This window comes from Vibrio tapetis subsp. quintayensis (genome assembly GCF_030409945.1).
Lineage (GTDB): Bacteria > Pseudomonadota > Gammaproteobacteria > Enterobacterales > Vibrionaceae > Vibrio > Vibrio quintayensis.
On the sequence record NZ_JAUFQV010000035.1, the window covers coordinates 57,672 to 173,014 of the forward strand.

Sequence of the window (115,343 nt, forward strand, 5' to 3'; positions counted from 1 at the left end):
AAGCAGTACTTAAGAGACTAGGTGCGAAAGGTGTTGTTAAGCTTGGCGAAAACAACCTACAAGTTATCCTTGGTCCACTTGCTGAAATCGTTGCTGGCGAAATGAAAGCAATCGGTCCTGGTGAAGACCTATCTGATGTAAAACTACCTTAATCACTCATTAAGCGTTAGTTATTAATCAAATGCCTCCCTTATGGGAGGCATTTTTCGTTCAATCGATGCTTATTTTGCTATTTTCATGTCCATTTCAGTTGTGTAATAGGTAAGAATTGTGGATCATGAGCGTCTATAAATTATGACAATACTAAAACTTAGAGGTGTCTAGATGAGTGAAGCTGAGTCTCGTCCATCAAACTTTATTCGCCAAATCATTGATGGTGATTTAGCTGAAGGCAAACATAACAGTGTGCATACCCGATTCCCGCCTGAACCAAATGGTTACTTGCATATCGGCCACGCTAAATCTATCTGCCTGAACTTTGGTATTGCTCAAGACTATCAAGGGCAGTGTAACCTTCGCTTTGACGATACCAACCCTGAAAAAGAAGACATTGAATACGTAGAGTCGATTAAAAACGATGTGAACTGGTTAGGCTTTGAGTGGAGTGGTGATATTTGTTATTCATCAAACTACTTCGATAAGCTGTTCGAGTACGCAGTGGAATTAATTAATAAAGGCTTAGCGTACGTTGACGAGCTAAGTCCTGAGCAAATTCGTGAATACCGCGGCACATTAAAAGCACCAGGCCAGCACAGCCCGTACCGCGATCGCAGCGTTGAAGAAAATTTAGCTTTGTTTGAAAAAATGCGCGATGGCGGATTCAAAGAAGGTCAAGCGTGTTTGCGTGCAAAAATCGATATGACGTCACCGTTTATGGTGATGCGAGATCCTGTGCTCTATCGTGTCCGTTTTGCTACTCACCACCAAACAGGTGATAAGTGGTGTATTTACCCAATGTATGACTTCACGCACTGTATTTCTGATGCGTTAGAGGGCATTACTCACTCTATTTGTACGCTTGAGTTCCAAGATAACCGCCGTTTATACGACTGGGTTCTGGACAACATTACGATCCAAGTTCAACCGCGCCAATATGAGTTTAGTCGCCTGAATCTTGAATATACAGTGATGTCTAAGCGTAAGCTAAACCAGCTGGTATCAGAAAACTTGGTTAATGGCTGGGATGATCCTCGTATGCCGACTATCTCTGGTTTACGTCGTCGTGGCTTCACTTCTGCTTCTATTCGCGAGTTCTGTACGCGTATTGGTGTGACCAAACAAGAAAATATGATTGAGTTTGGCTCATTAGAATCTTGTATTCGTGATGACCTAAACGAAAATGCTCCACGAGCAATGGCTGTGTTGGATCCAATTCGCATTGTGATTGAAAATTTCCCTGAAGGTCAGGTTGAAACGCTAAACGTAGCGAATCACCCGAACAAGCCTGAAATGGGTAGCCGTGAAGTGCCGTTCACTCGCGAAGTTTTTATTGAACAAGATGACTTCCGTGAAGAAGCGAACAAGAAATACAAGCGTCTGGTTCTAGGTAAAGAAGTGCGCCTACGTGGTGCTTACGTTATCAAAGCAGAACGCATTGAAAAAGACGATCAAGGCAACATCACAACTATTTTCTGTAGCTATGATGATGAAACCTTAGGTAAAAACCCAGCAGATGGCCGCAAGGTGAAAGGTGTGATCCATTGGGTTTCTGCTGATAAAGGCGTTCCTGCTGAAATTCGCTTATATGACCGCTTGTTTACCGTGCCGAATCCAGCTGCGGAAGAAGACTTTAAAGCGGTGATTAACCCTGATTCTTTAGCAATATGTCAAGGTGTAGTGGAGCCTAGCTTAGTGACTGCTGAAGCTGAACATGGACTACAGTTTGAGCGAACTGGCTACTTCTGTGTTGATTCTAAGGACTCGGCGGCAGACAAGTTAGTTTTCAATCGTACGGTTGGATTACGCGACACGTGGGCTAAAGTAGAGTCTAACTAATTTATTGGTTGGCTTATCTCTAGACAATAAAAAACGCTGGTATTGACCAGCGTTTTTTTATATCTATTTTTAACTAACAGTCACGTTTCGTCGTCAGTTTTCGCTAGGAGCGATTATTTTTTTGGTTTGTGCGCATCTGGATTATCTTTACAAGAACCATCACCACACTTACCGTATAAGTATAAGCTGTGATTCGTTAACGTAACGTTAAATCTTTCAGCAATTTCTTTTTGACGTTCTTCGATAAGATCGTCTGAAAACTCAATAACTTGACCACAGTCCAAGCACACCAAGTGATCATGGTGATGTTGGCTTGCTAATTCGAATACGGATTTACCGCCTTCAAAATGGTGTCGGGTTACAATACCTGCATCATCAAATTGGTTTAGCACTCGGTAAACGGTAGCGAGGCCGATTTCTTCACCTAAATCGATCAGTTTCTTATATAGCTCTTCTGCGCTGATGTGTTGGCAGTCAGGCTGCTGAAGCACTTCCAAGATCTTAAGTCGAGGTAGAGTTACTTTGAGTCCAGCTTCTTTTAGTGCTTGGTTATTATCTGGCATAGTGTTTCCTGTCTAGATCTGCAGCAAATACAGAAGTCGTAATTGCCAAACATTATAGGCTACTAGAATGTAACAATAAACCACGAACTTCAAAGGGTTAATAAACAATGCTTGTAAATTAGCGTCAAATCACGGATATTGTGGTCATACCAGTAACAAATTATTAACATGGGACTTATGGATAAGAAGCTAGCCAAGATATACAAACCCGGAATTGTTCGCTTTGCACTAAATATATGGCCGCCATTTTGGGGGGCTGGGATTCGCATTAAAAACATCAGCGAAGACTTTCGAGAAGTGAACATGCATTTGAAGCTACGTTGGTGGAACAAGAATGCCAATCGCACTCAGTATGGTGGCAGTATCTTTTCAGTGACGGACCCTGTTTATTCGTTGATGTTAATGGGCATTTTAGGCGAAGAATATTTTGTATGGGATAAAGAAGCGAGCATTAACTTTATCGCACCAGGTAAAAGCGATCTACATGCTGATTTCCAAATTACCCAAGGCCAGTTAGATGAGATATTTGAAGTGACGGCAAGGGGAGAGAAATGCTTTCCTGAATTCGTTATTCACGTTAAAGATACTGACGGTAATGTCGTATCCGAAGTGCACCGCAAGCTCTACGTTCGTAAAAAGCCGCAGTATCGCGAAGAATAGTATCGAGAATGTTTAACTGATGTTTACAACACTTAACTCATAGAGGTTGAGCAATGAATATCGATACCGCTTGTCATGTAAAATCCAGGCACAAAAAAACCTCCGAGTTGGAGGTTTTTTGATTCACGGCGTTACCTTGATTAATCTTCTAACTCTGCAAGACACATGTCTTCGTACAGAGAGTTAACCCAAGTCTTAACGCGTTCATCGGTCAATTCAGGTTGACGGTCTTCATCGATGCATAGACCAACGAATTGGCTTTCGTCGCCTTCGACAAGGCCTTTAGATGCTTCGAATTCATAACCATCAGTTGATGTAGCACCAATGATAGTACCGCCTTTAGCTTCAACGATATCGCGAATTGTACCCATCGCATCACAGAAGTATTCAGCGTAATCTTCTTGATCACCACAACCGAAAATTGCGACTAGTTTGGTAGAAAAGTCGATTGCTTCTAATTCAGGAAAGAAATCATCCCAATCACACTGAGCTTCGCCATAGTACCAAGTAGGGATACCAAGTAGCAGCAAATCGAAGTTATCAATATCTTCTTTGCTACTTTTTGCAATATCTTGCACGTGAACAAGTTTTTTGCCGAGTTGTTTTTGAATCATCTTAGCGACAGCTTCGGTGTTACCGGTATCGCTGCCAAAGAAGAGTCCTACACTTGCCATAGAATGAGTACCTATTTTTTCGTGACAGTTTACGATTAATACTGACTCTCGGTTTATACAGATTTTCTGTTTAATGTTGACGATCAGGTGTGGTTAACCTAATCCAGTGCCTTCCCAACTGATTTGGATAAGCCCTTTAACAATGAAACCAGCACAACCTAAGAAAAGAACGAGCCAAACTACACGACGTCCGAATGGGGGAACATTACCCTGCTTAAGTACGTCTTTGATTGCCATACCAATGAGAAAAAAGATAGCGGCAAATAAGAGGTCGAGACCAATGGACTCAAGCAAATTCATGTAGTCGTAAAGCATGACGTTCCTTTTAGTCAATTTTTAGCTGGCCGAACTATATCATTATTAGTTTGAATCCGAAAATGTTCTCTGCCTATGATGGAAGATAAGGCAAAGAAAACCATAGAGCATTGCGTCAACTTTCGTTATTTATTCATAAAACGGCGGATAATACGTAATACATCGTTAGGTTTTTCCGCATGGAGCCAATGGCCAGTGTTAGCGATTACGTGGGCTTTGACATTCTTGAATTGTCGAGCGACCGCTTGTTGATGTGCTTCGGTTAAGTAATCGGAATTGGCGCCTTTAATAAACAGGGTAGGGGCACTGATGGGCGTAACCTCATTCCACCCTAAAATGTTGAGGTAGTTGGCTTTCAGGGAAGCCACGTTGAAACGCCATGAAATGAAATCGCCGACCTTTGCCATCGATTTACCTAAAAATTGACGCACACCTTCCATTTCAATATGTTGCCCTAATATCGTCATTGCTTCTGAGCGTGACTTAGGTTGTTGAGCAATGACGGCTTCTAAACCAGCTAATACATTGTCATGTCGGCGCTCGTGGTAATGCACAGGTGCCATATCAAGGACAATCAGTTTATCTATTAGGTTTGGGATCATTGCCGCTAATGTCATGGCGACTTTACCGCCCATTGAATGTCCAATAAGTGTAACGTTATCGAGTTGGAGATCGGCAAGTAGATGTTTTACATCTTGAGCCATTAATTCATAGTTATGTTCGTCACTTTGAAAAGAAAGTCCGTGATTGCGTAGGTCTAGACTTAACACTTGATGATCCGTGCTCAGATCGCGAGCTAATAACCCAAGGTTATCTAGGCTGCCAAATAGACCATGGATCAGAACGATCGTATCGCCTTTACCTTGCAGTTTGTGATTCAGTAGTGCTGACATGAATTCGGTTCTCGACAAGTACTTTAATGTGATTGGTCAATGTTGACGTTATGTTAAGGCATAGAGTAGCACGAACAAATTGCCCGTCTAAAGCCGTTTTAATCTCAATTAATAAATCCTCTATGAGCTAGCATCTTTAAGTGGTTTGAGTATAATCTCCAAGAGTTTAAATATTGAGATTGTGGAAGCGAATGAAAACAATTGAGGTTGATGAGGATCTATACCTTTATATTGCGGGTCAAACACAACATATTGGTGAGAGTGCATCAGATATACTGCGCCGCCTTTTGAATGTTGATCAACAAGCAGCACTTGCCATTACTGGATCGGCATCCCCTAAAAAAGCAGGGATCGTCGTCAGTAAAGAAGCCGTAAAAGATCAAGTCGTCGACAGCGTAAAAGAAATGAGAACGCTGCTCATTTCAGATGAGCTTGCAAGCAAAGAGAAAGCGATTGACCGTTTCTTGCTTGTTTTGTCTACACTGTACAGATTGAATACCTCAAGTTTTGCTGAAGCGACTCAAGTCAAAGGCAGAACACGCGTTTACTTTGCAGACAATGAAGAAACATTGTTAGCGGGTGGTAAAACGACGAAACCTCGACAAATTCCACGTACACCTTTCTGGGTTATCACCAATAATAACACCAACCGAAAACGGCAGATGGTCGACCAACTGATGGAGCGGATGGGATTCCAGAGTGATTTAATCGAAAAGGTGTGCAGTTCGATTTAATCTTCGCAGACACAAAACCTCATAATGACAAGTTAGTCAGTATGAGGTTTTTTTGTATTCAGACCGGTAAGAATATTATAACGACTTATTAGTTTGGCTTCAGTTTGCAAAAAAACTATAAAATAAGGAAATACTTATGGCTATTCATCCTCGTGCGGGGCAAAAAGCTCAGCAAGAAGATTTACACAACATTCCGGCGCTTGTTGCTAACTACTTTATTTTAAAACCAGATGCAAAAAATGCAGACCATAAAGTTCAATTTGGTACCTCTGGTCACCGTGGTACGGCCGACAAGCATTCATTTAATGAAGATCATATCCTAGCGATTGCTCAAGCCGTTGCGGAAGTTCGTGCTGAGAAGGGTACCAAAGGCCCGTTATTTTTAGGCAAAGACACTCATGCTTTGTCTGAGCCGGCGTTCACCAGCACAATCGAAGTACTGATTGCTAATGGCGTTCAAGTCATTATTCAGCAAGATAATGGCTTTACACCGACCCCTGGGATTTCACACGCGATTTTGACTCATAACTTGAACAATGAGCTAAAAGCGGACGGGATTGTTATTACTCCGTCTCATAATCCGCCTCAAGATGGTGGTATCAAATACAACCCAACTCACGGTGGTCCTGCTGAAGCTGAACTGACTCAGGCGATTGAAGACCGTGCGAATGTATTGATTGCCGAGGGTTTACAAGGTGTGAAACGCACACCGATTACACTGGCGAAACAATCTGAGCTACTGATAGATGTTGATTTAGTTAAACCTTACATTGATGACTTATCAAATGTTGTTGATATCGAGGCGATCCAGAAAGCGGGCCTTAAATTAGGCGTCGATCCATTAGGTGGCAGTGGCATTGATTACTGGCGTCAGATTGGTCAAACATACAATCTTGATCTAACACTGGTTAGTGAAGCCATTGATCCGTCTTTCCAGTTTATGTCATTGGATAAAGATGGCGCGATCCGAATGGATTGTTCATCACCGTATGCAATGGCGGGTTTGTTGGCATTAAAAGATGATTACGACTTAGCGTTTGGTAACGACCCAGATTACGATCGTCATGGCATCGTGACACCAAAAGGTCTGATGAACCCAAATCACTTCTTAGCAGTGTGCATCGATTACTTGTACCGTAACCGCGAAGGTTGGGGTAAAGACGTGGCGGTTGGTAAAACGTTGGTGTCTAGTGCTCTTATTGACCGCGTTGTTGCTGATCTGGGGCGTGAGTTGTGCGAAGTGCCTGTTGGTTTTAAATGGTTTGTTGATGGCTTGTATGAAGGCTCGTTTGGTTTCGGTGGTGAAGAAAGTGCTGGTGCATCATTCCTTCGTAAAGACGGAACGCCTTGGTCTACGGACAAAGATGGCATCCTCTTATGCCTATTAGCTGCTGAAATTACCGCAGTAACGGGCAAGAACCCTCAACAGTACTACGAAGAGCTTGCAGCAAAACACGGTGAATCGGAATACAACCGCATTCAAGCGGTTGCGAACACTGAGCAGAAAAACATCTTGAAGAAACTGTCTCCGGACATGGTGTCAGCAGAAATGCTTGCAGGTGAAGTAATCACCGCTCGTCTGACTCATGCTCCTGGTAATGGTGCGGCGATTGGTGGCCTTAAAGTCACGACGGAAAACGGCTGGTTTGCAGCGCGCCCATCAGGTACTGAAGATGTGTATAAAATCTACTGTGAGAGCTTTAAAGGCAAAGAACACCTGAAAGCGATTGAAAAAGAAGCACAAGAAATTGTAAATCAAGTGTTTAAGCAGGCTGGATTATAATTTAGCCTCTGCTGGATTCATTGATATAAAGGTGACCAATGAGGTCACCTTTTTTATTTGTGCGACTTTCATCATCGACTAATCTCGAACGTTATTTGGCCAATCATCAGGCACAATAAACCAGAACTCGTGGTTGGCGGTTTGTGCGTAGGTCACTCGCTTTTCGGAAAGTGAGGGGATTGGATCTGTGTAATCCTGAGTTCCTGTGGTCCATTGTATTTTCGTGAGCGGATAGAGTGCCGACTCAATAAGATGTCGTTGGGAATAAAAGCACCAAAACCCGTCAATGGACACTGGATTTATCTCATAACCTAGGCAGTGCGAGGGGGCGGACTCCGGCGTAAATGGGTTGATATGTAATCGGCCTTGCATGAGCAGTTTAGGCTCAATATTTTTCCAGTTTGGATACCGTTCAATAAATGGCTGACTCGTCGACATTTTCAGTTGATGATTCAACATTCTATCTAACTTTATATCGAGGCGATCTGCTGCGTTAGGTCCAAACCACTTGGATTCGTGCAGCAGGTAAAATTTCACCGCTACCTCCCAATGTTCCAATTGTGAACGCTGTAAGTTGTTAATGATAAAATCGATCGCACCGATCGTGCGTTTTTGATCAAATAACTGGATCTCTTCCGCTTTAATTTGATAAACGGTGGATAGGTTAAATAATTGGGTACAGACATCTTGGTAGACAAAGCCGAGGCGAGAATGTGGTAGGTAAGAGGGGAGTTCATCAATTGTTAGATCTGAAAAGGGTGAATCGCCTACCACGGGTGCCTTTTCCTTCAGTATTGAAGGGCGGGTTTGTACCCACCGCACCAGATTGTCTCTCTCCATCGTAATCTTCCCTTTAATTTTCGACAATTTAGCATGGAATTGTTATAAATAATCCATTAGCACACGTTACTGGATTGAACCATGAATAACCTACAACTAGAAGCTTTGTTGAACCAAAAACTCACGCCTCATGCAATTAAAGACTATTGCCCTAATGGCTTGCAAGTTGAGGGTGGCACCGAAGTTAAACGAATTGTTACCGGTGTTACGGCCTCTCAAGCTCTGATTGAAAAAGCGATTGAATTAAATGCGGACGCACTGCTGGTTCACCATGGTTTTTTTTGGAAAGGTGAAACCGAAGCTATTCGTGGCATGAAAGGGCGTCGGATTCGAAGCCTAATTAAAAATGATATCAACCTATATGGTTACCATTTGCCGCTCGATATTCATCCAGAGTTAGGTAATAACGCCCAGCTAGCGAAGCAATTGAACATTGAAATCGAAGGTGGTTTGGAAAGTCATGAGCAATCCGTTGCCCTATTTGGCTCATTTGATGCGCCTGTAAGTGCTTTAGAGCTGTCTAAACGAATTTCTGATGCCTATGACAGAGAACCTTTACATATCGCTCCTGATGTATCAGAGAAGCTAATCAAGACGGTTGGATGGTGTACTGGTGGCGGTCAAGATTACATTGATCTCGCCGCAAAGCATGGATTAGATGCGTTTATTTCAGGCGAAATCTCAGAGCGCACTACGTATTCGGCCCGCGAGCAAGGCATTCACTACTTCTCGGCCGGTCATCATGCAACCGAGCGAGATGGGGTGAAAGCATTAGGGGAGTGGTTGGCAAACGAGCACGGTTTAGAAGTGACGTTTGTGGATATTAATAACCCGGTCTAGGCCTAGGGCTTAAACGTTCTAAAAGAAAAACCGATGCACTGAGCATCGGTTTATTATTTAGTTTTTATATTCTAAAACGGTCACATTCAAAACACTATTCACGCTCGTGAAGTGCCTTAAAGTCACGCATTTTAGCACCTTTGTACAACTGACGTGGACGACCGATACGGTTGTCTGGATCAGAGTGCATTTCGTTCCAGTGTGCAATCCAACCGATAGTACGAGACATCGCGAAGATTACGGTGAACATTGAAACTGGGATACCAATCGCTTTCAAGATGATGCCAGAGTAGAAATCGACGTTCGGGTAAAGTTTCTTCTCAACAAAATACTCATCAGAAAGTGCGATGCGTTCAAGCTCCATTGCAACATCAAGCAGTGGATCTTGTATGTTCAATTCTTTAAGAACTTCATGACATGCTTCACGCATTACGGTTGCACGTGGATCGTAGTTCTTATAAACGCGGTGACCAAAGCCCATTAAGCGGAATGGGTCATCTTTGTCTTTTGCTTTCGCAACGTATTCTTCGATGTTATCAACAGAGCCGATTTCTTCAAGCATACGTAAACACGCTTCGTTAGCACCGCCGTGAGCAGGGCCCCAAAGAGAAGCGATACCAGCAGCAATACAAGCAAATGGGTTAGCACCAGACGAGCCCGCCAAACGAACCGTAGAGGTTGATGCGTTTTGTTCGTGATCTGCGTGAAGGGTGAAAATCTTGTCCATTGCACGAGCAACAACTGGGTTTACTGTGTATTCCTCACATGGGTTCGCAAACATCATGTGAAGGAAGTTTTCAGCGTAGCTCAATTCGTTACGCGGGTAGATAAACGGTTGACCGATGGAGTACTTGTAACACATCGCAGCCAATGTAGGCATTTTTGACAATAAGCGATATGCAGCAATCTCTCGGTGAGAATCGTTGTTGATGTCTAGAGAATCGTGGTAGAACGCTGCTAACGCGCCTACAACCCCACACATGATAGCCATCGGGTGCGCATCACGACGGAAGCCATGGAAGAAGCTGGCAATCTGTTCGTGAACCATTGTGTGGCGAGTTACGATCTCTTTAAATTCTTGATATTGCTGACGATCTGGTGCTTCGCCATTCAATAGGATATAACAAACTTCTAAGTAATCGGCATTGTTGGCAAGCTGATCAATTGGGTAACCACGGTGAAGCAGTACGCCTTTTGCACCATCAATATAAGTGATTTGAGACTCACAAGATGCAGTGGCAAGAAAACCAGGGTCAAATGTAAAGTAACCGTTGGAACCCAATTTACGAACATCAATTACTTCAGGGCCCAGTGTACCGTCCATTATTGGCAATTCGATTGGGGCTAAACCTTCTATATGAAGGGTCGCTTTCTTATCCGCCATAACACTCTCCTTTGTTTATTATTAATCCGTCCAGGATATTTTGTGTGTCAAATTTGTACTCAGAAACACAACTAAAGTCAATTATTCTGCTCTTTTGTGTGCACTTGTTTGAATTTTTCATAGGAAAAAAGTTAAAAATCTGTTCTATGTGGCATAATTTGTTACATCGTTTGTATTAATATGTTACCACCCGTATAGTTACATTGAAAATTTTGCTTAAATCCTTATAAATTCTAGGCTAAAAAGAAATGTAAGGAAAAACCCAAACATCAAATTTAACATTTTATTTACATTAAACTCGGCGTATATCGCGGTTAAACGTTAATTAAATGTTAATAATTGTCGGTTTGGGAGCAAATTTGGCCTATAACAATAAATGCTTCAAAGGAGCTGAGTGAGCAAGCCCGTGAAAGATAGAAAGTCAAGACCTGTTAATTTAGATTTACAGACCGTTCACTTTCCTATTACTGCTATTGCATCAATCCTGCATCGAGTTGCTGGAGTGATCACGTTTGTAGCGATAGGAATTTTGCTATGGTTGTTATCCATATCGCTGTCGTCCCCCCTTGGTTTTAAACAAGCTTATGATTTAGTCGATGGTTTTTTTGTCACCTTTATTTTATGGGGCATTCTAACTGCATTGGCATATCACATTGTTGGTGGCCTGCGCCATCTCGCAATGGACCTTGGTTATTTTGAAGAACTTGAATCAGGAGCGATGAGCGCGAAAGTATCGTTTATCATTACTGGCGTATTGTCTCTTCTTGCGGGGATACTAGTATGGTAAAAAACATTTCATCCTTCGGACGTAATGGCGTACACGACTTCCTACTTATTCGTGCGAGTGCCATCGTTCTTACGCTCTATACCTTTTATATTGTGGGCTTCTGTGCCTTTAACGATATTACCTACCATTCTTGGACAGCCTTTTTCTCAGGCACGTTTACCAAGGTGTTTACTATGGTTTCTCTCGTGTGTGTGTTAATTCATGCATGGATTGGACTGTGGCAGGTACTGACTGACTACATTAAACCTGCGGCTCTCCGCGGTGGATTGCAGTTGGCCATCGTCGTTGTATTGTTTGGCTACTTTTTCTCTGGCCTATTTGTATTGTGGGGTGCGTAAGTGACTATTCCTGTTCGTGAATTCGATGCCGTGGTAATCGGCGCTGGTGGTGCTGGAATGCGCGCCGCCCTTCAAATTTCTGAGCAAGGCCTTAGCTGTGCCTTGTTATCTAAAGTGTTTCCAACTCGTTCTCATACTGTGTCTGCACAAGGGGGCATCACTGTTGCTCTAGGCAATGCGCATGAAGATCACTGGGAACAACACATGTACGATACCGTAAAAGGTTCCGATTATATTGGTGACCAAGATGCAATCGAATACATGTGTAAAAATGGACCTGAGTCGGTTATCGAACTTGAAAAAATGGGCTTACCATTTTCTCGATTTGATGATGGTTCTATCTACCAACGTCCATTCGGTGGCCAATCTAAGAACTTTGGTGGTGAACAAGCAGCACGTACTGCAGCAGCAGCCGACCGTACCGGCCACGCTTTGTTACACACTTTGTACCAACAGAACATCAAACATAAAACGACCATTTTCTCAGAGTGGTACGCCCTTGATTTAGTCAAAAATGAAGACGGCGCAATTCTGGGTACGACGGCGCTATGTATGGAAACTGGTGAGGTTTGTTACTTCAAATCTAAAGCAACCATTCTAGCAACAGGCGGTGCCGGTCGAATTTACGCTTCTACCACGAATGCGCACATCAATACTGGTGATGGTGTTGGTATGGCAATCCGTGCTGGCGTACCAATGCAAGATATCGAAATGTGGCAATTCCACCCGACAGGCATTGCTGGTGCGGGCGTATTGGTCACCGAAGGTTGTCGTGGTGAAGGTGGTTACCTACTGAACAAAGACGGCGAACGCTTTATGGAGCGTTATGCTCCAAACGCAAAAGATCTTGCAGGCCGTGATGTTGTAGCGCGTTCTATGATGATTGAAATTCGTGAAGGACGCGGCTGTGATGGACCTTGGGGCCCGCACATTAAACTTAAGCTCGATCATCTAGGCAAAGAGGTACTTGAATCTCGCTTACCTGGCGTATGTGAACTATCTCGTACGTTTGCGCACGTTGATCCAGTGAAAGAGCCGATTCCTGTTATCCCTACTTGTCACTACATGATGGGCGGCGTTCCAACGCAAGTTTCTGGTCAAGCGATCAAGCAAGACAGCCAAGGCAACGATGTAGAGGTTCATGGCTTATACGCGTGTGGCGAAATCGCTTCGGTTTCTGTGCATGGTGCTAACCGACTTGGTGGTAACTCACTGTTGGATCTCGTGGTATTTGGCCGTGCAACCGGTTTGCATCTTGGCGAAACGCTTAAGGCTCAGTCGGAAGCGAAACCTGCAACTGAAGAAGATATTCAAGCTTCTTTGGCTCGTTACAATCGCTGGGAAGACAGCACCGGTGGTGAAGACCCTGTGCAAATTCGTAAAGACTTGCAGCAATGCATGCAAAACAACTTCTCGGTATTCCGCGAAGGTGAAGCAATGGCAAAAGGTTTGGAAGAACTTAAAGTCATTCGAGATCGCTTGAAGAATGCTCATCTAGCTGACAAGTCGACTGAGTTTAATACTCAGCGTATTGAGTGTTTAGAGCTAGAGAATTTGATGGAAACGGCTTATGCAACGGCAGTAGCGGCTAACTTTAGAACCGAAAGCCGTGGTGCTCACGCACGTTTCGATTTCCCAGACCGTGATGATAGCACTTGGTTGTGTCATTCAGTTTACGATCCAGAGACAGAAACCATGTCTAAGCGTGACGTAAATATGGAACCAATCCATCGTGATGCATTTCCGCCTAAAGCACGTGTCTACTAAGGGAGCAATATTATGAAACTGACTTTCTCTCTTTACCGCTACAACCCAGATGCGGATAAAAAGCCTTACATGAAAGATTACACTCTTGAAGTAGAAGAGGGATCGGACATGATGCTATTGGATGCGCTTATCTTGCTAAAAGAGCAAGATCCTACGATCGCATTCCGTCGTTCTTGTCGTGAAGGTGTGTGTGGTTCAGATGGTTTGAACATGAATGGTAAAAACGGCTTGGCCTGTATCACTTCTCTGTCTGATCTAATCGGAAAAGACAAAATTGTGATTCGTCCATTGCCTGGTTTACCGGTTGTTCGAGATTTAATCGTTGACATGACACAGTTCTACGATAACTACGAAAAGGTGAAACCGTATTTGGTTTCTGATGGCAACGTACCGCCATCGCGTGAAAACCTACAACTTCCAGAAGACAGAGCACATCTTGATGGTTTGTATGAGTGCATTATGTGTGCATGCTGTACTACGTCGTGTCCGTCATTCTGGTGGAATCCGGATAAATTCATCGGACCAGCGGGTTTGCTTGCAGCGTACCGCTGGCTAATTGATAGCCGTGATAGTGCAACAGATGAACGTTTATCTGATCTTGATGATGCATTTAGCGTTTTTCGTTGCCATGGCATCATGAATTGTGTAAGTGTTTGTCCTAAGGGATTAAATCCGACGAAAGCGATAGGCCACATTAAAACAATGTTGATCAATCGTTCTGTGTGATATTAGTCGAAAATGGAATAGAAGTTTGCTGGCTTTCGAGCCAGCAGGATAGATGCTCGGCATAATGTCCGAGCACAAATGAAACTACTGGTTAAGGGAAAATATGCACAACGGCGTGATGAAGGCATGGCTCGAGTCTTCACACTTGGCTGGCGCCAATGCAACGTACGTAGAAGATCTCTACGAACTGTATCTTAGTGACCCCGACCTGGTAAGTGAGGAATGGAAACGAGTATTTGAGGGTTTACCTACGCATCCTGAAGATGTAGTAGAACAACCTCATTCTCGCGTTCGTGACTACTTCCGTCGATTAGCGAAAGAAACGAAGCATTACAATGTCCAAGTTAGTGATCCTGATGTCGATGCGAAACAAGTAAAAGTTCTACAGCTTATCAATGCCTACCGCTTCCGCGGGCATCAAGCTGCCAATCTAGATCCTCTAGGAATTTGGAAACGCGACCCTGTCGCAGACCTAGACCCTGCCTTTCATAATCTCAATGAAGAAGACTTTGAAGAAACCTTTAATGTGGGTTCTTTTGCTATTGGTCAAGAGACCATGGTGCTAAAAGATCTGCATAAAGCGCTTCAACAGACTTACTGTGGCTCAATTGGTGCAGAATACATGCACATGACCAATACGGAACAAAAGCGTTGGATTCAACAACGTTTGGAGTCGGTATCAGGTCAGCCATCGTTCAATCGTGATGAAAAGCAGACATTCTTAGATGAGCTTACGGCTGCTGAAGGTCTTGAACGTTATCTTGGTGCGAAATTCCCTGGTGCGAAGCGTTTCTCGTTGGAAGGTGGTGATGCACTGATCCCAATGACGAAAGAAATGATTCGACATGCGGGTAGCCAAGGTATGCGTGAAGTGGTTGTGGGCATGGCTCACCGTGGTCGCTTAAACATGTTGGTTAACGTGTTGGGCAAAAAACCACAAGACCTCTTTGATGAGTTTGCAGGCAAGCACGATGATACATGGGGCACCGGTGATGTTAAATATCACCAAGGTTTCTCAGCAGATTTTGCGACACCGGGTAACGACGTTCACCTTGTACTCGCATTCAACCCGTCACACCTAGAAATCGTAAATCCAGTAGTTATCGGTTCAGTTCGTGCCCGTCAAGACCGCTTAGGCGACAAAGACGGCAGCAGCGTACTGCCTATTACTATTCATGGTGACTCTGCTATCGCTGGCCAAGGCGTGGTGCAGGAGACATTCAATATGTCTCAAACTCGCGGTTTCCAAGTTGGCGGTACGGTTCGAATCGTGATTAATAACCAGGTTGGTTTCACAACTTCCAACCCGCGTGATACACGTTCAACTATGTATTGTACTGATATCGCGAAAATGGTTCAGGCTCCAATTTTCCACGTTAACGCTGATGATCCAGAAGCCGTTGCATTCGTTGCTCGAATTGCTTTGGATTATCGTAATACGTTTAAACGTGATGTGGTGGTCGAGTTGGTTTGTTACCGACGTCATGGACACAATGAAGCTGACGAGCCAAGTGCAACACAGCCTCTGATGTATCAGAAAATTAAAAAGCACCCAACGCCACGTAAATTGTATGCAGACGTATTGATTGACCGAGGTGAGTTTGATATTGAAACCGCCACCCAACTGGTCAATGAATACCGAGACGCACTCGATCATGGTGAAGTAGTGGTAAAAGAATGGCGTCCTATGCGTCTCCATTCTGTCGATTGGTCGCCGTACCTTGGTCACGATTGGGATGACGCTTGGGAAAATGAATACGATATTGATCGCTTGAAAGAGCTAGGCCAACGTATTTGTCAGTACCCCGAAAGTCATAAGCTGCAAAGCCGAGTACAAAAGCTGTACAACGATCGTGTGTCAATGATGAACGGTGAGAAGGCCGTTGATTGGGGTATGGCCGAAACATTGGCTTACGCAACCTTAGTTGATGACGGTAAGCGCATTCGTATTTCAGGCCAAGATTCAGGCCGTGGTACATTCTTCCATCGTCACGCTGTACTTCATAATCAATCTGATGCAAGTACCTATGTTCCACTGACAAACGTCCATGATAAACAAGGTCCATTCCAAGTTTATGATTCAGTCTTGTCAGAAGCCGCGGTATTGGCGTTTGAATATGGTTACGCAACGACGGAGCCAGGTGGTTTAACACTTTGGGAAGCCCAGTTTGGTGATTTTGCCAATGGCGCTCAAGTGGTTATCGATCAGTTTATCTCGTCTGGTGAGCAGAAATGGGCCCGTTTATGTGGTCTTACTATGCTTCTTCCTCACGGATATGAAGGTCAAGGCCCTGAGCACTCATCGGCTCGTTTGGAGCGTTACTTACAGTTATGTGCTGAGCAAAATATGCAGGTTGTTGTTCCATCAACGCCGGCACAGGTTTATCACATGATCCGTCGTCAAGTTGTACGCCCGATGCGTCGACCACTGATTGTAATGTCGCCGAAGTCATTGCTGCGTCATCCATTGTGTACTTCCACACTAGAAGACTTGTCTCAAGGAACTTTCTTACCGGCTATTCCTGAAGTGGACGACTTGGATGCTGAGAAAGTGAAACGCGTTGTATTCTGTGCAGGTAAAGTTTATTACGACCTGCTAGAACAACGTAGGAACAATGAGCAAGATGACGTTGCTATAGTACGTATCGAGCAGCTATATCCTTTCCCGAAAGACGATGTAGAAGCGGCGATTTCACAATACAGCAATGTTCAAGACTTCGTGTGGTGTCAAGAAGAGCCTCAAAACCAAGGTGCTTGGTATTCAAGTCAGCATAACTTCCGTGCAGCTATCCCTGCTGGAACTGATTTGAAATACGCCGGTCGTCCGGCTTCAGCGTCACCTGCGGTTGGCTATATGTCAGTACACTTGAAACAACAGAAAGCGCTGGTTAACGATGCGCTGACTCTAGATTAAGAACTAGAAGAATAAGGACGAAACAGACATGACAATTGAAATTCTGGTTCCAGATTTACCTGAATCTGTCGCAGACGCAACGGTTGCTACTTGGCATAAACAGCCTGGTGATGCGGTTACTCGCGATGAAGTGATCGTTGATATCGAAACCGATAAAGTCGTTTTAGAAGTTCCGGCTTCTGAAGATGGTGTGTTGGAAGCAATCGTTGAAGGCGAAGGCGCAACAGTCTTGGGTCGCCAAGTTATTGGTCGCCTAAAACCGGGTGCAGTCGCTGGCGAACCAACAGTTGATACAACTGAAGAAAACGAAGCGTCTCCTGATAAGCGCCATAAAGCGGCACTGACAGAAGAAACGAATGACGCATTAAGCCCTGCGGTTCGTCGCCTACTTGGTGAGCATGGTCTTGAAGCAAGCCAGGTGAAAGGTTCAGGTGTTGGCGGTCGTATTACTCGTGAAGACATCGAAGCTCACCTAGCTAATGCATCTAAAGCAGCTCCAGCGGCTAAAGTTGAAGCTGAAATTGACGTGCCATCGGCTGCCCGTACGCAAAAACGAGTTCCAATGACTCGCCTGCGTAAACGTGTTGCAGAGCGCTTGCTTGAAGCTAAAAACAGCACCGCAATGCTAACGACGTTTAACGAAGTAAACATGAAACCAATCATGGAACTTCGCAAGCAGTACAAAGACCAATTTGAAGAGCGTCACGGTGCTCGTCTTGGCTTTATGTCTTTTTACGTAAAAGCAGTAACTGAAGCCCTGAAACGCTACCCAGAAGTGAATGCGTCGATTGATGGTGAAGAAATTGTTTACCATAACTACTTCGACATCAGCATGGCGGTATCAACACCTCGTGGTTTGGTTACGCCTGTCCTAAAAGACTGCGATACACTTGGATTTGCTGACATTGAAAAAGGCATTAAAGAGCTGGCAGTTAAAGGTCGTGATGGAAAGCTAACGGTTGACGAACTAACCGGTGGTAATTTCACCATTACTAATGGCGGCGTATTTGGCTCATTGATGTCAACGCCTATCATTAACCCACCACAAGCCGCAATCTTGGGGATGCATAAAATTCAAGATCGCCCGATGGCCGTTGATGGGAAAGTAGAAATTTTACCAATGATGTACCTAGCGCTGTCTTACGATCACCGTCTTGTCGATGGCCGTGAGTCAGTGGGTTTCTTAGTAACAATTAAAGAGTTGCTAGAAGATCCAGCACGCCTATTACTAGACGTGTAATTTAGCCCCTAGGAGCTGGTGAAAGTCAGCTCCCAATTTTGAGGTTTACCTCAACTAAGCTCAACAGCCCTACAAGCACAGACATTACGAGTAAGCGTTCAACCAAAACTTTGGTGCACGCTTAGGTAATGGCTTAATGGAAATAATAAATCCCTTAAGGGATAAACAAATGGAATAGCTCAATGAATTTGCATGAATATCAAGCCAAACAGCTGTTTGCAGAATTCGGTTTACCTGTACCTGAAGGCTACGCGTGTGATACAGCGCAAGAGGCTTTTGAAGCTGCTGGCCGCATCAGCACGGAAAAAAAAGTTGTTAAATGTCAGGTTCACGCTGGTGGCCGCGGTAAAGCGGGCGGCGTAGAGCTTCACGACACAAAAGATGGCGTTAAAGAATTTGCGCAAAAGTGGCTAGGTAAAAACCTAGTGACTTACCAAACAGATGCGAACGGTCAACCAGTAACAAAAATCTTGGTTGAAGAAGCATCGAACATTGCTAACGAACTGTACCTTGGTGCGGTAGTTGATCGTGCAACACGTCGTATCGTGTTCATGGCGTCAACAGAAGGCGGTGTGGATATTGAAAAAATTGCTGAAGAAACGCCTGAGTTGATTCATCAAGCTGCGATTGATCCACTTGTTGGTCCTCAGACTTATCAAGGTCGTGAGCTAGCATTCAAATTAGGCCTAGCAGGTGATCAAATTAAGCAGTTTGTTAAGATCTTTATGGGTCTTGGCGACATGTTTGCACAGTACGACCTTGCACTGCTTGAGATTAACCCTCTGGTTATTACTAAAGAAGGTAACCTTCTGTGTTTAGACGGAAAAATCAACATCGACTCAAACGCGATGTACCGTCAGCCTAAGCTTCGTGAGATGCACGATCCATCTCAAGAAGATGAGCGTGAAGCACATGCAGCACAATGGGAACTAAACTACGTCGCACTCGACGGCAGCATTGGTTGCATGGTTAATGGTGCTGGCCTTGCGATGGGCACGATGGATATCGTGAATCTACATGGCGGTCAACCTGCAAACTTCTTAGATGTTGGCGGAGGCGCGACGAAAGAGCGTGTAACAGAAGCGTTCAAAATCATTCTTTCTGATGACAATGTTAAAGCCGTTCTAGTGAACATCTTCGGCGGCATTGTACGTTGTGACTTGATTGCAGACGGCATCATTGGTGCAGTTGAAGAAGTTGGCGTAAAAGTACCGGTTGTCGTTCGTCTAGAAGGCAACAATGCTCCACTTGGTTCGCAAAAACTTGCAGAAAGTGGACTTAACATTATTGCTGCAAACTCTCTAACGGAAGCAGCGGAAAAAGTAGTTGCTGCTGCGGAGGGCAAATAATGTCTGTATTAATTAATAAAGATACCAAAGTAATCTGCCAAGGTTTCACTGGCGGACAAGGTACATTCCACTCAGAGCAAGCGATTGATTACGGAACGCAAATGGTCGGTGGTGTATCACCGGGTAAAGGCGGACAGGTTCATTTGGGCTTACCCGTATTTAACACCGTTCGTGACGCAGTGGAAACAACAGGCGCAACAGCTTCGGTTATTTACGTACCAGCACCATTTTGTAAAGATGCAATCCTTGAAGCCATCGATGCAGGTATCAAGCTGATCGTTACCATTACTGAAGGCATTCCAACGCTTGATCTACTTGACGTTAAAGTACGTCTAGATGAAGCTGGCGTAGTTATGATTGGTCCTAACTGTCCGGGTGTCATTACTCCTGACGAATGTAAGATTGGTATTATGCCTGGTCACATTCATAAGAAGGGTAAAGTTGGTATCGTATCTCGCTCTGGTACACTAACGTACGAAGCCGTTAAGCAAACAACAGACGAAGGCTTCGGCCAGTCGACTTGTGTTGGTATCGGCGGAGACCCAATTCCTGGCTCTAACTTCATCGATATTTTGAAGCTATTCCAAGAAGATCCGGAAACCGAAGCCATCGTGATGATTGGTGAAATCGGTGGTACTGCTGAAGAAGAAGCCGCGGCTTATATTAAGGCAAACGTTACTAAGCCTGTTGTCTCTTACATTGCGGGTGTTACAGCGCCTCCTGGTAAGCGTATGGGCCATGCTGGTGCGATTATCTCAGGTGGTAAAGGTACTGCTGAAGATAAATTCGCAGCACTTGAAGAAGCCGGCGTGAAAACAGTAAAAAGCTTAGCAGACATTGGTAAAGCATTACGTGAAATTACTGGCTGGTAATTACTGAGTACTTTTTGTATTTAGCTTTTCAAGCAGAAACAAAAATACCGACACTATGAGTGTCGGTATTTTTTTATCTAAAAAATATTAGCTGGATACTTTTCTAAACTGCGATAGCAAGAATATGGACGCTGCACTTAGCACAACCGATGGGCCAGCAGGAGTATCAAAATGCCATGAGGCGTAAAGGCCTGAAATGACCGATGCAACACCGAACATCGAGGCCATTATTGCCATTTGTTCAGGTGTTTTTGCGAATCTACGTGCGGCAGCCGCGGGGATTATCATCAAAGAAGTAATGAGCAGTGCTCCTACGAACTTCATACCCACAGCGATAACCACGCCAACTAATAGCATTAGGATCAAACGCATTAGTTCAGTATTAATTCCTTCGATGCTCGCCAACTCTTCATTTACGCTGCTCGATAATAGTGGATGCCAGAAAATAAATAACATCACTAAAACAAACGCACCACCTAGAATAATAAATACAAGGTCATCTGGAGATACGGCCAACAAATCACCAAACAGGTAACCCATTAGGTCGACTCGAACGTTGTCAAAAAAGCTGATGGCGACCAAACCTAAAGATAGGGAGCTGTGCGCTAGAATACCCAATAACGTATCGGTGGCAACGAGCTGTTGCCTTTGAAGGGTTACCAATATAATGGCCAAGCCAATACAGCAGATGACGAGTGCAAAATACAAGTTGATATCGAGCAAGAAACCTAACGATAACCCCAGCAAAGAAGCGTGCGCTAACGTATCGCCGAAATATGCCATCTTACGCCAGACAACAAATGAGCCCAAAGGGCCGGTGATCAACGCAATTGCAATCCCTGCAAGTATAGATGGAAGCAGAAAATCAATCATGTTTGCAGTGCCCATGTTTGTGATTGTGGCAATCAAGAGCATCGCCTAAGACAGGTTGACCAGCTAAATCATGATGATGCTCATGACTGTGTTCATAAAACGCCAGAGATTCGTGTGAGCGCTGGCCAAACATCGCAATATAGGATGGGTGCTTGCTGACCATTTCTGGCGCACCGGAACAACAAATATGATGCTGGAGGCAGACGACGTGGTCGGTTTTTGCCATAACTAGATGCAAATCATGAGAAATCATTAATATCGCACAGTTAAATCGATGGCGAAGGTGATCTATGAGTTCGTAAAGATCAATTTGTCCTTGAACATCGACACCTTGAGCGGGTTCGTCTAAAACAAGTAGGTCAGGGCGGTGCAGTAATGCTCGGGCAAGTAACACTCGCTGAGTCTCGCCACCGGAAAGCATATGCATATTATTCTCATTCAAGTGCCCTGCACCGACGAGACGCAGTGCATCTAAACGTTCCTGTTGACTGTATTTGCCAGCCAATTTCAGAAATCTTTCGACACTTAAAGGAAGCGTATCATTGAGGCGAAGTTTTTGAGGGACGTACCCAATTTTAGGTTTACCATCTAAAGTAAGCGTGCCACTAAATTGCTTATTCAAACCAAGAATAACCTTTACTAACGTGGACTTACCCGCGCCATTTGGGCCTATCAAAGTTGTGATTTGGCCTTTGTAAAGCTCAAGGTCAATGTTGGAAAGAGCGGTGTTACCACCAAATTTAACATTAATAGATTTTAAAGAGACAAGCGGTTTCATCGTAAACCTGTGTTGCATTGTTGATATGTTATAAAGTAACATTCACGCCCAGGTTAGCCAAGTAACTTTGATTATCGAGGGAAAAATGTCACGTTTAGGATTTATTTTTTTAGCATTATGCGCCATTCCAGCGGTTTCTCACGCCACGAATGTTTTGAGTTCCGTTAAGCCGATCCAATTGATCGCTAATGAGATAACTCTAGGTGTTACAGAATCTGACGTTTTAATGTCGACCAACACCTCGCCGCATGATTATGCCCTAAAACCGTCGGATGTGAAAAAACTTCGTCGTGCCGATTTAGTTATTTGGGTTGGCCCAGATTTAGAAATCTTTATGGATGGTGTGCTAGACGGTCATAAAGGGTCTCTTAATTTGAGCGAGAATGACAGTATTGCGTTTAGAACCTACGGTAAGGACTATGATGCTCATGAGAGTCACGACCATGATGCTCATGAAGGTCACGACCATGATGCTCATGAAGGTCACGACCATGATGCCCATGAAGGTCACGACCACGATGCTCATGAAGGTCACGACCATGATGCCCATGAAGGTCACGACCATGATGCCCATGAAAGTCACGGCCATGATGCCCATGAAGGTCATGACCATGATGCCCATGAAGGTCATCAACATGGTGATCACAGCCACGCAAAAGGCTCTAAAGATCCACATGTTTGGTTAGGTCCAGAGCAAGGCGTTCAAATTGCAAGAGTTATTGCAACTAGGTTACAAGAGATTGATCCGGCTAATGCTTCAATGTATAAGGCCAATCTAGCTGCGTTTGAAACTAACATGGCGGAAACAACTCACGAGCTTGAAGTCCTATTTAAACCGGTACAAGATCATGGCTATTTTGTGTTTCATGACGCATACGGTTATTTTGAAAAACACTTTAATTTAAATAACTTAGGGCACTTTACTGTTAGCCCAGAGCGTAAGCCCGGAGCAAAAACACTAAACAATATTCGTAAAATGCTTGAATCTAAGGACGCACATTGCGTATTCTCAGAGCCACAATTTACCCCTGCAGTGGTTAAGTCGGTGACACGTGGTACCGATGTAAATCGTGGTGAGTTAGATCCTCTAGCGATAGATATCACTGTTCAGTCGGGTGCATATTTTGACTTCTTGAAGTCAATTGGTTCCCAATTTGAGACCTGTTTATCTGAATGAAAAATATCCAGATCGCTGCCAGGAATTGGCAGCGCTTCCCTAAAAAACATCGCCTATCTATTTTAAGCTTGGCGTCGTTGACTCTTGTCGCCCTAATGTGGCGACCTTCTAGTATTGAGGTTTCGTCTGACTTACGAAAGCCAGTTGATATCTCAGAGAATCAACGTTCGACTCTATCCGAACAAAATAGCGAGCCATTAGGGGAGCAGATTGACTCTGACTCACCTGAGTTTTCTGCACCTAAAGATGAATTGGAACAAGAACTGAGTTCCGAACCACAATTGCATCGTCATGTGATTGCCAAAAATGAATTGCTTGGCAGTATTTTTGAACAATATGGCCTAACCCAAAATGATATGTATTCGCTTATTGCTGCCAATCGCTCTATTGAGAGAATCAATCCAGGCATGACGCTTGAGTGGTCTCTTGGTGAGCAAGGCAAAATCGTTGAGTTATCGTTGGAACGTAATGTTAAAGTTGCCGATAAATATACGTGGCAAGATGGGCGTTACCATTACGAACAAGTTGAAACTCAAGGTGAAATGCAGCCAGTTTTGCTCCATGGACGGATTACAGACAGCTTCTATAATGCCGCACGTTCAGCCGGCCTATCAGAGGGCCAGATCATTACCATAGCCAAAGCAATGCAATGGAAGTTTGATCTTGGGCGACAAGCCAAAAAAGGCGATCGTTTTGCTGTTCAACTTGAGCGTGAGTTCATTGATGGCAAAGCGGTAGGGCGCGGTGAAATTAAAGCATTGCTCTACAAGAGTGGGAACAGAGAATATGCTGCTATCCAATTTCAAGACGGACATTTCTATGATGAGAAAGGCCAAAGCCTAGCCAGAGCATTCGATCGACTGCCAACATCAAAACGATTCCGCATCAGTTCGCCGTTTAATCCTAATCGAAAGCACCCAGTGACAGGGCGGATTGCCCCTCACAACGGTACCGACTTCGCAACACCAATAGGCACACCCATTTATGCAACCGGTGATGGTGTGGTTGTGAAAGCACAAAAACATGCATTGGCGGGAAATTATGTCGTGATCAAACATGGTCGTGAGTACATGACGAGGTTTTTACATCTGCATCGTATTTTGGTTAAAAAGGGCGATACGGTCACCCGCGGACAGAAAATTGCGCTGAGTGGTAATACAGGTCGGTCAACAGGCCCACACCTACATTATGAGCTGATAAAGAACTCTCGTCCGGTTAATGCGATGAAAGTTCCTCTCCCTCAAGCCTCGCCGGTCCCAAGCAAACAGCGCGCGCGCTTTGTTGCTTCAGCTGAAAGTGTTCTCTCAAGTTTACGTGACCAAATCTAAATAAATGTAAGGCGTATCTCGATACGCCTTTTTTATTGGTAGTATTTCGTATATTTTATGAAGATAATTTTCGATAAAAAATAATAACGCAAATGTACCGTTTGCACTTTTTGCTGCCATAGGTAATGTAGTTGAACTCATCGTTAGTACGCTGGGTGCTGCTCTGCTTTTTACACTGCTTTGCATTTGTTCAAAACAGCGCCACTGCGTCTGAAAATTCGCCCATTTTTTATCCTTTGCCGCTGCAGCAGCAAGGGCAGTTCATTGTGGCCAAACAAATGTTTTCAGGGCCAGCCGGTGGGCTATGGATTCATGATATTTATGGGCAATTACGCTTTTTTGACGGCCAACATATCTTGCCTCGCTCTGGCAGTGTTGTTGACTTCCCTGTTGACAATGTCGCTTATATTAATAACTATTTTTGGTTCGCTCAAAACAACCAAGTCTATAGATTCAGCCCTTCGGAAGAACCAGAACTTATCCTTAGCCTTAGCCTCACTCGAACGATCGAGAAGATAGGGACAAGTGGCCGCTTTCTTTGGGTGGCGGGTAAGGAATTTTTCTATACCTATGATACGATTTCTGGTCAGTTCACCGAGTATCCGCTGACGTTTGTGTACAACCGTATGACACGTAGCGAAGTGGCGATCAATCAAGCGATATTTATCTTGAATAAATGGGTTTTAGCGACCACATCAGGCACCTATCTGAGTGACGGTGAAACTTTTAAGCATATAAAGGCTTCTGGCCGAGCGCATGTTGAAACCATCTACTTCTCACCTCAACGTCGGGAACTGGTCATCGGGACACTTCAAGGCGCACGAATTGTTAAAATTGACGACTATTTACACAGCGCCGCTAAGATCTTACCGTCTGCCAAAGTGACTACCATTGAAGAAACCGATGCAGCTTATTGGATAGGCACTGAAAATGGCATCGTTGCTTATCGCTTTTTAGATGAAGAAATCATTAAAATGGATGCAAACTTCCAAGATGATTACTCTCTAACGGGAGGGTATATCTACGATCTATTGAATGACGGACAAGGCGGGATTTGGATTGCGACCAACAAAGGCATCAGTTATTTTTCTCTATTTAGTCGTTTATTTGAGCGAGTAAAATCAAATCAGCTTAAGAGCTCATCCGAGTTTGGTCATATTAATCGAGTACTTAGTGATAAGGAAGGGCTGTATTGGATTGCGTCTGACCGAGGCTTGTACAAGCTCCAGCCGGATATTTCTGGTGAGCCTAAACGTGTAGTTTCAGCAGCCATAAACGATGTCGTCAGGCAGGGTGAAAAGTTGTGGCTCGCGATGGATGATGGCTTGTATCAGTATTTCACCGATTCAGATACAGTGAAAAAGAATCGCTTTCCCAGTCAGTTGCAAAAGCGCAAGATCAATCATTTGGCTTTTGATGATACTGGTGTGCTCTGGGTTACCACTGACTCTGGTCTATTACGTTATTTCACAGAACAGTCCATTGTTGAAAATTTGGGTTATGACTGGGTAACGAGCGAGCTTGGCCCTAGTAGTATTACTCACCTCTATAGCGGGCCGAGTGGTTCTGTGTGGATTGGAACGGGCCACGGTTCCTACCTGTATCAAGATGGTAAGATCATCCTTCAAAAAACCAGTCATTTGTTCGGACAAACGATCGATATGCTGGAAACCGAAAATCGTCATGTCTGGAACATTTCTAGCCATGGATTGTCTCGCTTAGACCTAGACTCTACAACGCTAATGGATGTTCCTTTATACGAGACTGATATTAAGCCGTTATGTGTGCTGTCAACCGACAAAGGCGTATGGCTTACAACGTCGAAGGGGCTAAGTTATTACTCTGATGACGGTCAACTTCAACGGCATTTTGGCGCTCCATTTGGTTTGGTTAATAACGAGTTTTTGCCGGATGTGTGTTCAGTTGATGAGTCAAAGGAGCACTTTATTTTCGGCTCCAAGCTTGGTGTTATCTATGCTTCCGAGACAGCATTGCTTGCGGCTCACCTACCAGAAAGTCAAGTGAGAGTCGGTCAGGTTTTACTTGATATGAGCCCGATGGCATATGCGCCTGATGACAAGAAACATTATGTATTCCCGCACGGAAAAACGGTGTCTTTCGTTATTGGTGTGTTGCCAGACTTTGATATTTGGAGCATGGAATATCGTTTGCTAGGTTCAGGTAATGACACATGGACAAAATTTCAGGGTTCGCAATTGACTATTGATTATCTATTGCCAGGGGAATACGAATTAGAAATTAGAACGGATAGCACGGTTAGCCTGCAGGATAATCCATCAAGGTTCAAATTTTCGGTATCAACGCCGTGGTTTATGTCCGGTTGGTTCGTTTTGTTCAGTAGCGTCGTCGTGCTTTTTGCCATTGGGTTGTTTTCTTACTTGCGATCTCGTCAGGTTTGGGTTCTTAACCGCAAGTTGAAAGATAAAGTAGAACTCAGGACTAGTCAGTTGAAGCATCAAAGTGATGCCTTGCTATACAGTAACGTGCAACTTAAAAAGCAGCTGGCAACGAGGCAGAGTTTTATCGATGTTTTGGCTCTTGAAGCGTTTAATAAGCTTTCTCAGGTTATTCGGGTTGCTCCTCAGTCGAAAGAAAAAAAGAACCTTAATCAAGCATCCGAAAAACTACAGCAAATTATGCAATTGACTCCTCAAAAAGGCAAAAGCCAGTCTGTTTTTGAACTTAATGCGGTATGTGATGCGGTGTTGTTGGCCATGAAAGAGGACATCGCTCAACACGGTGTGACGTTACATTTTGTCGCCATGTCTGATGCTAAGAGCATTGAAGTCAGTGGTTTCAATTTGGACTTGGTTCTACACGGTGTACTGTACAACGCAGTCCGTCGTTGTAAAAAAGGTGGCGAAATTTGGTTGTGTCTCGCTACAGGAACAGAAGGAGCTGGTTTCGTCGTGACCGATAATGGTCGCTATTTCTCGAAACAAGAAATAACGACATTCAGTTCTATTGATAAGTCGGAGTTAGGCGCTCAATCTTACGCACTAAATGATGTTAGCCTAGCGGCTATCAGGCAATTTGTTGCGCTAGGAAATGGCGAATGCAAAATTTTTCAAAACAGCAAGCAAGAGAATGAAGTTGAGGTTTTGTGGCCTTTCTATGATGTGAGAACCATCTTTGCTAACTCCGTTCGACCGGAGTCAGAGATAAAAGAAAGTCACGGTACACAAGGTGAAGAGTTCTCCTCTTTTATCACAGAGAAACAAGATCCTTGGTTGGTTAAGGTGCAGGGGCTTGTTGAAACCAATTTTCACGATCCTGAATTTGGCACCGCTCAAATGGCGAAGCTGTTGTTCACATCTGAGCGCAGTTTACAGAGAAAGTTCAAAAGCAGTACAGGTAAAACCTTTAAAGAGTATTTGAACGAAGTACGGTTAGAACAGGCTTGCCAGTTGTTAATCGCGGGCCATCGAGTAGCTGATGTCGCGTTTGATTCTGGATTTAATGACCCTTCTTATTTTAGCCAGCGCTTTAGACATCACTATGGTATCTCCCCAAGCAAGTTCATTGAAACTGGTTGTCTCTAGCTTATTGCGTTTTGTTATTGCCCAGTGAAGCTCAAATCATTTTAGACCCGTCAGAGGCCGCCTTTGCGGGCTTTCTTCCTTTCTATTGCTAAAAAGGCCGAGAATAATGGCATTATTAGTCTATTTACCATCACACCCAAGAATTGGCCGATGTCGTGAATCGTGTGGATCCCATGTTATTTCGTTTAGGTTGTTAGCAGGAGTCTGACGAATGAACGGATAAAGTTGTTCTATGGGCCAATATTTGAAGTCGTTAATAATCAGTATGAGTCTGGGAGTGAATAGCTTAAAAGGGAAAACAGAAAAGAAGAAAAAAAAAGTCGTGGTATAGCCGGGGGGACCATACCACGGGTGCCAAGGGCACCTTCGCTTGCTGCCGGAGTGATATAGCGAGCTATATCACCTCTGGAATTCTTGTGTGAGAAGGGAATCCCTCTCGATGAAATTAACTATACTCGTGATGACTTAATTTCTTTATTGAATTAACGACATCAACTATAAGAAATCCGACATATTTGCCTTTTTATAATTAAATTGCTGTTTTTAATCTAATAATTTTCGTTTTGTTTGCTGGGTATACTTTAGTAGAAATTATGCCGTTCAATGGTTAGTTGGAATTACGATTATATTTGACGTTTTTGACGACGCGAAGTAGAGCGAATTTGCTCGTAAATTAACGTTTTTGACGTTCTAGGCAATGAAATTTTTCTGTGAAAAAAGAAGCAAAATTGACAGGGCGCAAAACTTTGTTACATATTTTAGTGTAGTTTCTATTGCAAATAATAATTCTTATCATTACGAATGCGATTGTGGAAGCGATATGAAATTGTCTGAATTAAAGGATGGAGAAAAGGCGTTGGTGTCGAATTTCTCTACTCTGACTTTAGAAACAAGAAAAAAGCTAATGGTTATGGGCGTTCTACCAAATACAGAACTCACTGTAGTGAGAAGAGCGCCGATGGGTGACCCATTGCAAGTCATGGTGCGAGGTGTATCTATCGCAATTCGAAACCACGTAGCCAGCAAAATTGAAGTCAAGTAGAGGATTTATGAACTACCAACTTTTAACCATCGGGAATCCGAACAGCGGTAAAACCACCTTTTTTAATAGTCTGACTGGCGCAAAGCAGCAAGTTGGCAACTGGGCCGGTGTAACAGTAGAGAAGAAAACAGGGCACTTTGAACACGCAGGTGACCGTTTTGAACTGACGGATCTACCGGGTATTTATTCTTTAGATAGTGGTAACGACGCGAACAGCATTGACGAATCTATTGCCTCTCGCGCCGCGCTTTCTTACCCTGCCGATCTTATCGTTAACGTTGTTGACTCCACCAGTTTAGAGCGAAGCCTTTATACGACGCTCCAACTACGCGAACTAGGCCGACCAATGATCCTAGTGCTCAATAAGATGGATGCGCTGAAACAAGATCGCCAGCTGATAGATGTCAAAACACTAGAAAAAGTGGTTGGTTGCCCTGTTTTCTGTCTGTCGGCCAATGATGCCAATGACATGGGTGAGTTCAAAAAGAAGCTCCATAAACTATTGGTACAAGGGATTGCACCCTCGTCATTTGAACTGGAATACAATCGAGCGTTTGAAACCGCAATTTCAGAAATCAGTGATTATTGGCAAGATGATGCGATCAGTCAGCGTGCTATGGCGATTCGAGCGTTGGAATCGGATGCGTTGGTGATTAATGGCCTGAGCGCTGAACATCGTAAAGAACTGGATGCTATAAACGCGAAGCTGGATGTTGATGTCGATCTGCACGTCGCTGATGTGAAATTTACATTTCTGCACGAACTGTGCAAAAAAGTGAGACGCAGTGAAGGAAAGTCGAGTGCAAGCTTTACAGAAAAAGCAGACAATTTTATTTTGAACAAATGGGTCGGCATTCCTTTCTTCTTTTTTGTTATGTACCTAATGTTCATGTTCTCAATCAATATCGGTAGCGCATTTATCGATTTCTTCGATATAGGTGTTGGCGCACTGTTGGTTGATGGCGGACATCATTTATTGGATGACCATTTACCCGTTTGGCTGGTGACGTTAATCGCTGATGGTGTGGGTGGCGGTATTCAAACTGTAGCGACATTCATCCCTGTAATTGCATGCTTGTATCTATTCCTTACTTTGTTAGAAAGCTCGGGCTATATGGCGAGAGCGGCTTTTGTGCTTGATAAGGTGATGCAAAAAATCGGTTTACCAGGTAAAGCTTTTGTCCCTCTAGTTTTAGGCTTTGGTTGTAACGTACCTTCAATAATGGCAACGCGGACGCTGGATCAAGAACGTGAGCGTAAGTTGGCAGCGTCAATGGCACCGTTTATGTCATGTGGGGCTCGTTTACCTGTTTATGCGCTCTTTGCTGCGGCCTTTTTCCCTGGCGCAGGTCAGAATGTCGTGTTCGCGCTTTACCTACTTGGTATCGTGGCTGCCGTTGGTACAGGGTTGATGTTGAAACGCACTTTGTACCCAGGAAGCAGTGAAAGCCTTATCATGGAAATGCCAAACTACGAAGTGCCGACTATGCAGAATGTCATGATAAAAACATGGCAAAAACTGAAACGATTCGTCTTGGGTGCGGGTAAAACCATCGTTATCGTTGTGACCATTTTAAGCTTCTTCAACTCATTGGGTACCGACGGCACGTTTGGTAACGAAGACAGCGAAAAATCAGTATTGTCTCGAGCGGCGCAAGTTGTTACACCTATCTTCGAGCCTATTGGCGTGGCAGAGAGTAATTGGCCTGCGACCGTGGGTATCATTACCGGTATTTTCGCAAAAGAAGCCGTAGTTGGAACGTTGAATAGTTTGTATACCTCTGCGGAAGCTGATGACGCAGAATTCGACTTGAAAGCGAGCTTGGAAGAAGCGGTAATGAGCATCCCTGAAAACCTATTGGGGCTATCATTTAGTGATCCATTAGGGATTGAAGTTGGTGACTTAACCGATGCATCAAGCGTTGCTGATGACCAAGAAGTTGACGTGTCAATATTTGGTAACCTGAAAAGCCAGTTTGTATCTGGTAATGCGGCATTCGCATATTTGATTTTCATTTTATTATACACTCCGTGTGTTGCGGCTATGGGCGCATATGTTCGAGAGTTTGGCCAGAAGTTTGCTGCATTTATTGGTAGCTGGACAATGCTGCTAGCGTATGGTGCTGCTGCTTTGTACTACCAAGTGACGCACTTTGCAGCCCACCCTGTTTCGAGCAGTGGATGGATCGTTGCCGTTATTGCTATGTTTGTCGTTACCTACATTGCTTTGAAGAAAGAAGGTCAGAAAACCTTGAGCCAAGAGGCGCTATTACAATGATATTGGCCAAGCTGGGGCAATACCTTAAAGAACACTCTACGGTTAGCCGCCGTGATCTTGGCAAAAAATTTTCGATAAGTGACGATGGCGTCGATGCTATGTTGGAGGTTTGGATAAGAAAAGGCAGGGTGTCTCGCTTGGTTGATAAAAAACGCAATGAAGTGAGCTATCACTGGGTTCAACATAACGAAATTCAGTTGAACGTTATCGCTTGATTCGTTGCGTTCAGATGGGTCTGACCATGCTCGTAAAAATGGCGCTGAATTCAGCGCCATTTTTTTTGTCATCTGACTATTGGTCAGTCAGATCATGTCAGCTGGAAAGTAGCATGCTCACTTAATGCAGTTCGAAGCGTTACAAGCATCGCTTGTTGGTCTTCGTCCGTTCGCCATTCTCCGTTTGTGTTACCCCAAACGGGGCCCGGCCATGCCATATCTGTTTTAAACCGTGCAATATGATGAATATGCAGTTGTGGCACCATGTTGCCAAGCGCACCTAAGTTGAGTTTGTCTGGCTCAAAGCATTGCTCAAGTATTTGCGATACGATTTGAGATTCGACCAAAAATTGCTGTTGTTCAGCCATCGGTAGATGGTGCAGTTCTTTCAGTTCTGCCTTTTTAGGAACTAAAATCACCCATGGCATGGCGCTGTCTTTGATTAAAAGCGCTAAACAGAGTGGAAATTCACCGATTATGTCGGTGTCTTTTTGCAGTTGAGGGTGAAGTGTAAATTCCATAATGGGCAACAGTTTGTTTTAAATTGGCTTTGTTATACCATAACCGCCAACGACTCAGAGAATTATGATGGCCAAATGAGCGATAATATTCAAAAACAACTTTACGACCCGAAGTTTCAATGGCGTTTTCTTCATCCTAAATACTGGCCAACGTGGCTAGGCATTGGCTTCGCGATTCTACTCGCTTTTGTCCCCTTCCGCCTACGTGACAAATTTGCTTCTTGGATTTCGGGCTATTTCGCCAAGCGAGATTCCGGAGCGTTACGAAGAGCGCGTAAAAACATTGAATTGTGTTATCCGGAAAAAACGGCAGAACAACGACAAGAACTACTGGAAAAAACCTACGAGACGGCAGCACAGTTCTTCTTAGGTTATGCAGAATTGACCGTTAGAAGCAAGAAGTACAATCAGAGCCGAGGTGAAGTGTTTGGTCGAGAGCATCTGTTTCCGCTATTAGAGCAAGGTGAGAAAGTGATTGCCTTGGTTCCGCACTGTTGGGCAATTGACTATACCGGCATGTACTTTTCATCATATGGTCATGACGTGGTGATCATGATTCGTCCGCAGAAAAACCCAATTGGCGATTGGCTGATGAACGTGCAAAGAATGCGCTATGGTGGAAGAATTGTACCAAGAGATTCCGGCATTAAACCGTACTTGAGGTCGATCAAAGATGGTTACATGGCTTACTATCTGCCAGATGAAGATCATGGCGCACAAAATTCTGTATTTGTACCATTTTTTGGTACGGAAAAGGCGACCTTAAAAGGTTTTGGCAAGTTGGCAAAACTGAGCCGAGCGAAAGTCGTGCCGATGATCCCAGCTTACAACGCTGAGAAAGGAAAGTTTGAACTGTTTATTCTTCCTGCGTTAGAAAACTTCCCGACAGGGGATGAAGAACAAGACGCAAGAATGATGAATCAAGCGCTGGAAGAGTTGTTAAGAGATCGGCCAGAACAATACATGTGGATCTTGAACCTGCTTAGAACCAGGCCCGACGGTAGTGAGATTTATTAGTTCCTCTTCGTGCCGTGGGTCAGTAATTCATTTACCTGTTGGTGAAGCCAGTGGGTAAATGGACTATTGCGATGACGTAAATGACAAAATAGAGCAAGCTGACGACGGAATGTATCTTTATACAGCTCGCTGGGCAGCGCTTCCCAGCGATAATCCTTACCTAATTCTGATTGATATTGCTCAGAAATCACACCGATGTAATTACTTTCTTTAACTAACTTCAACATTAAGCCAATGTCACTGGTTCGGACATTGATGGTTTTCTCCAGCTTATATTTCTTAATTAGCATTTCAGCCTTTGATGGTTCGATATAGCCTGGAATGACGCTGATGCAGATAGGGTACTCTAGTACTTGATCCAATTGGTTGCCGATTAATGGGTGCTCTTTACGCAGTACCAAATTAAATTTGTCGTCCACTAAATCTTGCTGGATGATATTTTTATTGGTTTCCATCGGGAGATAACTGATTCCCCAACTGGATTTGCTCTCTTCTAAGTTGGTAATAGCGTCACTGCCCCAATGGTTGCACACAACCGTGAGATTGGGCGCCGCGTGGGTTAAAATATTTATCAGTGGCCCGGCAATAGGCGCCATAAAAGCTGGCGGGAAAAGTAACGTAATCTCGCCTTGCATTTGACTGACGTTCCACTCTTTACTTTCGAGATATAGGGAGTCTAACTGCTCGAGCAGTATCGGTATTTTATCAACCAATTCCACACACTTTGCTGTGGGCTCCAGTCGATTTTTGTTTCGTACAAACAATTCATCATTAAACTGTTCTCTCAGTTTTTTGAGCATGATGCTAACAGTTGGCTGGCTGATGTTAAGTTTTTTAGCCGTGGCGACGGTTTGACGGGTTTGGTATAGCACCACGAGTAATTGCAGTAAATTATAGTCTTTATTCATGGCACTCAACTTGATGTGTACAGTCAGCTAATCTTATCTTAGAACAACAAATAGTACTTAGGCGAGTATCCATTTTTCATCGCCTCGACCATTTTTAGCATTCTAGGGAGTGCATAGCGATAGAACATGGCATAGCCATCACAGAGTTGATTGATGGACTCACCTGTACCTGTTTTATCTGTTCTGTTTTTTGGGCAGCCGCCATTACATAATGGCTTGAAGTCACAGGCTAAACATTGTGAGCTAAGTGAGTCGCGTTTGTTCAGGCCAAATTCAACTTGCTGAGCACCATTTGCCATGTTTTTGAGGGACGTCGTTTCACCATTGCCTAGTTTATACTCTTGATAGCCATAGTGATCACAACTGAACACATCACCGTTGGCTTCCATCATCAATTGTTGTCCACAGGTCTCAGCGTGATGACACATTTGACTCGGGTAGTCCATCAATTGCATTAAGCAATTCTCAAAAAATTGAACGTAAATTTGAGTGATATCTTCCTTACACCATTCATCGAAGACATCACACAAAAATCGCCCCCATTGCTCACCGGAAAGTGACCAATCATAGTCTGAACGTCGGTCGAGTTCGTGGTCCATACAGGGTTGAAATTGCATGTATTTGCTTCCGCTATCTTTTAAAAATTGGTAGATAGTTTTGCCGTGAAAGTAGGAACGATTATTTATGACGCTTAGGGTATTAAATTCAACGTTTTGAGCCGTTAAATGCTTAATGCCCCGAACGGTTCTTTCAAAACTGGAATTGCCTTTTTGGTCAATACGGCCGATGTCGTTAATAAGGTTAGGTCCATCAATGCTTACCCCAACCATAAAGTTGTGTTTACTGAAAAACTTTGCCCATCGCTCGTTAATTAATGTGCCGTTCGTTTGGATTGTATTGGCAATGCGTTTTTTGCCGCCCAGTGCTTTTTGATACGACAATGCAATTTGATAAAAATCCAAACCGCGTAGCATGGGTTCACCTCCGTGCCATATAAAATCAACCACCGGGCTATCGATAGGCTGTGATTCAATGTGGTTTTGAATTACGCGTTTCACGCTATCGCTTTCCATTGCGAAGGCGTGTTGGCTATCGTTGTTTAAGTAGTAGCAGTACGAACAGTCAAGGTTACATTTTGCCCCGACGGATTTAATAAAAAGGCTATAAGGTTGGCACGGAGTCATAAGTATCCCTATCGATTAAAGTTGGTAGTTGAATTCGATACGATGCGAGCCATCCTTGAATGCTTGGTTCTCAGTCCAGTTTGAAAAATATCTCACGTTGAATTTTGGGGTAAGTTGATATCCTAATGCGACTTCATGCTGCAACAAATGGCTGCTGTTTTCTAAGCTCGAAGTCACGTATTGTTCGCTACCCGACAGAGTGGTGAACCACATCGGGTTGTAGTTAAACCAAAGGTTGTCGGTGAGCTGCAATTTACTGTAAGTACCTACGACACCGAAGGTCCCTGGTATGGCATAACCGCCAACTTTTTGGCCATCCTCAAGAGTCGTATTTTGAAAACTAACCCCTGCGCCCATTAATGGAAAAACGGACAGGCGACCTAGCTTCGGTAAGGCTTGGATCAAGCTATATGACGCACTGCCAGACTCATTATCGAGATCATATTGCACGTCGATTTGAGTACCGCGACCGTTGGATGTGTTAGCAACGAAATTGCGAAAACGAAGGCTGTCAGCGCTATTCCCTTTGGCATTATCTGATATCCCTATGGCATCACCCATGAGCCCTTTGATTTCTACAACGTTCATTCCTGCTGTGTCGGCGTCTCCAGTATCGTACGAGCGTCCCATTTTTATATTAAGACCGTGATTTGTCATGCCAGCGCCGATTTGGGTGTAGACCGAAAGTGGGTCGGACATGTCTTGTATCTCTTCGTCTGCCTCATTAGCATTGACGCCAGATGAAATAAAGCAGCCAGAAACGAGCAGGGTTTTAACGAAAAAAGTTGTGCTCATAGAAAGAACAGATTTTTGATGTGTCGTGTGAAGCATTGCGATCCCTTTAGATCAAATCGCTTACTACCCAAGGTGCAGGTAGTAAGCGAATAAAAAATTATTCTGCGTTTAAGCCTGGTACGGTCCAGTCCATGTTAAGAACTTGTTTTGATGGGATATAAAGTCGGGTGAGGACGTAGAAGTTACCCTCAGGTGTTGGCAGCCAGTTTTGGGCGTCAGCGGGTTTCTTGCTGGAAAACTGGATGTCAAACGAACCATCTTTGTTCTTTTTTAGGTCAGACAAACTACTGATGTTGTAACGATTAATTGAGTTATCAATCAACATTTTTGTTTTTGCGTCGTAAACGGTGACTGACCAAAATGCACCTACTGGTGGCTCTTCATCGAAGTGCATTACGTAGTTTGTTTCGCCACTTAATGGGTTGCCTTTTGCGTCCATGGCGGCCATTGGATAAATGGCTTCTTTTGGACCTTGGCCTCCTAAGTAAGGGTGGGCAATCAATGAACGCATAGCGCTGTCATCACCAAAAGCATCAAGAGCAAACGTGTATACCCAACCGTCTTTAAACTCTAAGTTGGCAGGGTTTGCTTGCTGTGCTAAGACCATCTTGTGACCGTCTTCGATGGCTTTGATCAGTGTTTTTTTCGTATCTAACGATAGTTTCTCATCATTAAAACCATTTTCAGTTAATCCGATTTTCTTAAACTGACCTAACATGGCTTTATTGCGTTCATCAACCGGGTTTTGTTTTAGGTACTCCCCGAGTTCTACAAAGAAGCGAAGTGGGTCATTTTCGTCGCCAGCTCTCGGTGGCAGTGGTTGGGTAACCGGTTTTTCTCCTGTTTGGTATTGCGCTAACGAGGTTAATTTATATTGGTCTTGTACCGCATGAGCCGCTGGGTAGTCTTGGTCGTCGAACACTTGTGTGCGACCCCACAGCCATACTTTGCTGGTTGGCGCTTCAACAATGGTCAGCTCACGTGGTGTGCTGTCATCTGATGTCCACCCAGGAGGAACGAGCAAAAACTGTTTTGCTAATTGGCCCGTTTCTCGCGTGCCAACGTACTGAAATAAGTTGTGCCACATATCGAACATATTGATGACAAAATATCGGTCATTGACGTCTGGCACCGAAAGCACCATAGGACCTTGGCTTAAATCCAGAACAGCACTTGAATAGAGCGTGTCGCGATTCGCGGTTGGCATGTCAGTATCGGCAGGCGTGCTTAGACGTCTTGCATGACCAAATTCGTTTAACGGACCACGATAACTTGTATCAACTTGAGGTTGAGAAACGTCACTGTACTGGCGAGCAATTTGTTCCATTCGAACTAATGTAGAGCCCCACATGTAGGCGTTTGCCGCCAATATGTAGCTTTCGTATTCCAGTGCCTGTTTCGTCGTTGTGATCGGCGCTTCTACAGACGCGATAGCTGGGAGTGCCATAAGGCTGCCGGATACTGCAAGGGTGGCGGCTATGGCCGCTTTTGAGAATGTTTTTTTTATCATAGGGGACCTTCCTCTGTTAACGACAGAGTAAATAATTTACGACGAAAAATGGGTAATAGAGAGTATTTAAAATGCTAATAGCACCGCTCACATTAGCGGTGCTATTTTAGTACGCTAGGTCTAATCTATGGTGTCGTTACCCATGCCAACCCCGGTGCCTTTTTGCACTGGAGGGAAAGCTTTGAGAGACTGTTGATATTTGCCGATGGCTTGATAAAACTCAGGAAGAACCCAAGATTTTTGCTTCATCCAATGGTACCACCCTGGAGTTTCAGGCGAGCGCTCATAAGGATCTGCTTTAATATTAACGAGTACACCAAACGGCCATTCTTTTGCAGGTTCCGTCCAAGTTGTTTTTGTTCTTAAGTGAACTTTCCACTCGTTGACACGAACGGCATTAAGGCTGCCTTCGTTATAGAAAAAGAATTCGTTACGGTTGCTTTCGCCACCATTCGCTAACATGTCCATTTGGTTGTAACCATCAAGATGAGCGACGCGCTTTACGCCTTCGATTTCTTTACCTTTTAGCATTTGTTGTTTGATGTTTGGATCACCGGCTGCGGCGACAAGTGTCGGTAACCAGTCTTCCGCAGACATCATGCCGTCTACGTATTCACCTTGCGGGAATTCTTCCGGCCAGCTTACGAGCATAGGCACGCGGAAGCCCCCATCCCAAGTGGTTCCTTTTTGGCCTCTGAAGGAAGCGGCACCGCCGTCAGGCCAGTGATCAGAGTTAACCCCATTGTCTGAAGTAAACATAATGATGGTGTTATCGAGCTCACCTAGAGATTCTAGTTTATTCAGTAATACCCCAATTTGATCGTCGACTTGCTTCAATGCATCGTAATAGGTCGACGTTTGACTTGCGCCTTCATACTCGTCATTGACATGAGTAATGGTGTGCATACGCGATGGGTTGAACCACATGAAGTAAGGTTGGTCATCGTTAGTTGATTCGTGTTTTTCTAGCCAATCGGTCGCGAAGCCAAGAAACTCTTCATCAATTTGTTTCATGCGTTCTTTACCAAGCGCGCCTTTATCCGTGATGGTTTGTTTACCTACGACACCAAAGCGTGGATCTTCGGTTTTATCAAACTTATCGGTTGCTACTGAGTGAATGACATTTCGCGGAATACCGACAAAGTTGGGATCTTTAGGGAACTCAGGTTGCTCTGGCATTTCCATTACATTGAGGTGATATAGAAAGCCATAGTACTCTTCAAATCCATGTACCGTTGGTAAGTGGCTGTTATTATCACCAAGATGAGATTTACCAACGTGGACAGTCGCGTAGCCTTTTTCTTTGAGTAACTCGGCTAAGGTTGGCGTTTCTTTTTTAAGACCAAGTTTAGAGCCTGGTTGCCCTACAGACGTTAGCCCTGAACGGTATGGGTATTGGCCAGTGATGAATGCTGCGCGCCCAGCCGTAGAGCTGCTTTGGGCATAATAATCGCTGACCATGAGCCCGCGCTTGGCAATGAGATCAATATTCGGTGTTTTGATAGCGCCAAGACCACGGTGGTAGGCTGAAATATCCATTGGCGCCACGTCGTCGAGCATGATGGTGACGATGTTAGGTGCTTTTGCCATCGCAGGGCTTACTGCTAGTGTCGCTGATGCGGCAATGGAGAGCGCTAGCGAATTTTTTACAAATTGATTAGGACTTTTCATAAATTTCTCCGTTGTAGGACGGAGTCAGCATATATAAATCAGGCTGAAAAATGGCTAATAGCGGTTATTAGCTTTTTCAATAATCACTATTAGCCAATTGAAATGCGAAGAGGTTTATCCTTGTTAGAGTTTCCAATATCAAGAGATTTGCCATGAATATAAAATTACTCGCAACAATGATGGCAGCGTCAATGCCATTAACTGCTGTTGCAAACTCTAATGAGTTGATGAACATTAATCCTGAAGAAGAGCTGGCTTATAATTTAGGTGTCCAAGCCTTCATTTATGGAACTGGGCCTTTGACGGTTGCCGCTGTCCGACAAACAACGACGTCTGTCGACGCGCCAATGGATAACGCCATGGCACCTCTGAATGAGATGGGCAAAACTCGCGTGCTTTCCGGGCCTCAAGACAGAATTGTTCCCACGGTCAATAACGACACATTGTACTCTCAAGCGCACTACGACCTCGACTTGTCAGGGCCTATGGTGTTGGACATTCCTAGGACAGACGAACGTTACTATATTGTTCAGCTGCTTGATGCCTATTCAGATTCGATAACGGACTTGCACCGGAAGAATGCAGGGAGGAGTGGGAGCAAGTTCTTATTGGTGAATAAGGGTTGGAACGGCGAAGTCCCTAAGGGGGTTGATGGTGTGATTGAGTCGAGAACGCCTATGGTTTGGCTTATTCAGAGAACAGGCGTGTCAGGGCAAAAAGACATGAATCAGGCGCTTAACGTTCATGATCGCTTTCTGAGCTATCCGCTAGCCGACCTTGGTGAAGACCATCCACCGGTAACGCTAAAGTCGTCATCAGGCCGGATACCACCTATGGCTAGGCCTCAAGGGTTGGAGTGGTTTGAAGTCATCGATAGAGAGTTACGAAAAAATCCAATCCCAGAAGATTCAGCGATAGTTGACCAATTTGAGTATATTGGCATTGGTGGTGAAACACCGTTTGATGCCGAGAGTTTGAGCGAGGCACAACAACGGGGCTTACTAAGAGCCTTGGAGTCATCAGAGAAGATCATTTCATATGCAGGCCGTAATGTCGGCGCTTCAAATAATGGTTGGTCTATGATGTTCGAAGGTGGTCGCTATGGCAATGATTACCTCAGTAGAGCCAGTATCAACCTGCGAGCTGCAGGGCTAAATGTACCGGAGCGAGCACTGTATCCGAACCGATACACAGATTCTAACGGCAAGCAGCTATCTGGTGAGCATCAATATCGAATGGTGATGCCAGCGGATGCACCCGCTGAGGCCTTTTGGTCTTTGACTATGTACGATGCGAAAGACTTGTACATGGTAGAAAACTCGATTGATCGTTACTCTGTGTCGACCAACAGACCAGAAGAGCTTACTTACAACCAAGACGGAACATTGACCGTTTGTATCCAGCAGTCGGAACCTCTAGAAGCCAACTGTAATTGGTTACCAGCACCGCAAGACGATTTCTATTTGCATATTCGTTTATACGAGCCAACGGATGAGGTTTTGGATAACACCTACCCATTACCTCAAGTCGATAGATTAGTGAACTAAAAAAAGCGCCTCGCATTTGCGAGGCGCTTTCTTATTCTTTCTAACAGCTAACAGCTAACAGCTAACAGCTAACAGCTAACAGCTAACAGCTAACAAGGTATAGGTAAATTACATACGCTCTAGCGTATCGATACCCAGTAGAGACAAACCTTGCTTGATGGTCTTAGCGGTAAGTGCTGCCAGTTTCAAGCGGCTCTGCTTAACGGCTTCATCTTCTGCAATCAGAATCGGGCATGCTTCGTAGAAGCTAGAGAATTGGCCTGCTAATTCAAACAAGTAGCTACACATGATATGTGGCTGACCTTCACGAGCAACCGCTTGTACCGCTTCTTCAAATTGAAGCAGCTTAGCGATTAATGCTTTTTCTTTGTCGTCGGTTACTTTGATCTCGCCAGCAACGTCATCCATAGAGACGCCTGCTTTAGCAAAGATAGACGCAACACGTGTATATGCGTACTGCATGTAAGGGGCAGTGTTGCCCTCAAATGCCAGCATGTTGTCCCAATCGAACACGTAATCAGTGGTACGGTGCTTAGAAAGGTCTGCGTACTTAACTGCGGCCATCGCAACAGTGTTAGCAATGTTCGCTTTTTCGTCTGCCGCTAGGTCTGGGTTTTTAGATTCGATTAGCTTACCAGCGCGTTCTTCTGCTTCGTCTAGTAGATCAGCAAGACGAACCGTGCCACCAGCACGAGTCTTAAATGGTTTGCCGTCTTTACCTAGCATCATACCGAATGCATGGTGCTCAAGTGACACAGATTCTGGGATGTAACCGGCTTTACGAACAATGGTCCAAGCTTGCATAAGATGCTGATGCTGACGAGAATCAATGAAGTAAAGAACGCGATCTGCGCCTAGGGTTTCGTAACGGTATTTAGCACAAGCGATGTCCGTTGTGGTGTATAGGAAACCGCCATCACGTTTTTGTACGATAACGCCCATTGGGTCGCCATCTTTATTCTTGTATTCGTCTAGGTAAACAACTTGAGCGCCATCACTTTCAACAGCGAGCTCTTTTGCTTGCAAGTCAGCAACGATGCCTTTAAGCATGCTGTTGTACATGCTTTCACCCATGACGTTTTCACGAGTTAGGGAAACACTTAGGCGGTCGTAGTTGCGTTGGTTTTGAACCATAGTCACGTCAACTAGCTTTTTCCACATTTGAGCGCAGAACTCATCACCGCTTTGTAGCTTCACTACGTAGCCACGCGCTTTTACTGCAAACTCTTCGTCTTCATCGTACAGCTTTTTAGATTCACGGTAGAAACCTTCAAGATCTGAAAGCTCCATAGAAACTTCACCCGTTTCAGCTTGAACGCGCTCTAGGTTGGCGATAAGCATGCCGAACTGAGTACCCCAGTCACCAATGTGGTTAGCACGGATAACGTTGTGGCCTAAAAACTCTAGAGTACGTACAACCGCATCGCCGATGATGGTTGAACGTAAGTGACCAACGTGCATTTCTTTAGCTACGTTTGGCGCCGAGTAATCGGCAACGATGGTTTGTGATTGTTCAGCGCTAACGCCTAGACGTGAATCAGCTAAAGCTGCGTCTGCTTGTTTGGCTAGAAAAGCCTCATCTAGGAAAATGTTAAGGAAACCAGGACCGGCGATTTCAACTTTAGAAGCGATACCGTCTAGGTTTAGAACATCCAATACTTTTTGAGCAAATTCTCGTGGGTTAGTGCCTAGTCGTTTTGCAACGCCCATCACACCGTTTGCTTGGTAGTCACCAAATTGTGGCTTTGCAGATTGGCGTACAGCGGCAGGGCTGCCTGCAGGTGCGCCAGCGGCTTCTAGAGCCTGAGATACTTTGTCATTAATCAGTGCTTGGATATTCACACGCGTTTCCTTCAATTCCGAGAATAGGGTAGCTATTCATTCACCCAGTTGCGTACTGAGTGTGGGATGTCTGTTTGAGTTCACAAAAATGACGGTAATCATACCAATTTAATTGTCATTCTAGTAGTCGGGTAAATGTGTTTTTTATCGTTTTAGTCAGGAATAGGACTGAGAGAGTGAATTTAGGCCGTTTACGCCAAATCATTTTGTTATTTATCCTCTTAAAACACGAAACAATTCTGCTACCATGCAGGCAAATAAAAAATTGGAAATAGTCATGTCGAATCCATTGATACAAGCTCAACTCTCTCCAGCGCAAATGATACAGCGTTTACCAAAGTTTATGGCTAACGTGACTCAGCTACTTGATACGCTATCCATAGATGTAGCGAACTATCAGGCTGATCATCTAGCTATGCGAATTAATGAACAATCGTTAGCGGAGCAAGCAGATGAGGCGTGGCAGGCGCATGGAAAAGTCATTTCTAAGGCTGAAATCAATGGACGCCCGATCATTGTTATCGAATTTAACGAGCCTCTACAGGCCTTAAATTGGTCGGTTGAATGCCTCGAATTACCTTACCCAGCGATAGGAAAATACTACCCAAACCAAGATTGGGAGCACGTTGAATTTGTCGTGCCTTCTAAAGCAACGACCGCAGAAGCGTATTTTTCCGATATTAAGCAGGCATTCCCTACGCTAAATACAGCGTTGGAAAATAACTCAGAGATAAAAGTGAAATTATCGAGCCCGAAAGGAGAGGGTGAACGTTTGAATAACCCTACGGTTGCATTTAAGCATCAAGGCATCTGCATCAAACTCCACCCACATCCGCTAAAGGCAATCGTGGAATCTGAAAGAGAGGCGTAATATTATGAGCATGAGCATGAGCATGAGCATGAGCATGAGGCTGATAGAGGTGTTGGGTGGAAAGATTTGGCCCTAGGTTTTGACTAGAGCCTAAAGCCATTTTCTTCGTGCCTATACTACAAAATCACGGTTTTGTTGCCATAAACAAATACATGGTCATTGACGACTTTGTTTAGTGCTTTGCTTAACACGTTCTTTTCAACGTCACGCCCGGCTTGCGCCATGTCTGCTGCGCTAAAGTTGTGATCAACTGGGATCACATCTTGTTTAATGATTGGGCCTTCATCTAAATCATTAGTGACAAAGTGAGCTGTTGCGCCAATGATTTTTACGCCGCGATCATACGCCTGTTGATAGGGTTTTGCGCCGATGAATGCCGGTAAGAAGCTGTGATGAATATTGATGATTTTATGGTGGTACTTTTCAACAAAACCGGGAGTTAGCACACGCATGTATTTGGCTAATACTAAGTAATCTGCTTGATAGCTGTCGATCACCTCTAGCATAGCGGCTTCGTGTTCTTCACGACTTAGACCAACGTGTGAAACGTGATGGTATGGAATATCAAAACGCTCGGTTAGGCTTTGTAGAATGTCATAGTTACCGACAACAGCAGCAATGTCTACATTGAGGCTACCATCAAAATTCTTCATCAAAATATCACCTAAACAGTGAGATTCTTTCGTCACCAACACAACAACACGCTTGCATTCAGAGCCAACTAAACGGCGTTTCGTTCCAGTAGGAAGCGCTTGATCTAGGTCGAGCAAAAACGTTTCGTCGTTGAAGTAACCTTCCAGCTCCGTGCGCATAAAGAAATGGCCGCTACCATTATCTACGTATTCATTGTTGTGAATAATATTCAGCTGATGCTTGTAACAAATGTTGGTGATTTTCGCGATGAGACCCGGGGCGTCGGTGCAATGCGTAAGTAGCGTTTTCTTTTCCATGTAATGGTACTTCCTGTCATTTTTTGAACCTAAAGTTCTTTAATTTTTTTGTGGCGTAAATATAAATCTTTGAGACGCAGATGGGCTTTATAAAAAGAGAAACAAGCGTTAGAGCGCAATCTATAAGCTATAATTAATCTATTATGGCTCTAGTTTCAACAAAATCAGCACTTGTGATGGCGTTGTTGGCGTTTTCTCTTCCGAATTGGTGAAAGGTGAAGCAATGGATAAAGAACTTCTGGCTAGAAAAATATATGCAGAACGTGTTAGTTCTTTGATGGGCGATTGCAATATAGATGATGAGCAATTAGCTGAATTGTGGCAAAACAAAGCAACACCGGCTGAAGCCGCTAAAGCGTTAATGCATGAAGACGAGACTTTTGAGGGCCCTACGTGGTTGCAACGTTATTTGCACAGAGACAGATAGCAATAATGTAATTATGGCGAGGGGTTGGTAGCGTTGAATATTTAACGCCAATTCCCCTCATTAACGGTTTAAGTCAAGTTTGTCGACCTCATTTATCCAACAGCCATGCTTTTGGAGAATCCTTTCGAGTTGAATTTCCTATATCTACATGCTCGCTCCTGAACCGCGATGAAACTTTTAGAGTTCTGCATTTAAACCTGCCATAATCTTTCTTTTTGATATCAGTCAGTATTTGGATTTTATGAGCGCTACCAGCCCCATTGCAAAAACGTTTTCAGCTCAAGGAGCACTTGGTAAAGCCATCGAGGGTTTCCAACCTCGTCAAGCGCAAACCGATATGGCTGAAGCGGTAGCAAAAGCGATTAAAAATCAAAGCCAGATCGTCGTTGAAGCCGGTACCGGGACGGGTAAAACGTTCGCGTATTTGGTTCCTGCCTTATTGAGTCAAAAGAAAACCATCATCAGTACCGGTTCTAAAAACCTCCAAGAACAATTATTTCATCGAGACTTGCCCTTAATGGTGAGTTCACTGGGCTTTTATGGCAATGTTGCGCTGCTTAAAGGCCGTTCTAACTATCTTTGTTTAGATCGCCTCAGTCGTCAAATGATTGAAAGCCACACGCAGCATTCTGACCCTACGCTGTTAACGCAACTGGTTAAAGTTCGAGGTTGGTCATCTGAAACCAAGACTGGAGATCTAGGGGATTGTGATGACATTGCCGAAGATAGTCCTATTATCCCAACCATTACATCCAGCAACGAAAACTGCTTAGGTAAAGAATGCCCAAGCTATCAAGATTGCTTTGTCCTAAAAGCACGTAAGAAAGCTATGGATGCCGATGTGGTCGTGGTGAATCACCATCTGTTTTTCGCGGATTTGGCCATTAAGGAAACCGGCTTTGGGGAATTGATCCCCGAAGCTGACGTATTTATTTTTGATGAAGCCCATCAGTTACCCGATATTGCAAGCCAGTATTTTGGTTCCTCTACATCGAGCAGGCAAATACAGGAACTCGCGAAAGACATTGAAATTGGCTACCGAACCGAAGCAAAAGACATGCGCCAGCTACAAAAAGTTGCCGACAGGTTAGTACAAACAGCGATGGACATGAGAATCATCCTAGGCGAGCCAGGTTTTCGTGGCAATTGGCGGGAAGCATTAAAATCTGAGGCCGTAATATCAGAGATGGTTCGCCTCAAAGACGGCTTAGATTTGGCGATTGAAGTGCTGAAAATCGCACTCGGGAGAAGCCAGTTATTGGATACGGCTTTTGAGCGAGCCAATGCACTTAAGGCCCGTATTGATCGTATTTGTGATGTCAGCATCACAGGGTATTCCTATTGGTTTGAATGCACGCCTCGCCATTTTACTTTGCACATTACACCGCTTTCGGTCGCTGATAAGTTTCAAGAACAAATTACTCTTAAGCAAGGTGCTTGGGTGTTCACCTCGGCAACCCTCGCGGTACAAGATGATTTTAGCCACTTTACCCAACGTCTTGGTTTAACCCCTACAGAACAATTCTCACTGCCTAGCCCGTTTAATTATCAGACACAGGCGAAACTTTGCGTGCCTCGCTATCTACCTGAACCCAACAGCCCTGGAATGGCCGACAAACTCGCAAACATGCTAGGGCCAATAATTGAGGGCAATAACGGGCGCTGTTTCTTTTTATGCACTTCTCACGCAATGATGAAAGAGCTGGCTGAAAGATTTCGTAACGATTTGTCGATCCCAGTTTTAATGCAAGGGGAAACCAGCAAGCAAAAACTGTTGGCTGAATTTATGGAGTTGGGCAATGCTTTGTTGGTAGCAACGGGTGCATTTTGGGAAGGCATAGACGTTAGAGGCGATGCGCTAAGCTGTGTTATCATCGACAAACTGCCATTTACTGCCCCTGATGATCCGCTGTTAAAAGCGCGAATTGAAGACTGCAGGTTAAGGGGCGGAGAACCGTTTGCACAAGTACAATTACCCGATGCGGTGATCACTCTTAAACAAGGAGTGGGGCGTTTGATCCGAGACAAACGAGATCAAGGCGCTTTGATTATCTGTGACAACCGTTTAGTAACACGCGATTATGGAGGGGTGTTTTTGCAAAGCTTGCCACCCATTCCACGAACACGAGATCTTAAACAAGTGAGTGAATTCCTTGGTACTATCTCTTCTACATCTACAACGAATATTGATTGAGACGTTAATGAACGCAAAAATTCTTGCCTTGGATACCGCAACTGAAAATTGTTCGGTTGCCCTATTAGTCGACGGCCAGCTGTACGCTCGAAGCGAAGTGGCACCGCGTGATCACACTAAGAAAATTCTGCCTATGGTAGATGAAGTATTAAATGAAGCGGGTATTCGTCTGCAAGATCTGGATGCATTGGCGTTTGGTCGTGGCCCTGGTAGCTTTACGGGTGTACGAATTGGCATTGGGATTGCACAAGGTTTAGCATTTGGTGCGGATCTGCCAATGATCGGAATTTCGACGCTAGAAGCAATGGCGCAAGCGACTTACCGCAAGCACAACACTCCTTATGTCGCGTGTGCAATTGACGCCCGTATGAGTGAAGTGTATTGGGGACGCTTTACCCGTCAAGAAAGTGGCGAGTGGTTGGCGAGCGAACCTGAATGTGTCATACCGCCACAAGATTTGGCGCAACTTGTTCAAGAAGATTCAAATACATGGCTCAAAGCAGGCACGGGCTGGGATGCGTATCAAGACAGCATCACGCTGCTACCTCTAGTGCTGCAAGACAGTGACGTGCTGTATCCTGAAGCACAAGATATGGCGCTGTTGGCTCAGTTTGAGTTGGCGAAAGGCAATACGGTGACCGCGGAAGAAGCGAGCCCTGTTTATCTGCGCGATACCGTCGCTTGGAAGAAACTGCCGGGCAGAGAGTAAACGGCAGTACACGTACAATAGATATTGAAAATAAGAGTAGGCGCGAATGGTTTCAATTAATGGATTACCTCCTGCGCTGGTCGGCAATACCAAGAAAACGCAAAAGAAAGCGAAGGTAAAAGCTGAACAGACGCATACAGGTGTCGGCCAACCCACTAAGGTTGCCAACGCCGTAGCCCATACGATTCGTCATGTTGATGAGTCGGAACTTCATCGCGCTGAACTTCAATATGATTTACCCGAAGGCCGTTCCCGTAAAGCGATGGAGGAGTACATGGGTATCATGAACCAAGCTAAGCGAGAGGAACTTATGAAGCTAATGGGAGTCGATATCTACATCTGATCTCAACGTTCTGTTATATTAAGAATAATTCTCAACTGGAGCCTCTATTCCATGCATCGTTCCCTTTTCGTTCTACTTTCCCTATTACTGCTCGGTGGTTGTTCTTCACTACCTGAACAGTTGAATGCTCAATCTGAAAGCGTCATTACTGATTTTTCAACTTGGACTCAACAAGTTGAAACTTACCAAGGTGATGTACGTCTCGGTGGTATTGTGGCTAAAACTACGAATCTAGAAAGCCAAACTCGTTTGGAGTTGGTGAATATGCCAATTAACGACGTAGGTAAACCAGATATCGGTAAAGAAGCAAATGGCCGTTTTGTGGTGTATGTGGATGGCTTTCTCGATCCGGTTACCTACTCAGAGGGGCGTTTGGTTTCTGTTGTCGGAAAAGCAAAAGGATTGGAGCTTGCCAAAGTAGGGGAGTCTAAACACCAAATGCCGGTGTTGCATGCCTATGGTGAGCATTTATGGCGAATAGAAGAGTGGGTTGCAATTGACCACGCTGGTTCTTATTTAGAAACTTGTCACGGGCTTTATTGTACCGATGTTCGCATTGGTCCGAGCCGTGGCCGAGTGATCAAAGAAGTTAAATAATACTGAAGCGCCAATGAAACAGACTGATTATTTTTTTGATGATGGTAAACAAATTGCCTGCATTGAATTAGGTAACGCACAAACGGCCGATTATTCGGTCGTTTTTATTCATGGTTGGTTAGATAACGCGGCAAGTTTCATCCAAGTTATGCAGTTGATGCACAGCGTACAGCCGAACTTGCACCTAGTGGCGATTGATTTGCCCGGCCATGGTTTGTCTAGCCACAAAGACCCCGATAATTTTTACCCCTTTCACGACTATATCGACGATTTATACCGCTTTTTGCATGAAATTCCAGCAACTAAACGGATTTTAGTAGGGCACTCTCTTGGTGCTTTGATAACGAGTTGCTATAGTGCCGCGTTTCCTGAACACGTTGCTGGTTTGGTTCAAATTGAAGGCATGGGGCCATTGGCTGAGCAAGGCCAAAATGCCACTGATCGTTTGAGGCGTGGAGTCAAAAGCCGAGAGCGTATTCGTCGTAAAACGGGCCGATCTCTGGCCAATAAAGAGCAGGCTTTGGTTCTTAGGAGCATGTCGACGGGGGTAGAGAAAGATCTCATCGCACCGATTGTTGAACGAGACTTACGCTACGACGAAATCGAATGCAGTTGGTTTTGGCGTCATGACCCCAAATTGAAAAGTGACTCCCTGTACCGAATGACCAATGAACAAGCAGTAACGCTGACAGGAGATATTCAATGTCATCACCGAATTATTCTGGGTGATCAAGGTTTTGAGTATTTAAAAAATAGAGGCAGCAATGAAGCGATTACCCACATCGTAAAAGGTTCACATCATTGCCATTTGGAATCATCTGACGCAGTTGTAAAGATAATTCTAGATTTAGTTAACAAAATTTAAACAAGTGTTTGAGAGTTCCGTGCTCAACTCTTGCGGCTATGTTGTAATAGAAACTTAATTTAATAAATCAACAGTCAGCCATTATTTGAGGAGTTTATTCGTGGATAAAGTTTGGCTTAATCGCTATCCAAGTGACGTTCCAGAAACCATCGACCCAGACGTATACCCATCTTTAGTCGAGATGTTTGAGCAATCCGTCAACAAATTTGCAGATCAGCCCGCGTTTATGAATATGGGCTCGGTCATGACATTCCGTAAACTGGAAGAACGTAGCCGAGCATTTGCCGCTTATCTTCAGAATGACTTAAAGCTTAAAAAAGGCGATCGTGTCGCGATCATGATGCCAAACTTGCTGCAATACCCAATTGCACTATTTGGTGTTTTGCGCGCAGGCCTTATCGCTGTGAACGTAAACCCGCTTTACACACCTCGTGAACTAGAGCATCAATTGAATGACTCGGGCGCCAAAGCGATCGTGATTGTGTCGAACTTTGCTAACACACTTGAGCAGGTTGTTGATAAAACACCTATTAAGCATGTTGTGTTGACCAGTCTCGGGCAAATGCTGCCAAGAGCAAAAGGTACATTGGTCGATTTTGTAGTGAAGTACGTCAAGCGCATGGTGCCAAAATACGATTTGCCTAACGCCATTTCATTTCGTAAAGCGTTACACAAAGGTCGTCGTCTTCAATATGTGAAGCCGTTTATGTCTGGTGACGATATTGCATTTCTTCAGTACACGGGTGGTACAACCGGTGTGGCTAAGGGCGCAGTATTAACTCACAGAAATATGATTGCTAATGTGATGCAAGCGAAAGGTGCTTATAGCCCCATGCTGTCTGAAGGGCGAGAGCTGGTGGTTACCGCATTGCCGCTCTATCATATTTTTGCTTTAACCGTTAACTGCTTGCTGTTTATTGAGATGGGCGGTCGTAACCTGCTTATCACTAACCCTCGAGATATTCCTGGGTTCATCAAAGAACTGCAAAAATATCCGTTTACCGCGATTACTGGTGTGAATACATTGTTTAACGCACTGGTTAATAACGAAGACTTTAAAGAACTTGATTTTAGCAACCTGCACATTTCTGTAGGCGGCGGTATGTCGGTGCAAAAATCAGTCGCCGATAAGTGGAAACAAATTACGGGTGGTTTCCTTCTGGAAGGTTATGGCCTTACCGAGTGCGCCCCTCTTGTTGCGGCTAACCCTCATGATTCGTCAGCGTATAATGGTGCTATCGGCCTGCCTGTGCCTTCGACTGAAGCTCGTATTATCGATGATGAAGGCAAGGTATTGCCAAGCACACCAGAGAGCGTTGGTGAACTTCAAGTGCGAGGCCCGCAAGTGATGCAAAGTTACTGGCAGCGCCCTGAAGCAACCAAAGAAGTGATTGATCAAGACGGTTGGTTATCAACGGGTGACATCGTAAAATTTGATGAAGAAGGCTTCTTGCATATTGTTGACCGCAAGAAAGACATGATCTTAGTTTCTGGTTTTAATGTTTACCCGAATGAAATCGAAGAAGTGATTTCAATGCACGGCAAAGTGCTAGAACTTGCAGCGATTGGTGAACCGCATGATGTGTCTGGTGAAATAGTTAAAGTCTACATCGTGAAACGCGATCCTAGTTTAACCAAAGAAGAAGTGATTGCGCATTGTCGTGAGCATCTTACTGGTTACAAGATCCCTAAGAAGATCGAATTCAGAGAAGAGCTTCCAAAGAGTAATGTTGGTAAGATTCTACGTAGAATCTTACGAGAAGAAAACGACGCTAACATAGCGGAGCAATCAAACTCCTAAGCAACTTCTAAGTAACAATGCTAAAATGCTGACAATAGTCGGCATTTTTTTTGTCTTATTTTTAGTGCCGTTCCCCTTTTTTTAACATAGAGAAGCCAGTGAATTATCAAATCATTGCTAACCAAACTGAATTAGAACGTGTTTGTCAGCTCGCCAGAGAAGTTGACACTGTTATGTTGGATACCGAATTTGTTCGCACACGTACCTATTATCCACAGCTTGGACTGATCCAACTTTTCGATGGCGAAAATTTGTCGTTAATTGATCCGACAGAAATCGACGATATGAGTGCATTCACCGCTTTGCTGAAAGACACGGCAGTGGTGAAAGTTCTGCACGCCTGCGGTGAAGACTTAGAAGTGTTCGCGCATTCATTTGGTGCCATGCCAACCCCTATGATTGACACTCAAATCATGGCGGCGTTTTTAGGTCATGGTTTGTCGACAGGGTTTGCTGCCCTAGCAAAAGAATATCTTGATATCGAGTTGGACAAAAGTGAAGCCCGAACAGACTGGTTGGCTAGACCACTGACTGAAAAGCAACTTGAATACGCGGCCGCCGATGTATTTTATTTGCAGCCTATTTATCAAAAGCTTGAAGTTGCAGTGCAAGAGGCTGGCTGGTGGGAAGCCGTGCAGCAAGAATCTGATTTAGTCGTTAGTAAGCGTGCTGTACGTCATGTACCAGACGTCGCTTACATCGATGTAAAGGGCGCTTGGCAATTACAACCAAAGCAGTTAGCTACTCTCCAAATTCTTGCTAAATGGCGCGTCGAAGAAGCCATTAAGCGTGATTTGGCACTTAACTTTGTGTTCCGTGAACAAGACATGCTTGAATGTGCTCGTTTAAGCATTAAGAGCTTGAAGAAAATGGAACAAGAGGGCTTTGATTTTCGAGAAATTCGCCGCCATGGTAATCGAGTGATCGAGATGGTTAAAGAAGGCGAATTAGTACCAGAAGAAGAGTGGCCGCAAGCCATTGACCGTTTAATGGATCTTCCTGGTTATAAGCAATTGTTTAAAGATCTAAAAGATGAAGTAAAGCGTGCAGCGCAAGCAACCGGCTTAGCAACAGAATTCTTGGCGTCTAAAAAGCAGCTCAACCAAGTGTTTACTTGGGTATGGAAGAAAGACCGCGATCCAAGCTCTCTACCAGACACTATGCAAGGTTGGCGTTTGGAAGTATTAGGCGAGAAGCTAATTAAACACTTTGATTAGATAGTCAGATAAACGACGAATGCTAAATTAAAAAAGCTCTGGCGAAAACCAGAGCTTTTTTGTGCTAGCTCGAAATGAAAAAATTATTTCTCTTCGTCAGGCAGCTTAACGTTCAGCTCTAGCACGGACAAGTCGGTATCGCTCTGATCTAGCGATACTTCAACCATGTTAGGGTTTACGTCTACGTATTTCTTAAGAACTTCAAGAATGTCTTGCTTTAATTGAGGCAAATAAGAAGGCGAACCTTGCCCTTCTTTGCGGCGTTCAGCAACGATGATCTGCAAGCGCTCTTTGGCAACATTCGCGGATGTTTTCTTTTGTGGTCGGAAAAACTCCAGCAGTGACATAATTAACTAGCTCCCAAATAGTCGTTGAAAGATGCCTTTTTTCTGTTCAGTCAAAAAGCGGAATTCAATAGTTTCACCAAGTAAGCGTTCTACGGCGTCACCGTAAGCCATACCTGCGTCGGTTTCTTCATCGAAAATTACCGGTACACCTTTGTTAGATGCATTCAGTACAGCTTGGCTTTCTGGAATCACACCAATCAATGGAACATGAAGAATCTCTTCAACATCTTCAACACTCAGCATTTCGCCTGTTGCGACACGTGCAGGGTTGTAGCGAGTCAGTAATAAATGCTGTTTAACTGGCTCAAGGCCCAATTCTGAACGTCGGCTCTTTGAATCCAAGATACCTAAAATACGGTCTGAATCGCGTACAGAAGAGACTTCTGGGTTGGTGGTAACAATGGCTTCATCTGCAAAGTATAGCGCCATCAGCGCGCCTTGCTCGATACCTGCGGGAGAATCGCAGATAATGAAGTCGAAACCCATCTCGTCCATTTCTTTAAATACGCGTTCTACGCCTTCTTTCGTTAGCGCGTCTTTATCACGAGTTTGAGAAGCGGGTAGAATGAAAAGATTGCTGGTACGCTTATCTTTAATAAGTGCTTGATTTAACGTTGCTTCGCCATTGATTACATTTACAAAATCGTAAACAACGCGACGCTCGCAACCCATGATGAGATCTAGGTTACGTAAGCCGATATCAAAGTCTATTACTGCGGTTTTTTTGCCTTTAAGAGCAAGACCAGATGCAATAGCTGCACTCGAGGTCGTTTTACCTACGCCACCTTTGCCTGATGTAACAACAATAATGCGTGCCATCATTAATTCCTTATTATTTTTAAATACTGAGTATGTCGATATGCAGTTGGTCATCTATCATGCCAAACATGATTTTCTTCTGCCAATACCCACTTTCAATTTTATCGCTAAGCCAATAGTTTCCAGCGATGGAAATCAGCTCTGCTTGCAAATCGTTACAAATTATCTTGGCTTGCGTTTGGCCACTCGCTCCGGCAATTGCACGGCCGCGTAACGTGCCGTGAATATGAATACTGCCATCGGCAATCACTTCTGCACCTGCGCTGACGTGGCTTAAGATCACTAAGTCGCCGTCTTTGGCATATACCTGTTGCCCAGAACGAATCGGAGTTCGAATTATTTTAACTGGAGCCATTTTTGCAGGTTCTCTGGTTGGCGACTTACTTGCCGACATCAACGCAAAGCCAGCTTGTTTTGCTGAATCTTGTGCGCGCCTGTCTTTACAGCCAGCGACGCCAACAGGGATCATGCCTGCGTTGAGCACGCCCGCTTTCAGTACGTGAAAGTCAATGTCACCTGAAACGTTTTCGACGTTAAGCACTACCGGCGCATTAGCGAAGAAAGCAGGAGCCTGCTCAACCTTCTGATTGAGGAAGGAAATGCTGTCTTCAACTTGATTTCCGGATAAGTGGAGAACAGATAAGGTGAAACTGCTTCCTTTTAAATCTGTTGTTGTAGTCATCTTACTTCTTCGAACGTTATGCTATTACGATAGCCAAGAGATGTAAGCATGTTATATTTGTTAACTAGCCTCATCAAGCAATCTTATTGCTAAATAGGCGCTTTCAGACCAAAATCTCATAAAGTTTGCGAAAACTTAACTTTATGTGTGAACAAAAGGATTAAAAATAGGTTACTTATGTTGTGTTCTATCTACAAAAGCAGCAAGAAAGAAGGTATGTACCTCTACGTTCCAAAAAAAGACGATTTCTCTGATGTACCAGAAGAACTGAAGAAGGTGTTTGGTACGCCAATGTTCGTTATGGTGATTAAGATGGATGGCAGAACATTAGCTCAAGTAGATATCGAGAAAGTAAAACATTCACTAAAGACGGACGGGTTCTTTTTGCAAGTGCCACCGCCAGTTGAAAACCAATTAGAAAAATACAAAGAGCAAAAGGCTGCACGTTCGTAGCAAGCCAAAATGCGAAAGGAGAGTTAGGTTGAGGAAGATTATAACAACAATTATAGGGCTGGGTTTATCAACATCTTTAATGGCGAAGCCAACCTTTGATGAATACGTCAGTGAATTAAAAGCCGAAGCCAGACAGAAAGGGATCTCTGAACAAACCTTAAGCAGTGCATTTGTCGATGTAACGTACAAACCACGTGCCGTCAAAGCCGATAGAAATCAGCCTGAAAAGCGATTGACTCTGGATGAATACATTCCTAGAGCAGTGCCTGACTGGAAAGTAAAACAGGCAAAAGCTCTATACAGCAAGCACTACACTGAACTTAAAAAGATCGGTGATGAGTTCGGGGTTCAACCGCGATTTATTGTGGCGCTGTGGGGTGTTGAAAGTAATTTCGGTAAGTTTACCGGTGGTTATAGCGTGATCGATGCATTAACGACGTTAGCTTACGACGGACGACGTGAAGCTTTCTTCCGTAAAGAAACCATGGCGGCCTTAACAATACTTGAGCAGGGTCATATTGCAGCCAAAGATATGAAAGGCTCTTGGGCTGGTGCGATGGGACAATGCCAGTTCATGCCGAGTTCGTTTATTGCTTACGCAGCCGATGGTAATGGCGACGGCAAAAAAGACATTTGGAACACCAAAGCCGATGTATTTGCATCTACTGCTAACTATCTTAAGCAATCCGGTTGGGATGATACCTATACTTGGGGCCGCCAAGTATTAGTGCCGAAAGGGATTGATAATGAACTACAAGGGCGTCAACAAGAAAAAGCCAAGACCTTAACCCAGTGGGCAGAACTTGGTGTAACACGTATGAACGGTCAGACGCTACCTCAACCAGAAACGGATATTGAAGCTTGGCTTATCATGCCTGATGACGTAAATGGACGAGCCTATCTCATCTATAATAATTATCAGGTGCTAATGAAATGGAACCGCTCTTATTATTTTGCGTTAGCGGTTAGCCATTTGGCCGATAGAATTAAATTCGATTAATAAAATGTAAAATGAGAGGGCTCTATATGGGCCCTTTTTTAATGCTAAGGATTGAACATGTCGACAGAAAGAGCCAGTCAAATGGTGATTTTTTACAATTTGATCTTGCATGGAAGCTTCACTGTTGCAGCAAAGCAACTCAACGTATCGGTTTCTCACGTCAGTAAGCAAATTGCCAAGCTGGAATCGGAACTCAAAGTTAAATTGGTACAAAGAACAACACGTACCGTATCGGCAACACCAACGGGCGAGCAATTTTATCTATGCTGTAAAACGATGATGAGCGCGATGGAAGACGCCGCTAATCTGGTTGAAGACCAGCGTGACGAGGTGTCTGGCCCGTTGCGAATTGGTATTGCTCAGTCGTTTGGCACATTACATATCATCCCATTAATAGAAGAGTTGCAATTGGCTTACCCATTATTGCAGATAGAGGTTAGCTTATTTGACGATTATGTGGATATGGTCGAGATCGGGCTGGATTTATGGATAACAAACCTTGAGCAACTGCCAGATGGTTATGTCGCACAACGGCTAACTGATACACGCTTTGTGTTGGTTGCGTCACCGAACTATTTGGCTAAGTGCGGTACGCCGTATCTGCCTCAAGATCTGATGGAACACAATTGCTTGATTTATCACAGCCGCCAGAGAGATTACAGTACTTGGAGCTTTAGCAAGGAAGACGAAGAATTATGGATCAATGTATCGGGAAACTATCAAGTAGATTTGGCAGAAGCGGTTCGGAATGCCGCTATTTCAGGGTGGGGAATTGCTTACTTAGCAACTTACTTGCTTAAAGATGAATTTCGTAAAGGGGAGTTGCTTCAGTTGTTGCCAGACTGGCGAGCCAATCAAAAAATGACATTTTATGCAGTGTACCCAAGCCGTAAGCATAAGCCGAAGAAACTAGCAGTGGTCATTGATTTTCTTAAGCAACGTTTGGGTGATAAGCCTTACTGGGACAAGTCGCTTCAGTCTTCGATCAATCTAAGTTCGTGACTTAAACAACCTCTATCCGATAAAAAGCAAACGATTGTTTCTATGGTGGGAAATATTTTTTCCATAGAGAAATAGTAGAGTTGATGGTTATTGATAACTCTATTAAATCAGCATGTTACTGTTGTTTAGATTTTACTCGCCAGAATTTGCATCAAACCATTAACAAGCCTAGCTTGCATCTATTGTTCCCGCTCTTACAATGCGCGTCTTTCCTGTTTTATATACTCTAAAAGACGCGACATGACTTCTATATTAGGCATCATTGCCATTCTATTTACTGCTTGGTTGTTATCAACTGATCGCAAAAACATTCCATTACGCACGGTAGGCTTGGCCTTCCTTTTGCAAATATTTTTTGCGTACCTTGTTTTATATTTGCCTGCTGGCAAAAATGCGCTAAACAGCGTGACGGGGGCAGTGGCTGGTCTGATTGATTATGGACAACATGGTATAGGGTTCTTATTTGGGGGCTTAGCGGATGGAAGTAATGGCTTTGTATTTGCCATCAATGTTCTGGGTGTGATCATCTTTTTCTCGGCCTTAATTTCAGGGCTTTATCACATAGGGCTAATGCCAAGGGTCATCAATTTAATTGGTGGTGCTTTGCAAAAACTGCTGGGTACGGGCCGCGCAGAATCGCTGTCTGCAACTGCAAATATCTTCGTTGGTATGATTGAGGCTCCGTTGGTTGTTAAGCCTTACCTAAGTAAGATGAGTGACTCTCAGTTTTTTGCGGTAATGACCTGTGGCCTAGCTTCGGTAGCGGGTGGCACTTTAGCTGGTTATGCGTCGTTAGGTGTGGACCTAAACTTTTTGATTGCAGCGGCTTTCATGTCAGCGCCGGCGGGATTATTAATGGCAAAAATCTTGGTACCACCAAGCCCAGATGACGTGCAAATTAATGACTTAGAAAACGTTGATATTCCTCGTGCAGCCAATGTTGTTGAAGCCATGGCGGATGGCGCCATGTCTGGTGTGCGTATCGCTGTTGCAGTTGGTGCAACTCTACTGGCTTTTGTCAGTGTGATCGCCCTGCTAGACGGTTTGCTCGGTCACGTCGGTTCATGGTTTGGGTTTGAGCTGAGTTTTGGCTTAATTATGGGTTACCTTTTTGCTCCTGTTGCATGGCTACTAGGTATTCCGTGGAATGAAGCAATTGTCGCAGGTTCTTTGATTGGTAATAAAGTCGTCGTGAATGAGTTCGTCGCATTTATCCAGCTAATGGAAGTGAAAGATCAGTTAAGCGAACATTCACAAGCCATCGTTACTTTTGCATTGTGTGGCTTTGCCAATATATCAACTATGGCCATGTTAATTGGTGGCCTTGGCAGCATAGTGCCAGAACGCCGCACTTATATCTCCAATAATGGAGCTAAGGCAATAACTGCCGGGGTACTTGCGAACTTAATGAGCGCAGCGATTGCAGGTGTTATTCTTTCAATCTAAAAATCTAGGCAGCATGCAATAACGTATTGAAGCGTAGTGCATGTTAGCCCCCAAAACACTGGCGTGTAGTACCTAATCGATTAAATGGTTGGGTACAAAAAAGGCTCACCGTTTGCGGTGAGCCTTTTTATCATCTGGCTTTCATGTAAAGCTGAGCGTCTTATTTGTCGCTGTGGTATTGCTCACAAGCTAGCATCGTGTTTTCTATTAAGCTCGCAACCGTCATTGGCCCAACACCGCCAGGTACCGGAGTAATGAAGCTTGCTTTGGTTTTCGCTACGTCGTATTCAACGTCGCCAATAAGCTTGCCTGACTCTAGACGGTTGATACCTACATCGACCACGATAGCGCCTTCTTTGATCCAGGCCCCAGGAATGAAGTTAGGCTTACCAACAGCCACAACAACAACGTCGGCTTGGCGCACGTGATGCTCCAAATCTTTTGTGAAACGATGACAGGTAGTGGTTGTACACCCTGCTAGCAATAACTCCATTGTCATTGGGCGGCCAACAATATTAGAAGCACCAACCACAACAGCGTGTTTACCACGTAATTCAATGTTGTAACGATCAAGAAGAGTAATTATGCCTTTAGGTGTGCAAGACCTTAATTTCGGCATACGCTGACATAAACGACCAACGTTATAAGGGTGGAAACCATCGACATCTTTTTCTGGGTGGATTCGCTCTAACACCAGTGTGTCATCAATACCTGCAGGCAGTGGTAATTGAACCAAAATACCATCGATTTCATCGTCTTGGTTTAGCTGGTCAACAAGCTCTAATAATGCTTCTTGAGACGAGTCTGCTGGAAGATCGAAAGATTTAGAAACAAACCCAACTTCTTCACATGCACGACGTTTACTGCCAACATAAACTTGAGATGCTGGATCTTGACCTACAAGAACCACGGCAAGACCAGGAGCTCGTAAGCCCAAATCCGTGCGAGCTTTTACACGAGCCGCGACTTCAGAGCGAACCGTTTGTGAAATCAATTTTCCATCAATATTTTGAGCAGTCATGGTATTCCTTGAGATAATGGGACTAACACTGGCGCACATTGTCGCAAAAAAGTGTGACAAATGCCATTAGGCAATCGATTGCTTTACTAATGAATGCTGTAAAAAGCATCGGCATGGTTTTTTTTTGGCCATTCAGATCAGAATGTTAGATAAACCCGTTGACCTTGGGCGCTCAACTCGTATAATCCTTTCCCTGTAGCGCGCCCTTAGCTCAGCTGGATAGAGCACGTCCCTTCTAAGGATGTGGTCGAAGGTTCGAATCCTTCAGGGCGTACCACATTTAGAAAGCCTGATAACTCCTAGAGTTGTCAGGCTTTTGTCGTTTTAGCAAGATTGGTATATATCGATCTCTAAGAAATGAGCATCCCCAGTTAGATTATAAAGGGGTATGCCTTAACCCCAACATACAGCAGCCATCTTCCAAGTAGCGATCTGTTACCACCTCAAATCCAAATTTTCCGTAGTAATCTTTTAAGTGCTCTTGAGCAGAAATAAAAATGGAGCTGTCTGGGTAAACCTTACGAGCCGCGTCAAAACTAACTTGCATGAGCTGGTTGCCAATCTGTTTGCCACGATAGTCTCTGGTTACGATTACTCGGCCAATACAAACATCACTTGCGTTTGAGTCGAGTAATGGCAGTACATCGGACGGGTACCCGATTTTTTCTCCCATAATGCGACTATAAGCGACTAGCTCATTTTCTTTATATCCCATAACGTGATAAGTCCCAGGATCGCTGTCTTTACCATCTAGGTCATTATATGGTGTGTCCATTTCTACTATAAATATATCGACCCTGTGCTTTAAGAAGGCGTATAGCTCTTGAACAGAAAGATCGTCAAATTTTTTAACGTGCCACTTAATCATCGTCATTGTTCCTTTTTTAAGGTGACAATATAGGAGGAAACTAGTGCTGGGTCATTAACCTATGTTAAGCCCTGGATGCATGCACACCAATTTAACTAACGATTAAATTGCACCCGAAAGTCCCTTGGTGTCATGCCTTTAATGGTTTTAAATTGGCGATTAAAGTTAGATAAATTGGTAAAGCCCGACTGTTCGGCCACTAGCGAAATAGGGACTTGGGAATTGACTAACAACTCGCAGGCTTTACCTATTCGGAAGCTTTTTAAGTGCTCGGAAAAACTTTCATTGAAGTGGCGCTCAAATAAACGATAAACCGAACTTTCGCTCATGTGAAGGACGTGGCTGCAATCGCGAATTTTTATGGGGTCTTGATAGTTTTTTTCTAAATACTGCCGCGCGAGTTCAACTTTTTTGTGCTGTTCATCGTCTTGAAAATGCTCTGTTGGACCGTAGCTGCGTGCTGACATTTCAGAGCTCTGATTATCATCCGCGAGTAGGGTTAAACTCTCTATTAGGTGCAAAAACTGGTGATGTGGCGGGAGCTCATCGATACCAGAAAGTAACTGGTAGATCTTATCTGACGTGGTTTTACTAAATTGTAGGCCGTGACCAGAGCGGCGTAATGTGTTTTTGAATAAAGCAAATTCTGGCGCTGCGCTTAAGATAGATTCAACCCATGCGTGGCTGAACCATAAAATAAGAGAGTGTTGAGGTTTTTCTTTAGAGCCGTTGATGTTGCCCGCCACCATATGCGGTAAGCCTGGGCCGTACAAGACTAAGGTATTGTGCTCAATTGGCCCTATGTAATCGCCCACGAAGCATGTGCCTTGAAATGCATCCCACGGATCGCGGTAAATCACCAATTCATACTCACTATGATAGTGCCAAGGACATTGAAATTCAGTCTTAGGGACTGAACAGCAATATTCTTTCACCATCCAGCTAAAATTGTTTTTACTGCTTATGTTTTCTATGCGCGGTTTCATCGGCGACCTCATCATCCATCCACCAATAATATATATTATTCATTCAATAATTAGCGGTAATTTGGGAGAAAAGTATCAATTGACGACGGATTCCTATCAATAATGCGAGGAGTTCTTGATTAAAATGAGCGCAATTCATCAGAGTGTTGCACTTGATGGATTTGAGATTGTCTATTTTATGAAAGAACGGAGGCTTTATGTTTGCCGACAGAACCGCTATATTGTTTATCCTGACCACCTTTGCTTCGGGCCTGTGTGGCTCATTTTTTTATCCCTTATCGAGTGTGTTCATGGTCGAACATCTAGGTGCAACTCCATATATGTTAAGCGCTTATATGATCCTTGCGGTTGTCAGTTCGGTTGTGATGTCTCAGTTCATTGCCTATAACTCAGATAAAAGCTGGAGGCGTAAAAGAATCCTGCTGGTGGCGTTTAGTTGTTATTTTATCACTGTTGTGAGTTTTGCTTTTCTAGACAATTACTATGTGGCCGTGGGCATCGCGTTCGTTTTTGGAAGCGTAAGTGGCGCAATTTATGGTCAGTTGTTTGCGCTAGGGCGTGAGTATGCGGACGAGCACTTAGAAGAAAGCGGCGTTACGTTTCTTTCTACTATGCGTGCAGGCATGGCTGTTGCCTGGGTTTTTGGCCCTCCAATCGCTTTTATACTTAAAGGTGCGTTTGGATTCTCTGCGTCGTTTTTGGCATCGGCTACGATGGTCGTGGTGACCATTTTAGTGGTGTACTTTTTTCTCCCTGATGGAGAAACGACGAAGAACACGGAATCGAGCGAAAACGTGGATTTTAAGTGGTATAAAAATGCGCCAATCTTATTGTTAAGTGTTGCATTATTGGCAATGTTCGCCGCAAATAACCTTTATATAACGTCAATGCCATTGTATTTCAGCCAAGAGCTGAGTATTGGTGCAAGTTGGGCTGGAATGCTATTTGGATGCGCTGCACTTTGTGAAATTCCCATCATGCTAAAAGCGGGTCGTTTGTCCGAAAGGTTTGGCGTTTATAAGCTGTTATTGGTGGCATCTGTTGTTGGCACCCTGTTTTATATGGGGATGGCAATGGCGAACCAAGTGTGGCAATTTTTTGCGCTGCAAATAGTTAATGGTATTTTCGTCGGAATAATTGCGACGTTAGGGATGGTTGCGCTACAGGATCGAATGAAGCACCAATTGGGTGTTGCTTCAACTCTGTTTTCGAATTTAATGCAGGTGAGTATTTTGTTGTCGAGTGTGTCGGTAGGGCTCGTTGCTCAAAAGTACAATTACCACTCGACCCTTTATGTGAGCTTTGGTGCGACGGCCTGTGCGTTCATGTTGATGGGGTATTTTTATGTAACCTTTTGTAGAAACAATCCAATGGATAAAAAATTGATATTGGAGCGTTCTCAGCCGTAATAGGCCTGCAGTAAAACTCGGAATCAGCGGGTTGATTCCGAGTTTTTGTTAGCGAGTAGACGCAATTGTTGCAGTGATAAAATTTTCAAGAAATAGCTTTACAACAATAAATTCTTATGTGATAGTTCGCTTCGTTCTGATAGCAGAGCCATTTATTGAAAGAAAAAAGTAAAGCAAAACCCTCCAACTTCCTCGTAGTAGCAGTTCTAGTGTTTCCCTTAGCTTCAAATTCAGATTCGATAATTTTTATAACCCATTAAAATGCGCGTGCAAGATAGCAATAGCTTGTTCTGATCCTTCGACTTATTTCCTGTTAAGGAAGTGCCAGTCGGTGAGTTCTGATCCTGTTATTTAATGCTATTCAAAATGCGTATTTCAATATTTAATTTAAGAGAGGACAAATATGGCACGTTCAGCCGGTCGTAAGAGATTTTGGTTTCAAAAAAACCACAACGTAAACAAAAAATAAGAGAGATATGACAGTAGATTTTAATATTAGAGAAAATAACGTCTTCTGGACGTCGAAAATGCACCAACTTAATAGCGATATCTTGAAGAGACACGTACTGGTACTTGGGAAAGTTTCAGACATTGACCTTGAATTTCACTATTGCGAACAATCAGGTAAAGGACAAATCCTGAATAGGAAAGGACGCCAGCTAGGCAGCTTTATGGTTCAAAGCGCTTAACTGACGTAATCTTAGGTAACATACCACTTTAAAATACCAAATATTAATGCGTAATCACGGCGCATAATTTGGATATTTTCTTACCGAAGTCATTCTTTAATTTAATAGCCTAGATTGGCGATTATTAGAAAGCCCCAGTGCTCGATGTAACTTGACCGCTGTTGAAGATATTATTCGCACCACTTTGCCATTCTACTGAAACAGTAGGATCAACCTCTGAACGTTTAAGGCATTTCCATTCTATATTTGCTGCACTAGGCACAGAGATGGTAGCTTGCCACGAAGGGTAGCTTGCTGGTGTGAGTTTAATGGCTCCAGCTGGTAACCAGCTCCCTAATTGCGTTTGATTGCCCACGGCGTAAACGCTTTGTCCGAACGAAGTCTGACCGTTGTTACATGTAAAAGTCACATCAACCAGATTGGACTCGTCACCGCCTTTTGAGTGTAAAACAATAGACTCATTTTGGTCCAAATGAAGTGTTGCTGCTCCTGAAGTTACGGAGACAACATCACTACCGACCAAGCTGGTGTAACTGCCATTCGCTAAGCCAAGATTCGCTACGTTAATCGATTGATTGCTACCTTTATTCACGGCAACCACAACGACATCATTTCCTGATTTACGTTCATAAACGAGAATGTCTTCGTTAACCCAACGTTGGGAATAGCTGCCTTTTTGAATCGCAGGGCTTACTTTTCGTAGATCAGCGAGGGCTTTAATGATCCCATATGCTTCTGTTGTTTCATCAAAATTTGGCATTTTTTCACGGTTGTATGGGTCACTACCGACTTGGCCAAATGCGTTAGTGGTAAAGTTTGCCGCGTATTGTTCTGTTCCATAATAGATTGCCGGGATCCCTCGAACGGTCATAGTGACCACTAAGCCTAACTCGACGCGCTTTTTAGCAAAATCAGCCGATTGGTTACCACCTTGTTCACTATTGCCGGGACCAAAAGTACTTGCGTTTGAGCGCAGTGCTGTCGAGATGCGCGCCATGTCGTGGTTATCTAAAAAGACCACTTGCCAATCATCACTACTGAATACGTTTGAACGTTTTACTAAATAGTCGTTCAGGGTCTGCATCGTATTACCCGGACGATTAGTAAGCAGACGCTCCATCGTATCTCTGTATCCGAAATCGAGTAGGGCAGATCCTGAAGTGTTTGCGTAATCAATCGCATAACCATCGATTCCTGCCGTCGTATTAGCACTGGCTCCAAACCACTCCCCAAAGAAATAGAATCCTTCGCGACCAATTGTTTTTGAGTAATCGTAAATGTCGGTTGTCCACTTCTGGATAAACGCTTTATCCATATGCTTAATCGCATCGATTCGAATCGCATCAACACCGGCATCTATCCAAAATTTGGAACCGTCTAATAGGTAGTTATAGACGGCCGGATTTGCTTGATTGAAATCCGATAAGTTAAATAAGTTGTAGTTACGTACTTGATTCCAGTCAGTCCAGTCAGTGACGCCACCGTTATGGTGATACCAATTGGTACCAGCAGCAACGTCTGTTTGATAGTCCGTTATGTATTGCCCATCGCGATATAGAGCGCCGTATTCGTTTTCATCATTACCACTAGAATGGTTAGGTGCGTAGTCCAAGACCATTTTCATGTTGTACTCAGAACTGTGCATCTTAGCGGTGAGCTCTTTGAAGTCATCCATTGTGCCAAGGTGCTCATCGACGCGGAAAAAGTCGCGTCCCCAATAACCATGGTAGCCGGCGCCGCCGTGTTTATCTGTGTTGTCTGCGTTATCAACGGGTGGAGTAATCCAAATAGCGGTTACACCCATCGACTTTAGGTACGGCAGTTTATTAATAAGACCACGAATGTCTCCGCCAACGTACTTCTTGAGGTTGTTGGGGTCATAAGTTGCAGGGTTATTACCTGTGTTGTTCGCGGAATCACCATCACTAAAACGATCTAAAAAAACAAAGTAGATTGTCTCTTGTCGAAAGTCTAAAAATGTTTCACTGGCTTGAGCTTGACTAGGTGAAGCCAAGACCGAGTTCGTGTCTACAACATTCGCCATTGATGCACTCGCGGCCAAAGAGGCCAGTATCGCGGTGCATAATATGGTTGTTTTTTTCATGGTGATTCCCCCGAATCAGTTTAGTTAAAAAGCGATAAATTGGTTTCCATTAAATCGTAAGGTTCTGTTCCGATATAAAATCGAAAATGTGGCAGAATTCCGTATTTAGGTTAAATCGGAATTTCTTACCAATATCTGAGGTGGTGATATCTTGGTTGTTCACTCTGGCGATGAGCTCTTTGCCGCCAATTTTGAAGTAAAGATATTTCTCGTTACCCATATTCTCAACAACCGTTAATTCGCCTTCAAATGCATTGAACGTGTCCCCTTCTTCTGCCAAAGATATATGTTCAGGGCGAATGCCAAAACAGACAGGCTTATCAATAAAGTCTTGCAGTTTGGTTTGCTTATCGAGAGGGATATACATGCGAACACCAGGCGCAATTTCAACAAATGTGGCCTCGCCAGATTGGCGCAAAACAGTGTCGACCAAGTTCATGGCAGGAGAACCAATGAAACTGGCGACAAATTTGTTTTCTGGGCGGTTATATAAATTAGATGGCGTGTCGACTTGCATGATTTTGCCTTGGTTTAGTACGCAAATTCGATCGCCCAGCGTTAAGGCTTCAGTCTGATCATGGGTTACGTAGATCATGGTCGCTGGGTTGCCTTCTTCTTTGAGAGACTGGTGCAGTTGAGCAATTTTAACTCGCATCGATACACGCAGTTTTGCATCTAGGTTAGATAGAGGCTCATCGAAAAGAAAGACTTCTGGCTTACGCACAATAGCGCGACCAACCGCGACTCGTTGACGTTGCCCACCTGACATCTCTTTTGGCTTTCTATCCAGTAAGTCGGTTATTTCAAGCTTTTCAGCGGCTTCTTCTACACGCTGTTTGATCTCTTCTTTCGACTTTTTCTGCATTTTTAAACCAAATGCCATATTGTCGAATACGGTTTTATGTGGGTACAAGGCATAGTTTTGAAATACCATGGCGATACCACGATCTTTTGGCGGAAGTGTATTAACGATTTGATTACCGATAAAAACTTCGCCGCCACTAATGTCTTCAAGGCCCGCTATCATGCGTAGAGTCGTGGATTTTGCACAGCCTGATGGCCCAACGAAAACCATGAATTCGCCATCTTTGATATCTAGGTCAATGCCGTGAACCGCTTTAAAACCGTTCTCATATTGTTTTTCTACTTTGCGTAGGCTTACCGTTGCCATTTGATACTCCGCATTCGGTGGTGTTTCCAATAACTGTATATTTACTGAGTGATTTTAATGATTCACTGGGTAAAGACACAAAGGCGAGCTAACGGCAGTAGCTAGCACGCCAGAGTGAAAAAAGCTTACTGGCACTTCATTACGAGTGCTCGTACGGGTTTTTTGTCCTTAGAGATTTCAATGCTCCAAAGGTATTTGCCGTCTTCTGGAATATTGACGACTGTATTCTTAGCGAAACCACCACGTTTCAGTTGTTTTTCATAACCTACGGTCATTTCCATTCCCGCAGCGGTGTATTGAGGATTCCAACTCATGGTTGCAAATTGCAGGCTCACATTACCGGCCGTCTCTTGGCTAACTACTTGATAAATACCATCGCCTTTGTGGGCCATTTGGTGGTTTTCATTGTGCATCCATTGGCCTTCAGGGAAAGTGCCAACGACGTATAAAGAAGGGCGAATTGGTCCGCGCTCTTCAACTGTTGGCAAGTTGCAGTCAGCAAATGGGCCTGACGCAATTTGTGCTGTCGTTGCTTCTTCACTGGTGCTAGCGCAACCCATTAATGTTGCAGATAAAAGAGCCGTTAAAATTAATGTACGTTTCATCGTTATTCACCTAATGGTTATTTGTATATCGATATTAAATGGTCAGATTAACTTGAGTATCTTGGTCAAATATGTGGCTAAAAAAGGTATCAAAATTAAAGCGCAACGATTGCCCGATATCGCAAGCGGCTAGGGCGCTATAGCGAAGGCGAGATATCATTTCTTTGTGGGCGATTTTAAAATGAACAAGCTGAAAACCGTCTTTGGTTTCAAGCGATGTCAATTCGCCATGAATAGTATTCAATTGATCGTTTTCTTCAGCGATGGATATAAAGTCAGGGCGGATCCCAAAATCGACTTTCTGGTCTACATAATGATGGAGTTTTTCTTGTTGGCTTTTTGGCAGAAACAGACGGCTACCGTCATCCAGTTCAAGAAATAAATTGTGCTTATCGAGTCGTATCGTAGATTCGATCAAATTAAAGTTGTCATCCATCATTACGTATCGCCTTATGCTTGTTATTTGAATAGGTTGGCGAACAACCCTTTGCGTTCCTGCATGGCTGTTTCTTGCGGTTCTTGTGCGCTGTTTTTGCTTTGTCGCTTCGCTTTATCTTGGCCTAAAGTTAATCGGCTCAACACGGCCAAGTTCTTGTAATAAGCACGCGCATCTTTTGCTGGATAACCAAATAAGTCGCTGTTTTCTGGGAATGAGTGACTGACGCCAGATTTAGCTTTAACCACCGAGTTCTTGCCTATGGTTAAGTTGCCCGCCGTGCCTGCTTGCCCATGAACAATCACGTTGTCTTCTAAGATGGTATGGCCTGCAAATCCCGCTTGAGACACGAGTAAGCAGTGTTTGCCGATGTGGCAGTCATGGCCAATTTGCACTAGGTTATCGATTTTAGTGCCTTGACCAATAATGGTGTCGCCAAGGGTTCCTCGGTCGATGGTGTTGTTGCAGCCAATTTCCACATCGTCTTCGATGATCACTCGGCCGACGCTTTCGACTCGTTCGTATCGGTTACGTTTTCCAGCCATGTATTCAAAGCTAAAGTTACCAATAGAGTTGTTTGAATCGATGGTGACGTTGTTGCCAATGATGGAGCCTTCTTTAATGACGGTATTGGCATGGATAGCCACGTTATTGCCAATGCTTACGCCATTCATGATTTTTACACCAGGCATGAAATGGCAATGTTCACCAATGGTGCAATGCTTACCTATATAGACGTCAGGTGATTCTGAGGTGTTTCCTTGATCGAACAGCTGATACTTATGAACCTTGTACAGTTTTAATAAGTGGTTTAGCTTGTCTGTGTCTAATTGTTCGATGACGATTTTTACTTTTGCGTCACTTTTTAATACATCTTTTGGGCCGATGATGACATCAGCGAAAGTTTCGGAAATTGCCTTAAGATCTTTCTTAGCGAATACGATCGCTAAGCCACCTTTTTCGTGGCTACGAATAGGGCGAATAAATGAAATTTCATTTACGCCATCTCCAACTATTTCTCCCCCGATAATAGCGGCAAGTTCCGAAACTTTAATCATAATGTCTTCTCTTTAAATAAAATTACAGACGGTAAAGGGCTTGTAAGAAGAAGGTGTTTTGATCCACGTTTTTCTCTTGGCCTTGTTTACTTGTGTGCGTTTCTTTGTCATTCGCCCACTCGTATTCAGCTTTTATTAGCCAGTCGTCACCGACTGCCTGTTCATATCCGACTGTCGCTTTGCGAATGTCTTTGAAATACTCGTCACCTTTTGACCAACCATCAGAGACAGTTGTTTTGTTTTCACCGATGCGAGTTCTGACATAAAGGGCACCAGCATCTTCAAAGCTGTATTGTACAATTGGCTCAGCATACTTTTCCGTGAAGTCACTAACTTCGTTGACAGTACCATTGCTACCTCTGTCATCGTTATCTTTGATTTGGTAGAAAAGCTCGACACCAAATTCCCAGTTACCCATTCGTTTGTATGGCTTAATTAAGAAGGAATATCCTTTTTCTTCACGATTACCCCAACTGGCTTTGTTTTCATCGTTGTAAAGGTACTCAAGATTGGTGTACACACCAGCGTTGTACTCGTTGTTCCAATAGGTTAGATATGGACGAAGGCTGTGCTCAAACTTACGTTTTGGATGCGCGGTGACATTTTTAGAAAAAACGCGACTATCCGTGATTTCAAGGTCATAGATGAGACCTGTTGTCCAACCGTCGGATAGATCAAACCCCTTATTCATGGAAATTAGGTGTTTGTATGAGTTTTCAGTTTCATGATACCCGCCACTATTGACCTGTTCTCGATCTACCAGTTTTAAAGCGTAAAGCGCAGCAAGGTTCCACGTAGGGTTGCTGTAATAGAACCCAAACACTTCATGTGTTTTAGTACGTTCTTCAATCGTACTGCCGTTGAAATCAGTAGTTACTTTATCTTCATATTCGAATGAAGTGCCAATGTGACCACCAAAGTTCATGGCATCGTTCACAACCGATTCGTAGATACTTCTTTCTACGGTAATCCCGCGTTGATTATTTGCAGCGTAAGCAGAGGTACTAACAACAAGTGCATTTGCCACCAATACCGAAATTAATGTTTTGTTCACAACATTTCCTTATCAACTCATCCAGAGTTGCGAGTAAGAGCTAAGACCAATAAAAATTAGTAGTTCACGTTGAACGCCTAATTATTGTTCTGCATTTAAATTTGTTTTTCTTCCCTAGTCGTTCCTAAATGAGAGTTTGGTCACTAACTTCGCTCTGTTTTGTTGATTTGCGTCACAAATATTGGTGTTTTGAATTCATGGGGCGATTGGGTTTTGCGTTCATTATTTTAAGGTTGATTCATTTAATAAGCGATTGGAATATTAGTTATGAAGCCTTTTAAACACTGTAATGGTGACGCTTGTCACAATTGTTATTTGGCTTTTCCGATTAAATATTGACTTACGTTCGAACAGAATTAATCTAGTAGTACATTCTGAACTACCAAATGTAACGGAAACGGTGTAGGCATGAACAAAAATCTATTAGCAACAGCATTGTTGGCGTCGGTATTTATGGGAGGCATGGTCAATGCTGAAGAAATAAAACCGGAAGCAGGCGCTGAACTACTTATCTGGACAGACAAGACAACCGTCGACTATATGGAGTATGCGGCAAAGGAATTTAATGCAGACTTCGGCTACGACGTGAGCTTCTCTTTTCGTGGGCTAGCACCCATTGATTCAGCATCACGATTAATTCAAGACGGCGGTTCAGCACGCGTTGCAGATGTCGCTGAAATAGAGCATGACTTACTTGGGCGTTTGGTCGTTGCTGGTGGCGCGATGGAAAACCTAGTGTCAGCCGAGCGAATAGAACAAACGTTTATGGATAATGCGATTGCAGCTGCAAAAGCGGAAGGTATCGATTACGGCTTTCCGGTTAGCTTCGCCACCACCGCGTTGTTCTATAACAAAGACCTCTTACCTAATCCCCCAAAGACGTTTGAAGAGTTGGTGGAATTTTCCAAGACGTTTAATGACAAGAAAGCGCATAAGTACGCGTTACTTTGGGATATTCAGAATTACTACGAATCACGAATGTTTGTGAGTTTATATGGAGCGTATGAGTTTGGTAAGCAAGGTACAGATGCAAAGGATATTGGCATCAGTTCCGAAAAGGCACAACAAGGCCTAGCGGCGATGAAAACGTTGCAAGTAGCCAATAACTCAAATCCAAACGACATGCGCAACCCTCAGGTTCGCCGTGGTTTATTTAACGAGGGAAAAGTTGCAGCGATTATTGATGGCCCTTGGGCAATTCAAGGCTATCAGAATTCGGGTGTGAATTTCGGCGTTGTTGCAATGCCAACACTGGATGGCCAGCAACCAAGAACATTTTCAACCGTACGCTTAGCGGTCGTGTCTTCATACACGGAATACCCGCGTGCTGCTCAACTATTCGCCGATTATATTTCGTCGCCTAAAATGCTGACCAAGCGTTATGAAATGACCCAATCTATTCCACCTATCAAGTCAGTACTTGAAGAAATCATTGTGGATGCCGACGAGGCAACCTACGCGATCATCACTCAAAGCTATTATGCTGATGCGATGCCGTCGATTCCAGAAATGGGCTTCATTTGGTCGCCAATGGCGAGTGCGATTACCGCTTTATGGGTAAGTAATAAAACGCCAAAAGAAGCATTAGACAGAGCATATTCAATTATCCAAGAGCAGATTCAGCTACAGGAATAAAGAGGATTTATGCAGTTAACTGATACCAAAGTGGTGCCAAAAGTGCCTGCCTCGATTTTGATAATGGGCGCGACTCAGATTCAAAAGGGGCATTGGGTTAAAGGGGTGTTCTTTCTTGCTTTGCAGGTTCTTACCTTGCTCATGCTTCCTGATTTAGTTGTGATGCTAAAAGGGCTCGTAAGCCTAGGTGATGTCGCGCAAGTTCGTAAGGGCTTTAAGGTGATACCAGGCGATCATTCAATCTTCATGTTAGTTGAAGGGGTGATCGCACTGATGTCCCTCTTCCTTGTTGCCTGTATTTACGTTGTTAACGTGAAAGATGCACGAGTATGTGAGCGCACTTCTTTGTCTGTTTGGCAGCAGCTAAAGGAAATCTATGACAGCAAGTTTGCGTTTATTGTGCTGTCTCCTGCTGTGATTGCGAGCATTGCATTTATCATCATGCCGATCGTCATCACCGTGTTGGTTTCGTTTACCAACTACTCGGCACCAAACCATATCCCACCAAGAAATTTGGTTGACTGGGTCGGTTTTAAGAACTTCTTTTCTCTGTTTGAGCTAAAGATCTGGTCTAGTACCTTCTTTGGTGTTGCTAGTTGGACAGTACTTTGGGCATTTTTTGCCACAATATGCACGTGTGGCTTTGGTTTCATCCTTGCGATGGCCTTGCAGAATAAGAAAATTAAAGCGAAGAAAGCATGGCGCTTTATCTTTATTCTACCTTATGCAATCCCGGCTTTTGTTACTTTGTTGATGTTCCGTTTGTTGCTTAATGGAGTAGGGCCTGTTAACGCAACGCTAAATAGCTGGGGGTTTGATTCTGTTGCATTTTTGTCTGACCCGATACTCGCCAAGTTTACCGTTATAGCGGTGAGTGTGTGGGTGGGAGCACCCTATTTCATGCTGTTGATTGCTGGAGCATTAACCAATATTCCTGCTGATTTATACGAAGCAAGCGAAGTGGATGGCGCCAATAAATTTCAGCAGTTCTGGGAAATAACCTTGCCGATGGTATTGCACCAAGTTGCGCCTTCTTTGGTGATGACGTTTGCCCATAACTTCAATAATTTCGGCGCTATTTTCTTATTAACCGAAGGTGGCCCAATTAACCCAGAGTATCGTTTTGCCGGTCATACCGATATTTTGATTACTTGGATATACAAACTGACTCTTGATTTCCAGCAATATCAAATTGCCTCGGTTATCTCGATCATTATTTTCTTATTCTTGTCTGGCATTGCGATATGGCAGTTTAGAAGAATGAACTCATTTAAAGACGATGTGGGCATGTAATTATGGGTAAAATTTTAGAGAAACTAGGGACGTTAATCGTCTACCTATTTTTAACCCTGAATGCCTTATTGGTACTTGGGCCTGTGATTTGGACGATTTTGGCGTCGTTCAAAAAAGGCAACAATCTGTTCAGTACTTCATTTAGTAATATTGAGTTTACTCTGGAGCATTACAGTGCGTTGTTCACCGATACGCCTTATTTTGAGTGGTACAAAAATACCTTTATTTTAGCGACATCAAATATGTTGATCTCTTTGGTTATCGTCACCATGACGGCGTTTGTGTTTTCGCGTTACCGTTTTAAAGGTAAGCGAAACATCATGATGAGCATTTTGGTATTGCAAATGTTCCCAGCCTTTTTATCCATGACCGCGATTTATATTTTGCTCTCAAAAATGGGCTTGATTGATACCTATATTGGTTTGCTGTTTGTCTATGTAACGGGTTCTCTTCCATTTATGGTGTGGTTAGTTAAAGGCTATTTTGATGCGATACCCACCTCGTTAGATGAAGCCGCAAAAATTGATGGTGCTGGGCATATGACCATATTCTTAGAAATCATATTGCCGTTGGCAAAGCCCATTTTAGTGTTCGTCGGCTTGGTGTCATTTACTGGCCCTTGGATGGACTTTATTTTACCAACCTTGATATTACGCAGCGAAGAAAAAATGACATTAGCGATAGGTATATTCAGTTGGATTTCATCTAACTCTGCAGAAAACTTTACCTTGTTTGCCGCAGGCTCACTACTGGTAGCAGTACCGATAACTTTGTTATTTGTTGCGACTCAAAAACATATCACCACCGGTCTCGTCAGCGGTGCAGTAAAAGAATAATAATTAGGAAATACAAAACATGATTACTAAAAGTTCTTTGACCCACTCGGCAAAGAGTGCGGACAGTTACGCCTACGATAAAGAGACACTGCATATTCGGTTGCGCAGTGCCAAAGGAGAAGTAGAGCGAGTGTCACTATGGATAGGTGACCCGTACCACTGGGCTGAAGGCGGCTTAGATGGCGGTAATTTAGGGGGCAGTGATGCCCACGGCTGGGTTGGTGGCAATGAAGTCGAAATGGTTTTAGAGGGCACAACGGAATACCATGATCATTGGTTCGCAGCCTTTAAACCACCAAAACGCAGAAGCCGCTACGGTTTCATTCTTTATGGCAAAGAGGGTGAAAAAATCCTGTTTGGTGAAAGAAAATGTGCCGATTTAAGTGATGAGCGTGAGGCAGAAATTGAGCTAAGTAATCTAAGTAATTTCTATTGCTTCCCTTACATCAACCCAAAAGATGTGTTGCTGACGCCAAGTTGGGTGCCGGACACAATTTGGTATCAGATCTTTCCTGAGCGATTTGCAAATGGCCGTCCAGATATTTCACCATCAAATGTTATGCCGTGGGGGAGCACTCCGGTCTCGGATAACTTTATGGGCGGCGACTTATGGGGCGTATTAGACAAGCTTGATTACCTGCAAGAACTTGGCGTTAACGGTTTGTATTTTTGTCCAGTCTTTACCGCGAACGCGAACCATAAATACGACACGATAGATTACTACAATGTTGATCCGCATTTTGGTGGCAATGAAGCATTTAAAGCGCTGGTGAAAGAGGCGCATAAGCGTGGTATGAAGGTCATGCTGGATGCAGTATTTAATCACATCGGGCATCAGTCACCGTTGTGGCTAGATGTGGTTGAAAAAGGCCAAGACTCAAAATATGCAGATTGGTTCTGGATCCATGAATTTCCCGTGTACCCAGACACGCCAAAAGATCAGTGGGACTTTTGGAACTTGAACTACGAGACGTTTGCGAACGTAGTTGAAATGCCAAAATTGAACACCGAAAATCCAGAGTGCAGAGCTTACTTACTCGACGTCGCGAGACACTGGGTGGAAGAGTTTGATATTGATGGTTGGCGTCTAGATGTTGCCAATGAAGTCGATCATGCGTTTTGGCGCGATTTCCGCCAAGTCGTCAAAGGCATCAAACCAGATTGTTATATCCTAGGTGAGATATGGCACGAAGGCATGCCTTGGCTGCGCGGAGACCAATATGACTCTCTAATGAACTACCCGTTAACGCAAGCCGTGACGGATTACTTTGCATTAGGCACAACAGACAAACAAATCTTCATGGATGGTGTGAGCCAGTCGTATTTGTCTTATCCACGTAATGTTAATGAAGCGATGTTTAATTTGCTCGACAGTCATGACACGACTCGGATTCTTAGTCTCTGTGATGGCAATAAAGCGAAAGCGAAATTGGCGTATTTATTCATGTTCACTCAAGTGGGAGCGCCTTGTATTTATTACGGTGGAGAAATCGGGCTTGATGGACGACGAGGAATGGGGCAAGAAGGCAATCGCAAATGTATGCAGTGGGATCTTAGCGAGCAAGATTTGGATTTCAAAGCCTTCATCCAATCTCTGATCGAATTGAGAAAAGCAAACCCTGAGTTTAATCAAGCATCTATTGAGTGGTTAACGCTTGATGACGAGGATTGTGTCGCGTACAAGCGCGGTGATTTACGTTTCGTTCTTAATAACTCTTCAGGTTCAAAGAGCCTCAAAATCGATGGTCGCCAAGTTAGCTTAGAAGGCTATGGCTACCGTATCGACGGCGTGAAGTCACTGAACTAGTTATGAAACTTGGTGTGTCGATAGAGAGCGAATGGATACGTATGGTACTCGTTACTGCCGGTGGCGAGACCTTACTTGAGTCTGAATATAAAACACCCAACACAACGGAAACCATCGTATCAAGCTTGAATACCAGAATATCTAATCACCAGTTTCGTTATGGTGCTATTGAGCGCATAGGGATAAGCATTTCTGAGTATTTGCAATTCGGGTTTGGACAAGGCACTCCTTTTCGAGAAAAAATACAAAGTAAATTATTGAGTCATGTACGTAAATACGATTGGAATCAAACACCAATTACCTGCGCACAAGCGGCGGCGCTAAGCGAAATGAAACGAAATAAGGCTAACAAAAATGAACGCTTGATGACGGTGGTACTGGATACGGATTGCAGTATTGGTTTTTCAACGGTTCGGCAACGGCCAGTTGCAACGAGCAGCGTCGATTTTTCTCATTGGGCTCACTCGCCATTGCCTTATTATGAAGCGCTTAACGATGGGTTAACCCCCATTTGTCGATGCGGTAACGAGAACTGTATTGATCAGTTTCTGTCCACTGGTGGTCTAGAACGTCAGTATCATCAATTGGTGCTTAACAATCTAACTGTACAAGAAATCTTTGATGCCTTAGAGCGGTATGACATGCAGGCGACTCGAATCTATCGAATGTATGTAGATCAATTAGCTCGGGCATTGTCACCTCAAATTTCGCAATTGCGTCCAACACGCTTGGTCTTGTATGGAATGATAAGCCGTTATCCAGCCTTAGCGTTCGATTTAAAAGCCGCGTTGGGGCGTTATTGTAATAACTCAGATATTCCACTCGTATCTTGTTCAGAGTTAGGCCATTTTTCTAGCGCTTATGGTGCGACACTTCATTCATAAAAAATTAGAGTCAAATTGTTGGTAATGGTAGTCTTAGGTAAGAAGCTTAATGAATAGTATTAGAGGTCAGTTCGTGTCAGAAATTGTAACCAAATTGATGGATTTTGGTTTTACCAAAACCGATGCCATGGTGTACATCACCTTGCTAAAAAACGGACGTTCTAGTGGTTACAAAATTGCTAAAGAGATTTCGTTGTCTCGTTCGTCGGTCTATTCTTCAATAGATAATTTGTACAGCAATGGTTTTATTTTTCTCTCGGACGGAGATACCAAAGAATATGAAGCTAAATCTCCCGATCTGATTTTTAGCCAGATTGAAAAGAAGACCATTACAAATATCGCTATTCTCAAGAAAGAGCTCTCTAAAATGGCGCTTCAAGAAGAGAAGGAGTTTGTTTATAACGTCTCGGGCTATGACAATTTGGTGCAAAAAGCGAAAGAGCTGATTAACCAAGCGCATGTGGAAATATATTTAAATTCAGATTTTCGTTTGAGCCTGTTCAAGCGAGAATTGTGCGAAGCCATTGAACGTGGTGTACGAGTGATAGGCTTTTCGTTCAATAAACTGGAAACACCGCACGAGAAAATGGAAATGTATTCGCGTTCAGAAGATCCTGAACAAGATTACCCATCGCACCGATTTATGCTTGTTGCAGATATGAAGTTAGCGCTCGCTTTCTCTCATCGGGATGAAACTATGGGGCTTTATACCAATAACAAGCTGATGGTAAAGATGATTGCAGAGCATATACACAGTGATATTTATCTTACTGAATATGAGCGAGCAAACCTAGAAAACAGAGTAAGAATCAACACTATCCATGAGCAATCTAACGCCATGGTACAAGATGATCTTTCTAAAATTCGATAGAAACAATAGCATTGCTTGATGCCATAAAACTAAAGGTCTACGGAATTACTCGGTAGACCTTTTTTGTATTCACGTTAATTTAGCTACTCGTTATAGAAGCTTTCTTCACCAGGTTTAGGTTTGGCTTTTTCACCACTAAATACACCGCAATAGCGGCCAAGCCAAAACCAAATGCCGCAGAAGCATCAAAGCTTTCATCGAACGCTAACCAAGCTTGTATCGCGGTAACAGGTGGAACCAAATAAAACACGGAAGCGACGCTTGAAGAGGCACCATGTTCGACCATGTACAGAAGTAGCATTAAAGCAACGCAAGACAGCACAACCACTAGCCAGGCTAAAGTAAGGATTAGTTCCATCGTCCATTGTATTTGCATGGTTTCAAAGGTCATTGCATATGGGAGAAATAACACCGCCGCTGCAAGGTATTGAACCGCAGCACCACCAACCATATCGACTCCTTGGCAGAACCTTTTCTGATAGAGGGTTCCAAGTGTTATGCCTAACAAAGCAAGACCTGAGGCCATAACCGCTTCCCATTTTTGGCCTTCGGATTGCCATTCAATATTGCCCATTAATACCAAACTGATGCCGATAAACCCTAAAGCGAGTCCGATCCATTGAGCGCTATTGAAACGCTCTTGTGTCGCGTTGACTAATATTAAAGCGGTCAATATAGGTTGTGTACCAACTAAAAGTGAACACAAACCAGAGGGCATCCCCATATCAATGGCTAAATAGCTGCCTCCAAGATAAAACCCGTGGATTAGTATGCCCACCACACAGCTATGCCAAAATGCGCTACCTGTTGGAATTCGGCGGTGTAATACCGTCACCAAAATTAAAAACAAAACAACATTAGCGGCCATACGAACCAAAAGTAAGGTGGCGGGTTCCGCGTATTGAACACCAAATCGAGCACCAATAAATCCGGATGCCCAAAGCACGACAAAAATAAACGGGATCATTCGAATTAGCATGGCGAACCTTTGTATCAATTGTTTAACATTCTGTTACTGTAATAGGGTACAGCTAAGTTGGTAAGGCACAGATTAAGTTAGTTTGGAGGGTACAGATGATCGGTGAAAAAAAGTATTTGTTGGTCGAGCAGCATTTGCGTAATGGAATGAATAATGGGGTTTATTTACCTGATGACAAGTTGCCCTCTATCCGTCAGCTCAGCATAGACTTACACGTAAGTAAAAATACCGTTATTAGAGCTTACCAAGAGTTAGAGGCGCTTGGGCTGATCTACGCAGTGGCAAAGTCGGGTTATCGTGTAAAATGGCCCGTTCATCAAGGTCAATATCAACATGTTCAAGAGCCGAAAGAGGTTGATTTGTTGACGTTATCGCGCTCATTGCTGACTTACCCAAATTATAAAGAAATATTGCCTACTGGTTCTGCTCATCCAAACACTGATTTTCCAGCAATCAAGAGCTTGTATGCTGAAATTGCAAGGCAAAGCCGTACTCAGAGTAATGTGTCGAGCCACTATCAATTACCTCCTGGTGATGGGAAATTAATAAGGCAACTGTTGAAGATAAGCCTAGATCTTGGGGTTCCTGCACAAAGTGAAAGTATTTCCGTCACTCACGGAGCTCAGCAAGCCATTAGCCTCGCTTTGCGTGCGTTAACCCAACCCGGCGATATCGTTGCAGTAGAGTCACCTTGTTATTTTGGTAGTCTATTATTGATGGAAGCTCTGGGATTAAAAGTGTTAGAGATACCTAGTTGCGTACGTACAGGTATCGATCCTTTAGCATTTGAAGAAGCGAGTAGGCTATGGGACATCAAAGCGTTATTGATCACGCCAAATTTCACTAACCCCACGGGTGCCCGCTTGCCTCTGAATAAGCGAAAAACGCTACTGCAAGTTTCTGGTGATATCCCCATTATAGAAGACGATGTCTTTGGTAGTTTATGCACCGAGAAAGCGATTCCTAGCCTGTTTTCACTCGATGACAAAGGGCGGGTTATATACGTGAATTCTCTGTCTAAAACCTTGGACTCTCGATTGAGGATAGGGTGGCTCATTTCTGGTCGATACCATACGCAGATTGATAAATATCTTTTGTGTGAAAATATGGGGGGATCGAATTTGATGCAATCTGCTGTTGCAGACTTTTTAACAACAGGAAAGTACAAGATTCATCTGAATAAAATTAGGCGAGTATATCAGCAGAATCAGCGCCGATTTAATCTCATGTTGAGCCAAGAACTTAACCTGCATGACAACTTAGTTGGTCGATACCACATTACCCAGCCTGAGGGTTCATTCTTAGTTTGGCTAACACTTCCTAAGGGCTTTGATAGCTATAAGGTTTGCCAGTTATGCCGAGAGCAAGGCATCAGTATTTTACCCGGTTCAATGTTTGGTACAGCGCATCAGTTTGATCATTGTTTACGCTTCAGCACGGCTAACTTCAGTGAACAGGTAAATTGGAGTAAAGGACTTAATGGTTTGGTGAATATCATCTCCAATCAACTTGAAAATCAATAACTAAACCGTGTATTGTTATGGCAGGGTTAACAGTGTTACGTGTTAATTAATGTTTTTGTCACTAATCGCATGTATAACCGGGATTCTTTGCTACTTTTAAAAGACAACAAAAAAAAGTAAAAGATGTAAATAAAAAGGCTTTCTCGTTAACGGAGTAAATATAATGGGTTTGGACAATATCTCAATATCCAAGAAGCTTTCAATTTCCCCTGCGGTATTAATCGCAATTTTGATTGCAATGGCTGTCATCAGTTCAAATTTGTTGGGTAACCTATCCGACGATATGAAAAAAATATCGTTTGATTTAGCACCAGATACAGAATTGGCCGCAGAACTAACTGATGCCGTGTATGGATTGAGGCTGACAGTAAAAAATTACATTAAAACAGGTGACGAAAAGTTCGTTGATAAGTTCAATGAACAAGCGGCTTTGTGGTCTAAAGACCTAGAGCAAGCCTATAGAGAAATTCAAAACCCTGAACGTGTGGCTCTATTAAAGTCGATAGACGGCATGAAAAAGGAGTATTTAGGCACCTTTACTGGGGCGGTTATCTCAAACATGCGTAGCCGAAATGAGTTAGTTCAAGGCACGCTAAACATAAACGGCCCTGAAATTGAACGTAAACTCACTCAGGTGATGGATTCAGCCAAGAGAGACGGTGATGTTGTTGCCGCTTATCATGCTGGCCGAGCCGTCCGTGCTTTATTACTCTCCCGTCTTTACGTTTCCAAATTTTTAGTCGAGAACCAGCCTGATCAAGTTGAACGTTTTAATAAAGAATTTTCGGCTTCTGAAGAGGAAATGGAAACGTTATTAAGTACCTTGGAAAATCCGGGTCGACGTCGATTAACAGAAGAAGCAAAATCACTGCTGAATCAATATGAATTGGCGTCTAATAGCGTCGCGGCGATGATTTACGATCGTAACGAAGGCATTCAAACTCTCGATACCGTTGGTCCTCAAATTGCCGTCAAAATCGCTGACTTAAGAGCCTCTATTAGTGAATCGATGAAGCTTGCCGCTACGACTTCTCAAAAGCATACAGAAGAGTCGACATCTATGTTGTTCACTATTGCCGCTGGTGCCATCTTATTAGGCATTTTGGTTTCGTTCATGGTGACTAAAGCAATTGTGACCAAACTTGCAGGCACGAATAGCGTCTTGGCAGACATTGCTCAAGGTGAAGGCGATTTGACCATCCGAATACCGGAGCACGGGCGCGATGAGCTAGCGATGCTGGCTAAAAACTACAATACATTCGCCGATAAGCTGCAAAGCACAGTGAGCAAGCTCAATATGGCGTCCGGTAGTATGTTAACGTCGGCGCGAGAGCTTACCGACAAAGCCAACAGCACTCAAGAAGAAGTTCGTGAGCAACAGTCTCAAGCGCAATTAGCGGCCTCAGCGATGACACAAATGTCGGCCAGTGCGCAAGAAGTAAGCAACAGTGCAGTTCAGGCTTCAGAGTTGTCTCAGTCCACTGCAAATGCCGCAAGTGAGGGGACAAAAGTTGTCGTAGACGCGGCGGCTTCGATGCAGAGTTTGTCTGAGCAAATATCAGATGCCAGTGACACGGTAGAGCAACTGCGTGCGGATAGTGAGCAGATTGGGTCAGTGTTGGATGTAATCAGAAGTATTGCTGAACAAACCAACTTGCTGGCACTAAATGCTGCGATAGAAGCGGCACGTGCTGGTGAGCAGGGGCGAGGGTTTGCAGTGGTAGCCGATGAGGTTCGCTCGCTTGCATCTCGAACTCAAGAGTCAACGCAAGAGATCCAGAATATCATTGTTAGCTTGCAACAGCGTTCTGAAACTGCCAGCCAGGCGATGACTAAAAGTCGAGCAAGTGCAGAAGAAACAGCCGCACAGGTACAATCAGCGGAAGAATCGCTAACATCTATTGATGGTTTTATCGCACAAATTAATGACTCGATAGGCCATATATCAAGTGCTGCAGGGCAGCAAGCAACGGCTGCCGATGAGGTGAGTATTAACGTGAATACTATGTCTGATATTTCCGATAAAACACTGGCTCAGTCGATAGAAACAACAGAGTCGGCAGAACAACTAAACCAAGTGGGCACGGAAGTCAGCGGGTTGCTTGGGCAATTTAAAGCTTAAACACGTTTAGAAATACATCGTTGCCATTTATCAAAATAATTATTGATGAATGGCAGCGATTTTTTATATGTGTCAGTAAAGTAGAGCGGCAGGCTAGTGACTCATCGAAGATATGCCATATATGGTTTGAGGTTCTGCTCTAGTGAACGACGTTATACGTCCGGGATGAATGCGACGTAGTAAAACCATTCAAAAACGAATCCTCATTGGAATAACTGGCTGAACATGCCTAGTTTTCATATAGGCTTAGGTCACACTTTTTTTTTTGCTGATAACGACTTCAAAGTTTGCTGATAAAAATACCTTATGGTTCCTCTAAGGCGCTAGTATTGGGCCAATCTTCAATCGGCTGTGAATAACGAAAGGATCGGTTATGCAGGCAAAAACCCATATCTTAGTGGTAGACGACGACAGCGAAATTAGAGAACTCTTGGAAGAATACTTGTCCAAGTTGGGTTTTCGTGTTTCTACCGTCGAAGATGGGGTCGAATTGGATAAGCATCTCAAAGAATACAGTTATCCTGACTTAATTTTGCTCGATGTGATGTTGCCAGGCGAAGACGGTTTTGCCCTGTGTCAAAAAATTCGCAAGCACTCCAACGTGCCCATTATTATGCTTACCGCAGTTTCTGAGGAAACCGATCAAATTATTGGCTTAGAAATAGGCGCGGATGATTATATAGCTAAACCTTTTAGCCCCAGACAGCTCATTGCAAGAATAAAGGCACTGCTGCGCCGAGTGCACGTAAGTGAAGAAGAGCCTAACTCTGGGCTACCAAGACGAGTGCTGTTCGGTGACTGGCAGCTGGATACGTTGTCTCATCAAGCCACCAATAATGAATCAGACGAAGTAGTGGAGCTATCTGGCAGCGATTTTACTTTGCTAATGCTGTTTTTGTCTCACCCGAATGAAATTTTAGATCGAGACACGATTTCTCACGCGACTCGCGGGCGCGAAGCCATGCCATTTGAACGAGGTATTGATGTGCAATTAAGTCGCTTGCGGCACCGTTTTGGTAATGACGGCAGCAAGTTCATTAAAACCATGCGTGGTAACGGCTACATGTTTACTGCACTCGTCACATTTGAGCATTAAACGGTGCTTAAATTTCGCTGGCCGCGTTCTCTGGTTGGTCGAACGTTATGGCTAACCTTATTGGCGGTTGCTGTTGCACAGGGAATTGCGACCATGATTTGGTACTCGCAATCTAAAAGCCGTGAGCTTGAGGGGATCCGATCTGCCTCTTCAAGTATGGCGACCATGTTTGCTTCTACCGTTAATTTCTTCCAGTCATTGCCTCTTGAATATCGCCATATTGTATTGGACCAAATCCGAAATATGGGCGGCACTCGATTTTTTGTTTCATTTAACGATGAGCACCTAACGATCGAGCCGATAAATAGTTCCCCTTTAAAAGAAGCGTCTATTGATGCGGTTAAAAATGTCCTGGCACAAAAGCTACCCAAGGCGCATCACATTAGTGTGGAGTTTTCTCGTCCGGATAAGCTCAGAATTTTAAAAAATGACATCTACTTGAGCGATCTGCCGAAATCATGGGCTCATCACACCTTAACTTTACAGCCAATAAATCCTCCTATTTTAGTGGTTCAAATTGAACTTGCTACGGATGAATGGTTGTATATCGCAGCCTTGTTGCCTGCCCCTTATGTGAGCTTAGAAGATGAAATCCTTGGGACCGATCAATTGATCTTTCTCTTTTTCTCGACCTCGTTATTACTCTTACTCACTTACTTAATGATCCGGCGTCAGGTCAAGCCACTTAAGCGTCTGGCACAAGCGGCAAACGACTTGAGTCTAAATATCGATCAAGCGCCTTTGGCGGAAGAGGGCGCGTCGGAGTTAGTGACGGCAACTCGAGCATTTAACCGGATGCAGCTGCGGATTAATCGCTATATTACCGATAGAGAAACGCTTTTTTCGGCTATTTCACATGATCTTAAAACGCCGATTACTCGTTTAAGGTTACGAACAGAGTTGCTTGAAAGTGACGCCAAACGCGAAAAATTCAGCCAAGATTTAAACGATCTTGAGATGATGGTTAAAGGAGCACTTCAGTGCGTAAGAGAAACCGACATTCATGAGAACACTGAGTGGGTCGATCTTAACGACATGCTGGCAAGCATTGCAGAGAGCCACAACCACAAGCAACTTAATGTTGTGCTGCCAGTAGATAGGATTCCGCCATTGTGGGTTAAACCGTTAGCGATAAAGCGCGTGCTGACTAATCTGATAGATAACGGCGTAAAATATGGCAATAAAGTCAGAGTCTTTGCCTATGATAACGACACCGGGCTTGAATTGATTGTTCTTGATGAAGGCTCTGGTATCCCAGAAGATAAACTCGAAGCGGTATTTGAACCATATTATCGCTTAGCAAAAGACGCCGACGGTCATGGGTTAGGCCTAGGGATCAGCCGCAGTATCGTGCATGCACATGGCGGAGATCTCATTATTTACAATTCTATTAACGGTGGTTTAGAGGCTAAAGTCTTGATACCACACGATCTTGATGACTAATGTAACAGCCTTGTTACACTGGTATTACTCTTTGTTGCAATCTTCTGTGCCGGGTCGGATTAAGCTCTAGTCAATCGAGGAAATCAATGCCGTACCGCGTTTCCTCTTTTTGGCTAAATCCAATACACACGGACGATGGTAATTATAATGAATATGAATAAAACCCTACTAAGCATCTCCCTACTTGCCGCTTCTTCTTTTGCTCAAGCTGGCGAAGTTGAAGTTCTCCACTGGTGGACATCAGGTGGTGAGGCGAAATCTATTGCAGTTCTAAAAGATATGCTTGAAGAAGATGGCCACAGCTGGAAAGATTTTGCGGTCGCTGGTGGTGGTGGCGAAAGTGCCATGACAGTATTAAAAACTCGTGCAGTTTCTGGCAACCCTCCGTCAGCGGCACAAATTAAAGGCCATGATATTCAAGAGTGGGGTGGCTTAGGTTTCCTTACTAATCTTGATGACGTTGCAAAACAAGGCGGTTGGGACGAAGCGGTACCAAGCATGGTGACAGACATCATGAAATGGGATGGCGAGTACGTTGCGGTTCCTGTAAACGTTCACCGTGTTAACTGGTTATGGGCAAACCCAGAAGTACTCGAGAAGTCGGGCGTATCAGTACCAACAACACTTGATGAGTTCTTTGTTGCCGGTGACAAAATTAAAGCCGCTGGATTTATTCCGTTGGCGCATGGTGGTCAACCTTGGCAAGACGCGACCGTATTTGAAGCCGTTGCACTCGATGTATTAGGTTCAGAAGACTACGTAAAAGCGTTTGTAGATCTTGATATGGACGTGCTGTCTGGTCCGAAAATGGTTGAAGTATTCACTAAGTTCCAACGTATCCATGACTACATTGATAGCAACTCGCCAGGGCGTGACTGGAACGTTGCCACCTCGATGGTTATCAATGGTGAAGCAGCAATGCAAATCATGGGTGACTGGGCGAAAGGTGAATTTACTGCCGCAGGAAAAATGCCAGGTAAAGACTTCATCTGTGCACCAGCTCCGGGTACTGCGGGTCAGTTTACTCATAACGTAGACAGCTTTGCGTTCTTTGAATTAAAAGATCCTGAGAACATCAAAGCTCAGAAAGCACTTGCAGCCACTATTCTTGACAAGAAATTCCAAGAAGTCTTCAACCTGAACAAAGGTTCGATTCCTGTACGTCTAGATATGGATATGTCTAAGTTTGATTCATGTGCGTTAGACGCAATGGCAACCTTCAAATCTACCGCTAAAACGGGTGACCTAGTGCCGAGTATGGCGCATGGCATGTCAACAACAAGCTACGCTCAAGGCGCTATCTTTGACGTTGTCACTAACTTCTTTAACGATCCAAAAGCAGACCCAGCAAAAGCCGCTAAGACACTGGCTAAAGCGGTGAAATCTGCAATGTAATGAACCCCCTGAAAAGCTTCTCCATGGTGGAGCAGCTTTTCCTTTGATGCCGCAGCCAAGGCGGCGGCGTTAAGGTTTTTTTTACAAGGATTCGTAATGGAGCGTATTGTGACTATACCTACTACTCGCTCAGCACCTAAAAAAAGCTTCGCTGACCGGTTGCAAAACTGGCTGCCGAAAATCGTTCTTGCACCCACTATGTTAGTGACTGTGGTGTGTATTTACGGGTATATTTTTTGGACTGCTGCGTTATCAATGACAAACTCGCGTTTTTTACCAAGTTTTAAGTTTGTTGGCTTTGCACAATACGAAAAGCTAATGGAAAACGACCGCTGGATCACGTCGATTACTAATCTCGCGATCTTTGGTGTGTTGTTCTTAATTATCGCGATTGCACTTGGTGTGTTTCTGGCCATTTTTTTGGATCAGAATATTCGACAAGAGGGTGCAATTCGAACCATTTATCTCTACCCAATGGCGTTGTCATTCATTGTGACGGGTACGGCTTGGAAGTGGATTCTAAACCCAGGTCTTGGCATTGAGAAAATGGTGCACGACTGGGGCTTTACCGACTTTAAATTCGATTGGCTCGTCAACTCTGAAATGTCTATCTATACCTTGGTTATTGCGGCTATATGGCAATCATCAGGCTTTGTTATGGCGATGTTTCTCGCAGGCTTACGTGGTATCGACTCTTCGATCATCAAAGCGGCGCAAATTGATGGCGCGAGCTTACCAAAAATTTATTTAAAAATCATTTTGCCTTGCTTACGCCCAGTGGTGTTTAGTGCGGTGATCATTACCTCTCATATTGCGATTAAGAGTTTTGACTTAGTGACAGCATTAACCTCAGGTGGACCTGGTTATTCTTCAGATTTACCGGCCTTGTTTATGTACTCACATACCTTTACTCGTGGCCAAATTGGCCTAGGTTCAGCCAGTGCTATGGTGATGTTAGCCGGTATATTGGCGATTTTGGTTCCTTATCTTTATTCCGAACTTAGGGAGAAAAAATGATGACGTCTTCATTTAATTGGTCTCGTGCTTTTCTCTATGCGGTGTTGATTTTCTTTTGCCTGTTTTATCTGATGCCTCTGTTCGTCATGGTCATCACTTCGTTCAAAACCTTGCCAGATATTAAAGCGGGTAACTTGATGACACTGCCACAAGAGTGGGTGTTTGGGGCTTGGGATAAAGCTTGGTCAAGTGCTTGTACTGGGGTGAAATGTGAGGGGATCAAAGGCTATTTTTGGAACTCGTTCCAAATGGTGATTCCTGCTGTGTTGTTTTCAACATTATTGGGTGCATTTAACGGTTATGTAGTCACGAAGTGGCAGTTCAGAGGGTCCAACTTGTTCTTCAGCTTGTTGCTTTTTGGTTGTTTTATTCCGTTCCAAGTTATCTTACTGCCAATGGCGGCAGTGTTAGGTAAGTTAGGACTGGCTAACACCACAACGGGCTTGGTGATTGTGCACGTAATTTACGGTATGGCCTTTACTACTCTATTTTTCCGTAACTTCTACATTGGTATTCCAGACGAGTTAGTCAAAGCCGCTAAGTTGGACGGTGCAGGATTCTTTACTATTTTCTTTAAGATTCTATTACCGCTTTCAACGCCAATCATCATGGTAACCATTATTTGGCAGTTCACATCCATTTGGAATGACTTCCTATTTGGCGTGGTCTATTCCGGTTCGGACACTCAACCAATAACGGTCGCATTGAATAACTTAGTAAACACCAGTACCGGAGTTAAAGAATATAACGTAGACATGGCAGCCGCCATTATTGCCGCATTGCCGACATTAGTCGTGTATGTATTGGCAGGTAAGTATTTTGTGCGCGGTTTGACCGCAGGCTCAGTGAAGGGATAAACGATGGCTACTTTACAACTTAAACAAATTCGAAAAACGTATCGTAATGCTGATCAAGAAACCCTTAAGGGCATTGATATCAGCATCGATTCAGGTGAGTTCCTTATTTTGGTTGGACCGTCTGGTTGTGGTAAATCCACTCTGATGAATACCATTGCAGGGCTTGAAGACATCAGCGCAGGCGAAATCGTCATTGACGGCGTGGATGTGGCTCAGGTTGAACCAAAAGATCGCGACATCGCTATGGTGTTTCAGTCTTACGCTTTGTATCCAAACATGACCGTGTATGAGAACATTGCTTTCGGTTTACGCATTAGAAAGATGTCGAATGAAGCCATTGATGCGGAAGTAAAACGTGTCGCTGAAATGCTGCAAATTGATGTGTTACTCGACAGAAAACCAAGCATGCTTTCTGGTGGCCAGAGACAAAGGGTTGCCATGGGCCGTGCCCTTGCTCGTAAGCCGAAGCTTTACTTGTTTGATGAGCCATTATCTAACCTTGATGCCAAGCTTAGAGTTGAAATGCGTCATCAGATCAAGCGATTACATCAACAGTTAAACACCACTATTGTTTATGTAACACACGACCAAATCGAAGCCATGACATTGGCTGATCGTATTGCGGTAATGAAAGATGGTGAATTGCAACAGTTGGGCACACCGAAGGAAATCTATAACAAGCCAAATAACATGTTTGTCGCGGGCTTTATGGGTTCACCGTCGATGAACTTTATTCATACCATGGTTGACCTGGACAGCAACGATAATCCAGTGATTAAGGTGGTTGGCACTAACGAGCAGGAGCACCACATTAAGCTGCCTGATTCTATGCGCGATCAAGATGGTAAGAAAGTCGTGATCGGTTTACGCCCAGAGCACATTACAGAGCAACCAGGGGAAGACGAAACGGTTTCGACTCAGTTAGACCTACTATTAGAAGTGCTCGAACCAACAGGGCCAGACACGATTGCGATGGTGAAAGTCAACGACCAAGAAATTGCGTGCCGATTATCACCAGAATTTGATGTGAACGCAGGTCAAATTGCCCCATTACATTTCGACTTATCGAAAGCGGTTATTTTTGATGCGGCGACAGAACAACGAATCGTTTATTAGGTTTGTAGAAATTAAAGCTGACGACATTGGGGAATGAGTCAGTTTTTGAGCGGGGGAGAAAGGTGTACTGAGTAAGCGATTGCTTTGGCTCAAAGTTGCGAACAAAGTGCATTTGCTCATTTAGTGACGGATGGAACATCATTGTCATAAAGGCCTTAGTTATCAAAAGATAGCTAAGGTCTTTTTTTATTTAAGGTAAGAAGAGGGGACTGGTATCGTTAACGGGCTGATAAGTGGTCTTTAGGTTATCGACTCAGGGGTTAGATTTTCGCAGTTGATTAATTCCCCGAGATGCAATATTGTACAGGCAGGTTGATTGGACGCCTGCCTCGCAAAAGCGCACGTACCAATGTCGCGGCTAACATGTCGCATTAAAATTTTCTTCAGTTTATACGCTGAATACCTTCTGAAACCGATAGCGAGTAGGTTCAATATAGGAGAGCATCATGCGTATAGAACAAGTAAACCTCGTCGAATTTTGGCTATTTGAAGCCAAGCTACTGCATAAACACGTTAAGTCTGAGCGGAAATCACATTCCCTTCCAGTGCTGCGTCGCCTACTCAATCAAAAAGTCCTTGTTGGATTATCATTACCCGAATTGCAAAAAGACGTGTCGATCGTTCAGCGTAAGCATTTGCTGCAATTGGTATCGATAGAGAACGGATTTGCAAGCTGGGTGGCGTTTAAGCAAAGACTTGAATCTGCGTCGGATTCTTCCGGACAGTACCTTCCAGAGCGAATCAAACTTAAGAATATTGGCTATCCCGCCCTGTGGTTTTCAACGATGGATGAAGCGGTTAGTTACGCAAATATTCATGGTGGAGAGGCCATTCCAGTTGGTAGCCAAGCGGTGCTTGCGATTAATCATTCGGCGTAAATGACTAAATGCGAAGTAGAGTGCTCTACTTCGCTCTTTCCACGATTCAGCGTATTCCAACTCACACTAAACAAGACGTGTTCAGGTGCCTTTATTCTTATTGCAGTGACACACGCTTCAGTAAAAAGAGGACTTTGCGTGCTTTGTTCATTATTGACGCGACTGTCCCTACAATTAATTGTTCTGTTGAATGACTTTTGAGTAACAAAGTGTTGCGACTTTGTTGGTTTTTTGTTTTATTGACCAACTACGCTCAGATTTAGGAATCAAGATGAATAGGAATGTTTGGCTGCTTTCACTGTGTCAGGCTTTGTTGATGACGGGGAACATATTACTGATCTCGGTGATTGGCTTGATAGGCAAACAGATTGCGCCAAGTGTCGGTATGATTACTTTGCCCGTTGCGCTGCAGTTTTTAGGTCTGATGGCCGCGACTATTCCGGCGTCTTTGATTTCGGGTAAGCTCGGGCGAAAGAGAGGGTTTAGCATTGGCAATGTAGTCGGCATCACAGGGGCTAGCTTGGCAACTTACGCGTTGTCTCAGCAACACTTTTACCTGTTTTGTTTTGCCACCTTCTTACTCGGCATCGGTATTGGCTTTGGTACGCTTTATCGGTTTGCTGCTATTGAGGTGTGTGACGAAAATGCTCGTCACCGTGCGATTTCTATCTCGATGGCGGGTGGCGTCCTTGCAGCTGTACTTGGGCCAAACTTAGCGATCATGTCTCAACAGTGGTCGCAAGATGGCTTGTACATTGGCGCGTTCGCTTCGTTAATCGGCCTAAATATCCTCGCTCTTGTTATCTTACAAACGATCCAGTTCCCTAAGGTTTCTTTCAATAGCCAAACACTTAAAGCTGATCCCATCAGTGAGATAGTTAAAGCGCCTAATTTTGTTGGCGCGGTGTTTGCCGCCATGGTGGCTTATGCGGTGATGAATATTTTGATGACAGCGACGCCACTTGCAATGATTGGTTGTGGGTTCGACTTTACCAAAGCCGCAGGTGTGATTGAGTGGCACGTGTTAGGGATGTTCGTACCGGCATTTTTTACCGGGACCTTAATTGAAAAATTCGGTTCAAGGGTGATGATTTTAGCGGGTGGGGTGCTGTTTGTGCTTTGTATCGCCATCAACATCCATGGCGAATCTATTTGGCACTTTAGGGCGGCTTTGGTTGTGCTAGGTGTTGGTTGGAACTTTATGTTTATCTCGGCCACGGGTTTGTTTAGCCAATCATACCAATCACAGAATAAAGCCAAAGCTCAAGCATTGAATGAATTTGTGGTATTTGGGTGCGTGACGGTTACGGCGCTGCTCTCTGGCTGGCTAGAGTCGACTGCCGGGTGGCAAAACCTCAACATCTATGTATTACCCTTCGTTCTAGCGGTGATCGTCTTGTTTGCGTTTAGCGCTCGAAAATCTCGTACTTTGAAGCAATCTGTTTAAAGCATCGCAATGCCGAGTGTTAGTCCCATTGCTACTGTCGATGCCGATTGACCGGTGAACGCCTTATTTTAGTAATTGTCTTACTCCCAGGCTGAAGGTACGCATATGCAGCAAACTAAACTATTCAACCAAGCGACTTTCGCTGGGCTTGCAGCAACGTTAGTCGGTAATGGTATTGGTCGCTTTGCCTATATAGCATTGATGCCAGTTCTCATACAAAACGGATGGTTCTCAAGCGAAGATGCTTCCATTCTTGGGGCTGCGACGCTCATCGGTTATATATTTGGTGCGCCTGCTTCAAGCTTTTTACGGCGATATTGTTCAACAGGAACACTCATACGCATCTCTCTGTTATTGAGCAGCTTTAGTTATTTTGGTTGTGCAGTAAAATCTGCGCCTTTTGAATGGTTTCTAACACTGAGAACCATAGCAGGAGTATCGGGCGCCATCCTCATGGTGCTCGCTCCACCAATGATCGCGAGCCTTCACCCACAAGAGATGAAGGCAAGAATTAGTGGCGTCGTATTTTCAGGAATCGGTCTTGGTGCCATGCTTTCAGGAACACTCATACCTCTACTTATCTATCGAAGTGTGGAAAGCGCATGGTTAGGTATGGGAGCGATCGCTTTTCTGGCGACCGTCCTCACATGGAACGGTCCTCACATGGAACGCATGGGGTCTTGAGCCTAAACCGACTCATTACACTAACAGCCCTTCTACGTTTAGCGACCTATCTAAGTGTGAACGAGTCAGTATTCGTTTTGTGCTTTTAGCCTATACATTTAGTGCCATTGGTTACTTGCCTCATACTCTCTTTTGGGTCGACTATATTGTTCGTGAGTTGGGAATGACTTTGACGAGTGGCGGTTTCTATTGGGCAGTTTTTGGTATCGGTGCTGCTGTAGGACCAATAGTGACCGGTATATTAGGTGATAGATTTGGGCTCAAAAAAGCACTAGTAGCTGCATTTTCGTGTAAAGCGATCGGGGTAGCACTACCGTTGTTAAGCACCAATGAGATTGCACTTTTTGCGTCATCCTTGCTTGTGGGTATGTTTACCCCCGGCACGGTCACGCTTGTATCAACTTACACCTTAGAAATCGTCGGAACACAGCTCCATACAAAGTCATGGGGAGCAATGACAATGGCTTTTGCTGTTTCGCAAGGGGTGGTTGGCTTTGCTATGGCTCATTACGCCCCACAATTGGCCACTTATAGCGTCCTATTTATGATCAGCGCGAGTGCACTCGTTCTATCGATAGCATGCATTTTGTTTACATCAACCAAACAGCCAACATTAGACACTACTCAAACGAGTTTTTAGCAAAGGAATCGCTCATGAAACTTTATTTAAATGATACCTCACCATTTTCAAGAGCCGTGCTGGCAACTGCCTATCTATGCGAGGCACCACTAGAGCTTGAATGGGTAGACCCGTGGCAGACTCCTCAAGCATTGGTTACTATCAATCCATTTAGTACGATCCCAGTTCTAGAAACCAATGACGATGTCGCGCTAACAGAGAGTTTAACGATCTGCGAATTACTTATGCAGAATTACCCAACAAAAAACCTTACAATAACAAACGCTAAACATAGTAAACGCATGTCATTATTAGGCGTGAGTAAAACGCTAATGGAAGTGGCATTTCGCTGTGCGGCATTGAGCCGTTTTGAAGCTGAGCAAAATGTTCTGTCTGTTAGAGGAAAAGAAGGGATTCAAAGAGCTGTTCGGTCACTTATCGAACAATTGAATGTCAAGAATGATTTATTTCAGCCTGATTTCTCGACATTGTACCTACACATTGCATTAGATTATGTCCTGTTCAGACACGCTAGCCTGTTCTCCGCAAGAGAGGTCGACATCCTCAGCACCGCCTTACAAAGACACACTTGCAAAGTTAAGCCTAGACTTGCTTTCCAGTAAACCCAGTTGGAAAGACCTTTACCAATAGAAGATAACGGCTCGTTCTCCGAGTGGGTTTGAGGGCGAGTCTTCTTTAACAGTGGATATCCAGCTGTACTCTGTTTATGGCAGTGTCTATGAAAGGACAAGATTGTGCCTAATGTTCAGTAAACGTCTCACTAACCAAAAATACCTCTACGCTACTCAATGAGCACTCTTCTGAAGAAGCTTCATTAGAGGTTATGACCTCAACGCTCTCACCAGATTTAAGCTTAAAACTTACATGGTGAATTTGACGATAAACATCATTCCCGATTTTTTCAGAAGCTATTTTTCTGACTAGTATTTTATCGTGTTCAACTTCGTCAGCTGTAAATACCTTACTATTCACCAAATAGACATAGGCCATATTGGGAGCCCAAGAACTTGGTGTATCGCATTTTGGACTACTAGCTAATGCTAAAGGTGAAAAAATCATTAAAAATATAGATAAAAACCTCATTTTAATCCCTGGCCTCAATAACAATAAGTTTTCGTACTCCACTATTCCAAATTTTTTCACGAATACTTCTTTGCATAATGATACAACCACTAGATGCTGCTCCAGGGTTTTTAATAGAATCCCCATGAATTTGGAAATCTGTTCGGTTATAAGCACCGTGCCCTACAGGTGTTACTGGCAATACATATGGTCCAGTTCTATCACTTCTTCGTGGATTATGAATTTTGTACTCTCCTCTAGGGATTGGGCCTAGACTCTTCATATGCTGCATTTTAGGTTTATTTTTATACTCCGCCTTACCCGAATAACCAGTAGCAATAAATTCATCATTAAAATAAAGCTCACCTGTTGTTTGTACATATTGCCAACTCATAACGCACCTCATGCCTATCAAATACTTTGAACATTATCATAGGCGCCTATGTGCATATCTAGTGGTGTGATTAAGTTGCGTATCACTTCAAATATAAATTGGAATACTTGAGTTTTTTATCGGCATAGCGCAAAGCTACGCACGCGCTGCACTAACAAAGCCAGCTAAACTTTAAATAAAAAAAGAACCATAGTTTATTACCTTTGCTTGAACGACGGGTGTATACCCAGCATTGTCAACGCCGATTTCATGTCCTTTGATGATTATGTCCTTTTGGTGATTATTTTGATTAAAGTGATATCACACGCACTTGATAGGTGTGTGGTTGCGCTTGCCCGTAAGAACCGTACTCTACCCTGAATAATTATTAATGGGGCAAGTTCGATGGAAGAAAATCTACCATACACATTACCGAGAACTACAAATGAACAGCTTAAAACGCTATCAAGAATTACTTCTATTCCCTCCAACCTTTTAATGAATGCAGGACACCTAGAAGTAGAGGCTATTTCGTCAATGGTTTTGTATCGACATATGAATAGGCTTCAGAGAATTGAAGCGATGCGTTTAATTAGAAGCGTTCCAAGCAGAGCATTAATGGGTAAGATCATATCTAAGACTCTTGATACCACTTATGTTAACCCGCAGTGGGGTATTTGGTCGCTATCTAACGAAGAGTTAAAGAAAGATATTGCGCTACATTCAACCATTGACTCTTTTGCGGGGTATATTGGAGTTGGTGCGTCCGCGTTGAGTGGGAAAGATTTAGTCAAAGATTTGTTGTCGCTTAAACGGATGGGGAAGAAACATTGGGTAACAGTTGTAATATGGGGTTGCATCTACTTTAACAAGAGTGAGCTAAATAAAGCGCGCGACGAGCTTGATAATAGAACAACGTTGCAATCTTCAGGTATGTTCAAATGATTCAATCGATTATGATAAAAACGTTATTCTGTATCTTCCTATTCGCAATGGTTATCTGGTACTGGAATGATGCAAGTGAATCAACGAAAACAGGACTATTTTTCTTTATTTTTACTCTGGCATTTTTTCAAAATGTTTACTATTCCCACAAACTAGAAAAATTAAAAGAGCAATATGCTAGTGAGCACTCATAACGCGTGTTATACGGTATTTATCCGTGATTGATAGATATATTACGTGGTCTTTATTTATATTTTTAACATAAAATTAAAGGGCTGGTGAAAAATATAATGAGCTAGGGTGCTGTATGTCGAATAACTTCTAGGTTTACTTAGCTTTGATGGTTTTTAATAGGGAGAATGCGCCCCCATTACGTCGTAAAGGGTTTTATCTGAAAGATAACTGGCTGAAACGCGTTAAAAAAAGAAATACTGACACTGATATCTTTCTTACCATGCCTATCATGGGCACGAGGCTTCACCGCACAAAAAAAGCGAAGCAGGATATCCCACTTCGCTTTTATCTTTTGTTCTACTTAGCTTTTAGAACTTAGCCTTTAGCACTTCGCTCTTAACAATCAAGCCATTCTCTTCGCAGGCGTCCAGCGAGCCATGCTCAAAGGCAGTTTAATGCCTTGCGACTCTAGCAAGTTCACACGAGCCAAGTACGCTGCGCCATGAACCAGATGCTTTGCAACATCTACCGCGTTACGGTGTTGGTAATCATCTAGGTAGCTGCCTTTTGCCCATTGGTTGAATGCGCCAAGTGCTGGGCCTGCCCAGATTTGGTAGTCCATTTCACGGCCAGCTTCGCCAGTGTTAGACCAACGGCTAGATAACCCCAAGTACCAACGGAAAATCAATGCCATTTTACGTTTAGGGTTGCCTTCTGCACGTTCGATTTGCTTAGGATCACGCTCGTTGAAGTGCGCGACAGTCCCTGCCCAAATCTCTGCGAGGGTAGAGCGGAACACTTGTTTTTCTAACTTCTCACGCTCATCTGCAGGAATCGCTTCGATAGAGTCGTAACGCATGTAAATATCGTACAGCTTGTTAGCACGCATCGGGAACAATGTACCGCGCTTAACCACTTGCAGTTTTACGCCCATTTCGAACATGTCTGCTGCTGGTGCCATTGTTACGTCAGCCATTTCCGTTGTCGCCAGTAGCTTACGAGTATGTTCACTTGCGCCTGCTTCAACACACGCTTGGTTAACAGAACCAGTAACAATGTATGCTGCGCCCATGTTGAATGTAGCAAGTGCGGCATCAGGTGTGCCAACGCCGCCACCGCAACCAACACGTAGTGGCGTTTTGTATTGGTACTGGGCTTGAATTTCGTCTTTCAGTGCCAAAATAGTCGGTAATAGCGTAACCAGTGGACGGTTATCGGTATGACCGCCTGAGTCTGCTTCTGCTGTGATGTCATCTGCCATCGGAACCAATTGCGCTAGTTCCATTTGCTCAGCGGTAATACGACCTTCATCAACTAAAGCTTGTAGCATTTTAGCTGGAGCAGGTTGCATGAACTTGCTTGCTACTTCAGTACGGCTTACTTTTGCAATCACCTTGTTGCCAATAACAATCTCGCCATGTGCATCACGGCTAAGACCCGCAGCGCGGTACTGGACTATTTGTGCAGTAAGGCCAAGAAACGCAGAGGCTTCAACCGTGCGAACTTTATGCTTTAGAAACAACTCAACACTGCCACGCTCAAGTGCAGGTTCGCTTGGGCTGTGAATCAAGTTAAACGCGTAAGGGCCATTGGGTAGCGCCGCTTGAATACGGTTGATAGCTTGTTCAACGCGAGAAGGGATAAGACCCGCCGCGCCAAACGAGCAAAGAATGCCAGCTTGACCCAATGCGATAACCAACTCTTCAGAAGAGATGCCATTTGCCATTGCGCCAGCATAGTACGCGTATTTTACGCCATGGCAGCGACGAAATTCATCGTCGCCCAAGCTTTGTGTACCCAATGCAGGAGCAAATGCGCTAACCGGGTGGCTAGAGTTACTGCTGGCCGTGTCGCCTGCGGTAATCGTCGCTTGTTGGCTAATGCCTAAGCCTTTTTCTGGGTGGTTAATTAGGTAACAACCACGGCTTAAGTCTTTTAGCGCTGCTGCCATGTCGTCTTGTTGGTAACTTGTTGTGCTGTCCTCTACTTGCCATGGCCATGGAGAAAGCTTTTCGTTATTCAATATCGTTTGGTTCGTCATGTTCTAATCCTTAACTCAAGCTTCTTCGATGCAGATAGCAATGTCTTTCACTTCATAAATACGCAAGCCATCTTTACTTAGGTTCGCGTCACCCACGATGACTTTTTTGCCATCTTGGTCGGTCACAGAGGTGATGTGAACATCCAGTGACATTTGCTTATTCAGTGGGTTAATTTGACCACGGTATTTCCACTTCACTTCCGATTGGATTTGACCAAACTTCGGATTGCGGAAACCAGCACCTAAGTCTTTGTTCAATGCGTAGGTCTGCATGAGTTCGATGATAGCTTCGACGCCAAGTGAACCTGGCATTACAGGATCTTGATGGAAGTGGAATTGGAAGAACCAATCGCTTGGGTCGATCGTGCGTTCTGCGTAAAGGTAACCAAGACCTTCTTTACCGCCATCGCTGGTGATTTGAACGTTATCGATGAAGTTCAAACGACCACCTGCGAGCTGGTAGTGTGGTCTTGCTTCGCCCGCGGCTGATGCTGGCGCATTGAAGTAACGGCTAGTTTTGTCTAGCAGGTCAATGTGTACATCCGGTGTGCGGTTGTTATCCACATGCCAAGGGTGAGTCACTTTGCCGTTATCCAAACCAAGTTGGTCTTTTAGTGCCGCGCCTTTGAAGTAACCAAATACCGCAGTACCTTGGTAGAAAGGCACACCGTCAGTTAACAGTTCAAAACTGAAGCTTTGAACAATGTTGGTGCCCATCATGACGGTAGAAAGCAGACGTGAATCGTTGACGATGGTTTTACCACGGAGGTCAACGTTGCGCAGCATCTTGCCGCTGCCGTCTAGGTTACGGAAGAACAATTCTTCGCCCGGGAAGCCAAGTGTTGTACCCATGTAGCCAGAAATAAAGCCATTAGGTTGCAGAGATATTTCCATTAATACCGAGTAAGGCATTAAGGTTTGGTGGCTGTTCTCATCAAAGTACCATGCGTTCTCAGGTACTTCGTATTCAGCAAGACACGAAGACGGCGTTTTAAAGTCGCCACGAGTACCGTTAACTTCTACAACGCGAGTGGTCAGTTGCAAATCACCACACGGAGTACGCGGTGGGATCATGCCACGATAGATAGAGAAATCTGGGCCGAAACATTTTTCGATGTCGCCAGTGGCAAACTCAAACATGTGGTACGGCGTGAACGGTACGGTGTCTGGTGTGCGGTTCGGGAAATCGGGTGTTGTTGGTGCCTCAACGTGTTGAAGTGGAATAACGCCTTTATTAGTTGCGGTATTCAAGTCTGGGATTTGCGCCATTAAAGGAGCATTAACAGAAGCGGCTTGGTAGCCTGTTATTTCTTCCACTACGACAGTCTCTGCTGCAACGGTAGTTGTGTCTTCAGAAGCATTGTGCAGCTCAGGGTAAAGCGTACATTCTGCGTCTTCTTTGATCATCACACCCAAGTTTTGGAAATCAACAATTACTTTTCCATTCAGTATGATATCGATGTTTGCTTTCGCGTAAGGGCGAGGGCTTGTACCAATTTCAGTCACTTCCAGACGGTAAGTAAGAACCGCCGATTGTGGCAGAACTTGCCCACGACAACGAACTTGCTGTGGGGCATTTTCTAGTGGCTGGAAGCGGCCGTTTTCAACCAAAGTGTGCATACCTAGATGCATCATGTAGAACTGAAGCAGCTGACCACAACCTTCTGCCATTAAAGAACCCGCCATTACGGAATCGTCTTTAAAGTGGCAAGGGAAGTACCAATGTTCTGGCTCTAGTTGCTTATGGCCTTCAATCAAACCTAAGCCCCATGCACCGCCTTGCGGTTCAACTCGGCTTACTTGTTCAATCATCATGAACTTTTCAGAGCTAAAGCACAGTGATGGCTGTTGGCTGCTAGGAATGTGGCTTGGGCCAAAGCATTCTGCAATGTTTGCAGTCAGCAGGTTACGCAGTGCTAGATGATCAAATTGAGTGGTTGGGCAGTGTAGCAATGGGTTGAAACGTTGCTTAACCGCTTGGTTGCGCACTTTGATTTCATCATCAGTGCGGATCACGCCTTTGCCATCGGCCAATTCTTCGTCAGTGAAGAAACCAGCACAACCGTTGTCCATTTTCAGGATCATCTTGTCGCCGACGAAACATTCGTAAGAGAAGAAGAACAACAGAGTGTCGCCATTGCGAGCGTAGTTATTGATAGAGATATCGTAACGCAACGTATCGCCACCGCGAGGCAAGTCGCCAAGGAAGGTTAGCGTACAGTCTAACAGGCGGTATACACGCTCGCCTTTGTTTTCAAAATCGATACCAAGGTAGCTGATCAGCATTAAGTCACATTGACCAGATTCAACGGCAACCGCCCACGGGATTTGGCCATCAACTAAGTAAGGCGCATCTACTGGGATGTCGTACTCTGTGGTCATGGTACTTGGCTTGTATTCCAGCATAGTTGCGTCAAGCTTGGTTACGCGAGATACCAACAAGTAATCGGTGGTTGGTAGGCGTACACGACGCTTGTAGCTATCGATGATGGCATATTCCTCACCAAATACTTTGGCGATGTCGCCTTCAGCGTACTCTACTAGGTCGTCGTAATCCCAAATGCATGGCTTGCGAACGGGCTTTACTGGTGCTGCAAGAACGTTAGCAACTTGGGCTTGTTGAACCGCATGTTCAATGACTTGGCCGTTACCTGCATCCATTTGCGCCGTGACTTGGTTTAATTGCGCGCGCAATAGAGCGTCTGCCACTTTTAAACCTTGTTCACGATTGTGCAAATACGCTTGGTGTACTTGCTGGGTCAGCTGTTGGTTATCATTAAATGCTGCGTGAGTAGCAACGGTTTGTGGGTCTAAATTGGACAAGTTCTGAGTCATGGTTGTTTTTATACCTGTCATCGAAGCCTGAAGAGGTATCTTCTCGGCTTGGGATTCATAAGTAGGGGATGCATGAGTTTGAGCAAATGGTGCTACCACTTGGCGGCTTACTTTTGCTGCTTGATGCGTTGGCTGCTTGTTGACGGCCTTTTGTTGAATTTGTGCTTGTGCTGCCAGTGGAGAATCTACAATGTGTTGGTAGATATCACGGCCACCTAACGTCACCTGCTTGATCAATTGGCGTTTAGTGTCAGACGCTAATGGCATGGCTAAACGATCTTGAAGGGCACGTGTTTGCGATTCGCTTTGGCCAAACAACAGTTGAGAACACTGGTTCTCACTGATGTTGGCAATCACCGCGTGTTTGTCAGTACCGTTAGCTTGAGCATTTACTTGAGAAAGTTCGACCAAACCGTGCAGCATGCTCGCCATTCCTGATGCAGCAAAGCTGTGACCCAAGCGCAGGTTTGCTTGAGTTGCACGCGATTGTGGCAGTGGAATATTAACGGTAACGTTGGCACTTTCAGGTGCTTGGTTACGCTCGATAAGCTGAATGTCGTTAGCATTTAGGCCCGCAGAAGTCAGTAGGGTATCGGTTGTGATGTGGCTGCCGTTTACATGACCAAACGCCAGTGACTTTAGTTGACCATAGCTTTGGTTACTATTCACTAATTGACTGTCAACGAAGACCATCGCACCGGCGCCTTCACCCACATGCCAACCGGCATCTTGCGCTGTGTTTGCAACGGGAGTGATGCTGTTTTTCAAGATCACTTGTTCAGCACTGCCGCTTAAATCAACCGCTGCGATAACCACAGCATCAAGTGATTCTTGGCTCATCAAGTTTTCAGCGACATCAATACAACGAGCAACAGATTGCTCGGCTGCTGAAATGGTGAATGCTGGGCCATTGAAGTCCCATAATGAAGAAATACGAGACGCCATGATGTTGCCAATGAAACTGGTATACTGATTGAGCTTGGCTGCGTCTAATACGCTGTCCATGGCAATCGTTTCAAGGGCTTGGTATTCCTCTTGGTTAAGAGCAATCCCCATGTTGTCCATGCTTTCTGCCAGTTGAGTATGCAGATTTACTCGGCCACGGAACTGGTGCATTTCCAATTCCGTTTCCATCGCAACCAATACGGCTACTTTCTGACCCGGCTCCAATTTGGCATCGCGAATGGCTTCGTCGGCGACTTTCATCAGTAATAATTGCTGAGAGATCAGACGGTCATCTTCATTCGGCGGTACTTTAAAACGTAAGAAATCTAACTCAAATTGGTCGATGTAAGCACCATGAGGCACGCTATTCAAGCCAAAGTTCGCGAGTAATTCTGGGTGCTTATCTAAGCCTTTCCAGCGTTTTTCTGGCAAAGCACCAAACGCGGTTGTGTTGGTTTTTATTGCGTCACTTAAGGCATTTATTGAGTTCAATGAACCAAAGTGAGACGCCACACCTATCACGTCCAATGGGCGATTCGTGTTTTGAGCGGTAACCGCAGCCTTTGTTGGCTGAGAAGACGGCGTTGAATACGCTTCTAATAAAAGATGAGCGTTACAGCCACCGAAACCAAAGACGGACACACCAGCGCGGCGTTGTTCATTACCGGCTTTATCTGGCCATGCTTGCACTTGGGTCGGCAAGGTGTGCGCACCAAACATATTGTTTGGCGATGACAATGGGGTTTCTAAATTAATACTTGGCGGCAGTACGCCTTGCTTCATGGCGAAAATCATTTTCATGATTCCCGGCATGCCAGCAGCGGTAAGTAGATGGCCTAAGTTGGATTTAGCTGAGCCAATTAACGGCACTTGGCTGTCATTGAGTTTGTGTTGGAAGAACTGCTCCATTGAGGTCAGCTCTACCTTGTCGCCAAGAGGCGTCCCCGTTGCGTGGCATTCAATTACTTCAATGCTGTCTGGGGTTAGATCAGACGCTTGGTAAGCACGCTCAAACGCTTGAACTTGGCCTTTGCTATTTGGGCTTAATACAAACTGGCCTCGGCCGTCGTTTGAAAGACCAACACCGCTCACAACCGCATAAATTTGGTCGCCATCACGCTCGGCATCTTCTAAACGCTTAAGCACTAACACACCTGCGCCTTCACCAGCAAACAGACCTTTACTGTTGCTATCGAACGGCGCAGAGATACCGTGGTCTGGGTAAGCGTGGAAGATGGAGAAACCCATGTTAATAAAGAATGGGTCTGCGCCAGATACCGCACCGGCCAGCATCATGTCTGCTTTGCCCGTGTTGAGGTAATCACAGGCCAGTTTTAATGAATAAACAGAACTTGCACACGCCGCATCTAAGCTCAGTTGTGCATTGCCAAGTCCTAATGCTTCCGCCACCACTTTAGAAGCGTTATGCGCCGCTGCGCCATTGCTTGGGTTTAGCGGCCCGATGTTTTCGTTTGAAGGGTTTAGCTGAAAGTTTGGATTACCCAGTTTGTTCTGTAGGGCTTTTTCTACCACGCTGTGGTAAATCGGCAAGAACAGGTCGTTAGATGCAGTCGTCGGGAATGACAACGCGCCCATGATCACACCTGTGCGCGCTAAGATGTCAGCTTCCAAACTGATACCTGCATCGAGCAGCGCTTTGCGGCTTGTGTCGAGTGCCCACAAAAAGCTGTCGTCTAAGCCTGAAAATTGCTCAGCAGGGAGTTTGTAGCCGTTTGCATCAAAGTTAAAATCTTTGATGTAGCCGCCTTGGTCGCAGTAAAAACGGTCAGATTGACCTTGCGTGCCTTGGTAAGCTTCGGTGTTCGCACCCAGTTTCTCGTTAGTTAACGTACTACGAGAATCTTTTTTGTTGATCAGGTTTTGCCAAAAGTCGTTTGGCGTGTCGGCATCAGGGTATTGATTGGCTAAACCGACAATGGCGATTTTGCCAACGGTTTTATTAGCGTGGCCTGAAGCCTTGTTGTCATCGTGATGTTGAGAACTCACACTGGTTCCCCTTGTTTTAAGTTGGTTGTGTCGGCTGCCAACGCGATGCGTTGATCTAATCTTTCGATCAGAGGGGCAACAGACAGCGGTATTTGATGGGTGATCAATTGGCCCAAGCACTTAATGAGATGGACAATGTCTTCACCGCCTTTGGCGTTGGTAACAATGCTGCTGCAATCGGTAGCGCTATCGGTACGGTTGATCTTGTCGATCAATGTCGCGGTTTGGCGATCGGCGCCCACTTCAACAAATAGCTTTGCACCTTGCTCGCGAGCGGCGCGAATTAGGGCGGTAAAGTCTAGTGTTGAACAGAAAGTATCAGCAATCGAAGTCGCAATGCTTTGGCTATCAGGATTAACCAGCAAGCTTTGCTCTTGGTTAATCAAGCAAGCGGCGCTAATAAAGCCAATGTTGGTTGGCAAAGTGTCGCAAAGTGGTTGAGTGTAAAACTCGGTGACTTGGCTGTGCTGAGTTAACGCCGGAGTGGTGTGCATTGCGGTGACACGATTGGCTGCAATACCGCGCTTGCCGAGGGCTTTAAGCAGGGCACGACACGATTCTTCACAGCCCGCAAGCACACAAGTATCACCTTGGATAATCGCAAGGTATGCTCGAGGGTACGCAGGTAGTAGCGCTTGAATCTCTTGCTTGTCACAACGTACAACAAAGCTGTTCCACTTAATGACTTCATCTTGTTTAAGTTGCCACTCTTGGCGCACGGCCGTTAACTCTCCAGAAATAGCGCTGGTGAAAATTGGGCTGGTTTTAGTCTGCTCGATTAACGCGTGAGGGTTTTGCCATATGCCTAAGCTTGCCCACATTGAGGCTTCGCCTTTGGAATATCCCAATGCGTAGTTTGGAGTGACTTTGAATTCATCACATAACAAGCGGGTAAACAGGTAGCTTGTGCCTACACCAGCGATCGCCATTTCGCCCAATGACATTTCTGCTTTGGAATCGGCGCTTGTAGGGTAGGTTTTTTCTGCTTGCAGCATTTGTTTCAAATTACCTTCACGCTCTAGTCGGGCGTAAAGTTCAGGGAAATAATGATGCATTTCATCAAGCATACGCGGATATACCGTGCCCACTCCTGGGTAAACAAATGCCACTGCCCCTTGGCTGGTTGGCGCAGCGCTAAAGCAACTGCCTGCCGGGGTTTTGAAGTGGCTATTGTCTGTAAACGCTTTGTCTAGGGCTTGGCTCATTGCCTGAATCTCTTGCGCCAATGCCTGCTTTGAAGCAGCTTGTAAAACGGCGGTTGGCTTTTTTACGTTGGCGGTCGATTCAAGTTGATACGCAGCGAGGTTGCTGCGCATTAAGCAAAGTAGGTCATGCTCGCTAGAACATTGGTTTAATTGCTGGTTTAACTGGTCGAGCTTTGTTGCTAAAGACGATTTATCTTGAGCTGAAACGACAAACATTAAGCGTGATGCACTTAAGATGGACCGAGCATTTTTTAGCCCCGTCGCTTGAGTGAGGATCATGCTGGTGGTTTGTGAGTTAATCGCTTGAGTGCCAGTAAACGTCAGGCTTGCAACGCGAGCTTGATTTGGCTCGGTAAACCAATAATGATTTTCAGAAGAATAAGTGCGGCCAGCAATGGCTTCAACCATCAATAAGAACGCATCAAACTGCTGTTGAGCATTGATGTTATCGTGCTCTTGCTGACAACTCACATCAGAATGACGACGGCGAGATTGGCTTAACGCTTGCTCGGTAGATTCGGACATACCGGATAGATACGCGTCAGGATGCAAATGGCTTTGCGCCGCTTTTAGTCCTGCCATCAAAATCAAATGGCCTTGAGCTGGAGTTTGAGCGATCAGCTGAACCGTTTGGCCTTGCTCTATCGCTTGAATGGCTGTTTTTAGGCTGTGGCTGAAATCGTCAGCGACGGTAATGCATTTAACATTACCATCGTCTGAGATAGTGGAATTAGCCAAAAGAGCGATGCGCAATGGCATCGCTTTATTTGTTGAGTCCATCACTATGACAATGGCTCCTTTTGTGCTTCATCGGCAGGTAAAAATGCGGCGTTCAGGCTTTTACTGATGGTGATCTTCGCGCCTTTCATTACGGCACTGATACGCCCATCTTGATGATAAAGCGTGACATCCGCTTGTAATGAACGGGCTGTGCTTTTGATTACCTTAAGCTCAATCCAGCCTTGCTCACCTGTTGCTAGCGGTTGGTATGAGTAACACTCACCAATCGCCGACGGCAGGCTTGCCGCGCCGTACTTTAATCTTGCCCATACCAACATCGCTTGCAACAGGCAGTCTTCCGCGAACGGTTGATTGCCACCAAATTCAACAGAGGGTACAAATGCACCGCAATCTTGCTCAACGACAATAGGTAGCTGACACGTTGCAGCCAAACCTTGGTCATCAAAGCGGGTTATTGCTTGAATGCCTTGCAGTCTCGGACCGTGAAAAAGTGTGCCGTTGCTGTATAGCTCTTGAGCCGTTGCCACAAAAGCTTGAGTGCTAGCAGCCATTGGCTTGTTAGCAGCCTGTGGTGCAACGTCTGCAACAAGCGTTGCCTGGTACTGAGGTCTGCCACCGCAATTGATCAAGGCTTTAAACTGACCTTGTTCTTTTGCATCTTGGTTCAGAGTAAGTTCCAGCGTTTGCACATCATTATTGTCAAAGATCACGCCTTTAAGCAACTTGTAGTTAAGAACGTTAACTTGTGTCCCTAACCACTGCTGCGCGGCTTCTCTCATCCATTGGATGGCACACACCGTCGGCAACACAGGGTTGCCGGCGATACGGTGATCTTGAACAAAAGGCATGGCCTTAATGTCCAGATCACGTGTGATAGTAACGCTTGATTTACGCGGACTCTTTGCTAACTGCACAGACTCCGCATTAGGCTTTTTTACAGCGTCTTCCTTACCTTGCATGCTTGTACCAACCAGCAATTGAATGCCAGTTTCACTCGTCAGTTGAGTACTGAATAAGTCAGCACCTGCTTGAAGTGGGATTACGTACACACCACGGTCGGTGAACATTTTCTTCAGGGCAGGGTTAACCATACCGCCGTCCCAAGGACCCCAGTTAAAGCTCATCACTTTCGCTTGAGGGTGACGTGCAGAGAATTGCAGCGCCGCCTTGTTCAAAATATCGTTCGACATTGAGTAGTCACTTTGGCCTGTATTGCCATAGAAACCTGCAGCAGAAGAGAACATCGCTAGCAATTTAAGTTGGCTGTTATCAAGCGCGTTAAGTACCGCTTTCAGCCCGCCAACTTTGGTGCCGTAAACCATGTTCAACTCATCCAGTGTTTTATCGTGGATGTGTTTGTCTGCTAGTACACCTGCGCCGTGAATCAGACCGGTGATGCCATCAATGCTGCTCAGTGTGTTTGCCACTGATTCGCTGTTTGATACGTCCAGGCTGATATATTCTGCGCTAGCGCCTACTTCTGCAAAGGCATTCAGTGATGCATTGATCTCTAAGCTGCTTTGTACCGGCCAAATTAACGCATCAACCGCTTTGGGTGTTGGTTTTTCACCGCTCGCTTGGATGTGTTTAATCGCTGCAGGCTTGAGTTCAGAAGCTTGCTTGCCTTGTGCCCAGCTTGGTAGGTCTGCAACGTCAGTGTGCTTGCTGCGACCTGCTAGAATGAAGTGAGATTGGCACTGTTTTGCCAGTGATAATGCACATTCAAACGTTACGCCTTTCGCGCCGCCAGTTACCAGCACTTTATCTGCTTTAGTCAGTTGAGCTGCTGCATTTTTTGTTGCGGCTTGGCCTGCTTCAATCGCGATCAAAGTGCTACGGCTTGATTCTGCTGAATCAGCATCGGTAATACCGACTTCAACGGCTGCGGTGTTTGCATCAAATAGCTCTGCGGTAATCGCTTCGGCTAGGTGACGAGCATCAACATTTGGCGCAATATCAATAGCGCGACAGAACACGTTTTGCCATTCGTGACTCAGCGTTTTGGTCAGGCCAGCTAGAGCCGCTTGGTTTAGTTCTGCTTTTGCGAGTAATTGGTTATCAAGGTAGCCAAAGCCACCATCGATACGACTTACCGTAAAGAAGTTATGACGTCCTGTCGTTTCTGTTTTGTTCAGTTGCTGATGCAAGTGCTTCGCAAACAAGAACGCAACGTCTAGGCTATTTTTTGCTTCATCGTCTAGCAGTACGAAACCATTGTGCGCCGCAGTAGATTGTGGTTGCAGGTGGATAAAGCCACCAATGGTTTGTTGTTGTGCTTCGATTTCCTTAATCACTGCGCTAATACCAGCATCATCAACCGATGTTAGGTTGTAGCTTTTGATTTCGCTGTTTAAAGGAGATGCGGTAGACAAAGATGTTTTCACTACGGCAACTTGTACGCCGTTAGCGGTCAGCTTCTCTGCTAAAACACCGGCGTTGTGACCATCGTCTGTGATCACGACACACGCGTCTTTTGCAAAGCTGTCGCTGAGTTTATCTACCGCTGGTAGCTTTTTTAGCGCTACCTCGTTGTGTGGTGGAAGCTCGTTTGCTGGCGTTGCTGGCGCTGCAGTTTGAACTTGGGCAACAGGTGCAACGGCTTGTGGCGAAGCTAATTTGCTTTGCATGTAAGTGACGATTTCACCCAGTGTACGGCATTCTGCTAGGTCATCAGGATTAAGCTCAGGTAGCGTTGGCAGTTGGTCCTGAACGGTACCCAAGATTTCAACACGTTTGATAGAGTCGATGCCTAGGTCTGCTTCCATGTCCATGCTTAGGTCAAGCATTTCTGTTGGGTAGCCCGTTTTATCTGCAACAACGTTTAGCATTGTCGCTTGAACTTCGTCTGCGTTTAGACCACTTGCTTGTGCAGCAGGAGCGGTTTTTACAGAAGCACTTTGAGCAGGCAATTTGCTGTTCATGTAGTCAACGATTTCACCCAGCGTACGACACTCGGCCAAATCTTCAGGGTTAAGTTCTGGCAACGTAGGTAGTTGGTCTTGAACCGTACCCAAGATTTCAACACGTTTGATAGAGTCGATACCTAGGTCTGCTTCCATGTCCATGCTCAGTTCTAGCATTTCAGTTGGGTAGCCGGTTTTGTCTGCTACGACTGCAAGCATGGTCGCTTGTACTTCACTCGCGCTTAAGCCGCCAGTTTGAGTAGGAGCTTGTGAAACCGTTGGAGCAACAACAGCTGCCGCACTTTGAGCAGGCAATTTGCTGTTCATGTAATCAACGATTTCGCCAAGAGTGCGACATTCCGCTAAATCTTCTGGATTAAGCTCTGGCAGTGTCGGCAGTTGGTCTTGAACCGTACCTAGAATTTCAACACGTTTGATAGAGTCGATACCTAGGTCTGCTTCCATGTCCATGCTCAGTTCTAGCATTTCAGTTGGGTAGCCAGTTTTGTCTGCAACGACTTCAAGCATGGTTGCTTGTACTTCGCTTGCGTTTAAACCGCCAGCTTGAACTGGAGCTGCTGTAACCGCTGGTGCCGTGTTTGCTGCAGGCAGTTTGCTGTTCATGTAGTCAACAATTTCGCCTAGTGTGCGACATTCTGCTAGATCTTCAGGGTTTAGCTCTGGAAGTGTAGGCAGTTGGTCTTGAACGGTACCTAAAATTTCAACACGTTTGATAGAGTCGATGCCTAGGTCTGCTTCCATGTCCATTTCTAGATCAAGCATTTCAGTTGGGTAGCCAGTTTTGTCTGCGACTACTTCAAGCATGGTCGCTTGTACTGCACTTGCTTCTAAGCCACCTGTTTGAGCTGGCGCTGATGCTTGAATTGCAGAATCTGATGCAGCAGGTATTTTGCTGTTCATGTAACTAACAATTTCAGCCAGAGTACGACACTCTGCCAGATCTTCCGGGTTCAGTTCAGGCAAGTTTGGTAGCTCGTCTTGAACCGTACCAAGAATTTCAACACGCTTGATAGAGTCAATGCCTAAGTCTGCTTCCATGTCCATTTCTAGATCAAGCATCTCAGTCGGGTAGCCGGTTTTCTCAGCAACCACTTCTAGCATCACTTTTTCTGGGTTTAGTGCGTTAGCAACAGGCGCTGCAACCGGGGTTGGCACAACCTGTGGTTTTGCAACGGCAGCCGCTTGTGCTTGAACAGCCGGTGCTTTTACGACAGGTGCTTTTGTCACAGCTGCTTTTGTAACGGTAGCTTTAGCCACTGGAGTTGGTGCAGGCGCTTGTACCGGAGTGGATACTGGCGCTGCAACAGGTGCGGTAGTTTGAGTTGCCACTGGTGCTGCGATTTGTACGGGTGCTGCTACTTGTGCTGGCGTTGCAACTGCGGTGTTAACGATAGCAGCAGAAGAGACCGGAGTAGAGCCCAAAGCCGAAAGTGCAGAATTGTTGCTGCTGGCTTGCAGGTTCAAGTACGTTGCATGTGCTTTTAGTGTTTCAGCTTGGTGCTGGTGGAAAAGCTCCATTGAACGTTGCAGGCTTTCTGGGATAGCCATGCCAGCCGCCGCCATTTTCGCTTGCTCAGTCATCAGGGCTGCGAAGGTATCGCCGTATTGAGTTGGGATCGCTAGGAATTGCTCATGCACTTGCGCTGCTTGCTGTTGTGCAGCAAAGAAGGCATTGATTGATGCATCGCTTGAAGAAACGGCTGATGTTGCCGCTTGTGCGGGTGCAACGGTTTGAGTCGCGGCTTGAACAGCTTGCGTCACAGGTGCGTTATTTGCAACTGGTGCTACCTCAACAGGCACTTCGCGCATTTCAGTTTTGATCACTTCTTTTTCCACTATTTTCTCAACCACTTCTGTTTTCGATGTGACGGTACCGTTCTCAAGTGACGCGGCCATTTTCTTACGAGTCGCAGGGCTGATGTAGTTCGTTGCGTGCAGCTTGATGTTCATCGGAGAGCTAGGTGCAGGCGGTGCGATTTCTGCTTGGTACGGGTCAACCTCAGTAAGAGAGACACCCACAACCGCTAATTGAACGGCAGCTAATCGCAATTGTGCGTCACTATCGCCTTTAGGGCTTGGGTTGATGCTGATGGTGCATAGCTCTTCAGATTTATCTGTGAGTGTTTTTTCGACCAGTTTTTGTAGGATATTCTTTGGACCAAACTCTACAAATACACGAGCACCCGCTTGGTACATCGCTTCTAGTTGTTCGCTAAAGCGGACTGACTGAAGCATGTGTTGCTTAAACGCTTTCTTAATGGCTTTGCCATCTTGTGGGTAAACGTCACCCGTTGCGTTTGAATAAAGCGGTAGAGCCGACTTGGTAAAGCTGGCTTTATCGATGGCGGCTGCAAATGGTTTTTGCGCGTGTGCCACAAGTGGGGTGTGGAAGGCACCCGAAACAGGCAGAGGAATCGCTTTGAAGCCTTGCTCTGTGAGTGCTTTTGCTGCTTGTTGTGCTTCAACCGTTGGGCCTGCAATTACAAGCTGAGTTGGCGCGTTGTAGTTAGCGATGCTAACGCCTTCAAATGAAGCGACGCATTTTTCAACGGTAGCCAGTTCTTTCGCATCCAAGATTACAGCGTACATAGTACCGCTGTCACCTTCAGCAGGCTTTTGGGCCATGGCATTGCCACGAGCAAATGCTAGCTTGTAATAATCTTGTTGAGAGATAACACCTGATGCGCACAATGCACTTAGCTCACCAAAGCTGTGACCTGCGAACATATCGGCTTTGAAGCCTGCTTGGGTCATTAACTCAAATTGCGTCATTGAAACCACACCAATCGCGCTTTGTGCGTTTGCTGTATTGGTTAATAGTGCTTCTTGTTCTGCGATGGATTCTTTGTTGAAAGCAGGAATAGGGAACAGAACTTGAGACAGCACCGTTTTCTTATTTTCTGCAAAGACAGCATCTGCTTGTTCAAGTTGCTGACGCGCTTCTGGGTAGTAACACGCCAGTTCACGGCTCATGTTGAGGTATTGTGAACCTTGGCCTGCGAACAGAGCGGCAACCTTGTTTGATTCATCTTTATTTACAAGAGCAGAAACACGGAAGCTAGTCCCGTTTGGTAGCTGCCATTTATCCGCTGAGTTTTTCTCGATTTGAGAAATCGATTGAGTCAGCAATTCTTGTAATTCTTGTTCAGTTTTAGCAACCAACCCCAAACGAGCGTGCTTAGCGTCTAGTTCACGAAGAGCATGGGCTTTAGCCAGTTCAGCGATAGATGCCTTGCCTGCTGCAAGATCGGCGTTGATGGCTTTTAAGCTAGCGACCAGTCCATCACGAGATGCGGCACTAAACAGCAAGGTTTGCGCAACTTCACGTTGGCGGTATTTGTCGCCACGTTTGTGCTCTGCTGTGTACTCTTCTAGTACAACGTGGAAGTTAGTACCACCAAAACCAAATGAGCTGATACCCGCACGACGTGGCGTGCCGTCTGCTCTTTGCGCCCAAGGACGCGTTTCGGTATTTAGGTAGAATGGCGAGTTCTCAATGTCCAATTTTGGATTTGGTGCGGAAACATTGATGGTCGCTGGCAACACTTTGTGGTGAAGTGCTAGCGATGCCTTAATCAGGCCAGCCGTACCTGCCGTTGATTTAGTGTGTCCGATTTGAGACTTAACTGAACCTAATGCAATGTGCTGTTTCTTATCGTTACCTTCACTAAATACTGAGTTCAAGCCACCAAATTCAGCGACATCACCTGCGGCTGTGCCAGTGCCGTGAGCTTCTAATAAACCTAACGTTTCTGGTGCAAAGCCAGCATCATCGTAAGCGGCTTTCAGTGCTTTCGCTTGGCCTTCAGGGCGAGGAGCATAAATGCTCTTAAACTTACCGTCTGAAGAGGCGCCAATGCCCTTAATCACAGAGTAGATACGATCGCCATCGCGTTCTGCATCTTCTAGGCGCTTTAACGCAACCATGCCGATACCTTCGCCAATCATCATGCCTTTTGAATCGATATCAAAAGGTTGGATGGTTTCGTTGGTAGTAAAGGCAGGGGTTTTTGAAAAGCTCATGTACATGGTTGGTGAGTTATCAGTACACACACCACCTGTGATCATCATTTCACTGCGGCCTTCAACAAGCTCGCCAAGTGCCATACGCATTGCCGCTAAAGAGCCAGCACATGCAGCGTCAACCACACAGTTAATGCCACCCAAATCAAAGCGGTTAGCAATACGGCCTGAAATGACATTACCCAATGAACCTGGGAATGAATTTTCTTCCCAGTGAATGTATTGGTCTTGGAATTTCTTGATCAGCATCTCGCTGTCTTCTTCGCTAATGCCACTGTTTGCGAATACTTTTTTAAGTACAGGGTATTGCAGGCGAGCATTTAGGCTTTGGCTGATCTTTTGTCCACCACCTACACCTAAAGTGATACCGATTTTATCGCGGTCGTAGCCTTCTGGTAGTTTTGCGTCAGCCAGTACTTCTTTTGCCACAATTAAAGAAAGCAGTTGAGACGTATCCGTTAGCTCTAGGATATTTGGCGGTAGGCCGAACTCCATTGGATTGAAGTCAACTTCTGGAATGAAGCCACCGCGCTTACAGTAAGACTTGTCTGGCGTGCTTTTGTTTGCATCATAGTAGTCTTCTGCGCGCCAGTGGGTGTCTGGCACCTCTGTGATTGCGTCGATCTTGTCGCTGATCAGGTCCCAAAATTTATTTAGGTAACGGGAGTTTGCAAAAATGCTCGCCATACCAACAATTGCGACAGGCATGTCTTTTAAACGTTTATTTAAACGTTTGTCTTGTTGGGCTTCAGATAGTGATTCGGGGGTTTGGCTCATTATGAGTCTCCGCTGGGCAGCCGTAATGCGGTTGCCTCTGTCTTAGTTTGGGCTTTTAGATAATGTGTGTAGCTTGTGGGAGTGGCTATATAAAAGCGCCGTGATAAAAGTGTGCTACTGATATGCAGTAGATCTTTGAAATTTGAATTATGTGAGTGGGTAAACTCGTTACGAATAGAGCCATTCATTGTGAAAATGCACTGGGAATATGTGAGGTGGTTTCCATCAATAATTACTCTAGCCGTTGCCGCTAATATTTACGGCAATAAAACGTCTTTTTTGTCCAAAAAACGTCGTTAAATTTATCAATGGTAGAGCAGATTACGCGAGGGGCACGATGTATACAATATCAGCAAACCGTGGAGTAAACTCTTCAGACCAGTGAAAGCATGTTTTCATTCGATATTTTGCTATTTATGTAAGGTAACATAATGAATAATAAAGATTAATATTCATTAATTAGTGTAAATACTCAGGTTTTATGATTTGTGTGATCTAAGGCGTATTTTTGATGTTAAAAGTGGTTTAGTTCTTGTTGTGTCAGCGCGTTGCTGGATCAAAGATGTAAGTTTTATGATTTGAGTGGGTAGAGTATAAACTCTAATTATCCGGTTGGTACCCTTAATAAAAGGCTGGTTTTATACTCAAGAAATCAGTACTTTTAATTGGCTTAAAAGACCGTCAAAATAGTCAGGTATCGTTAGCAAAAAGGTTTGTTGTTTTGTCCTCTACTTCTACTGTTCAATTGTGGTTTTGTCCTCTTACTTCTCTAGATGGTGACACGAATAAAGTGGCATTTTTGAGATCTAGATTGAGTGACGACGAACGAATCAAAGTTGATCGTTATCGCTTTCCTAAAGCTCGCTTGAAGGCATTGTATGTACGTAACTATTTAAGAGTAATTTTAACTCGTTATGCAACTACGGAAGTGGGCATCAATATTGCGCCTGATCAATGGCGATTTCAGTACGAGTCGAAGGGCAAACCTTATTTATGTAATGAGCAGCATGGACTGACAGGGATTGAATTTAACATCAGTCATAGTGGAGAGTACTTGCTGGTGGCTCTTGTGGCTTCAGATCCAAGTAAACGTGCTTTGACGGGGAGTGCGGCATTTCAGCTAGGTGTAGACATCGAAAAGTCTCGCGCTGAAACCGATATTGGCTCAATTCACCATCATTATTTTTCAACACTAGAATCTTCACGATTACTCACCTTAGATGAAGCCGATCAAAGAGAGCATTTCTTCGATTTATGGGCGTTGAAAGAGTCTTATATAAAAGCGGTGGGGAAAGGGTTGGCCATACCGCTCGATAGCTTTGGTTTTGATATGTCTCGTGCATATGATTCTCAGACGCCGCTAAACTGCCAAGAGGAATTAGATGTAAAGTTGAAAACCCAAGCTCCAACGAAAGAAGTGACGGTCATTCAAGGAGTGACGTTAGAACGACAGGTTTCTGACCAAGGGAAAAATTTGCAAGGTTCGGTCGTTTGGTTTAGTTACTTGGGCCGGTTAGATGAAGAGTATCGTTTCGCTGTTACGCTGGGCATATCGTTGCTGGTAAATGGTGCAGAGACGACACCCCGTGTTGAGATTAGGGCAAACTGGCTCTGTTCAAGCCAGCTAATTCAACCGTAGCCAGGCAGATCTTTAGGGCTATTTTACAATGAATGCCGCAAGTATAGACTCTGGGATCGGTTGGAGTTGCTTGTCTTTATCGAGACACACCATTTCTATGTCGCCAATCACAGCCGGCTTTTTAGCATTAGGGCGCCATACTTCCTGACGCCATAGTGTTTTGTATTTGCCATCAAGTTCTACGCTGGTGCGAATGTCACACACCTCTGCAAACTCAACACCGTCTTGAAAAATCATATTGGCTTTATATACCGCAAAGCCGAGGCCTTGTTCGTTCCATAATGTCGCTAATTTATCACTATCAATGACATGCTCACGTGCTCTTTCGAAATACTTCAAAAAATTTGGGTGATAAACCACACCTGAATGGTCGGTATCTTCGTAGTAGATTTGCACGGGGTGGTGATAAATGGTGCTCATGCTAGGACTGGTCTCATATTAGTAAGCGGTAATTGCATTAGTGGTGGCTACTTTACCTTAGCAAGTACGAAAAGCTAAATACTAAAAACGAAGTCAGAGCAGTTAACTCGGCACTTCGCTTTTAGCACTTAGCTTTTAGCACTTCACTTTTAGCACTTCACTTTTAGCACTTCGGTTTTCTCTTTTCGGTGGAGTTCCACCAAATCCACTTTTCATCATGTGTCATTTTCCACCCATTATTTCTCATGCCTAGCTCGAGTTTATTTAGGTTAAATTTCTGTAGCCCTTGTGGTTATTGGTTTGTTAATTAAATGTAGCGTGTTGGCGCGTTAATTGCCTTATAAGAAAGACAAGGCGCCAGAGAATGGACGCTGGATGATAAAAACAAGGAGAAATAAAATGTTAAAGCCTCTTACTCTACTTTCGGTATCGATTCTTGCTGTAACCAGTTTTCAGGCGTCTGCTAACTGTGACCCTGGTGAAATGGTGATCAAGTTCAGCCACGTAACGAATACAGACAAACACCCAAAAGGGATCGCGGCTTCATTGCTTGAAAAGCGAGTTAACGAAGAGATGAACGGTAAAGCGTGTATGGAAGTATTTCCAAACTCGACGCTTTATGATGATAACAAAGTGCTAGAAGCGCTACTTAATGGTGACGT

Annotated in this window: 93 protein-coding genes, 1 tRNA gene and 2 pseudogenes (2 of these 96 cut by a window edge); 60 read left to right on the forward strand and 36 right to left on the reverse strand. The window is 44.4% G+C overall.

The window, feature by feature from the left end; all coding sequences use genetic code 11:
* Positions 1 to 152: the 3' end of an N-acetylglucosamine-specific PTS transporter subunit IIBC gene (gene nagE / locus QWZ04_RS17705; protein ID WP_290329587.1), read on the forward strand. The gene continues 1,405 nt to the left of window position 1, outside the view; 152 of the gene's 1,557 nt are visible here — the last part of the coding sequence; its start codon lies beyond the left edge, outside the window; its stop codon occupies positions 150 to 152.
* A gap of 172 nt (positions 153 to 324) precedes the next feature.
* Positions 325 to 1,995, forward strand: a complete 1,671-nt coding sequence (gene glnS / locus QWZ04_RS17710) for a glutamine--tRNA ligase (RefSeq protein ID WP_290329588.1) — start codon at positions 325 to 327, stop codon at positions 1,993 to 1,995.
* Positions 1,996 to 2,108: 113 nt separating this feature from the next.
* On the opposite strand, the gene fcrX is transcribed toward glnS, so the two are convergent.
* Positions 2,109 to 2,558 carry a ferric iron uptake transcriptional regulator FcrX gene (gene fcrX / locus QWZ04_RS17715; protein ID WP_290329589.1) on the reverse strand — a complete coding sequence of 150 codons (450 nt, stop codon included), beginning with the start codon at positions 2,556 to 2,558 and terminating at the stop codon, positions 2,109 to 2,111.
* A 177-nt stretch (positions 2,559 to 2,735) separates the two neighbouring features.
* On the opposite strand from fcrX, the gene QWZ04_RS17720 reads away from it, so the two are divergent.
* Positions 2,736 to 3,218, forward strand: coding sequence for a DUF4442 domain-containing protein (locus tag QWZ04_RS17720; protein ID WP_290329590.1), 483 nt, complete (start codon positions 2,736 to 2,738; stop codon positions 3,216 to 3,218).
* A 140-nt stretch (positions 3,219 to 3,358) separates the two neighbouring features.
* On the opposite strand, the gene fldA is transcribed toward QWZ04_RS17720, so the two are convergent.
* From fldA to QWZ04_RS17735, 3 genes are all read right to left on the reverse strand, one after another.
* Positions 3,359 to 3,892, reverse strand: coding sequence for a flavodoxin FldA (gene fldA, locus QWZ04_RS17725; RefSeq protein WP_290329591.1), 534 nt, complete (start codon positions 3,890 to 3,892; stop codon positions 3,359 to 3,361).
* 93 nt (positions 3,893 to 3,985) lie between these two features.
* Positions 3,986 to 4,207, reverse strand: a complete 222-nt coding sequence (locus QWZ04_RS17730) for a DUF2788 domain-containing protein (RefSeq protein WP_290329592.1) — start codon at positions 4,205 to 4,207, stop codon at positions 3,986 to 3,988.
* Positions 4,208 to 4,332: 125 nt separating this feature from the next.
* Positions 4,333 to 5,100 (reverse strand): alpha/beta fold hydrolase, encoded by a 768-nt coding sequence (locus tag QWZ04_RS17735; RefSeq protein ID WP_290329593.1) that lies wholly within the window; start codon positions 5,098 to 5,100, stop codon positions 4,333 to 4,335.
* A gap of 191 nt (positions 5,101 to 5,291) precedes the next feature.
* Here QWZ04_RS17735 and seqA point away from each other — a divergent pair, with 191 nt between their 5' ends.
* Positions 5,292 to 5,834, forward strand: a complete 543-nt coding sequence (gene seqA, locus QWZ04_RS17740) for a replication initiation negative regulator SeqA (protein ID WP_290329594.1) — start codon at positions 5,292 to 5,294, stop codon at positions 5,832 to 5,834.
* A 136-nt stretch (positions 5,835 to 5,970) separates the two neighbouring features.
* The gene (gene pgm / locus QWZ04_RS17745) at positions 5,971 to 7,617 is read left to right on the forward strand and encodes a phosphoglucomutase (alpha-D-glucose-1,6-bisphosphate-dependent) (RefSeq protein WP_290329595.1); all 1,647 of its coding nucleotides are present in this window, start codon (positions 5,971 to 5,973) and stop codon (positions 7,615 to 7,617) included.
* 78 nt (positions 7,618 to 7,695) lie between these two features.
* On the opposite strand, the gene QWZ04_RS17750 is transcribed toward pgm, so the two are convergent.
* Positions 7,696 to 8,457: a DUF1853 family protein gene (locus QWZ04_RS17750; protein WP_290329596.1), complete on the reverse strand. Its 762-nt coding sequence runs from the start codon at positions 8,455 to 8,457 to the stop codon at positions 7,696 to 7,698.
* A gap of 81 nt (positions 8,458 to 8,538) precedes the next feature.
* On the opposite strand from QWZ04_RS17750, the gene QWZ04_RS17755 reads away from it, so the two are divergent.
* A complete protein-coding gene (locus QWZ04_RS17755) occupies positions 8,539 to 9,297 on the forward strand; it encodes a Nif3-like dinuclear metal center hexameric protein (RefSeq protein ID WP_290329597.1) in 759 nt (252 codons plus the stop codon).
* 94 nt (positions 9,298 to 9,391) lie between these two features.
* Here QWZ04_RS17755 and QWZ04_RS17760 read toward each other — a convergent pair whose 3' ends face one another.
* Positions 9,392 to 10,681: a citrate synthase gene (locus QWZ04_RS17760; protein WP_290329598.1), complete on the reverse strand. Its 1,290-nt coding sequence runs from the start codon at positions 10,679 to 10,681 to the stop codon at positions 9,392 to 9,394.
* A 394-nt stretch (positions 10,682 to 11,075) separates the two neighbouring features.
* Here QWZ04_RS17760 and sdhC point away from each other — a divergent pair, with 394 nt between their 5' ends.
* From sdhC to sucD, 8 genes are all read left to right on the forward strand, one after another.
* Positions 11,076 to 11,468 carry a succinate dehydrogenase cytochrome b556 subunit gene (gene sdhC / locus QWZ04_RS17765; protein WP_290329599.1) on the forward strand — a complete coding sequence of 131 codons (393 nt, stop codon included), beginning with the start codon at positions 11,076 to 11,078 and terminating at the stop codon, positions 11,466 to 11,468.
* Entirely contained in the window at positions 11,462 to 11,806 is a 345-nt protein-coding gene (sdhD, locus tag QWZ04_RS17770) for a succinate dehydrogenase, hydrophobic membrane anchor protein (protein ID WP_290329600.1), read from the forward strand. Before sdhC ends, sdhD begins: the two co-directional genes overlap by 7 nt.
* A complete protein-coding gene (sdhA, locus tag QWZ04_RS17775; RefSeq protein WP_290329601.1) occupies positions 11,807 to 13,573 on the forward strand; it encodes a succinate dehydrogenase flavoprotein subunit in 1,767 nt (588 codons plus the stop codon).
* Positions 13,574 to 13,585: 12 nt separating this feature from the next.
* Positions 13,586 to 14,299, forward strand: coding sequence for a succinate dehydrogenase iron-sulfur subunit (locus tag QWZ04_RS17780; RefSeq protein WP_102521948.1), 714 nt, complete (start codon positions 13,586 to 13,588; stop codon positions 14,297 to 14,299).
* Positions 14,300 to 14,402: 103 nt separating this feature from the next.
* Complete coding sequence (gene sucA, locus QWZ04_RS17785; protein ID WP_290329602.1) at positions 14,403 to 17,213, forward strand: 2-oxoglutarate dehydrogenase E1 component; 2,811 nt, start codon at positions 14,403 to 14,405, stop codon at positions 17,211 to 17,213.
* 28 nt (positions 17,214 to 17,241) lie between these two features.
* Positions 17,242 to 18,453 carry a 2-oxoglutarate dehydrogenase complex dihydrolipoyllysine-residue succinyltransferase gene (odhB, locus tag QWZ04_RS17790; RefSeq protein ID WP_290329603.1) on the forward strand — a complete coding sequence of 404 codons (1,212 nt, stop codon included), beginning with the start codon at positions 17,242 to 17,244 and terminating at the stop codon, positions 18,451 to 18,453.
* 182 nt (positions 18,454 to 18,635) lie between these two features.
* The gene (sucC, locus tag QWZ04_RS17795; protein WP_102521945.1) at positions 18,636 to 19,802 is read left to right on the forward strand and encodes an ADP-forming succinate--CoA ligase subunit beta; all 1,167 of its coding nucleotides are present in this window, start codon (positions 18,636 to 18,638) and stop codon (positions 19,800 to 19,802) included.
* Positions 19,802 to 20,674 (forward strand): succinate--CoA ligase subunit alpha, encoded by an 873-nt coding sequence (sucD, locus tag QWZ04_RS17800; RefSeq protein WP_290329604.1) that lies wholly within the window; start codon positions 19,802 to 19,804, stop codon positions 20,672 to 20,674. The genes sucC and sucD overlap by 1 nt, the downstream gene beginning before the upstream one ends.
* An 87-nt stretch (positions 20,675 to 20,761) precedes the next feature.
* Here sucD and znuB read toward each other — a convergent pair whose 3' ends face one another.
* Both znuB and znuC read right to left on the reverse strand, forming a co-directional pair.
* A complete protein-coding gene (znuB, locus tag QWZ04_RS17805) occupies positions 20,762 to 21,547 on the reverse strand; it encodes a zinc ABC transporter permease subunit ZnuB (RefSeq protein WP_290329605.1) in 786 nt (261 codons plus the stop codon).
* Entirely contained in the window at positions 21,540 to 22,325 is a 786-nt protein-coding gene (gene znuC / locus QWZ04_RS17810; RefSeq protein WP_290329606.1) for a zinc ABC transporter ATP-binding protein ZnuC, read from the reverse strand. The genes znuB and znuC overlap by 8 nt, the downstream gene beginning before the upstream one ends.
* Positions 22,326 to 22,410: 85 nt before the next feature.
* Between znuC and QWZ04_RS17815 the strand changes: the two genes are divergently transcribed.
* The 6 genes from QWZ04_RS17815 to QWZ04_RS17840 all read left to right on the forward strand — a co-directional run bounded on the left by QWZ04_RS17815 (position 22,411) and on the right by QWZ04_RS17840 (position 31,928).
* Positions 22,411 to 23,502, forward strand: coding sequence for a zinc ABC transporter substrate-binding protein (locus tag QWZ04_RS17815; protein ID WP_290329607.1), 1,092 nt, complete (start codon positions 22,411 to 22,413; stop codon positions 23,500 to 23,502).
* The gene (gene mepM, locus QWZ04_RS17820; protein WP_290329608.1) at positions 23,499 to 24,830 is read left to right on the forward strand and encodes a murein DD-endopeptidase MepM; all 1,332 of its coding nucleotides are present in this window, start codon (positions 23,499 to 23,501) and stop codon (positions 24,828 to 24,830) included. The genes QWZ04_RS17815 and mepM overlap by 4 nt, the downstream gene beginning before the upstream one ends.
* A gap of 131 nt (positions 24,831 to 24,961) precedes the next feature.
* Positions 24,962 to 28,393: a helix-turn-helix domain-containing protein gene (locus tag QWZ04_RS17825; protein ID WP_290329609.1), complete on the forward strand. Its 3,432-nt coding sequence runs from the start codon at positions 24,962 to 24,964 to the stop codon at positions 28,391 to 28,393.
* A gap of 820 nt (positions 28,394 to 29,213) precedes the next feature.
* On the forward strand, positions 29,214 to 29,435 hold the full coding sequence (locus QWZ04_RS17830; protein ID WP_290329610.1) for a FeoA family protein: 222 nt from the start codon (positions 29,214 to 29,216) through the stop codon (positions 29,433 to 29,435).
* Positions 29,436 to 29,442: 7 nt separating this feature from the next.
* A complete protein-coding gene (gene feoB, locus QWZ04_RS17835) occupies positions 29,443 to 31,713 on the forward strand; it encodes a Fe(2+) transporter permease subunit FeoB (RefSeq protein ID WP_290329611.1) in 2,271 nt (756 codons plus the stop codon).
* The gene (locus QWZ04_RS17840; RefSeq protein WP_290329612.1) at positions 31,710 to 31,928 is read left to right on the forward strand and encodes a FeoC-like transcriptional regulator; all 219 of its coding nucleotides are present in this window, start codon (positions 31,710 to 31,712) and stop codon (positions 31,926 to 31,928) included. Before feoB ends, QWZ04_RS17840 begins: the two co-directional genes overlap by 4 nt.
* Before the next feature lie 92 nt (positions 31,929 to 32,020).
* Here QWZ04_RS17840 and QWZ04_RS17845 read toward each other — a convergent pair whose 3' ends face one another.
* Entirely contained in the window at positions 32,021 to 32,452 is a 432-nt protein-coding gene (locus QWZ04_RS17845) for an HIT family protein (protein ID WP_290329821.1), read from the reverse strand.
* Positions 32,453 to 32,524: 72 nt separating this feature from the next.
* Between QWZ04_RS17845 and lpxM the strand changes: the two genes are divergently transcribed.
* A complete protein-coding gene (lpxM, locus tag QWZ04_RS17850; RefSeq protein ID WP_290329613.1) occupies positions 32,525 to 33,466 on the forward strand; it encodes a lauroyl-Kdo(2)-lipid IV(A) myristoyltransferase in 942 nt (313 codons plus the stop codon).
* On the opposite strand, the gene QWZ04_RS17855 is transcribed toward lpxM, so the two are convergent.
* The 5 genes from QWZ04_RS17855 to QWZ04_RS17875 all read right to left on the reverse strand — a co-directional run bounded on the left by QWZ04_RS17855 (position 33,463) and on the right by QWZ04_RS17875 (position 39,534).
* Entirely contained in the window at positions 33,463 to 34,374 is a 912-nt protein-coding gene (locus QWZ04_RS17855; RefSeq protein WP_290329614.1) for a LysR family transcriptional regulator, read from the reverse strand. The two genes, lpxM and QWZ04_RS17855, sit on opposite strands and share 4 nt — an antisense overlap.
* A 38-nt stretch (positions 34,375 to 34,412) precedes the next feature.
* Complete coding sequence (locus QWZ04_RS17860; RefSeq protein ID WP_290329615.1) at positions 34,413 to 35,558, reverse strand: anaerobic sulfatase maturase; 1,146 nt, start codon at positions 35,556 to 35,558, stop codon at positions 34,413 to 34,415.
* A gap of 15 nt (positions 35,559 to 35,573) precedes the next feature.
* Positions 35,574 to 36,353, reverse strand: coding sequence for a hypothetical protein (locus QWZ04_RS17865; protein WP_290329822.1), 780 nt, complete (start codon positions 36,351 to 36,353; stop codon positions 35,574 to 35,576).
* Between the two features lie 97 nt (positions 36,354 to 36,450).
* On the reverse strand, positions 36,451 to 37,863 hold the full coding sequence (locus QWZ04_RS17870) for a DUF1254 domain-containing protein (RefSeq protein WP_290329616.1): 1,413 nt from the start codon (positions 37,861 to 37,863) through the stop codon (positions 36,451 to 36,453).
* 120 nt (positions 37,864 to 37,983) lie between these two features.
* Positions 37,984 to 39,534, reverse strand: a complete 1,551-nt coding sequence (locus tag QWZ04_RS17875) for a sulfatase-like hydrolase/transferase (protein WP_290329617.1) — start codon at positions 39,532 to 39,534, stop codon at positions 37,984 to 37,986.
* A gap of 176 nt (positions 39,535 to 39,710) precedes the next feature.
* On the opposite strand from QWZ04_RS17875, the gene QWZ04_RS17880 reads away from it, so the two are divergent.
* Entirely contained in the window at positions 39,711 to 41,081 is a 1,371-nt protein-coding gene (locus QWZ04_RS17880; RefSeq protein WP_290329823.1) for a DUF1254 domain-containing protein, read from the forward strand.
* A 108-nt stretch (positions 41,082 to 41,189) separates the two neighbouring features.
* Here QWZ04_RS17880 and argS read toward each other — a convergent pair whose 3' ends face one another.
* A complete protein-coding gene (gene argS / locus QWZ04_RS17885) occupies positions 41,190 to 42,923 on the reverse strand; it encodes an arginine--tRNA ligase (RefSeq protein ID WP_290329618.1) in 1,734 nt (577 codons plus the stop codon).
* Positions 42,924 to 43,200: 277 nt separating this feature from the next.
* Here argS and QWZ04_RS17890 point away from each other — a divergent pair, with 277 nt between their 5' ends.
* The gene (locus QWZ04_RS17890) at positions 43,201 to 43,794 is read left to right on the forward strand and encodes a VOC family protein (protein ID WP_290329619.1); all 594 of its coding nucleotides are present in this window, start codon (positions 43,201 to 43,203) and stop codon (positions 43,792 to 43,794) included.
* 116 nt (positions 43,795 to 43,910) lie between these two features.
* Here the strand turns inward: QWZ04_RS17890 and purU are convergent, their stop codons facing one another.
* Positions 43,911 to 44,744 (reverse strand): formyltetrahydrofolate deformylase, encoded by an 834-nt coding sequence (gene purU / locus QWZ04_RS17895; RefSeq protein ID WP_290329620.1) that lies wholly within the window; start codon positions 44,742 to 44,744, stop codon positions 43,911 to 43,913.
* 223 nt (positions 44,745 to 44,967) lie between these two features.
* Between purU and QWZ04_RS17900 the strand changes: the two genes are divergently transcribed.
* From QWZ04_RS17900 to rnd, 8 genes are all read left to right on the forward strand, one after another.
* Positions 44,968 to 45,171 (forward strand): hypothetical protein, encoded by a 204-nt coding sequence (locus QWZ04_RS17900; RefSeq protein ID WP_290329621.1) that lies wholly within the window; start codon positions 44,968 to 44,970, stop codon positions 45,169 to 45,171.
* A 241-nt stretch (positions 45,172 to 45,412) separates the two neighbouring features.
* Entirely contained in the window at positions 45,413 to 47,365 is a 1,953-nt protein-coding gene (yoaA, locus tag QWZ04_RS17905; protein ID WP_290329622.1) for a DNA repair helicase YoaA, read from the forward strand.
* A 7-nt stretch (positions 47,366 to 47,372) separates the two neighbouring features.
* Entirely contained in the window at positions 47,373 to 48,074 is a 702-nt protein-coding gene (tsaB, locus tag QWZ04_RS17910) for a tRNA (adenosine(37)-N6)-threonylcarbamoyltransferase complex dimerization subunit type 1 TsaB (RefSeq protein ID WP_290329623.1), read from the forward strand.
* Positions 48,075 to 48,120: 46 nt separating this feature from the next.
* Positions 48,121 to 48,417, forward strand: coding sequence for a chromosome partitioning protein ParA (locus QWZ04_RS17915; protein ID WP_290329624.1), 297 nt, complete (start codon positions 48,121 to 48,123; stop codon positions 48,415 to 48,417).
* A gap of 51 nt (positions 48,418 to 48,468) precedes the next feature.
* A complete protein-coding gene (locus QWZ04_RS17920) occupies positions 48,469 to 49,014 on the forward strand; it encodes a Slp family lipoprotein (protein WP_290329625.1) in 546 nt (181 codons plus the stop codon).
* Between the two features lie 13 nt (positions 49,015 to 49,027).
* Positions 49,028 to 49,879 (forward strand): alpha/beta fold hydrolase, encoded by an 852-nt coding sequence (locus QWZ04_RS17925; protein WP_290329626.1) that lies wholly within the window; start codon positions 49,028 to 49,030, stop codon positions 49,877 to 49,879.
* Positions 49,880 to 49,979: 100 nt separating this feature from the next.
* The gene (fadD, locus tag QWZ04_RS17930; protein ID WP_290329627.1) at positions 49,980 to 51,680 is read left to right on the forward strand and encodes a long-chain-fatty-acid--CoA ligase FadD; all 1,701 of its coding nucleotides are present in this window, start codon (positions 49,980 to 49,982) and stop codon (positions 51,678 to 51,680) included.
* 98 nt (positions 51,681 to 51,778) lie between these two features.
* The gene (gene rnd / locus QWZ04_RS17935) at positions 51,779 to 52,897 is read left to right on the forward strand and encodes a ribonuclease D (protein ID WP_290329628.1); all 1,119 of its coding nucleotides are present in this window, start codon (positions 51,779 to 51,781) and stop codon (positions 52,895 to 52,897) included.
* Between the two features lie 83 nt (positions 52,898 to 52,980).
* Here rnd and minE read toward each other — a convergent pair whose 3' ends face one another.
* Genes minE through minC form a run of 3 tightly spaced genes read right to left on the reverse strand, consistent with a single transcriptional unit; the run spans position 52,981 to position 54,745 of the window.
* The gene (gene minE / locus QWZ04_RS17940; protein WP_102522602.1) at positions 52,981 to 53,244 is read right to left on the reverse strand and encodes a cell division topological specificity factor MinE; all 264 of its coding nucleotides are present in this window, start codon (positions 53,242 to 53,244) and stop codon (positions 52,981 to 52,983) included.
* A 6-nt stretch (positions 53,245 to 53,250) separates the two neighbouring features.
* The gene (gene minD, locus QWZ04_RS17945; protein ID WP_290329824.1) at positions 53,251 to 54,063 is read right to left on the reverse strand and encodes a septum site-determining protein MinD; all 813 of its coding nucleotides are present in this window, start codon (positions 54,061 to 54,063) and stop codon (positions 53,251 to 53,253) included.
* A gap of 19 nt (positions 54,064 to 54,082) precedes the next feature.
* Entirely contained in the window at positions 54,083 to 54,745 is a 663-nt protein-coding gene (gene minC / locus QWZ04_RS17950; protein WP_290329629.1) for a septum site-determining protein MinC, read from the reverse strand.
* A 177-nt stretch (positions 54,746 to 54,922) separates the two neighbouring features.
* Between minC and QWZ04_RS17955 the strand changes: the two genes are divergently transcribed.
* The 4 genes from QWZ04_RS17955 to QWZ04_RS17970 all read left to right on the forward strand — a co-directional run bounded on the left by QWZ04_RS17955 (position 54,923) and on the right by QWZ04_RS17970 (position 58,646).
* Positions 54,923 to 55,198, forward strand: a complete 276-nt coding sequence (locus tag QWZ04_RS17955; RefSeq protein WP_290329630.1) for a YcgL domain-containing protein — start codon at positions 54,923 to 54,925, stop codon at positions 55,196 to 55,198.
* 28 nt (positions 55,199 to 55,226) lie between these two features.
* Positions 55,227 to 56,198, forward strand: coding sequence for a lytic murein transglycosylase (locus tag QWZ04_RS17960; protein ID WP_290329631.1), 972 nt, complete (start codon positions 55,227 to 55,229; stop codon positions 56,196 to 56,198).
* Positions 56,199 to 56,255: 57 nt separating this feature from the next.
* Complete coding sequence (locus tag QWZ04_RS17965) at positions 56,256 to 57,200, forward strand: LysR family transcriptional regulator (protein WP_290329632.1); 945 nt, start codon at positions 56,256 to 56,258, stop codon at positions 57,198 to 57,200.
* 240 nt (positions 57,201 to 57,440) lie between these two features.
* The gene (locus QWZ04_RS17970) at positions 57,441 to 58,646 is read left to right on the forward strand and encodes a NupC/NupG family nucleoside CNT transporter (RefSeq protein WP_290329633.1); all 1,206 of its coding nucleotides are present in this window, start codon (positions 57,441 to 57,443) and stop codon (positions 58,644 to 58,646) included.
* A gap of 160 nt (positions 58,647 to 58,806) precedes the next feature.
* Here the strand turns inward: QWZ04_RS17970 and folD are convergent, their stop codons facing one another.
* Entirely contained in the window at positions 58,807 to 59,667 is an 861-nt protein-coding gene (gene folD, locus QWZ04_RS17975) for a bifunctional methylenetetrahydrofolate dehydrogenase/methenyltetrahydrofolate cyclohydrolase FolD (protein ID WP_290329634.1), read from the reverse strand.
* Positions 59,668 to 59,867: 200 nt separating this feature from the next.
* Between folD and QWZ04_RS17980 the strand changes: the two genes are divergently transcribed.
* Positions 59,868 to 59,944, forward strand: a tRNA-Arg gene (locus QWZ04_RS17980).
* Between the two features lie 99 nt (positions 59,945 to 60,043).
* Here the strand turns inward: QWZ04_RS17980 and QWZ04_RS17985 are convergent.
* Both QWZ04_RS17985 and QWZ04_RS17990 read right to left on the reverse strand, forming a co-directional pair.
* Positions 60,044 to 60,535, reverse strand: a complete 492-nt coding sequence (locus QWZ04_RS17985) for a GNAT family N-acetyltransferase (protein ID WP_290329635.1) — start codon at positions 60,533 to 60,535, stop codon at positions 60,044 to 60,046.
* 95 nt (positions 60,536 to 60,630) lie between these two features.
* Complete coding sequence (locus QWZ04_RS17990) at positions 60,631 to 61,521, reverse strand: AraC family transcriptional regulator (RefSeq protein ID WP_290329636.1); 891 nt, start codon at positions 61,519 to 61,521, stop codon at positions 60,631 to 60,633.
* A 197-nt stretch (positions 61,522 to 61,718) separates the two neighbouring features.
* Here QWZ04_RS17990 and QWZ04_RS17995 point away from each other — a divergent pair, with 197 nt between their 5' ends.
* Both QWZ04_RS17995 and QWZ04_RS18000 read left to right on the forward strand, forming a co-directional pair.
* Entirely contained in the window at positions 61,719 to 62,930 is a 1,212-nt protein-coding gene (locus QWZ04_RS17995; protein ID WP_290329637.1) for a sugar efflux transporter, read from the forward strand.
* A 476-nt stretch (positions 62,931 to 63,406) separates the two neighbouring features.
* Positions 63,407 to 63,619: a hypothetical protein gene (locus tag QWZ04_RS18000; RefSeq protein WP_290329638.1), complete on the forward strand. Its 213-nt coding sequence runs from the start codon at positions 63,407 to 63,409 to the stop codon at positions 63,617 to 63,619.
* 124 nt (positions 63,620 to 63,743) lie between these two features.
* Here the strand turns inward: QWZ04_RS18000 and QWZ04_RS18005 are convergent, their stop codons facing one another.
* The 6 genes from QWZ04_RS18005 to QWZ04_RS18030 all read right to left on the reverse strand — a co-directional run bounded on the left by QWZ04_RS18005 (position 63,744) and on the right by QWZ04_RS18030 (position 70,047).
* Positions 63,744 to 65,723, reverse strand: a complete 1,980-nt coding sequence (locus QWZ04_RS18005; protein WP_290329639.1) for an alpha-amylase family glycosyl hydrolase — start codon at positions 65,721 to 65,723, stop codon at positions 63,744 to 63,746.
* A gap of 49 nt (positions 65,724 to 65,772) precedes the next feature.
* Positions 65,773 to 66,894, reverse strand: a complete 1,122-nt coding sequence (locus tag QWZ04_RS18010) for an ABC transporter ATP-binding protein (RefSeq protein WP_290329640.1) — start codon at positions 66,892 to 66,894, stop codon at positions 65,773 to 65,775.
* A gap of 125 nt (positions 66,895 to 67,019) precedes the next feature.
* Positions 67,020 to 67,499, reverse strand: coding sequence for a glycosidase (locus QWZ04_RS18015; RefSeq protein WP_290329641.1), 480 nt, complete (start codon positions 67,497 to 67,499; stop codon positions 67,020 to 67,022).
* A gap of 34 nt (positions 67,500 to 67,533) precedes the next feature.
* Positions 67,534 to 67,938, reverse strand: a complete 405-nt coding sequence (locus tag QWZ04_RS18020; RefSeq protein ID WP_290329642.1) for a hypothetical protein — start codon at positions 67,936 to 67,938, stop codon at positions 67,534 to 67,536.
* A 20-nt stretch (positions 67,939 to 67,958) separates the two neighbouring features.
* Positions 67,959 to 68,993: a UDP-3-O-(3-hydroxymyristoyl)glucosamine N-acyltransferase gene (locus QWZ04_RS18025; RefSeq protein WP_290329643.1), complete on the reverse strand. Its 1,035-nt coding sequence runs from the start codon at positions 68,991 to 68,993 to the stop codon at positions 67,959 to 67,961.
* Positions 68,994 to 69,015: 22 nt separating this feature from the next.
* On the reverse strand, positions 69,016 to 70,047 hold the full coding sequence (locus tag QWZ04_RS18030; protein ID WP_290329644.1) for a porin: 1,032 nt from the start codon (positions 70,045 to 70,047) through the stop codon (positions 69,016 to 69,018).
* Positions 70,048 to 70,455: 408 nt separating this feature from the next.
* Between QWZ04_RS18030 and QWZ04_RS18035 the strand changes: the two genes are divergently transcribed.
* From QWZ04_RS18035 to QWZ04_RS18060, 6 genes are all read left to right on the forward strand, one after another.
* Positions 70,456 to 71,682 carry a sugar ABC transporter substrate-binding protein gene (locus QWZ04_RS18035; RefSeq protein WP_290329645.1) on the forward strand — a complete coding sequence of 409 codons (1,227 nt, stop codon included), beginning with the start codon at positions 70,456 to 70,458 and terminating at the stop codon, positions 71,680 to 71,682.
* 9 nt (positions 71,683 to 71,691) lie between these two features.
* The gene (locus QWZ04_RS18040) at positions 71,692 to 72,975 is read left to right on the forward strand and encodes a carbohydrate ABC transporter permease (protein WP_290329646.1); all 1,284 of its coding nucleotides are present in this window, start codon (positions 71,692 to 71,694) and stop codon (positions 72,973 to 72,975) included.
* Positions 72,976 to 72,977: 2 nt separating this feature from the next.
* Positions 72,978 to 73,811, forward strand: a complete 834-nt coding sequence (locus QWZ04_RS18045) for a sugar ABC transporter permease (RefSeq protein WP_102522584.1) — start codon at positions 72,978 to 72,980, stop codon at positions 73,809 to 73,811.
* 19 nt (positions 73,812 to 73,830) lie between these two features.
* On the forward strand, positions 73,831 to 75,618 hold the full coding sequence (locus QWZ04_RS18050; RefSeq protein WP_290329647.1) for a glycoside hydrolase family 13 protein: 1,788 nt from the start codon (positions 73,831 to 73,833) through the stop codon (positions 75,616 to 75,618).
* Positions 75,619 to 75,620: 2 nt separating this feature from the next.
* The gene (locus QWZ04_RS18055; protein ID WP_290329648.1) at positions 75,621 to 76,502 is read left to right on the forward strand and encodes an ROK family protein; all 882 of its coding nucleotides are present in this window, start codon (positions 75,621 to 75,623) and stop codon (positions 76,500 to 76,502) included.
* A gap of 73 nt (positions 76,503 to 76,575) precedes the next feature.
* Complete coding sequence (locus tag QWZ04_RS18060; RefSeq protein WP_290329825.1) at positions 76,576 to 77,373, forward strand: TrmB family transcriptional regulator; 798 nt, start codon at positions 76,576 to 76,578, stop codon at positions 77,371 to 77,373.
* A gap of 79 nt (positions 77,374 to 77,452) precedes the next feature.
* Here QWZ04_RS18060 and QWZ04_RS18065 read toward each other — a convergent pair whose 3' ends face one another.
* A complete protein-coding gene (locus QWZ04_RS18065) occupies positions 77,453 to 78,352 on the reverse strand; it encodes a DMT family transporter (RefSeq protein ID WP_290329649.1) in 900 nt (299 codons plus the stop codon).
* Positions 78,353 to 78,447: 95 nt separating this feature from the next.
* On the opposite strand from QWZ04_RS18065, the gene QWZ04_RS18070 reads away from it, so the two are divergent.
* From QWZ04_RS18070 to QWZ04_RS18125, 13 genes and pseudogenes are all read left to right on the forward strand, one after another.
* Positions 78,448 to 79,875 carry an aminotransferase-like domain-containing protein gene (locus QWZ04_RS18070; protein WP_290329650.1) on the forward strand — a complete coding sequence of 476 codons (1,428 nt, stop codon included), beginning with the start codon at positions 78,448 to 78,450 and terminating at the stop codon, positions 79,873 to 79,875.
* Positions 79,876 to 80,038: 163 nt separating this feature from the next.
* Complete coding sequence (locus tag QWZ04_RS18075) at positions 80,039 to 81,997, forward strand: methyl-accepting chemotaxis protein (protein WP_290329651.1); 1,959 nt, start codon at positions 80,039 to 80,041, stop codon at positions 81,995 to 81,997.
* A gap of 373 nt (positions 81,998 to 82,370) precedes the next feature.
* The gene (locus QWZ04_RS18080) at positions 82,371 to 83,093 is read left to right on the forward strand and encodes a response regulator (RefSeq protein ID WP_290329652.1); all 723 of its coding nucleotides are present in this window, start codon (positions 82,371 to 82,373) and stop codon (positions 83,091 to 83,093) included.
* 3 nt (positions 83,094 to 83,096) lie between these two features.
* Positions 83,097 to 84,536 (forward strand): ATP-binding protein, encoded by a 1,440-nt coding sequence (locus QWZ04_RS18085; protein WP_290329653.1) that lies wholly within the window; start codon positions 83,097 to 83,099, stop codon positions 84,534 to 84,536.
* A gap of 147 nt (positions 84,537 to 84,683) precedes the next feature.
* Positions 84,684 to 85,931, forward strand: a complete 1,248-nt coding sequence (locus tag QWZ04_RS18090; RefSeq protein ID WP_290329654.1) for an ABC transporter substrate-binding protein — start codon at positions 84,684 to 84,686, stop codon at positions 85,929 to 85,931.
* Positions 85,932 to 86,027: 96 nt separating this feature from the next.
* The gene (locus QWZ04_RS18095; protein ID WP_290329655.1) at positions 86,028 to 86,948 is read left to right on the forward strand and encodes a carbohydrate ABC transporter permease; all 921 of its coding nucleotides are present in this window, start codon (positions 86,028 to 86,030) and stop codon (positions 86,946 to 86,948) included.
* A complete protein-coding gene (locus QWZ04_RS18100) occupies positions 86,948 to 87,805 on the forward strand; it encodes a carbohydrate ABC transporter permease (RefSeq protein ID WP_290329826.1) in 858 nt (285 codons plus the stop codon). The genes QWZ04_RS18095 and QWZ04_RS18100 overlap by 1 nt, the downstream gene beginning before the upstream one ends.
* 3 nt (positions 87,806 to 87,808) lie before the next feature.
* On the forward strand, positions 87,809 to 88,921 hold the full coding sequence (locus tag QWZ04_RS18105; RefSeq protein WP_290329656.1) for an ABC transporter ATP-binding protein: 1,113 nt from the start codon (positions 87,809 to 87,811) through the stop codon (positions 88,919 to 88,921).
* A gap of 446 nt (positions 88,922 to 89,367) precedes the next feature.
* Positions 89,368 to 89,799, forward strand: a complete 432-nt coding sequence (locus QWZ04_RS18110; protein WP_290329657.1) for a hypothetical protein — start codon at positions 89,368 to 89,370, stop codon at positions 89,797 to 89,799.
* Between the two features lie 271 nt (positions 89,800 to 90,070).
* Complete coding sequence (locus tag QWZ04_RS18115; RefSeq protein ID WP_290329658.1) at positions 90,071 to 91,246, forward strand: MFS transporter; 1,176 nt, start codon at positions 90,071 to 90,073, stop codon at positions 91,244 to 91,246.
* Positions 91,247 to 91,459: 213 nt separating this feature from the next.
* On the forward strand, positions 91,460 to 91,930 hold the full coding sequence (locus QWZ04_RS23575) for a YbfB/YjiJ family MFS transporter (RefSeq protein ID WP_435433631.1): 471 nt from the start codon (positions 91,460 to 91,462) through the stop codon (positions 91,928 to 91,930).
* A gap of 61 nt (positions 91,931 to 91,991) precedes the next feature.
* Positions 91,992 to 92,570: pseudogene (locus QWZ04_RS23580) on the forward strand (YbfB/YjiJ family MFS transporter); the annotation flags it as partial.
* Positions 92,571 to 92,584: 14 nt separating this feature from the next.
* Positions 92,585 to 93,200, forward strand: a pseudogene (locus QWZ04_RS18125) (glutathione S-transferase N-terminal domain-containing protein).
* A gap of 108 nt (positions 93,201 to 93,308) precedes the next feature.
* Here the strand turns inward: QWZ04_RS18125 and QWZ04_RS18130 are convergent.
* A complete protein-coding gene (locus QWZ04_RS18130; protein ID WP_290329659.1) occupies positions 93,309 to 93,713 on the reverse strand; it encodes a hypothetical protein in 405 nt (134 codons plus the stop codon).
* Complete coding sequence (locus tag QWZ04_RS18135) at positions 93,655 to 94,026, reverse strand: tlde1 domain-containing protein (RefSeq protein ID WP_290329660.1); 372 nt, start codon at positions 94,024 to 94,026, stop codon at positions 93,655 to 93,657. Before QWZ04_RS18135 ends, QWZ04_RS18130 begins: the two co-directional genes overlap by 59 nt.
* Positions 94,027 to 94,410: 384 nt before the next feature.
* Between QWZ04_RS18135 and QWZ04_RS18140 the strand changes: the two genes are divergently transcribed.
* A complete protein-coding gene (locus QWZ04_RS18140; RefSeq protein ID WP_290329661.1) occupies positions 94,411 to 94,950 on the forward strand; it encodes a hypothetical protein in 540 nt (179 codons plus the stop codon).
* Positions 94,951 to 95,527: 577 nt separating this feature from the next.
* Here the strand turns inward: QWZ04_RS18140 and pfaD are convergent.
* From pfaD to QWZ04_RS18160, 4 genes are read right to left on the reverse strand one after another with little or no spacing between them, the layout of a single operon-like run.
* Positions 95,528 to 97,165: an eicosapentaenoate synthase subunit PfaD gene (pfaD, locus tag QWZ04_RS18145; RefSeq protein ID WP_290329662.1), complete on the reverse strand. Its 1,638-nt coding sequence runs from the start codon at positions 97,163 to 97,165 to the stop codon at positions 95,528 to 95,530.
* Between the two features lie 15 nt (positions 97,166 to 97,180).
* The gene (locus QWZ04_RS18150; RefSeq protein WP_290329663.1) at positions 97,181 to 102,952 is read right to left on the reverse strand and encodes a hotdog fold thioesterase; all 5,772 of its coding nucleotides are present in this window, start codon (positions 102,950 to 102,952) and stop codon (positions 97,181 to 97,183) included.
* Complete coding sequence (locus QWZ04_RS18155) at positions 102,949 to 104,937, reverse strand: PfaB family protein (RefSeq protein ID WP_435433632.1); 1,989 nt, start codon at positions 104,935 to 104,937, stop codon at positions 102,949 to 102,951. Before QWZ04_RS18155 ends, QWZ04_RS18150 begins: the two co-directional genes overlap by 4 nt.
* Before the next feature lie 2 nt (positions 104,938 to 104,939).
* On the reverse strand, positions 104,940 to 112,622 hold the full coding sequence (locus QWZ04_RS18160) for a type I polyketide synthase (RefSeq protein WP_290329665.1): 7,683 nt from the start codon (positions 112,620 to 112,622) through the stop codon (positions 104,940 to 104,942).
* A 721-nt stretch (positions 112,623 to 113,343) separates the two neighbouring features.
* Here QWZ04_RS18160 and QWZ04_RS18165 point away from each other — a divergent pair.
* On the forward strand, positions 113,344 to 114,261 hold the full coding sequence (locus tag QWZ04_RS18165) for a 4'-phosphopantetheinyl transferase family protein (RefSeq protein ID WP_290329666.1): 918 nt from the start codon (positions 113,344 to 113,346) through the stop codon (positions 114,259 to 114,261).
* Between the two features lie 18 nt (positions 114,262 to 114,279).
* Here the strand turns inward: QWZ04_RS18165 and QWZ04_RS18170 are convergent, their stop codons facing one another.
* Positions 114,280 to 114,681: a thioesterase family protein gene (locus QWZ04_RS18170; protein WP_290329667.1), complete on the reverse strand. Its 402-nt coding sequence runs from the start codon at positions 114,679 to 114,681 to the stop codon at positions 114,280 to 114,282.
* 399 nt (positions 114,682 to 115,080) lie between these two features.
* Between QWZ04_RS18170 and QWZ04_RS18175 the strand changes: the two genes are divergently transcribed.
* Positions 115,081 to 115,343 carry the 5' end (the start) of a TRAP transporter substrate-binding protein gene (locus QWZ04_RS18175; RefSeq protein ID WP_290329668.1) on the forward strand. It continues 733 nt past the right edge of the window, so only the first 263 of its 996 coding nucleotides appear in the window; the start codon lies at positions 115,081 to 115,083; its stop codon lies off the right edge, out of view.

Excerpts from the sequence above, each read along its gene's own strand:
- glnS (WP_290329588.1), top strand. The coding sequence starts at position 325 with ATGAGTGAAGCTGAGTCTCGTCCATCAAACTTTATTCGCCAAATCATT.
- fcrX (WP_290329589.1), bottom strand. The coding sequence starts at position 2,558 with ATGCCAGATAATAACCAAGCACTAAAAGAAGCTGGACTCAAAGTAACT.
- QWZ04_RS17720 (WP_290329590.1), top strand. The coding sequence starts at position 2,736 with ATGGATAAGAAGCTAGCCAAGATATACAAACCCGGAATTGTTCGCTTT.
- fldA (WP_290329591.1), bottom strand. The coding sequence starts at position 3,892 with ATGGCAAGTGTAGGACTCTTCTTTGGCAGCGATACCGGTAACACCGAA.
- QWZ04_RS17730 (WP_290329592.1), bottom strand. The coding sequence starts at position 4,207 with ATGCTTTACGACTACATGAATTTGCTTGAGTCCATTGGTCTCGACCTC.
- QWZ04_RS17735 (WP_290329593.1), bottom strand. The coding sequence starts at position 5,100 with ATGTCAGCACTACTGAATCACAAACTGCAAGGTAAAGGCGATACGATC.
- seqA (WP_290329594.1), top strand. The coding sequence starts at position 5,292 with ATGAAAACAATTGAGGTTGATGAGGATCTATACCTTTATATTGCGGGT.
- pgm (WP_290329595.1), top strand. The coding sequence starts at position 5,971 with ATGGCTATTCATCCTCGTGCGGGGCAAAAAGCTCAGCAAGAAGATTTA.
- QWZ04_RS17750 (WP_290329596.1), bottom strand. The coding sequence starts at position 8,457 with ATGGAGAGAGACAATCTGGTGCGGTGGGTACAAACCCGCCCTTCAATA.
- QWZ04_RS17755 (WP_290329597.1), top strand. The coding sequence starts at position 8,539 with ATGAATAACCTACAACTAGAAGCTTTGTTGAACCAAAAACTCACGCCT.
- QWZ04_RS17760 (WP_290329598.1), bottom strand. The coding sequence starts at position 10,681 with ATGGCGGATAAGAAAGCGACCCTTCATATAGAAGGTTTAGCCCCAATC.
- sdhD (WP_290329600.1), top strand. The coding sequence starts at position 11,462 with ATGGTAAAAAACATTTCATCCTTCGGACGTAATGGCGTACACGACTTC.
- QWZ04_RS17780 (WP_102521948.1), top strand. The coding sequence starts at position 13,586 with ATGAAACTGACTTTCTCTCTTTACCGCTACAACCCAGATGCGGATAAA.
- sucA (WP_290329602.1), top strand. The coding sequence starts at position 14,403 with ATGCACAACGGCGTGATGAAGGCATGGCTCGAGTCTTCACACTTGGCT.
- odhB (WP_290329603.1), top strand. The coding sequence starts at position 17,242 with ATGACAATTGAAATTCTGGTTCCAGATTTACCTGAATCTGTCGCAGAC.
- sucC (WP_102521945.1), top strand. The coding sequence starts at position 18,636 with ATGAATTTGCATGAATATCAAGCCAAACAGCTGTTTGCAGAATTCGGT.
- sucD (WP_290329604.1), top strand. The coding sequence starts at position 19,802 with ATGTCTGTATTAATTAATAAAGATACCAAAGTAATCTGCCAAGGTTTC.
- znuB (WP_290329605.1), bottom strand. The coding sequence starts at position 21,547 with ATGATTGATTTTCTGCTTCCATCTATACTTGCAGGGATTGCAATTGCG.
- znuC (WP_290329606.1), bottom strand. The coding sequence starts at position 22,325 with ATGAAACCGCTTGTCTCTTTAAAATCTATTAATGTTAAATTTGGTGGT.
- QWZ04_RS17815 (WP_290329607.1), top strand. The coding sequence starts at position 22,411 with ATGTCACGTTTAGGATTTATTTTTTTAGCATTATGCGCCATTCCAGCG.
- mepM (WP_290329608.1), top strand. The coding sequence starts at position 23,499 with ATGAAAAATATCCAGATCGCTGCCAGGAATTGGCAGCGCTTCCCTAAA.
- QWZ04_RS17830 (WP_290329610.1), top strand. The coding sequence starts at position 29,214 with ATGAAATTGTCTGAATTAAAGGATGGAGAAAAGGCGTTGGTGTCGAAT.
- feoB (WP_290329611.1), top strand. The coding sequence starts at position 29,443 with ATGAACTACCAACTTTTAACCATCGGGAATCCGAACAGCGGTAAAACC.
- QWZ04_RS17840 (WP_290329612.1), top strand. The coding sequence starts at position 31,710 with ATGATATTGGCCAAGCTGGGGCAATACCTTAAAGAACACTCTACGGTT.
- lpxM (WP_290329613.1), top strand. The coding sequence starts at position 32,525 with ATGAGCGATAATATTCAAAAACAACTTTACGACCCGAAGTTTCAATGG.
- QWZ04_RS17855 (WP_290329614.1), bottom strand. The coding sequence starts at position 34,374 with ATGAATAAAGACTATAATTTACTGCAATTACTCGTGGTGCTATACCAA.
- QWZ04_RS17860 (WP_290329615.1), bottom strand. The coding sequence starts at position 35,558 with ATGACTCCGTGCCAACCTTATAGCCTTTTTATTAAATCCGTCGGGGCA.
- QWZ04_RS17865 (WP_290329822.1), bottom strand. The coding sequence starts at position 36,353 with ATGAGCACAACTTTTTTCGTTAAAACCCTGCTCGTTTCTGGCTGCTTT.
- QWZ04_RS17870 (WP_290329616.1), bottom strand. The coding sequence starts at position 37,863 with ATGATAAAAAAAACATTCTCAAAAGCGGCCATAGCCGCCACCCTTGCA.
- QWZ04_RS17875 (WP_290329617.1), bottom strand. The coding sequence starts at position 39,534 with ATGAAAAGTCCTAATCAATTTGTAAAAAATTCGCTAGCGCTCTCCATT.
- QWZ04_RS17880 (WP_290329823.1), top strand. The coding sequence starts at position 39,711 with ATGATGGCAGCGTCAATGCCATTAACTGCTGTTGCAAACTCTAATGAG.
- QWZ04_RS17890 (WP_290329619.1), top strand. The coding sequence starts at position 43,201 with ATGTCGAATCCATTGATACAAGCTCAACTCTCTCCAGCGCAAATGATA.
- purU (WP_290329620.1), bottom strand. The coding sequence starts at position 44,744 with ATGGAAAAGAAAACGCTACTTACGCATTGCACCGACGCCCCGGGTCTC.
- QWZ04_RS17900 (WP_290329621.1), top strand. The coding sequence starts at position 44,968 with ATGGATAAAGAACTTCTGGCTAGAAAAATATATGCAGAACGTGTTAGT.
- yoaA (WP_290329622.1), top strand. The coding sequence starts at position 45,413 with ATGAGCGCTACCAGCCCCATTGCAAAAACGTTTTCAGCTCAAGGAGCA.
- tsaB (WP_290329623.1), top strand. The coding sequence starts at position 47,373 with ATGAACGCAAAAATTCTTGCCTTGGATACCGCAACTGAAAATTGTTCG.
- QWZ04_RS17915 (WP_290329624.1), top strand. The coding sequence starts at position 48,121 with ATGGTTTCAATTAATGGATTACCTCCTGCGCTGGTCGGCAATACCAAG.
- QWZ04_RS17920 (WP_290329625.1), top strand. The coding sequence starts at position 48,469 with ATGCATCGTTCCCTTTTCGTTCTACTTTCCCTATTACTGCTCGGTGGT.
- QWZ04_RS17925 (WP_290329626.1), top strand. The coding sequence starts at position 49,028 with ATGAAACAGACTGATTATTTTTTTGATGATGGTAAACAAATTGCCTGC.
- minE (WP_102522602.1), bottom strand. The coding sequence starts at position 53,244 with ATGTCACTGCTGGAGTTTTTCCGACCACAAAAGAAAACATCCGCGAAT.
- minD (WP_290329824.1), bottom strand. The coding sequence starts at position 54,063 with ATGGCACGCATTATTGTTGTTACATCAGGCAAAGGTGGCGTAGGTAAA.
- minC (WP_290329629.1), bottom strand. The coding sequence starts at position 54,745 with ATGACTACAACAACAGATTTAAAAGGAAGCAGTTTCACCTTATCTGTT.
- QWZ04_RS17955 (WP_290329630.1), top strand. The coding sequence starts at position 54,923 with ATGTTGTGTTCTATCTACAAAAGCAGCAAGAAAGAAGGTATGTACCTC.
- QWZ04_RS17965 (WP_290329632.1), top strand. The coding sequence starts at position 56,256 with ATGTCGACAGAAAGAGCCAGTCAAATGGTGATTTTTTACAATTTGATC.
- QWZ04_RS17970 (WP_290329633.1), top strand. The coding sequence starts at position 57,441 with ATGACTTCTATATTAGGCATCATTGCCATTCTATTTACTGCTTGGTTG.
- folD (WP_290329634.1), bottom strand. The coding sequence starts at position 59,667 with ATGACTGCTCAAAATATTGATGGAAAATTGATTTCACAAACGGTTCGC.
- QWZ04_RS17985 (WP_290329635.1), bottom strand. The coding sequence starts at position 60,535 with ATGATTAAGTGGCACGTTAAAAAATTTGACGATCTTTCTGTTCAAGAG.
- QWZ04_RS17990 (WP_290329636.1), bottom strand. The coding sequence starts at position 61,521 with ATGAAACCGCGCATAGAAAACATAAGCAGTAAAAACAATTTTAGCTGG.
- QWZ04_RS17995 (WP_290329637.1), top strand. The coding sequence starts at position 61,719 with ATGTTTGCCGACAGAACCGCTATATTGTTTATCCTGACCACCTTTGCT.
- QWZ04_RS18000 (WP_290329638.1), top strand. The coding sequence starts at position 63,407 with ATGACAGTAGATTTTAATATTAGAGAAAATAACGTCTTCTGGACGTCG.
- QWZ04_RS18005 (WP_290329639.1), bottom strand. The coding sequence starts at position 65,723 with ATGAAAAAAACAACCATATTATGCACCGCGATACTGGCCTCTTTGGCC.
- QWZ04_RS18010 (WP_290329640.1), bottom strand. The coding sequence starts at position 66,894 with ATGGCAACGGTAAGCCTACGCAAAGTAGAAAAACAATATGAGAACGGT.
- QWZ04_RS18015 (WP_290329641.1), bottom strand. The coding sequence starts at position 67,499 with ATGAAACGTACATTAATTTTAACGGCTCTTTTATCTGCAACATTAATG.
- QWZ04_RS18020 (WP_290329642.1), bottom strand. The coding sequence starts at position 67,938 with ATGATGGATGACAACTTTAATTTGATCGAATCTACGATACGACTCGAT.
- QWZ04_RS18025 (WP_290329643.1), bottom strand. The coding sequence starts at position 68,993 with ATGATTAAAGTTTCGGAACTTGCCGCTATTATCGGGGGAGAAATAGTT.
- QWZ04_RS18035 (WP_290329645.1), top strand. The coding sequence starts at position 70,456 with ATGAACAAAAATCTATTAGCAACAGCATTGTTGGCGTCGGTATTTATG.
- QWZ04_RS18040 (WP_290329646.1), top strand. The coding sequence starts at position 71,692 with ATGCAGTTAACTGATACCAAAGTGGTGCCAAAAGTGCCTGCCTCGATT.
- QWZ04_RS18045 (WP_102522584.1), top strand. The coding sequence starts at position 72,978 with ATGGGTAAAATTTTAGAGAAACTAGGGACGTTAATCGTCTACCTATTT.
- QWZ04_RS18050 (WP_290329647.1), top strand. The coding sequence starts at position 73,831 with ATGATTACTAAAAGTTCTTTGACCCACTCGGCAAAGAGTGCGGACAGT.
- QWZ04_RS18055 (WP_290329648.1), top strand. The coding sequence starts at position 75,621 with ATGAAACTTGGTGTGTCGATAGAGAGCGAATGGATACGTATGGTACTC.
- QWZ04_RS18065 (WP_290329649.1), bottom strand. The coding sequence starts at position 78,352 with ATGCTAATTCGAATGATCCCGTTTATTTTTGTCGTGCTTTGGGCATCC.
- QWZ04_RS18070 (WP_290329650.1), top strand. The coding sequence starts at position 78,448 with ATGATCGGTGAAAAAAAGTATTTGTTGGTCGAGCAGCATTTGCGTAAT.
- QWZ04_RS18075 (WP_290329651.1), top strand. The coding sequence starts at position 80,039 with ATGGGTTTGGACAATATCTCAATATCCAAGAAGCTTTCAATTTCCCCT.
- QWZ04_RS18080 (WP_290329652.1), top strand. The coding sequence starts at position 82,371 with ATGCAGGCAAAAACCCATATCTTAGTGGTAGACGACGACAGCGAAATT.
- QWZ04_RS18090 (WP_290329654.1), top strand. The coding sequence starts at position 84,684 with ATGAATATGAATAAAACCCTACTAAGCATCTCCCTACTTGCCGCTTCT.
- QWZ04_RS18095 (WP_290329655.1), top strand. The coding sequence starts at position 86,028 with ATGGAGCGTATTGTGACTATACCTACTACTCGCTCAGCACCTAAAAAA.
- QWZ04_RS18100 (WP_290329826.1), top strand. The coding sequence starts at position 86,948 with ATGACGTCTTCATTTAATTGGTCTCGTGCTTTTCTCTATGCGGTGTTG.
- QWZ04_RS18105 (WP_290329656.1), top strand. The coding sequence starts at position 87,809 with ATGGCTACTTTACAACTTAAACAAATTCGAAAAACGTATCGTAATGCT.
- QWZ04_RS18110 (WP_290329657.1), top strand. The coding sequence starts at position 89,368 with ATGCGTATAGAACAAGTAAACCTCGTCGAATTTTGGCTATTTGAAGCC.
- QWZ04_RS18115 (WP_290329658.1), top strand. The coding sequence starts at position 90,071 with ATGAATAGGAATGTTTGGCTGCTTTCACTGTGTCAGGCTTTGTTGATG.
- QWZ04_RS18135 (WP_290329660.1), bottom strand. The coding sequence starts at position 94,026 with ATGAGTTGGCAATATGTACAAACAACAGGTGAGCTTTATTTTAATGAT.
- QWZ04_RS18140 (WP_290329661.1), top strand. The coding sequence starts at position 94,411 with ATGGAAGAAAATCTACCATACACATTACCGAGAACTACAAATGAACAG.
- pfaD (WP_290329662.1), bottom strand. The coding sequence starts at position 97,165 with ATGACGAACCAAACGATATTGAATAACGAAAAGCTTTCTCCATGGCCA.
- QWZ04_RS18155 (WP_435433632.1), bottom strand. The coding sequence starts at position 104,937 with ATGGACTCAACAAATAAAGCGATGCCATTGCGCATCGCTCTTTTGGCT.
- QWZ04_RS18160 (WP_290329665.1), bottom strand. The coding sequence starts at position 112,622 with ATGAGCCAAACCCCCGAATCACTATCTGAAGCCCAACAAGACAAACGT.
- QWZ04_RS18170 (WP_290329667.1), bottom strand. The coding sequence starts at position 114,681 with ATGAGCACCATTTATCACCACCCCGTGCAAATCTACTACGAAGATACC.